Source organism: Stenotrophomonas sp. 59, assembly GCF_030291095.1.
GTDB lineage: Bacteria > Pseudomonadota > Gammaproteobacteria > Xanthomonadales > Xanthomonadaceae > Stenotrophomonas > Stenotrophomonas maltophilia_Q.
Genome location: NZ_CP127408.1, coordinates 3,144,729 through 3,260,071 on the forward strand (window position 1 = coordinate 3,144,729; position 115,343 = coordinate 3,260,071).

92 protein-coding genes and 1 tRNA gene (2 of these 93 cut by a window edge) are annotated in these 115,343 nt (G+C 66.7%); 42 read left to right on the plus strand and 51 right to left on the minus strand.

The window, feature by feature from the left end; all coding sequences use genetic code 11:
• On the minus strand, positions 1–559 hold the 5' portion of the coding sequence (tpiA, locus tag QP552_RS14695) for a triose-phosphate isomerase (protein ID WP_286073949.1). It extends 197 nt beyond the left edge of the window; 559 of the gene's 756 nt are visible here — the first part of the coding sequence; it begins with the start codon at positions 557–559; the stop codon falls past the left edge of the window.
• 1,026 nt (positions 560–1,585) lie between these two features.
• Entirely contained in the window at positions 1,586–2,521 is a 936-nt protein-coding gene (locus QP552_RS14700; protein WP_106548827.1) for a 2-oxoglutarate and iron-dependent oxygenase domain-containing protein, read from the minus strand.
• 195 nt (positions 2,522–2,716) lie between these two features.
• Here QP552_RS14700 and QP552_RS14705 point away from each other — a divergent pair, with 195 nt between their 5' ends.
• From QP552_RS14705 to galE, 4 genes are all read left to right on the plus strand, one after another.
• On the plus strand, positions 2,717–4,597 hold the full coding sequence (locus QP552_RS14705) for a sulfatase-like hydrolase/transferase (protein WP_286073950.1): 1,881 nt from the start codon (positions 2,717–2,719) through the stop codon (positions 4,595–4,597).
• Between the two features lie 18 nt (positions 4,598–4,615).
• Positions 4,616–5,761 (plus strand): glycosyltransferase family 4 protein, encoded by a 1,146-nt coding sequence (locus QP552_RS14710; RefSeq protein ID WP_111112484.1) that lies wholly within the window; start codon positions 4,616–4,618, stop codon positions 5,759–5,761.
• The gene (locus QP552_RS14715; RefSeq protein WP_005410470.1) at positions 5,754–6,611 is read left to right on the plus strand and encodes a polysaccharide deacetylase family protein; all 858 of its coding nucleotides are present in this window, start codon (positions 5,754–5,756) and stop codon (positions 6,609–6,611) included. Before QP552_RS14710 ends, QP552_RS14715 begins: the two co-directional genes overlap by 8 nt.
• Before the next feature lie 68 nt (positions 6,612–6,679).
• Positions 6,680–7,720, plus strand: coding sequence for a UDP-glucose 4-epimerase GalE (galE, locus tag QP552_RS14720; RefSeq protein WP_111112483.1), 1,041 nt, complete (start codon positions 6,680–6,682; stop codon positions 7,718–7,720).
• Between the two features lie 19 nt (positions 7,721–7,739).
• On the opposite strand, the gene QP552_RS14725 is transcribed toward galE, so the two are convergent.
• The 6 genes from QP552_RS14725 to trpB form a co-directional block, all read right to left on the minus strand.
• Entirely contained in the window at positions 7,740–8,222 is a 483-nt protein-coding gene (locus QP552_RS14725; protein WP_286073951.1) for an RcnB family protein, read from the minus strand.
• Between the two features lie 258 nt (positions 8,223–8,480).
• Positions 8,481–9,842, minus strand: coding sequence for a phosphoglucosamine mutase (glmM, locus tag QP552_RS14730; RefSeq protein ID WP_106548832.1), 1,362 nt, complete (start codon positions 9,840–9,842; stop codon positions 8,481–8,483).
• Complete coding sequence (accD, locus tag QP552_RS14735; protein WP_005410473.1) at positions 9,842–10,717, minus strand: acetyl-CoA carboxylase, carboxyltransferase subunit beta; 876 nt, start codon at positions 10,715–10,717, stop codon at positions 9,842–9,844. Before accD ends, glmM begins: the two co-directional genes overlap by 1 nt.
• A gap of 207 nt (positions 10,718–10,924) precedes the next feature.
• Complete coding sequence (gene trpA, locus QP552_RS14740; RefSeq protein WP_286073952.1) at positions 10,925–11,734, minus strand: tryptophan synthase subunit alpha; 810 nt, start codon at positions 11,732–11,734, stop codon at positions 10,925–10,927.
• A 1-nt stretch (position 11,735) separates the two neighbouring features.
• On the minus strand, positions 11,736–12,416 hold the full coding sequence (locus tag QP552_RS14745) for a hypothetical protein (protein ID WP_286073953.1): 681 nt from the start codon (positions 12,414–12,416) through the stop codon (positions 11,736–11,738).
• The gene (gene trpB / locus QP552_RS14750) at positions 12,413–13,630 is read right to left on the minus strand and encodes a tryptophan synthase subunit beta (protein WP_088435905.1); all 1,218 of its coding nucleotides are present in this window, start codon (positions 13,628–13,630) and stop codon (positions 12,413–12,415) included. Before trpB ends, QP552_RS14745 begins: the two co-directional genes overlap by 4 nt.
• Positions 13,631–13,726: 96 nt before the next feature.
• Between trpB and QP552_RS14755 the strand changes: the two genes are divergently transcribed.
• Positions 13,727–14,614: a LysR family transcriptional regulator gene (locus tag QP552_RS14755; protein ID WP_111112481.1), complete on the plus strand. Its 888-nt coding sequence runs from the start codon at positions 13,727–13,729 to the stop codon at positions 14,612–14,614.
• Positions 14,615–14,685: 71 nt separating this feature from the next.
• On the opposite strand, the gene QP552_RS14760 is transcribed toward QP552_RS14755, so the two are convergent.
• From QP552_RS14760 to prmB, 13 genes are all read right to left on the minus strand, one after another.
• On the minus strand, positions 14,686–15,795 hold the full coding sequence (locus tag QP552_RS14760) for a toxic anion resistance protein (RefSeq protein WP_111112480.1): 1,110 nt from the start codon (positions 15,793–15,795) through the stop codon (positions 14,686–14,688).
• A 40-nt stretch (positions 15,796–15,835) separates the two neighbouring features.
• Entirely contained in the window at positions 15,836–16,540 is a 705-nt protein-coding gene (locus QP552_RS14765) for a hypothetical protein (RefSeq protein WP_258394026.1), read from the minus strand.
• The gene (locus QP552_RS14770; protein WP_286073954.1) at positions 16,540–21,936 is read right to left on the minus strand and encodes a DNA repair ATPase; all 5,397 of its coding nucleotides are present in this window, start codon (positions 21,934–21,936) and stop codon (positions 16,540–16,542) included. The genes QP552_RS14765 and QP552_RS14770 overlap by 1 nt, the downstream gene beginning before the upstream one ends.
• A gap of 84 nt (positions 21,937–22,020) precedes the next feature.
• Positions 22,021–24,039 (minus strand): hypothetical protein, encoded by a 2,019-nt coding sequence (locus QP552_RS14775; RefSeq protein ID WP_286073955.1) that lies wholly within the window; start codon positions 24,037–24,039, stop codon positions 22,021–22,023.
• A complete protein-coding gene (locus tag QP552_RS14780; RefSeq protein WP_106548839.1) occupies positions 24,039–24,710 on the minus strand; it encodes an OB-fold-containig protein in 672 nt (223 codons plus the stop codon). The genes QP552_RS14775 and QP552_RS14780 overlap by 1 nt, the downstream gene beginning before the upstream one ends.
• Positions 24,711–24,878: 168 nt before the next feature.
• The gene (locus tag QP552_RS14785; protein ID WP_049429515.1) at positions 24,879–25,535 is read right to left on the minus strand and encodes a phosphoribosylanthranilate isomerase; all 657 of its coding nucleotides are present in this window, start codon (positions 25,533–25,535) and stop codon (positions 24,879–24,881) included.
• A complete protein-coding gene (truA, locus tag QP552_RS14790) occupies positions 25,532–26,302 on the minus strand; it encodes a tRNA pseudouridine(38-40) synthase TruA (protein WP_049429514.1) in 771 nt (256 codons plus the stop codon). Before truA ends, QP552_RS14785 begins: the two co-directional genes overlap by 4 nt.
• 32 nt (positions 26,303–26,334) lie before the next feature.
• A complete protein-coding gene (locus QP552_RS14795; RefSeq protein ID WP_049429540.1) occupies positions 26,335–26,697 on the minus strand; it encodes a VOC family protein in 363 nt (120 codons plus the stop codon).
• 26 nt (positions 26,698–26,723) lie between these two features.
• Positions 26,724–28,766 carry a FimV/HubP family polar landmark protein gene (locus tag QP552_RS14800; RefSeq protein WP_286073956.1) on the minus strand — a complete coding sequence of 681 codons (2,043 nt, stop codon included), beginning with the start codon at positions 28,764–28,766 and terminating at the stop codon, positions 26,724–26,726.
• 130 nt (positions 28,767–28,896) lie between these two features.
• Positions 28,897–29,925, minus strand: coding sequence for an aspartate-semialdehyde dehydrogenase (locus tag QP552_RS14805; RefSeq protein ID WP_012511725.1), 1,029 nt, complete (start codon positions 29,923–29,925; stop codon positions 28,897–28,899).
• A gap of 93 nt (positions 29,926–30,018) precedes the next feature.
• Positions 30,019–31,056 carry a D-glycerate dehydrogenase gene (locus QP552_RS14810; RefSeq protein ID WP_286073957.1) on the minus strand — a complete coding sequence of 346 codons (1,038 nt, stop codon included), beginning with the start codon at positions 31,054–31,056 and terminating at the stop codon, positions 30,019–30,021.
• Positions 31,049–32,152, minus strand: coding sequence for a chorismate synthase (gene aroC / locus QP552_RS14815; protein ID WP_286073958.1), 1,104 nt, complete (start codon positions 32,150–32,152; stop codon positions 31,049–31,051). The genes QP552_RS14810 and aroC overlap by 8 nt, the downstream gene beginning before the upstream one ends.
• Positions 32,149–33,078, minus strand: coding sequence for a 50S ribosomal protein L3 N(5)-glutamine methyltransferase (gene prmB, locus QP552_RS14820; RefSeq protein WP_005410487.1), 930 nt, complete (start codon positions 33,076–33,078; stop codon positions 32,149–32,151). Before prmB ends, aroC begins: the two co-directional genes overlap by 4 nt.
• Positions 33,079–33,200: 122 nt before the next feature.
• On the opposite strand from prmB, the gene QP552_RS14825 reads away from it, so the two are divergent.
• Together QP552_RS14825 and asd are read left to right on the plus strand one after the other, a co-directional pair.
• Positions 33,201–33,851, plus strand: coding sequence for an SCO family protein (locus tag QP552_RS14825; RefSeq protein ID WP_049432390.1), 651 nt, complete (start codon positions 33,201–33,203; stop codon positions 33,849–33,851).
• Positions 33,848–34,690, plus strand: coding sequence for an archaetidylserine decarboxylase (gene asd, locus QP552_RS14830; RefSeq protein ID WP_106548843.1), 843 nt, complete (start codon positions 33,848–33,850; stop codon positions 34,688–34,690). Before QP552_RS14825 ends, asd begins: the two co-directional genes overlap by 4 nt.
• A 141-nt stretch (positions 34,691–34,831) precedes the next feature.
• On the opposite strand, the gene QP552_RS14835 is transcribed toward asd, so the two are convergent.
• Both QP552_RS14835 and QP552_RS14840 read right to left on the minus strand, forming a co-directional pair.
• Positions 34,832–35,179 (minus strand): ribonuclease E inhibitor RraB, encoded by a 348-nt coding sequence (locus QP552_RS14835; RefSeq protein ID WP_111112472.1) that lies wholly within the window; start codon positions 35,177–35,179, stop codon positions 34,832–34,834.
• 24 nt (positions 35,180–35,203) lie between these two features.
• Complete coding sequence (locus QP552_RS14840; protein ID WP_286073959.1) at positions 35,204–36,808, minus strand: transglycosylase SLT domain-containing protein; 1,605 nt, start codon at positions 36,806–36,808, stop codon at positions 35,204–35,206.
• 122 nt (positions 36,809–36,930) lie between these two features.
• Between QP552_RS14840 and QP552_RS14845 the strand changes: the two genes are divergently transcribed.
• Positions 36,931–38,436: a helicase HerA-like domain-containing protein gene (locus tag QP552_RS14845; RefSeq protein ID WP_286073960.1), complete on the plus strand. Its 1,506-nt coding sequence runs from the start codon at positions 36,931–36,933 to the stop codon at positions 38,434–38,436.
• Positions 38,437–38,523: 87 nt separating this feature from the next.
• Complete coding sequence (gene greB / locus QP552_RS14850) at positions 38,524–39,030, plus strand: transcription elongation factor GreB (protein ID WP_111112469.1); 507 nt, start codon at positions 38,524–38,526, stop codon at positions 39,028–39,030.
• Between the two features lie 144 nt (positions 39,031–39,174).
• Here the strand turns inward: greB and QP552_RS14855 are convergent, their stop codons facing one another.
• Together QP552_RS14855 and rimO are read right to left on the minus strand one after the other, a co-directional pair.
• Positions 39,175–40,020, minus strand: a complete 846-nt coding sequence (locus tag QP552_RS14855) for a DUF3025 domain-containing protein (RefSeq protein ID WP_286073961.1) — start codon at positions 40,018–40,020, stop codon at positions 39,175–39,177.
• Positions 40,017–41,378, minus strand: coding sequence for a 30S ribosomal protein S12 methylthiotransferase RimO (gene rimO / locus QP552_RS14860; protein WP_106548848.1), 1,362 nt, complete (start codon positions 41,376–41,378; stop codon positions 40,017–40,019). The genes QP552_RS14855 and rimO overlap by 4 nt, the downstream gene beginning before the upstream one ends.
• 205 nt (positions 41,379–41,583) lie before the next feature.
• On the opposite strand from rimO, the gene QP552_RS14865 reads away from it, so the two are divergent.
• Genes QP552_RS14865 through QP552_RS14875 form a run of 3 tightly spaced genes read left to right on the plus strand, consistent with a single transcriptional unit; the run spans position 41,584 to position 42,857 of the window.
• On the plus strand, positions 41,584–42,255 hold the full coding sequence (locus tag QP552_RS14865; RefSeq protein ID WP_033834542.1) for a dienelactone hydrolase family protein: 672 nt from the start codon (positions 41,584–41,586) through the stop codon (positions 42,253–42,255).
• Positions 42,252–42,674, plus strand: coding sequence for an HIT family protein (locus tag QP552_RS14870; RefSeq protein WP_106548850.1), 423 nt, complete (start codon positions 42,252–42,254; stop codon positions 42,672–42,674). The genes QP552_RS14865 and QP552_RS14870 overlap by 4 nt, the downstream gene beginning before the upstream one ends.
• A 15-nt stretch (positions 42,675–42,689) precedes the next feature.
• Positions 42,690–42,857, plus strand: coding sequence for a DUF5668 domain-containing protein (locus QP552_RS14875; protein WP_005410498.1), 168 nt, complete (start codon positions 42,690–42,692; stop codon positions 42,855–42,857).
• A 94-nt stretch (positions 42,858–42,951) separates the two neighbouring features.
• Here the strand turns inward: QP552_RS14875 and dcd are convergent, their stop codons facing one another.
• Positions 42,952–43,524 (minus strand): dCTP deaminase, encoded by a 573-nt coding sequence (gene dcd, locus QP552_RS14880; RefSeq protein WP_005410499.1) that lies wholly within the window; start codon positions 43,522–43,524, stop codon positions 42,952–42,954.
• 421 nt (positions 43,525–43,945) lie between these two features.
• Here dcd and QP552_RS14885 point away from each other — a divergent pair, with 421 nt between their 5' ends.
• On the plus strand, positions 43,946–46,918 hold the full coding sequence (locus tag QP552_RS14885) for a TonB-dependent receptor (RefSeq protein WP_088435896.1): 2,973 nt from the start codon (positions 43,946–43,948) through the stop codon (positions 46,916–46,918).
• A gap of 72 nt (positions 46,919–46,990) precedes the next feature.
• Here the strand turns inward: QP552_RS14885 and apbC are convergent, their stop codons facing one another.
• Positions 46,991–47,845: an iron-sulfur cluster carrier protein ApbC gene (gene apbC / locus QP552_RS14890; RefSeq protein ID WP_005414099.1), complete on the minus strand. Its 855-nt coding sequence runs from the start codon at positions 47,843–47,845 to the stop codon at positions 46,991–46,993.
• A 212-nt stretch (positions 47,846–48,057) separates the two neighbouring features.
• Between apbC and QP552_RS14895 the strand changes: the two genes are divergently transcribed.
• The 7 genes from QP552_RS14895 to QP552_RS14925 all read left to right on the plus strand — a co-directional run bounded on the left by QP552_RS14895 (position 48,058) and on the right by QP552_RS14925 (position 63,180).
• The gene (locus QP552_RS14895; protein ID WP_286073962.1) at positions 48,058–50,865 is read left to right on the plus strand and encodes a TonB-dependent receptor; all 2,808 of its coding nucleotides are present in this window, start codon (positions 48,058–48,060) and stop codon (positions 50,863–50,865) included.
• Positions 50,866–51,247: 382 nt separating this feature from the next.
• Positions 51,248–54,196 carry a TonB-dependent receptor gene (locus QP552_RS14900; RefSeq protein ID WP_111112466.1) on the plus strand — a complete coding sequence of 983 codons (2,949 nt, stop codon included), beginning with the start codon at positions 51,248–51,250 and terminating at the stop codon, positions 54,194–54,196.
• Between the two features lie 96 nt (positions 54,197–54,292).
• Complete coding sequence (locus QP552_RS14905; RefSeq protein WP_111112465.1) at positions 54,293–56,326, plus strand: prolyl oligopeptidase family serine peptidase; 2,034 nt, start codon at positions 54,293–54,295, stop codon at positions 56,324–56,326.
• A 170-nt stretch (positions 56,327–56,496) separates the two neighbouring features.
• Positions 56,497–58,599 carry a M13-type metalloendopeptidase gene (locus tag QP552_RS14910; protein ID WP_106548857.1) on the plus strand — a complete coding sequence of 701 codons (2,103 nt, stop codon included), beginning with the start codon at positions 56,497–56,499 and terminating at the stop codon, positions 58,597–58,599.
• 289 nt (positions 58,600–58,888) lie between these two features.
• Positions 58,889–60,898, plus strand: coding sequence for a M13 family metallopeptidase (locus QP552_RS14915; RefSeq protein ID WP_111113546.1), 2,010 nt, complete (start codon positions 58,889–58,891; stop codon positions 60,896–60,898).
• Between the two features lie 127 nt (positions 60,899–61,025).
• Positions 61,026–61,520 carry a VOC family protein gene (locus tag QP552_RS14920; protein WP_111113547.1) on the plus strand — a complete coding sequence of 165 codons (495 nt, stop codon included), beginning with the start codon at positions 61,026–61,028 and terminating at the stop codon, positions 61,518–61,520.
• Between the two features lie 76 nt (positions 61,521–61,596).
• Positions 61,597–63,180: an NAD(P)/FAD-dependent oxidoreductase gene (locus tag QP552_RS14925; protein WP_286073963.1), complete on the plus strand. Its 1,584-nt coding sequence runs from the start codon at positions 61,597–61,599 to the stop codon at positions 63,178–63,180.
• Between the two features lie 179 nt (positions 63,181–63,359).
• Here the strand turns inward: QP552_RS14925 and QP552_RS14930 are convergent, their stop codons facing one another.
• The 7 genes from QP552_RS14930 to QP552_RS14960 all read right to left on the minus strand — a co-directional run bounded on the left by QP552_RS14930 (position 63,360) and on the right by QP552_RS14960 (position 69,978).
• A complete protein-coding gene (locus tag QP552_RS14930) occupies positions 63,360–64,034 on the minus strand; it encodes a rhomboid family intramembrane serine protease (protein ID WP_005410509.1) in 675 nt (224 codons plus the stop codon).
• A 93-nt stretch (positions 64,035–64,127) separates the two neighbouring features.
• Positions 64,128–64,466 (minus strand): MGMT family protein, encoded by a 339-nt coding sequence (locus QP552_RS14935; protein ID WP_286075942.1) that lies wholly within the window; start codon positions 64,464–64,466, stop codon positions 64,128–64,130.
• A complete protein-coding gene (locus tag QP552_RS14940; RefSeq protein WP_286073964.1) occupies positions 64,463–65,383 on the minus strand; it encodes a DMT family transporter in 921 nt (306 codons plus the stop codon). The genes QP552_RS14935 and QP552_RS14940 overlap by 4 nt, the downstream gene beginning before the upstream one ends.
• A gap of 159 nt (positions 65,384–65,542) precedes the next feature.
• Complete coding sequence (gene gorA / locus QP552_RS14945) at positions 65,543–66,901, minus strand: glutathione-disulfide reductase (RefSeq protein WP_286073965.1); 1,359 nt, start codon at positions 66,899–66,901, stop codon at positions 65,543–65,545.
• On the minus strand, positions 66,898–68,148 hold the full coding sequence (locus tag QP552_RS14950; RefSeq protein ID WP_286073966.1) for an FAD-dependent oxidoreductase: 1,251 nt from the start codon (positions 68,146–68,148) through the stop codon (positions 66,898–66,900). Before QP552_RS14950 ends, gorA begins: the two co-directional genes overlap by 4 nt.
• A gap of 3 nt (positions 68,149–68,151) precedes the next feature.
• The gene (locus QP552_RS14955) at positions 68,152–69,396 is read right to left on the minus strand and encodes a DUF418 domain-containing protein (RefSeq protein ID WP_286073967.1); all 1,245 of its coding nucleotides are present in this window, start codon (positions 69,394–69,396) and stop codon (positions 68,152–68,154) included.
• Between the two features lie 99 nt (positions 69,397–69,495).
• Positions 69,496–69,978, minus strand: coding sequence for a peptidylprolyl isomerase (locus QP552_RS14960; protein WP_099554997.1), 483 nt, complete (start codon positions 69,976–69,978; stop codon positions 69,496–69,498).
• A gap of 111 nt (positions 69,979–70,089) precedes the next feature.
• Between QP552_RS14960 and QP552_RS14965 the strand changes: the two genes are divergently transcribed.
• Positions 70,090–70,629, plus strand: coding sequence for a C40 family peptidase (locus QP552_RS14965; RefSeq protein WP_049430125.1), 540 nt, complete (start codon positions 70,090–70,092; stop codon positions 70,627–70,629).
• Between the two features lie 194 nt (positions 70,630–70,823).
• Positions 70,824–71,534, plus strand: a complete 711-nt coding sequence (locus QP552_RS14970; protein WP_239506910.1) for a C40 family peptidase — start codon at positions 70,824–70,826, stop codon at positions 71,532–71,534.
• Between the two features lie 344 nt (positions 71,535–71,878).
• On the opposite strand, the gene QP552_RS14975 is transcribed toward QP552_RS14970, so the two are convergent.
• Positions 71,879–73,213 (minus strand): dicarboxylate/amino acid:cation symporter, encoded by a 1,335-nt coding sequence (locus QP552_RS14975; RefSeq protein ID WP_142806487.1) that lies wholly within the window; start codon positions 73,211–73,213, stop codon positions 71,879–71,881.
• 153 nt (positions 73,214–73,366) lie between these two features.
• Here QP552_RS14975 and QP552_RS14980 point away from each other — a divergent pair, with 153 nt between their 5' ends.
• From QP552_RS14980 to QP552_RS15000, 5 genes are all read left to right on the plus strand, one after another.
• Positions 73,367–75,073: an alkaline phosphatase gene (locus QP552_RS14980; RefSeq protein ID WP_111113552.1), complete on the plus strand. Its 1,707-nt coding sequence runs from the start codon at positions 73,367–73,369 to the stop codon at positions 75,071–75,073.
• Positions 75,070–75,615 (plus strand): WG repeat-containing protein, encoded by a 546-nt coding sequence (locus QP552_RS14985; protein ID WP_286073968.1) that lies wholly within the window; start codon positions 75,070–75,072, stop codon positions 75,613–75,615. The genes QP552_RS14980 and QP552_RS14985 overlap by 4 nt, the downstream gene beginning before the upstream one ends.
• 550 nt (positions 75,616–76,165) lie before the next feature.
• The gene (gene tilS / locus QP552_RS14990; RefSeq protein WP_286073969.1) at positions 76,166–77,452 is read left to right on the plus strand and encodes a tRNA lysidine(34) synthetase TilS; all 1,287 of its coding nucleotides are present in this window, start codon (positions 76,166–76,168) and stop codon (positions 77,450–77,452) included.
• Positions 77,453–77,488: 36 nt separating this feature from the next.
• Complete coding sequence (locus QP552_RS14995) at positions 77,489–77,749, plus strand: exodeoxyribonuclease VII small subunit (protein WP_005410522.1); 261 nt, start codon at positions 77,489–77,491, stop codon at positions 77,747–77,749.
• Positions 77,739–78,617, plus strand: coding sequence for a farnesyl diphosphate synthase (locus QP552_RS15000; protein ID WP_286073970.1), 879 nt, complete (start codon positions 77,739–77,741; stop codon positions 78,615–78,617). Before QP552_RS14995 ends, QP552_RS15000 begins: the two co-directional genes overlap by 11 nt.
• Before the next feature lie 81 nt (positions 78,618–78,698).
• Here the strand turns inward: QP552_RS15000 and QP552_RS15005 are convergent, their stop codons facing one another.
• A complete protein-coding gene (locus QP552_RS15005) occupies positions 78,699–79,073 on the minus strand; it encodes a DUF4870 domain-containing protein (RefSeq protein ID WP_106550602.1) in 375 nt (124 codons plus the stop codon).
• 87 nt (positions 79,074–79,160) lie between these two features.
• The gene (gene pmbA / locus QP552_RS15010) at positions 79,161–80,528 is read right to left on the minus strand and encodes a metalloprotease PmbA (RefSeq protein WP_049428314.1); all 1,368 of its coding nucleotides are present in this window, start codon (positions 80,526–80,528) and stop codon (positions 79,161–79,163) included.
• Positions 80,529–80,596: 68 nt separating this feature from the next.
• Here pmbA and yjgA point away from each other — a divergent pair, with 68 nt between their 5' ends.
• Positions 80,597–81,184, plus strand: coding sequence for a ribosome biogenesis factor YjgA (gene yjgA, locus QP552_RS15015; protein WP_106550600.1), 588 nt, complete (start codon positions 80,597–80,599; stop codon positions 81,182–81,184).
• A 41-nt stretch (positions 81,185–81,225) separates the two neighbouring features.
• On the opposite strand, the gene tldD is transcribed toward yjgA, so the two are convergent.
• From tldD to QP552_RS15035, 4 genes are read right to left on the minus strand one after another with little or no spacing between them, the layout of a single operon-like run.
• Positions 81,226–82,671 carry a metalloprotease TldD gene (gene tldD, locus QP552_RS15020; protein WP_106550599.1) on the minus strand — a complete coding sequence of 482 codons (1,446 nt, stop codon included), beginning with the start codon at positions 82,669–82,671 and terminating at the stop codon, positions 81,226–81,228.
• Between the two features lie 59 nt (positions 82,672–82,730).
• Complete coding sequence (locus QP552_RS15025; protein WP_111112146.1) at positions 82,731–86,585, minus strand: YhdP family protein; 3,855 nt, start codon at positions 86,583–86,585, stop codon at positions 82,731–82,733.
• Positions 86,586–86,615: 30 nt separating this feature from the next.
• Positions 86,616–88,103, minus strand: a complete 1,488-nt coding sequence (gene rng, locus QP552_RS15030; RefSeq protein WP_099555021.1) for a ribonuclease G — start codon at positions 88,101–88,103, stop codon at positions 86,616–86,618.
• A complete protein-coding gene (locus tag QP552_RS15035) occupies positions 88,096–88,704 on the minus strand; it encodes a Maf family nucleotide pyrophosphatase (protein WP_111112145.1) in 609 nt (202 codons plus the stop codon). The genes rng and QP552_RS15035 overlap by 8 nt, the downstream gene beginning before the upstream one ends.
• A gap of 130 nt (positions 88,705–88,834) precedes the next feature.
• On the opposite strand from QP552_RS15035, the gene QP552_RS15040 reads away from it, so the two are divergent.
• The 4 genes from QP552_RS15040 (at position 88,835) to QP552_RS15055 (ending at position 95,001) form a co-directional block, all read left to right on the plus strand.
• Positions 88,835–89,572, plus strand: coding sequence for an SIMPL domain-containing protein (locus QP552_RS15040; RefSeq protein ID WP_106550596.1), 738 nt, complete (start codon positions 88,835–88,837; stop codon positions 89,570–89,572).
• A 215-nt stretch (positions 89,573–89,787) separates the two neighbouring features.
• On the plus strand, positions 89,788–90,438 hold the full coding sequence (locus QP552_RS15045) for an energy transducer TonB (RefSeq protein ID WP_106550595.1): 651 nt from the start codon (positions 89,788–89,790) through the stop codon (positions 90,436–90,438).
• A gap of 197 nt (positions 90,439–90,635) precedes the next feature.
• Positions 90,636–93,449, plus strand: a complete 2,814-nt coding sequence (locus tag QP552_RS15050) for a TonB-dependent receptor (protein ID WP_286073971.1) — start codon at positions 90,636–90,638, stop codon at positions 93,447–93,449.
• Between the two features lie 130 nt (positions 93,450–93,579).
• On the plus strand, positions 93,580–95,001 hold the full coding sequence (locus QP552_RS15055; protein ID WP_286073972.1) for a basic amino acid/polyamine antiporter: 1,422 nt from the start codon (positions 93,580–93,582) through the stop codon (positions 94,999–95,001).
• A gap of 49 nt (positions 95,002–95,050) precedes the next feature.
• On the opposite strand, the gene QP552_RS15060 is transcribed toward QP552_RS15055, so the two are convergent.
• Entirely contained in the window at positions 95,051–96,016 is a 966-nt protein-coding gene (locus QP552_RS15060; RefSeq protein WP_286073973.1) for an alpha/beta hydrolase, read from the minus strand.
• A gap of 299 nt (positions 96,017–96,315) precedes the next feature.
• Here QP552_RS15060 and QP552_RS15065 point away from each other — a divergent pair, with 299 nt between their 5' ends.
• A complete protein-coding gene (locus QP552_RS15065; protein ID WP_111113188.1) occupies positions 96,316–97,278 on the plus strand; it encodes a transposase in 963 nt (320 codons plus the stop codon).
• Between the two features lie 75 nt (positions 97,279–97,353).
• On the opposite strand, the gene QP552_RS15070 is transcribed toward QP552_RS15065, so the two are convergent.
• The 8 genes from QP552_RS15070 to QP552_RS15105 form a co-directional block, all read right to left on the minus strand.
• A tRNA-Asn gene (locus QP552_RS15070) sits at positions 97,354–97,430 on the minus strand.
• Positions 97,431–97,452: 22 nt separating this feature from the next.
• A complete protein-coding gene (gene rlmH, locus QP552_RS15075; RefSeq protein ID WP_005418108.1) occupies positions 97,453–97,923 on the minus strand; it encodes a 23S rRNA (pseudouridine(1915)-N(3))-methyltransferase RlmH in 471 nt (156 codons plus the stop codon).
• 64 nt (positions 97,924–97,987) lie between these two features.
• Positions 97,988–98,398, minus strand: a complete 411-nt coding sequence (rsfS, locus tag QP552_RS15080; RefSeq protein WP_005410536.1) for a ribosome silencing factor — start codon at positions 98,396–98,398, stop codon at positions 97,988–97,990.
• Positions 98,399–98,456: 58 nt separating this feature from the next.
• Positions 98,457–99,125, minus strand: coding sequence for a nicotinate-nucleotide adenylyltransferase (gene nadD / locus QP552_RS15085; RefSeq protein WP_005410537.1), 669 nt, complete (start codon positions 99,123–99,125; stop codon positions 98,457–98,459).
• Complete coding sequence (holA, locus tag QP552_RS15090; protein ID WP_111204449.1) at positions 99,126–100,163, minus strand: DNA polymerase III subunit delta; 1,038 nt, start codon at positions 100,161–100,163, stop codon at positions 99,126–99,128.
• A 9-nt stretch (positions 100,164–100,172) separates the two neighbouring features.
• Positions 100,173–100,757 carry an LPS assembly lipoprotein LptE gene (lptE, locus tag QP552_RS15095; protein WP_106550590.1) on the minus strand — a complete coding sequence of 195 codons (585 nt, stop codon included), beginning with the start codon at positions 100,755–100,757 and terminating at the stop codon, positions 100,173–100,175.
• A gap of 136 nt (positions 100,758–100,893) precedes the next feature.
• On the minus strand, positions 100,894–103,536 hold the full coding sequence (gene leuS, locus QP552_RS15100) for a leucine--tRNA ligase (protein WP_286073974.1): 2,643 nt from the start codon (positions 103,534–103,536) through the stop codon (positions 100,894–100,896).
• Positions 103,537–103,641: 105 nt separating this feature from the next.
• Positions 103,642–104,244, minus strand: coding sequence for a DUF998 domain-containing protein (locus tag QP552_RS15105; RefSeq protein ID WP_286073975.1), 603 nt, complete (start codon positions 104,242–104,244; stop codon positions 103,642–103,644).
• A gap of 124 nt (positions 104,245–104,368) precedes the next feature.
• On the opposite strand from QP552_RS15105, the gene trxA reads away from it, so the two are divergent.
• From trxA to QP552_RS15130, 5 genes are all read left to right on the plus strand, one after another.
• On the plus strand, positions 104,369–105,226 hold the full coding sequence (gene trxA, locus QP552_RS15110) for a thioredoxin (protein ID WP_286073976.1): 858 nt from the start codon (positions 104,369–104,371) through the stop codon (positions 105,224–105,226).
• Between the two features lie 153 nt (positions 105,227–105,379).
• On the plus strand, positions 105,380–107,035 hold the full coding sequence (locus QP552_RS15115) for a FecR domain-containing protein (protein ID WP_286073977.1): 1,656 nt from the start codon (positions 105,380–105,382) through the stop codon (positions 107,033–107,035).
• Positions 107,032–108,657: a CHASE2 domain-containing protein gene (locus QP552_RS15120; RefSeq protein ID WP_111112139.1), complete on the plus strand. Its 1,626-nt coding sequence runs from the start codon at positions 107,032–107,034 to the stop codon at positions 108,655–108,657. The genes QP552_RS15115 and QP552_RS15120 overlap by 4 nt, the downstream gene beginning before the upstream one ends.
• A gap of 74 nt (positions 108,658–108,731) precedes the next feature.
• Positions 108,732–109,184 (plus strand): DUF4442 domain-containing protein, encoded by a 453-nt coding sequence (locus QP552_RS15125; RefSeq protein ID WP_111112138.1) that lies wholly within the window; start codon positions 108,732–108,734, stop codon positions 109,182–109,184.
• A gap of 47 nt (positions 109,185–109,231) precedes the next feature.
• Positions 109,232–109,948: a hypothetical protein gene (locus tag QP552_RS15130; protein WP_111112137.1), complete on the plus strand. Its 717-nt coding sequence runs from the start codon at positions 109,232–109,234 to the stop codon at positions 109,946–109,948.
• Between the two features lie 8 nt (positions 109,949–109,956).
• Here the strand turns inward: QP552_RS15130 and QP552_RS15135 are convergent, their stop codons facing one another.
• Positions 109,957–111,273 carry a hypothetical protein gene (locus tag QP552_RS15135; RefSeq protein ID WP_286073978.1) on the minus strand — a complete coding sequence of 439 codons (1,317 nt, stop codon included), beginning with the start codon at positions 111,271–111,273 and terminating at the stop codon, positions 109,957–109,959.
• Between the two features lie 76 nt (positions 111,274–111,349).
• Here QP552_RS15135 and QP552_RS15140 point away from each other — a divergent pair, with 76 nt between their 5' ends.
• The 4 genes from QP552_RS15140 to QP552_RS15155 form a co-directional block, all read left to right on the plus strand.
• Positions 111,350–112,033 carry a DUF502 domain-containing protein gene (locus QP552_RS15140; RefSeq protein ID WP_049427719.1) on the plus strand — a complete coding sequence of 228 codons (684 nt, stop codon included), beginning with the start codon at positions 111,350–111,352 and terminating at the stop codon, positions 112,031–112,033.
• Positions 112,030–112,815 carry a queuosine precursor transporter gene (locus QP552_RS15145; RefSeq protein ID WP_106550582.1) on the plus strand — a complete coding sequence of 262 codons (786 nt, stop codon included), beginning with the start codon at positions 112,030–112,032 and terminating at the stop codon, positions 112,813–112,815. The genes QP552_RS15140 and QP552_RS15145 overlap by 4 nt, the downstream gene beginning before the upstream one ends.
• A 95-nt stretch (positions 112,816–112,910) precedes the next feature.
• On the plus strand, positions 112,911–114,851 hold the full coding sequence (locus tag QP552_RS15150; protein WP_106550581.1) for a DUF885 family protein: 1,941 nt from the start codon (positions 112,911–112,913) through the stop codon (positions 114,849–114,851).
• 16 nt (positions 114,852–114,867) lie between these two features.
• Positions 114,868–115,343, plus strand: the 5' end (the start) of a protein-coding gene (locus QP552_RS15155; RefSeq protein ID WP_111112134.1) for a serine hydrolase domain-containing protein. It continues 595 nt past the right edge of the window; 476 of the gene's 1,071 nt are visible here — the first part of the coding sequence; its start codon is at positions 114,868–114,870; the stop codon falls past the right edge of the window.

Below are 115,343 nucleotides of genomic sequence, written 5' to 3' on the forward strand. Positions count from 1 at the left end.
CGTGCACCTGCTGTGCCTGCTCCTTGGTGGCGGTACGGCCAGTACCGATGGCCCAGACCGGCTCATAGGCAACCACCGCCTGAGCGAAACCGGCGGCACCCACCAGCTCCAGCACCGGTGCCAGCTGGCTGGCGATGACCGCCTCGGTCTGCCCCGCTTCGCGCTGCTCCAGGGTCTCACCCACGCACAGCACCGGCACCAGGCCGGCATGCAGGGCCGCGGCGAACTTGCGTGCGACCAGCTCGCTGCTTTCGTGGTGGTACTGGCGGCGCTCGGAGTGGCCGACCAGGCCATAGCGCGCACCGACCTCGTGCAGCATGGCGGCGCAGACCTCGCCGGTGTAGGCGCCCTTCTCGTTGCTGCTGACGTCCTGTGCACCGAACACCAGGCCGGTGTCACCAAAGTCCTCGACCAGTTCACCCAGGTACGGCAGCGGCGGCAGGATCACCACATCCACCCCATCCAGCGGCAGCCCGGTGGCCACCTGCCCCAGCAGTTCATTGGCGAATTGACGGCTGCCATGCAGCTTCCAGTTTCCGGCGACGATCTTGCGGCGCATGAGCGGGTGGCTCCTGTGTGAAGTCAGCCGGTCATGATACCCGTTACGACAAAAATCCGTTTCCGTGTAAGCGGTTACATGGATTTTCAGCCAACGGCGCAGCCCCTCGTGGCGGGGTGGGGTTGGTCGAGGAGAGCCCCGGTTGGATTGGTGGGCCTGGCCGGGCGGGTGGGACTGCGCAGGGGGCGCTGCAAGTACGTCCATGTAAGCTCGATCGCCGCATCCATGCGGCTCACGCCCCTGCGCAGCCCCACCCGCCCGGCCTCTGACACGTTCCGGCGGTTCCGCCCGCCACGGAAAGAAAAAGAAGATCAAAAGCAAAAGCGGCATTGCGGGTGGCTGCCGGGCTGGACCAGCCCCCTACCCCGCTTCGATCTGACAGATCTCATCCACGCATGGCGTGGATCTACCGTGTCGACCAAGGTCGACACCCAATCCATGCGGCTCACGCCCCTGCGCAGCCCCACCCGCCCGGCCTCTGACACATTCCGGCGGTTCCGCCCGCCACGGAAAGAAAAAGAAGATCAAAAGCAAAAGCGGCATTCCGGGAGGTTGCCGGGCTGGACCAGCCCCCTACCCCGCTTCGATCTGACAGATCTCATCCACGCATGGCGTGGATCTACCGTGTCGACCAAGGTCGACACCCACGGGAAATCACGATTTGCCAACCGTCACCGGGAAACTGTCGAAGGCGGGGAGGTGTCGGATGGCGGGGTGTCCGCGGCATGGGCCCGAGGCATGCCTCGGGCGGGTTGGGCCGGACGCCCAACCCCGGTCTTGCCGTGTGCGCAGGAAAGCGCACACGAGCAAGCCGCGGCCAAGCCCCCAAGGATGGGTTTACGGCGTCCCCGCCATCCGACATCTCCCCGCCTCCCCACGGAACACCCCAGAGCCGCTTTGGCTTTGGCTTTGGCTTTGGCCTCTGCGGGTGCAGGGTGCAACCATGCCGAACACCCTCCGCTGCGCTCGCCGGGCATGGCCCGGCGCTACCCGTAATGAAAAGGCCGCCTTCCGGCGGCTTCTTCATTACTTCAGCTTGATCTCGCGCAGGCGTTCCTCGAGGAAGCCGTGGGCGGTGATCGGCTCCGGGTACCGGCTCGGGTTCTCCGGGGTGATGCAGGACGGCAGCACGTCGATCAGGAAATCCGGGTTCGGATGCAGGAAGAACGGCACCGAGTAGCGCGGCTGGCGGGCCAGCTCGCCCGGGGGGTTGACCACGCGATGGATGGTCGACGGGTACACATGGTTGGTCAGGCGCTGCAGCATGTCGCCGATGTTGACCACGATGGTGTCCGCGTCCGAGGTGAACGGCACCCACTCGCCCTCGTGCGACTGCACTTCCAGGCCCGCGGCGCTGGCACCGACCAGCAGGGTGATGAAGTTGATGTCGCCATGCGCACCGGCGCGCACGTTCGGGATGTCGTCGGTGGTGATCGGCGGGTAGTGGATCGGGCGCAGGATCGAGTTGCCGAAATTGGTCTTGTCGGCGAAGAAGTCTTCCGGCAGGCCGATGTGCAGGGCCAGCGCCGACAGCACGCGCGAGCCCAGGTTGTCCAGCGCCTGGTACAGGCCGTAGCCGCGCTCACGGAAGCCCTCGACCTCGGTCGGCCACAGGTTCGGCGCCATCACGTCACGGTACTTGGAGTCATCGGCGATTTCACGGCCGATGTGCCAGAACTCCTTCAGGTCGAAGTGCTTGGAGCCCTTGGCGGTTTCCACACCGAACGGGGTATAGCCGCGGGCGCCGCCGCTGCCGGCCACGTGGTACTTGCGCTTGACCTCGTCCGGCAGGGCGAAGAAGGCCTTGAAGGCATCGTAGGCCGCGTCGATGTCGGCCTGCGGAATGCCGTGGTTGCGGATGCCCGCGAATCCCCATTGGCGGTAGGCCGCGCCCAGCTCGGCCACGAAGGCCTCGCGGTCGCTGTCGAAACGGGTGATGTCGAGGGTGGGGATCTGGCTCACAGCGATTCCTGGCTTGTCATTGGGTCTTGGGGGGCCCGCGCATTCATGGCCCGCCTGAACATTGTGACAGATCGCCCGGCGGACGCTACTCGATCCTCGGAAACAAATCGATACAATGCGCGACCTGCGCACATTTAACGAATCCATCACGTTGGCAGCGCAAGCCCCGACCGCGCCTCCCCGACCCGACGCACCATGCCCGACGCCCCAGCCGCCATCGCCCTCCCCCCCGCAGGCCCTGCCCTTCGCTGGCGCCGGCTTGCGTGGTGGTCACTGTTCGTCCTGGGCAATGCGCTGCTGGCGACGGTGATCACCCTCGGCAACGTGCCGCTGCACGACAACCCGGGCGGCCACCAGGGCCTGGCCTATCTCGCGATTGCCCTGCCCGGGCACCTGCTCGCCTTCGGCGCGCTGGCCGGCGCGCTGCCACTGCTGCTGGGCCTGTGGCCGCGCAGCGCGCGCACGCTGAGCATCAGTGCGGTACTGCTGCAGGGCTTGTGGCTGTGCCTGCTGCTGGTCGACGCCAAGGTGTTCACCTTGTACCGCTTCCACCTCAATGCCATGGTCGTGAACATGGTGTTCGGCGGCGCCCTGCAGGACCAGGTTGCGTTGTCGTGGAAGACCTGGGTGCAGGCCGGCCTGCTGGTGGCGGCCATTTTCACCGCCGAGGGCATCCTGGCCTGGGCGTGCTGGAAGCTGCTGCCGGCCGCGCCCCGCCGCCGCAGGGTGCTGCAGGCCTGGGCGGTGGCCGCCCTGCTGATGGCGAGCGGCCAGGTGGCCACCGCCTACTACGACGCACGCGGCGACCGTGACGTGATTGCCCAGTGGAACTACCTGCCCTGGGCCCAGCCGATCACCGCCAAGAGCTTCATGCGCAGGCTGGGCGTGGTCAGTGAACAGCAGGTCGGCCTGCCCGATCCACGCCATGCGCAGCTGCTGTATCCGCTGCAGCCGCTGCGCTGCCAGAACCCACAGCGACCGAACGTGCTGATGGTCGTGCTGGAATCGCTGCGCCACGATGCGCTTACCCCGCAGATCATGCCGAACACCTCGGCACTGGCGGCCTCCGCTCGCGTCTACGACCGCCATTTCAGCACGGGCAACGCCACCCGTTACGGCCTGTTCGGCCTGCTCTACGGCCTGCCGGGCGGCTACTGGCAAAGCATGCTTGACGAGCAGCGCGGCTCACAGCTGTTCAAGGTGCTGGGGCAGCAGGGGTATGACCTGCATCTGTACGGCAGCGCGCCGATGTACAGCCCGGAATTCGACCGCACTGCATTTGCGGACGTCCGCGACCAGTTGCACCAGGGCCCGTCCGAGCTGGGTTCGGAAGGCCGTGACAGCAGCATCGTGGCCTCGCTTCAGAAGGACATCCGTGCCAGCCAGGCGGCGCACACGCCGTGGTTCGGCTTCGTCTTCCTCGATTCCACCCATGCGCCCTACCACATGCCCGCAGGCTACCCACCGCTGGCGACCCCGATGGCGCAGGAAATCGACTTCCTCAAGTTCGGCCCTGACCACGACCCGGCCCCGGAACTGAACCGCTACCGGACCGCCGTGCATTACGCCGACAGCCTCGTCGGCACCCTGCTGGACGATCTGCGCGCGCAGGGCCTGGACCAGAACACCATCGTGCTGGTCACCGGCGACCACGCCGAGGAGTTCAACGATCTGAAGTTGAACTACTGGGGCCACAACGGCAACTTCTCCGACTACCAGCTGCAGGTGCCGTTCGTGCTGCACTGGCCCGGCCAGGGCAGCGGCCACGAATCACGCATCAGTTCGCATGAGGACTGGGTGCCGACCCTGATGCGCCACGCGCTGGGTTGCGAGAACGCACTGGGCGACTTCAGCACCGGACAGGATCTGCTGGCCGAACCCGCAGGCGAGCGCGCACTGGTGGTCGAAAGCTGGTCACAACGCGCCGTCCGGCACGGCAACGCCATCTACGTGTTCGACAAGTTCGGCAATGCGACGGCGCTTGACCTGCACTACCGCCCGCTGCCGCAACAGGCCCCGGATGCCGGCGCCGTCCGTACCGCATGGGAAGCGCTGACCCGCTTCCGCAACCGCTGACCACAGAGGATGGATTCCATGAAACGCTCGCTGCGGATCCTGCATACCGAAGCTGCCCGGGGAATGGGTGGCCAGGAGATCTACATCTTCCGCCACATGCAGGTGATGCGTGCGCGTGGGCACCAGGTGTCGCTGCTGTGCCAGCCCGATGCCCGCCTGGCCCAACTCGCGCGCGACGATGGCTTCACCGTGCATACCCTGCGCATGGGCGGCCTGGCACGGCTGCTGCGCGGCATCTGGTCGGTGTCACGCCTGGTGCGCCGCGAGCGCTACGACGTGGTCAACACCACCAGCCGCCGCGATGCACTGATCGCCGCTGCCGGTGCACGCCTGGGCGGCACGCCACTGGTGGTGCGCTCGCGCCACCTGATGAGCCCGGTCAATTCGCTGCTGACCTATACCGGACTTCCGCACCGGATCATCACCGTCAGCGATTTCGTAAAGCGGCTGCTGGTCGACCGCGGCATTGCCGCCGGGCACATCGGCATCGTGCCCCCCATGGCGACGCCCCCGCGCTGGGGCATGACTGAGCAGGGCGATCCCTGGAAGAACCTGCAGGACACCCGTGCACAGGTCCGCGCCGAACTCGGTTTCGCCGAGCGCGACATCGTGGTCGGCTGCGTCGCCGTGCTGCGCGAGCCCAAGGGCCATGCCGAACTGCTGCGCGCCATGGCACCACTGTGCAAGGCCAATCCCGACCTGCACCTGGCCGTGGTCGGTGACGGCGAGCCGGTGATGGGCCGCCTGCAGGCCCTGCGCAGCGAACTCGGCCTGGAGCAGCAGGTCCACCTGCTCGGCTTCCGCAGCGATGCCCACCGGCTGATGGCCGGTTTCGACATCTTCGCCCTGGCCACCCACAAGGAAGCCTCGGGCACCGTGTTCCTCGAGGCTGCACAGGCGGCGCTGCCGATCGTCTCGCATCACGTTGGCGGCGTGCCTGAAATGCTGGTGGAAGGCAGCAATGCCATCCTCACCCGGCTGGGTGATGACGCCGCCCTCACTGGCGCGTTGCGGCTGCTGGTGGATGATCAGGAACGTCGGCGGCAGATGGGCCGCGCCGGTTGGGACTGGATCCGCAGCGCCAGGCAGTTCAGCGCGACCGGCCACGGAGAGGCCACCGAAAACTACTACCTCCAATGGTTGAAGGAGCTGGGTCATGGCTAACGCCAGAACCGTACCGGTGCTGATGCACCACCATGTCAGCAACTCGCCGGGCATGATCACCGTATCCCCGGAGAACTTCGAGAGCCAGATCGCCTGGCTCGCACGCACCGGCTGGACCTCGCTGACGCTGGACCAGTACGCCGGCTTCCTGGCCGGCAAGCCGGTGCCGCGCAAGTCGATCGTGATCACGTTCGACGACGGCTATCTGGACAACTGGGTCTATGCCCATCCGATCCTGCAGAAGTACGGCATGCATGCGGTGGTGTTCGTGGTCACCGGCTGGATGCACGAAGGCCCGATCCGCCCGCATGCAGGCATCGAAGGCGCCGAGCTGCCGGCCACGCCGGAACATCGCGCCTGCGAAGACCTGATCTACAAGCAGGGCCGCAGCGACGAAGTAATGATGCGCTGGAGCGAAGCGCGTGCGGCAATCGAAGCCGGCACGTTCGAGGTCCACTGCCATACCCACAGCCACACCCGTTGGCTCAAGCGCGATGACCTGGACCGTGCACAGCGCCGCGAAGGCATCAGCGGCGACCTGGCCATGGCGAAGCAGACGCTGCTGGAGAAGCTCGGCGAAGTCTCCGATACGCTGTGCTGGCCCTATGGTGACTTCGACGATGACTACATCGAAGTGGCACGCGAACAGGGCTTCCGCTACCTGCACACCACCCACCCGTTCGGCCGCAACGTGATCGGTGGCGATCCGGAGCGCATCTATCGCTTCGCGATCCGCAACCGGCCGGCCAGCTGGCTGCGCAAGCGCATCGCATGGAGCTACAACCCGCTGATCGCGCCGATCTTCAACGGCTTCAAGGCACGGCAGAAGAAGATGGTACCTGGCCCTTAAGAGGCCACGTCCATCCTCATCACGGCAGCACCCGGTTTTCGAATGGACTCCAAGGAACAGTGAAGGCAATGAACGTACTGGTGACCGGCGGTGCTGGCTACATCGGCTCGCATGCATGCGTGGAGCTGCAGCAGCGGGGGCACGGCGTGGTCATCGTGGACTCGCTGTGCAACAGCGACGCCAGCGTGGTCGAGCGCATCGGACGGATCACCGGCACGGCACCGGTGTTCGTGCAGGCTGACATCCGGGATCGACCGCGCATGGCCGCCTTGATGCAGGAGCACGCGATCGATGCCGTGCTGCACTTCGCAGCGCTCAAGTCCGTGGGCGAATCCCAGAAGATTCCACTGCAGTACTTCGACAGCAACATCAGCGGTTCGATTGCCCTGTTCGGTGCCATGCAGGATGCAGGCGTGCAGCTGCTGGTCTTCAGCTCTTCGGCAACGGTGTACGGCAACCAGGACCACTGCCCGGTGGCCGAGACCGCTTCAACCTGTGCGATGACGCCCTATGGGCGCACCAAGCTGGTGGTCGAGCAGCTGCTCGCCGACCTGGCGGCAACGGGCCAGGACCTGCATATCGCGACGCTGCGCTACTTCAACCCGGTCGGCGCCCACGCCAGCGCGCTGATCGGCGAGCTGCCGCATGGCACGCCGAGCAACCTGATGCCGTACATCGCACAGGTTGCCGCCGGGCTGCTGCCGGAAGTGCAGGTCTTCGGGGATGACTATCCGACCCATGACGGTACCGGCGTGCGCGACTACATCCATGTGCAGGACGTCGCCAGCGCCCACGTGCTGGCCCTGCAGTTCCTTCGCGACCAGCGGCGCAGCATCACCCTCAACCTTGGCACCGGCCAGGGCCACAGCGTGCTGGAACTGATCCAGGCCTTCGAGCTCACCACCGGCATACGGATTCCGTTCCGCATCGTGCCGCGACGCAATGGCGACATCGCGGTCAGCTTCGCCGATGCCTCGCTGGCGCTGCGCGAGCTGGGCTGGAAGGCGCGCCACGATCTCACCGACATGTGCCGGGACACCTGGAAGTGGCAGCGGGCGATGGCACAGGCCGCGCAGGGTGCAATGCCAGCGCACCTGCCCGCGCGCTGATGCGGGCAGGCGCCAGTGGTCAGAAGAAACGCCCGTACACGACCTGCACGATCTCACCATTGCCGGTGTTGATCAGCAGCGCATCCGGGCCATAGCGCACCCACTCGTAGCCCATCGGCGGCATATCCAGGCCGAACAGCCAGAAGTCGTTGAGGATGTAGTCCCCGACCCAGTACGGGCGCGGCAGGATCTGGCCGTAGTGCCAACGCTGGTAGGCATAGCCGATCGGCGGATGGTAAGGCCCGATGCGGAAGGCATGATCGGCGCGGAAGTTGTGCCGGTACTCATCGCGGAAGGCCGGCCGCGCATTGCCCAGTTCGCGTGGGCGCTCCATCCGGGGGTAACCCCACGGCGCCCGCATCGGCTCTTCGCGCGGTGCGGATATATGTGCCCCTCCTTCGGGGCGGCGCTCGGCACTGGCGATGGAGATACCACCCAGCAACGGCATCACCAGCAGCGCCCCTGCCAGCAGGCAGCGGCTGTAGCGCAGTGAGGTGTTCATGGTCAGGGTCCTTGCAACGAAAGAAGAAGGATGGAACGCGGTCCGCTCCGACCGGCCCCCTGCCTGCGCAAGCCCTGCGTGATTGCAAGGGAGCCTGGTACCGGGAATACGCTGCGCGTCGTTCATGACGCGTCACAAAGAGCCCAGCCGCAGCTGAACATGGTCACCGGTCGCGCATCGTTCAGCCACGGCCGCCGGAAAGCAACATGGCCGCAAACGCGGCCATGTTGATGTTCCAGCTTGTACCGCCACCGCGACTCAGGCAGCGGCTTCACGCACCGCTGCAGACAGCCGATCCAGCGTTTCCTGCATCAGCGTGGCGTCATCGGCCTCCACGGTAACCCGCACCACCGGCTCGGTACCGGACGGGCGCAGGAACGCGCGACCGCGACCGGCAACCGACTGCTGCGCGGCCGCCAGCGCGGCCTGCACGCTGCCGGCCTGCACCGTGGCCTTGGCCGAGACATTGCCCAACCGCACGTTGACCGTCTTCTGCGGTACCCGCTCCAGGCCCTTCAGCGCCTGGCGCAGGGTCTGGCCGCTGTTGCGCAGTGCCACCAGTACCTGCAGGGCGCTGACAATACCGTCGCCGGTGGTCGCCCGGTCCAGGCACAGCAGGTGGCCCGAGGCCTCACCGCCAAGAACGCCCCCGCCTTCGACCAGCGCCTGGTGCACGTAGCGATCACCGACGTTGCTGCGCACGAACGGTATCTGCAGGTCGGCGAACGCCTTTTCCACGCCGTAATTGCTCATCAGCGTACCGACCACCGGGCCGCGCAGGCGGCCTTCGGCCTTCCACGCACGAGCCAGGATGTACAGCAGGTCATCGCCGTCCACCGGGTTGCCCTGGTCGTCAGCCATCAGCACGCGATCGCCATCACCGTCGAACGCGATGCCGAGATCGGCACGCGTCTCGCGGACCTTGGCGGCCAGGTTGTCGATATGGGTGGAACCCACGCCGGCGTTGATGTTCACGCCATTGGGCTCGGCCCCGATGCCGATCACCTCGGCACCCAGTTCGCGGAACAGCAGCGGCGCGATCTGGTAGGTGGCTCCGTGCGCGCAATCCAGCACCAGGCGCAGGCCACGCAGGTCGAATGTGCGCGGCACGCTGGCCTTGCAGAACTCGATGTAGCGGCCGACCGCCTCGCGCGCGCGCGATGCCTTGCCCAGCTTTTCCGATTCGGCCGTGGTGAACGGAACGTCCAGTGCCGCTTCCAGGGCCAGTTCGGTGGCATCGTCGAGCTTCTCGCCCTGGGCGGAGAAGAACTTGATGCCGTTGTCGTAATGCGGATTGTGCGAGGCACTGATGACGATGCCGGCGTCCACGCCCAGCGTGCGGGTCAGGAACGCCACTGCCGGCGTCGGCATCGGCCCCAGCAGCTGCACATCGGCACCGGCCGCGACCAGGCCGGCCTCCAGCGCCGCCTCGAACATGTAGCCGGAAATGCGGGTGTCCTTGCCGATCACCACGATCGGTCGGCGCCCGTCCTGGCCGCGCTGGGCCACCAGGACACGGCCCAGGGCATTGCCCAGGCGCAGCACGAAGTCAGCCGAGATCACACCCTGGCCGACCCGTCCGCGGATGCCGTCAGTACCGAAGTACTTGCGGCCTCCCATCAAGCCACCTCCGGCGCCGGCTGGCGACCCAGCATGGCCAGCAGATCGGACAGGCGGTCGCGCATCTCGCGGCGGTCGCAGATCTGGTCGATGGCACCGTGCTCCAGCAGGAACTCCGAGCGCTGGAAGCCTTCCGGCAGCTTCTCGCGCACGGTCTGCTCGATCACGCGCGGGCCGGCAAAGCCGATCAGCGCCTGCGGTTCGGCGATGTTGATGTCGCCCAGCATCGCGAACGACGCTGATACACCACCGGTGGTCGGGTGGGTCAGCACCGAGATGTACGGCAGGCCAGCTTCGCGCAGCTTGCCCAGCGCGGCCGAGGTCTTGGCCATCTGCATCAGCGAGAACAGGCCTTCCTGCATGCGCGCGCCGCCGCTCTGCGAGAAGCACACGTAAGGCGCACCGATCTCCACTGCGGTTTCAGCAGCCAGCGCGAAACGCTCACCCACCACCGAGCCCATCGAACCGCCCATGAAGGCGAAATCGAACGACGAGGCGACCAGCGCACGGCCCTTGAGCAGGCCGCGCATGGCGATCAGCGCGTCGTACTCACCCGTGTTCTTCTGCGCGATCTTGATGCGCTCGCTGTACTTCTTCTGGTCCTTGAACTTGAGCAGGTCAGTCGGCCCCAGGCGCGCACCGATCTCGGTGGTGCTGTCGGCGTCGAACAGGGCGGCCAGGCGCGCGCGCGCGCGGATCGCCATGTGATGGCCGCACTTCGGGCAGACCTCCAGGTTTTCTTCCAGTTCCGGACGGTACAACGCGCTGCCGCAGTTGCTGCACTTTTCCCACAGGCCCTCGGGGACACTGCGCTTCTTGCTGGGGGTGTTGTCGGTGCGGATGCCGGACGGCATCAACTTGCTGAGCCAACTCATGCGGGAGGACACTTCCGTTCAGGGCGGCCCGGGGGCCGCAAAGGCGGACAGTCTAGCTCCGCTTTCCCTGCCCGTGCACCCCCTTGCCGGGCATGGGGGTGCTGGAAAAAACCATGCTGGGACGTACGTTTAGGTGCTGGGTAGCGCCGGGCCATGCCCGGCGGATGTCCCGCCTGCCGCACCGCCGGGCATGGCCCGGCGCTACCATTACGCGTCCAGCGCCTGCCGCAGCGGGGCCAGGAAGGTGCGAGCGCGCAGGGCTGCGTCTTCGGCCGAATCCGCTTCGGCCAGCGCCGCCACCAGCGCGCTGCCCACCACCACGCCGTCGGCCTGGCGGGCCATGGCCGCGGCACTGTCGGCATCCCTGATGCCGAAGCCGGCCACCACCGGCACCGAGGCACGCCCGCGCAGCGCCTGCAGACGGGCACTGGCGGCATCACTGTCCAGGCGCTCGGAAGCGCCGGTGACACCGGCAAAGCTGACGTAATAGAGATAGCCACGGGCCAGCGCCAGCAGCTTGTCGGCACGCGCCTCGCTGGTGGTCGGCGAGGCCAGCAGCACCAGCGCCAGGCCAGCTGCATCGAAGGCCTGCTGCGCTTCACCGGCTTCTTCCGGCGGCAGGTCGACCAGCAGCACACCATCCACGCCGGCCTCCACGGCCGCCTTGGCGAAGGCCGCGTAGCCATGGATCTCCACCGGGTTCAGGTAGCCCATCAGTACCACCGGCGTCTGCGCGTCGCGCTCGCGGAACTGCGCCACGGCCTGCAGCACGTAGCGGCTGCCGGCTCCCCGCGCCAGCGCGCGTTCGGAGCTGCGCTGGATGGTCGGGCCATCCGCCATCGGGTCGGAGAACGGCACGCCCAGTTCGATCACGTCGGCACCGGCGTCGACCAGCGCGTGCATGACCGGCACCGTGGCCTCCAACGAGGGATCGCCGGCGGTGACGAAGGGGATAAGTGCCTTGCGCTGCTGCTCGCGCAGGCGCTGGAAACAGGCATCGAGTCGGGATACAGGCATCTCAGGCACATCCTTCAATCAGTTCAATCGCATCACTGGTCCCCCAGTGCATCTGGATGACCTTCCCTTCAAACAGTTCCACTCGGATGCCAAGGGCCGAGCCCGGGTCCTGCCAGGTGAGATACTCGCCCTGCTCGCCATCGTAGGCATGCGGGCTGGACACAGGCGGCTTCGGGAACCGGGCAATCGCCTGGGCGCGGGTCATGCCGACGCGCAGGCCGAATGGACCTGGCTGCTGGGTCGGCGCCCCACTTTCCGGATCCAGGCCGAGGTCGAAACGGACCACCCGATCTTCATCGGTCATCATCGACACGCCGGGTGGCAGCCCCTTGCCGTCGTAGTACTCGCAACTACCGCCGATGGCTTCGACGGCCCCTTGTGCCGTCCACGGCCCGAAGGCCTTCAGATCGGTCATGTGCTGTCCGATCAATACCTCGCCGGCATGGTCCAGCGCCACCGAGGCCACCGCTGGCGCGTCATCGCTGTCCGTATCTTCCACCGATGGCGGATCGACGATCGGCGTACGCGCCATCGGATCCAGGTCATCATTGGCGGCCGGCTGCTGTGCGGGCTGCGTGGTGGCCTTGGCAGCCGGCGCAAGCACTGGTGGTTCCGGCGGCTGGCACGCGGCCAGGCCCAGTGCCAGCAGAAGCACGCCGCTGTTCCGCAGCAGCGCGCTCACAGTACCAGCCCTTCGCGCGCGGCAATCGTATGCACGTCCTTGTCACCACGGCCGGACAGATTGCAGAGGACGATCTGGTCACGCGGACGCTCACGCGCCAGCTTGATCGCCTGCGCCAGCGCGTGGCTGGACTCCAGCGCCGGCAGGATGCCTTCGGTGTGGGCCAGCAGATGGAATGCCTGCAGCGCTTCCTCGTCAGTGATGCCCAGATAGCGTGCGCGACCGGTATCGGCCAGGAACGCGTGCTCCGGGCCGACGCCCGGATAGTCCAGGCCTGCCGACACCGAATGGGTCTCGATGATCTGGCCGTCGTCATCGCACAGCACATAGGTGCGGTTGCCGTGCAGCACGCCCGGGCGACCGGCAGCGATCGAGGCGGCGTGACGGCCGGTGCTGATGCCATCACCTGCCGCTTCAGCGCCGACGATCTCGACCTGGCGGTCGTTGAGGAAGGCATGGAACAGGCCGATCGCATTGCTGCCGCCGCCCACGCAGGCGGTGATCGCATCCGGCAGGCGGCCGTACTCAGCCAGCATCTGCTCGCGCGCCTCACGGCCGACGATGGCATTGAAGTCACGGACCATGCGCGGATACGGATCCGGGCCGGCCACGGTGCCGATGATGTAGAAGGTGTCCTGCACGTTGGTCACCCAGTCGCGCATGGCTTCGTTGAGCGCGTCCTTCAGGGTGGCCGAGCCGGAGGTGACCGGCACCACCGTCGCGCCCAGCAGCTTCATGCGGTAGACGTTGATCTTCTGCCGCTCGATGTCGGTGGCGCCCATGTACACCACGCATTCCAGGCCCAGCCGCGCGGCGACCGTGGCGCTGGCCACGCCATGCTGGCCGGCGCCGGTCTCGGCAATGATGCGCTTCTTGCCCATCCGCGCCGCCAGCAGGGCCTGGCCGATGGTGTTGTTGATCTTGTGCGCGCCAGTGTGGTTCAGGTCCTCGCGCTTGAGCAGGATCTGCGCGCCGCCGACGTGATCGCTCAGGCGCTGGGCATGATAGATCGGGCTAGGCCGGCCCACGTAATGGGCCAGGTCGCGGTCGTAGGCCAGTTGGAATGCGGGATCCTGGCGCGCCTGGTCATAGGCCTGGGCCAGTTCCTGCAGCGGGCCGACCAGGGTTTCGGCAACGAAACTGCCGCCGTAGCGGCCGAAGTGGCCCTGGGCATCCGGGAAAGCGTGATAGTCGGCAATGGGGGAGGCAGACATGGATACGACCGGTGGTTCAGACAGGTGGATACTCTAGCGCACGGGTCGTGACCGGAAAATGGATATTATCTGGCGCATATCGTCAGGAAATCTCACATGAGTCGTTCCCTGCTGCCTCCACTCAATGCACTGCGCGCGTTCGAGGCCACGGCCCGTCTCGGCGGCGTTGGTCGCGCCGCGCAGGACCTGCACGTCACCCACGGTGCGGTCAGTCGGCAGTTGAAGCTGCTGGAGGATCACCTTGGCCTGGCGTTGTTCCAGCGGGCCGGTCGTGGCCTGCGCCTGACCGTCGCCGGTACCCGCCTGCAGGCAGCCTGCGGCGAGGCATTCAGCGGCATCGAAGACTGCGTGCGCGAACTGCGACGGCCGGCAGCCTCTCCAGCGCTGGTACTGGGCTGCAGTGGCAGCGTGCTGGCGCGCTGGATGATTCCACGTCTGCCAGCGCTGCAGGCCGCCCTGCCCGGCGTGCGCCTGCAGTGGTCGGCACTGGATGGCAGTTTCACCGAAGCGCAGGCGGCGCTGGACGCCGTGCTGCTGCTGGCGCAGGGCCCGTGGCCACGGGGCTGGCAGGTACGCGAGTTGGCACCGGAACGGGTTGGCGTGGTGGTGGCGCCATCGCATCCGGCGGCGCAGCGCCTGCGGCATGCACCGCCCTCGGCGCTGCTGCAGGAGACGCTGCTGCACACCAGCTCACGGCCGCAGGCATGGCCGGCATGGGCACAGGTGCACGACCTGGACGTGTCGAAGCTGCATCTGGGCACCGCCTTCGAGCACCTGTACTACCTGCTGGAAGCCGCGGTAGCCGGGCTGGGCCCGGCGATCGCGCCGGAGCCGCTGGTGGCCGAGGACCTGGCGGCAGGCCGCCTGGTCGCGCCCTGGGGATTTGCCGCCACCGGCGGCTTCTGGGTACTGGCATGGCCGGATGGCCCGGCCAACTCGCGCGTGGAAGCACTGGCGGACTGGGCGAGCCAGCAGCTGCGCTGACAATGAAAAAGGGGACGGAGGGATCAAGTCGTTTGTGCCACTTACGACTTGATCCCCTCCGTCCCCTTTTTTCAGCTGGCGGCCGGGGTGGCCAGTCGCTGCTGAAGGTCTTCGCGCAGGCGCGACAGTTCCACTTCCGCCTGCTGCCGCTGCTGCATCCCCTCACGATGGATGCTGCGCACTTCTTCCACCGTGGCGATCAGCTGGTCGTGAACATGGCGCAGCGTGGCCACGTCGATCACGCCGCGCTGGTTGCTGCGTGCGGTATCCACCGAGGCCTGGCGCATCAGGTCCGCGTTGCGGCGCATCAGTTCGTTGGTCGCGTCGTCGATGGCGCTGGCCAGCTCCGCGGCGGTCTTCTGCTCGCCCAGTGACAGCTGGATCGCAAACTGGCGCTTCCACGACGGGATGGTGATCTCGCGGACCGTGTTGAACTTCTCGATCAGCTGCAGTGCATTGGCCTGGATCAGGCGGATCATCGGCAGCGACTGGTCGGCGGCATGCTGCATCAGCTGGAGGTCGGACACCCGCTTGTCGATCAGGCGGATCGCATTTTCGACCTCGCCCAGGCGGATCCGCTGCTGCGGGTCCTCACTGCCCTGCCCGGCCAGCTGCTCGGTCTGCAGTTCGGCCAGCCGCTGCTTGCCCGCAGCGGCGTACAGGCCCAGAGCATGGCGTTCCTCACGGACGATATCGTGCATGCGGTCGAACTCGCCCACACGCTTGCCCATCAGCACCTGCTGCGCGCCGACGTCTCCCAGCAGCTGCTCGATCTGCGCATTGGTGTCGCTGAACTTCTGCACCAGTTCACCCTTGGATGCGCGCAACCGATCGATCAGGCCTCCAATCAACGGCACCCTGGAACGCTGCGCGAATCCGTCGAGCTTGAGGCTGCGTGCGATGCGCACGACTTCACCCAGCTTTTCACCACTGGCATCGAGATCACGATTGCGCACCTGGTCCAGCAGCTGGCTGGAGAACGCGGCCGTGCGGTTGGCGGCGTCGCGGCCGAACACCTGCAGGTTGCCTGGGCGCAGGTCATCCAGCTCACGGCGGATCTCGGCGATGCGCGGCAGATCCTCATGGACCAGGCCAAGTGCCTTCAGCGTGCCTTCGTCGAGCGTGGAAACGGCAGTGTTGGCGGGTACCAGCGTGCCGGGGCTCTGACTGTCCTGGACCATCGGGCGATCTCCTTGAAGTAGGTAAGCGGCTGTAGCCGATTCAGCGCAGTCTAGCCTGAGCGGCCGCAACCTCGTCATCGATCTGGGCGTGCAACGCAGCCGCCTTCCCCGCCAATGCAGCACCTGCGGCGCTCTGGTCGGCCAGTGCGGCCTGTCGCCAGGCGGGCAGCAGGACATCATGGATGCGTGCGAAATGCTGCAGCAGCACCGTGTCCTGGTCCTGCAGCAGCTGCCATTGACCGGCTTCGACGCGATGCAGAGTCGCCAGCCGGCGCAGGTGATCCAGCCGTTGCGACAGCGCGGCATGCCCGGACGCATCACACTGCGCCAGCCGTGATGCGCCCAGCTCGGCCCAGGCGTCCAGTGCTGTGGCCGCCTCTGAACGTTCAACGATGGCCAGGGCTCGCTGCTGCTGGCAATGCTGCAGGTGCTGGGCCTGCTCGCGCGCCTGCAGGGCCAGCACCCCCAGTTGCGACTGCAGCGCGTGCCCTTCCGCTTCGCGGTCTACATCGCGCCCAAGCAGGCGCCCCCACCAGCCTTCCTGTCGCCGGATCTGCGCAGGATTCCCCGCCTGCAGGGCCAGAGCGATACGCGCCAGCGCGGCCACCAGGCCTTCGCCCGCAACCGAGGGCAACGTGACGGCCCGCTGCGCAAGTGCCTGCAGCAGCGGCGTACCGTAATCGGCCAGCACGGCGATATCGGTCGTGTCCGGCAACACCGGTGACGGCAGTGGCGCCTGCGGCATCACGGCAGCGGCGGCGGCTGCGGTGTCGATGCCAGGCCGCCCTCGCTGTCTTCCGGCGGCAGCGATTCGCCGTAGAAGTGGCGCATCAGCGCTTCATCCAGTGCGCGTTCTTCCGGCGTCGTCGCACGCCGTACCCGTGCACGCGGCGGCACCGCGCCGCTGGAGCCGCCGCGCTCGACCTGCTGCCGCGCCCAACCGGCGAACGCCGCCAGGGTCTGCGACACCTGTGCCTGCTGCGCCTGTGATGCCACCAGCAGTTCGAGCAGAGGCGCCAACCCGGCCTGCAGATCTTCGGCCAGCAGCGTGGCCGGCGCGCTGTGGGCAACCGCGACCGGCTCCGGCGCAGCGGGCACAGGGCGTGTTTCGGAGAGGCGCTGCAGAGCCTCCAGCAATGCCGGCCACGGCGCCGGATCGGCAACGGCAACGGGCGCCACCTCCGGCGCCGCCGGCGGCAACTGCAGCGCGCTGGCGATGTCCGCCAACTGCGCGACCACGCGTCCACCGACATCGCTGTCGTCGGCTCCCATGGCCTTGTTGCGCAGGAAATCACGCTTGATCTGAGCCCAGCGCTGCGACTGCACCTCATCCAGCACGCCGCGCAGTTCGGCCAGCTTCAGCAGGTTCTCCTCGGCGCCGGTGGTCAGCAGCTGCGCCTCGCCCAGGTAGTGGTCGGAGATCAGCTGCTGCAGCTCGTCCTCGTTCATCACCGGCGAGATCTTCTCCGCCAGCTTGTTCATGTTGCGGTAGCTGCCCTGCAGCCGGAACGGCGGCTCGGTACGGTAACGGTCGTCCTGCGCGGCGCTGGCGATGTACTGCTGGTTTACCCGGTAGACCACGTCGCGAACGCGCAGCATGCGCTGCAGAGTGGCGGTGATCTCGTTGATCTCAGCGCTGCTGTACGCGTGGCTGAGGCCATTGGTGGACACGTCCTTGCCCATCGCACGATCGACCAGCACGTACAGGTCGGCCATGTCACGCGTGGCCAGCGGCGCCAGGACCGGGTTGGAGGTCAGGCTGTTCTCGATGTAGCTCAGGGTGAACGACGCTTCCATGCCACCCAGCACATCGCCGAGGTTGTAGATGTCGGCGCGGTTGGCCAGCATGTCCGGAATCTTGAACACCTCACCGGACTCGGTGTACGGGTTGCCGGCCATGACCACGCAGAACTTCTTGCCACGCATGTCGTAGGTGCGGGTGCGGCCACGCCACACGCCTTCGATGCGACGGGTGCCATCGCACAGCGAGATGAACTTCTGCAGGAACTCGGGATGGGTGTGCTGGATGTCGTCGACATACAGCATGGTGTTGTTGCCCATCTCCAGCGCCAGGTTGAGCTTTTCCAGTTCCTGCCGCGAGGTGGCATCGGGCGCCTGTGCCGGGTCCAGCGAACGCACCTCGTGACCCAGCGCCGGGCCGTTGATCTTCATGAAGACCAGGCCCAGCCGGTGCGCCACGTATTCCATCAGCGTGGTTTTGCCGTAGCCCGGTGGCGAGATCATCATCAGCAGGCCCATCAGGTCGCTGCGCTTGTTCTCGCCGACCGTGCCCATCTGCTTGGCCAGGTTGTCGCCGATCACGCCCAGGTAGACGTCGTTGATCAGCTTGTTGCGGACGAACGAAGACAGCGGCCGCGCCTTGAATTCGGACAGGCGCAGGGTCTGCCGCTCGCGGTTGATGATGCCCTGGCGCACGGCCTGGTAGGCGTGGAAATCCGGCACGAAGCGCTTGAGATGGTGCTGCAGGCGCGCCAGGAAGTCATCCAGCGACAACGACAGCGAGCCGTTGTGGATGCGCGGGTGTTCGCCAAGCAGGCCTGGCACGTCCACGCGCAGCGGCGCATCGCTGGCCCGCGTGCGCAGCTGGCGCTGCACCAGCAGCAGCGCAGCGGCCTCGTCAGCATAACCGGCATGCGCGGCCTGTGCAGGCAGGCCGGCCAGCGCGCGCAGCCATTGCCCGGCCAATGCCCAGCGCGCGGCCAGCGGGTCCTGCGTACGCTGCAGGGCGCGCTCCAGTACTTCGCGCTGCCCGGCCTGGTCCAGCTGATGGGCCAGGGCCTCCAGCAGGGCCTGGGCATGCTTGCTGGTGCTGAACACGGGTTCGCCGTTGACCAGTTCTTCGCCCAGATAGGCGGCCGCCGCCTCGGCGGCTTCTTCGTCGAAGGGCAATGACTGCGACTGCGCGAACGCACTCAGCGCAGCAGCCATTTCCACGCGCAGGGCGTCACGCCCTTCGTCGGAGCCGAACAGGCGAGCGATGGTTTCCGCTCCGGCCTGGCGGCTGGGCCATTGCAGTACCGCTTCTTCGCGCTGCTGCACCGCCCAGAACAGCAGGGCCAGCGCACGCACCCGCGGGGCGTGACGCAGCGCGCCCGCAGACTGCTGCAAGGGCAGCAGCGCGCGCAGGATCAGCGCGGCGTCGTGGTCATGGATACCGCGCTCGTAGCCTTCGCGATAGCGCGGCGCAGCGAAGGCACGAACGCGCTGGTCCAGTGCTTCGGGTGTGGCGACTTCGTGCTGCAGCTGGGCCAGGTCCAGCCCATCGTGGCCCTGCTGCGCGGCCAGCAGCAGGCTGCCGGCCAGGTATTCGCCGCGATAGATCGCATCGGATTCCGAATCCAGCGTCACCGGCCAGAACGGCTTGAGTGCCTCCAGTTCCGGGTCGTGCAGGGTTTCCAGGAAGTCGGTGCCGGTCAGGTGGATGGCCAGCGTATCGCCGCGCGGCAACAGGGTCAGGTCCAGGGCCTGGGTGTTGACGCTGAAGCGGTGGCGCGGGCCAAGCCGGACCACGTTGCCACCGGCTTCGTACAGGTCGCTGCGATCGCGCAGCTGGCGCACGGCCTGGTCGCGCACGCCCTTCAGGCGCGCCTCGATGTCATCGGCCTTGACGTTGTCGCGCAGCATGCGCAGCCGCTCGGCCAGCTCGCGCAGCTTGAGGATCAACGGGTCGCCGGCGAAGAACGCATTGAGTTCATCGGCGGTGGCGAAACGCTCGGTGCGCTTGGCCAGGCCATCGAGGATGCGGTTGGCCGCATCCAGTACTGAACGTGCCTTGCGCTGGCGGTCGTCCAGCAGCGCCTGCTTGTGCGTTTCGAAGGCCTCGACCAGTTCTTCGCGCTTGCTGAGGATGTCGCCGAGGAACTGCTCATGCTCGCCGAACTGGCTCTCCAGTTCTTCCAGCTGCACCAGCAGGCGTGACAGCTGTTCGTCGGCCCTTTCCGGATCGTTGGCCATCGCCAGCGCGCTGGTGATGGACTGCGAGAACAACGCGAACTGGGCGGCGAACTGCGCCACGGCCTCGGCCGAACCGAGGGTGCGGCGGCGCTGTTCGGCGCGGGTGCGCGCCTGGTTCAGCCGTCCGTACAGCGCGGAAATGGATTCGACCACGCGGGTGCGCGCGGTGGCATCGTCCACCTTCAGCCCGGCCATCAGTTCGGACAGCATGTCCAGGTCGGCGGCCATGGCGCGCATGCCGTCCAGCTGCTCGTCCAGCTGGCGCGCGCTGCTGGCCTGCTGGGCGGCTTCGTCCAGCGCCTGCAGGCGGCTGCCCAGCGGTGCCAGTGCGGCATCGCCAGCCAGGAATTCACCGGTTGCCGCACCGACGCGGTCCTGGGCCTGCACCAGTTCGGCAGCCATGGCCTCGATGCGCGCGGTATCGATATAGCGCAGCTCGCGGATGGTCAGCAGCCGCCCGCGCAGCGCGGTGATTTCGTTCAGCGCCTCGACGAAGGCCTGCACCTCGTTCCAGTTCTGCGGCTGCAGGCGGCCCAGCAGGGCCTTGTGCGTGGCCTCGGCGTCGACCATCGCCTGCGCCGACTGCTGGCGGATCGACTGCACCTTCTCGTATTCGTCCAGCACCGATTCGCCGGTGGCGCTGATCTGCCGCAGCAGCGCCTCGGCACCATCGCAGGCCTCGTCGCCCAGCCAGTGGTGGGTGTCGAACAGGCGGCGGGTATCGGCTACCAGGCGCTGGTAGCGCTGCACCGACACGTCCTGGCCGTCGATCTCGCGCGCCAGGTTGAACAGGTTGGAGATGCCGCGCACCAGTTCGGCATTGCCGATGCGGCCCATGAAGGTGTTGCCGGGCGGTCGGCTGGCAGCGAATTCGTCGCTGCTGAACGGCGTCTGCCACACCTGCATCGGATGGATGCGGGTCGGTTCTGCGCCTTCGGCATGGAACAACACCATGCGCCCATCCTGCAGGAAGGCATAGCCGTGGCCGAACACGGGGTTCTGCAGCACGCGCTGGATGGTGTTGTACACGAACAGCGCCGAGCGACCGCCCTCGCGTTCGTAGAAGATGTACAGCACGTCCTCGCCGTTGGGCGAGCGGATGCTGCGCTTGAACTGCATGCCGGCCATCGAGGCGTCGAACGCCTTGTGCTCGCCGCCCTGCAGGTAATAGCCACCCGGGAAGATCACGCCGTGGTCTTCGGGCAGCTGCACGCAGGCCTGCACGATCGCATCGTTGCGCACGATGTCACCGGTAAGCGTGTTGTAGATCAACCCACGCCACACGGTTTCGCGATAGGGCAGCACCTTCAACAGCAGCAGCGAACCGACGCGGGCGAACTCGAACTGGGCATCGTCCAGCGACTGCGTGCTGTCCTCCACCGGTTCGCTGTAGATGCCCTGCCCGGTCTCGGTGTTGTTCTCCACCTTGATGGTGAGGTCACCGCCGGTGGTTTCCACGAACAGGGTATCGAGGATGTTCAGGTGCGAATGACGGCCGCTGACCGCCAGGTCACGCGTGGCCCGGGTCCATTCGAAATCGAACGGCGGCGGCAGGGCGATATCGCGTTCGCCACGCGCGTCGAGGTAGGTCAGCTCGCCTTCGCGCGACAGCGCCCAACGGAACACGCGCACATCGCTGCTGCGCTCGCCGATCTGGAACGAGGCCAGCAGCTTGTCGCCGACCACGATCAGCTGCAGCAGGCGCGCGTGCTTGTAGTAGGCGTACAGCTCGTTGAAGTCGTGCACGAAGCCGGGCTGGTCGAGGAAGCTGCCCTTCAGCTCCAGCGCAGCGACGTCGTAGCCGTCACTACCCTGCACCAGCCGGTACAGGCCGAACACATCCTCGATGCGGGTCTGGGTCTTCAGACCGATGAAGACGTTGTAGCCGAACAGCAGGCGGTCCGGGCCCACCTGCACGATGTCGCGGCCGACGCAGTTGTTCTCGCTGCGGATGCGGAAACGCCCGACCACTTCCAGCCGGCTGTCGCCGAACTCGGCCAGGCGCTGGCGGTTGAGCGTTTCGGCCAGGCCCTGCAGGCGCTGGCCCTGTTCGGCCAGGCGGCGGCGCAGGACTTCGTAGGCACCGCCCTGGGCAACGGCCTGGTCGACGGTGTTGCCGCCGGCCTCCGCTGCGGTGGGTTCGGCGGTCGGATGGGTTTCAGACATCAGCAGGCTTCCGGCTCACGGGCGGACGGCCGCTGTCGCGGCCGGCGCGGGCGGGCGATGGCGGCGTGGCCATCGCCCGATGCATCAACGGGCGCTGTCGACCACGGTGGCCGGCACGGTGGGCACCGCTTCGGCGTCCTCGGCGATCTGGCGCGGTGCCGGCTCGGCCACGGCCACGCCCAGGTAGCGCTGCATCAGCTCCTGCACGATCGGGCTCTTGCCGGCAAAACCCTCGATCGACTTGCCCAGCGACACCGCCTTGACCAGGTTCTCGAACATGCCGCCGTCGCCGCCGACCAGATCGATGTCGGCGTTGCGCAGCGCGCTGGCGATGACGTTGGCGTTCTCGCGCGAGACTTCCTTGCCGGCTTCGATCGAGGCCAGCGCCTGCTTCAGGCTGTTGTCCAGCATCATGCGGAACTCTTCGTGGCCGCGTGCCTGGTCGCTCAGCGAAGCGATCGCCTCGAACTTGCGCACCAGGCCCTCGGCCTCGGCCAGCAGCTTCTTCTGCACCACGCCGGCTTCGGCGTTGCCCAGCGATTCGGTGGCGGTGGCGCGCGCCAGGCCCATCTTCTCTTCGCCCTGGGCCTGCGCCTGCAGCGTCTCGGCCAGCACACGGGCTTCGTTGCTGCCCTGCTTCAGGCTGGCTTCGGCCTTGGCCTCGATCACGCGCGCTTCGGCGATGCCGATCTTCTCGATGGCCAGTGCCGAGGCTTCACGCACCTGCGCTTCGGCCAGGCCCGGCGCAGCCTGTTCGGCACGGTAGGCGTCGGCCAGCAGGCGCTTGGCTTCGGCCTGCTTGCCGGCCGCTTCGTGCTCGGCCTGGGCCAGCGTGGTCAGTTCAACGGCACGATGCTTGGAGGCGGTTTCGCGCGCCTGCGCTTCCTTCACTTCACGCACCAGCGATTCCTGCGCCTTGGCCTCGGCTTCCAGGATCAGCACCTGCTTCTGGCGGTCCGCCTCGGAGACCTCGCGCACTTCCTTGATGCGCTCTTCTTCCTGGGCCACGGTCTTGTCGATGGAGATGCGTTCGCGGGTGATGTTGGCCACGTCCATCTTGCCCTGCTCGACCACCTTGTCGCGTTCCACGCCCTGCAGCTGCACTTCACGGTCGGTAGTGACCTGCTCCAGCTGGCGTGCGCGCTCGACGCGCTCGGCTTCGATGGCCACCGCACGCTGGCGGTTCTGCTCGGCCACTTCCACTTCGCGCAGGCGGTTCTGGTCGCGGATCTCGATCAGCTGCTGCGCTTCGATGCGGGCGTTCTCGGACAGCTGGCGCTGTTCTTCCTGCACCTTGGCGGTCTCGGCTTCCTCGCGCGCGCGGATGGTCTCGATCTCGCGCTTCTGGCGGGCTTCCGCTTCGGCCTGCTGGCGTTCCAGCGCCAGCAGCGCCTCACGCGCTTCCACGTTCTTCTTGGTGATGGCGAGCTTCTCGTTCTGCTCCAGCTCGTTGGTCACCACGTTCTGCGCAGCGGTCAGCTCGGTGATCTTGCGGATGCCCTGCGCGTCGAGGATGTTGAACTGGTCCAGCAGCGACTTCGGGGTCTGTTCCAGATAGTCGATCGCCACGTCCTCCAGCACATAGCCGTTCAGATCGTTGCCGATGACCGCGATGATCTCGTCGCGGAACTCCTGGCGCTTCTCGAACAGCTCGGTGAAGTCGAACTTCTTGCCCACCGTCTTCAGCGCTTCGGAGAACTTGGCGTTGAACAGCTCGTCGACGGCGTGCTTGTCCGAGGCACGATCGGCGCCGATGGCCTTGGCCACGCGCAGCACGTCGGCCTGGGTTTCATTGACCCGCAGGTAGAAGGCCACGGCGATATCGGCACGCATGTTGTCGCGGCAGATCAGGCCTTCCTTGCCGCGGCGGTCGATCTGCAGGGTGATCAGGCTGATGCGCATCAGCTCGGCGCGGTACAGCACCGGGATGATCAGCGCACCGGTGAAGTGCACCTTGGGCGTGGAGCTCATGTCGTTGACGATCAGGGCCACGCCCTGGTCGACCTTGCGGTAGAAGGCCTTGAACAGGCCGGCCAGGCCGAGCAGCCCGACCAGCAGGACGGCGACGCCGATCAGGAAGGGGGCCATGGTTGCCAACGTCATCAGTGATTCTCCTTGTTGCCCGGAAGCAGGTTGTCCTGGAAATCGAGGGCGACCGCATCGGCGCGGACCACCCGGTAGTAATGCTGTTCGGCCACGTGCTCGACCAGCACGATGCGCTCGCCACGCTGCAGCTCAATGTCGCTGCGCACCTGCAGCACCAGCCCGGCGCCACCGTCATCGAAGGTGGCGTGGCCGCTGCGGGCATCCACTTTCGGCGAGGCGACCACACCGATGCGCCCCAGCAACGAGGCCTGGGCCACCGGCCGCAGGCGCAGCAGGAACCGACGGACGGGGTGCAGCAGAAGCGCGGTGACCGGCACCGCAGGCAGGGGAGCCAGCACGGCCACGACCGCGCCGATCGTCCAGCGCAGCAGGTCCGGCAACGGCAGCAGCACGAAAAGATGGATGAAATAGGTCAGCGCCCAGCCGAAGAAGCCCAGCAGCGTGACCACGACCATGACCGGCACTCCGCCCAGGCCGAAGCGCTGCAGCAGGGCCGACAGGCCGCTGAGATCGTTGCCGCCGTCCAGGGCGCCATCGGCGCCAAGGTCGCCGAAGCCATCGTCGACCAGGCCAAATGCGGCAAGCCCCCAATAGATCAGCGATACCGCCAGCACGATGCTGTACGGCAGGGTCGGGAAACCGAACACAACGCTGAGGAACTCCTGCATCGCTTGCCTTCCTGGGCTGTGGGCGGCGATCGCCCGTTCGGAACGCGCAGAGCGCGCCCCGTGGATCCCCGCGCCGGCCCTCATGGCTGGCGCGCTTGGGTCCATCCTATGTGAAGAATACGTGCAGGCTCAAATCCAGGTCCAGATCACGGCAAATGGTGACGCAAATCACTCCAGGACCGTGCAGTCCGCGCGGCGCACTTCCTCGACGAAGGTACGCATCTTGTAGCCGTCCTTGATGCCCGGCTCCAGTTCGATGCCGCTGGACACGTCCACGCCCCACGGCAGGGTAGCCAGCACGGCATCGTAGACGTTTTCCGGGTTCAGGCCACCGGCCAGCAGGAACGGCCGATGCAGGCCGGTCGGGATACGGCCCCAGTCGAAGGCCACGCCGGTACCGCCACCGCCACCGGGGGCGTGGCTGTCGAACAGGAACCCCGCCGCGCTGGGGTAACGCAGCTGCAACGTGCGCGCATTGACCTCTTCCCGGCCCCCCATGGCAATCGCCTTCAGGTAGGGCATGTTGAAGCTGCGGCAGAAGCTCTCGTCTTCCTCGCCGTGGAACTGCAGCAGGGTCGGCCGCACCGTGCGCAGCACCTCGCGCACCTCTTCCTTGCTGTTGTTGCGGAACAGGGCCACCACATCGACCATCGGCGCGATCGCCTGGCGCATCGCGCGTGCTTCGGCAGGAGCAACCCGGCGGCTGCTCTCGCGGGCAAAGATGAAACCCACTGCGTCCACGCCCAGCTCACCGGCCAGGCGGACATCGCCTGCACGGGTCATGCCACAGAACTTGATGCGCGTGCGGTAGTAGGAGCGGCTCATAGCGTGACCTCGGCGGGCAGATGCCAGTTGTCGGGGTACAGGGGCCCAAGGAACACCAGGCCCTGCGGCGGTGCGGTGGGACCGGCTACGGTGCGATCGCGCCCGGCCAGCAGTTCGGCGATCCAGTCCACCGGTTTTTCGCCGCTACCCACCAGGATCAACGATCCGACGATATTGCGGACCATGTGATGAAGGAATGCATTGCCCTGCACGGCCACTTCAATCACCTCGCCCTGGCGGCTGACCTGCAGCGACTGCAGCTCACGCCGCGCATGCAGCGCCTGGCATTGCACGGAGCGGAACGCGCTGAAGTCGTTCTCGCCGATCAGGGCCTGGCCGGCGGCGTGCATCAGGGTCTCGTCCAGCGCCCGGCGCTCCCAGCTGAGGGTCTGCCGGTCCAGCGCTGGCCGCACCTCGCGGTTGAGCAGGCGGTAGCGGTAGCGGCGTGCGCGTGCCGAGAAGCGGGCGTGGAAGTCATCGGCCACCGGCACGCACCAGCGCACCGCGATCGAGCGCGGCAGGCGGGTGGTGGTGCCCAGCATCCAGGCGCGCGGATCGCGCACCACGTCGGTATCGAAATGCACGACCTGGCACTGGCCATGCACGCCGGCATCGGTGCGGCCGGCGCAGACCACCTGCAGCGGCGCATCGGCCACCGACGACAGGGCCTGCTCAAGGCTGGCCTGCACGCTGGGACCGCCCTCGCCCAGGTTCTGCCAGCCCCTGAAATCGCTGCCGTCGTACTCGACGCCAAGCGCGTAACGCATGTGCTACCTCGATATTGCGTATGGGGCGGCGCTCAGGCCGGATCGCGTTCGGACCAGACCGCCAGTTCGTTGCCACCGGGCTCGACGAACTGGAAGCGGCTGCCGCCGGGGAAGGAAAACACCGGCCGCACGATCTCACCGCCAGCGTTGCGCACCGCTGCTTCGACCGGCACCAGCTGGTCGGCATACAGCACCAGCAGCGGTGCGCCGCTGTCGCTGGCCCGCTGGGGCTGGCCGCGGAAGAAGCCCCCTTGCAGGCGGCCATCGTCGAACGCGGTGTAGTCGCTGCCATAGTCGACGAACGACCAGCCGAACACCTTCTCGAAGAAGGCACGGCTGGCGGCCGGGTCGCTGGAGGCGAATTCAACGTAGTCGATGCGGCGCTCGCGGCTCATGGCAGGGTCCTTGTCGGCGGGTTCGGTCACGGCAGGCGGGCCAGCAGTTCGCGGGCCTGGGCCTGGCTGTGCGGATCGCCGCCTTCGGCGACCTCCAGCAGCAGGGTACGCGCGGTCTGCGCGTCGCCCAGGTCCAGGTATGCGATGGCAAGCTCGAGGCGCTCCTGGCCGGCACGCGGCAGCCAGCCGGCATCGCCGTTGTCCGCAGCCGCGCTGGCCGCAGTCTCCTCGGGATGCGACGTGCCGATACCGTCGATTCCGTCATGATGCCTGGCATCAACCGGGAACTCGTTCTGATGCGCTTCGGCCGGCAGATCGAACACGCCGCGGAACTGCGGCTGCTGTTCGGCATGCAGCGCGTAGTCCGGCACCGCCACTTCAGATGGCGTCCCTGGTGCGGCCGGCTCATCCTGTACCGGCGCCTCAACAACATCTTCGCGTGCGGTCGCGGGCTCGTCCCAGCGCGGCAGATCGGTCACCGCCTCGGGCAGTACGACCACGTCTTCGTCGCGCAGCATGTCAGCCTTCCAGTCGGCCTGCACCGCGTGGTCGGCGATCGGATCGACCGCTGCTTCGGCATGGCCCTCGGGCTCGCTCGCCCAGGCTGGCATCGCCGGTTCCTGGCGGCCGCCATCGGCCACCGCCGACGACCATGAAGACTGCTCGGCCAGCGTGTCCAGTGCCGCACCCGCAGGAACCGCAGCAGCCAGCCCGGCGGCGTCACCCTCTTCGCGCAGCGGGGGCAGCGGCGAAGGCTTGCGACGGCGCAGCAACCAGGCTGCGCCTGCTGCCAGCAGCAGCACCGGCAGGCCCAGCCAGTACCACGGCGTCACTGCATCACGGGAACCCGGCGCCTGTGCCAGGCGCTGCTGCGCGGCAGCCAGGTCGTTGTCCTTCATCGCGATCAACGACTGCTGCTGCTCCTTCAGCTTCTCCAGATCAGCCACGCGCTGCTTCAGTTCACCGATCTCGGCATCGCGGGTGGCGATGTCCTCACGCGCCTGTCGCAGTTGTTCGTTGCCCAGCATGTCACCCTCGCTGCCGGCAGCGGTGCCGGTGGTTGTGCCCGCGTGCGCGGCGTCGGACGCCAGCGCCGGAGCGATCTCAAGTCGTGCCCCGTTGGCGGCAGCCGGGGAAGAAGCGTTCGCGGTTGCCGCCTTGGCGGCCGGCGCGACCGCACCCGCCGGTTGCGGCACGGTACGCGCCTGCCGCCATTGCGCAGCGTGCTCGCGCACCAGCGCGGCGGCCTCGGCGGCATCGACAGCGGCAAGCGCATCGCTGCCCGGCACGCGCAGCACCGCGCCCTGCTTGAGCAGATTGACGTTGCCACGGATGAAGGCTTCGGGATTGGCGCGCAGCAGGGCGATCATCGCGCGGTCGCGGCTGACCTGGTTGCCACGCGCCACCGCGCTGGCGATCTGCGACAGGGTCTGACCGCGCTGCACGGTGATGCTGCCGTCGGCCGGCGCTGCCGCAACCGGTGCAGGTTCCGCACGCGGCCGAGCCGGCGTGGCTGCAGGTGCCGCGGCAGGCGCCCGGGGTGGCACATCGGGCACCGTTGCAGCAGGCGCGGGTGCCGGCTCGCGCGCGATGGTGTTGGACAGGGTGCCGGCCGGCGCCACGATCTCGGGCTCGGTGACGGCCAGCGCGCTGGACGGTGCATCGACCAGTGCCGAGTACTCGCGGACCAGACGGCCCTGGCCCCATTCGGCTTCGATCAGGAAACTCAGCGACGGAGTCTCGACCGGCGCCTGCGAGGTCACCCGCACCACCGCCCTGCCCTGCGCATTGCGGGTCAGCTCGAACTGCAGCTCGCTGACCAGCCCGGTCGGCCGCTGCAGGCCGACGCGTTCGAAGGTAACCGGCGAGGCCAGTGCGACGCGCAGGTTCTCCAGCTCGGACGGGTCAGCCGACACCACCGGGATTTCGGCCAGCAACGGCTGCCCCGGCTTGGACAGGACACGGATGTCCCCCAGGCCCAATGCGAGTGCCGAACTGCTGGCCAGGGCCAGCAGCGCGGTGGAAAGATAGAGGAGCGGGCGCTTTGCGCCCCTGGCCCGTTTATTCATGGGCGACACTATAAAGCGTGCGGACCGGGGTCCGCACCCATGTAGAGCCGAGCACGTGCCCGGCTGCATGGCCTGAGCCAAGCGTGGGCCCGGCCCTGCAGAAAAGGCCGGGCATTGCCCGGCCTCTCCATCAGCGCTGCTCGGCGGCGACCAGCTCGGCCAGCTGCACGGCATTCAACGCCGCGCCCTTGCGCACGTTGTCCGACACGATCCACAGGTTCAGGCCGCGCGGATGCGACAGGTCCTCACGGATACGGCCGACATACACCGCATCGGTGCCCGAGGCATGGGTGACCGGGGTCGGATAACCACCGGCTTCATGGCGGTCCACCACTTCAATGCCCGGCGACTGCTCCAGCAGCGCGCGCGCTTCGGCCACGGTGACCTTGTCGCGGGTCTCGATCGCCACCGACTCGGAGTGGCCGTAGAAAACCGGCACACGCACCGCGGTCGGGTTCACCAGGATGCTGTCGTCGCCGAGGATCTTGCGGGTCTCCCAGATCAGCTTCATCTCTTCCTTGGTGAAACCGTTGTCCTGGAAGTCATCGATGTGCGGGATCAGGTTGAAGGCGATCTGCACCGGGAAGCGCTGCGGATCGATTTCCTGGAAGCTGAGCAGCTGGCCAGTCTGCTTGCCCAGCTCTTCGGTGGCCGAACGACCACCGCCGGACACCGACTGGTAGGTGGAGACGTTGATGCGCTCGATGCCGTACTTGCGGTGCAGCGGCGCCAGCGCCACCAGCATCTGCATGGTCGAGCAGTTCGGGTTGGCGATGATGCCGCGCGGACGGTTGGCCACCTGTTCCGGATTGACCTCGGACACCACCAGCGGCACGTCATCGTCGTAACGGAAGGCCGAGGAGTTGTCGATCACCACCGCACCGGCAGCGGCGAACTTCGGTGCGTATTCCTTGGACACGCTGCCACCGGCCGAGAACAGCGCGATCTCGACACCGCTCGGATCGAAGGTGGCCAGGTCCTGCACCTTGACCTTCTGGCCGTTGAACTCGATCTCGCCACCGGCCGAACGTTCCGAAGCGAGGACGCTCAGGGTGCCGACCGGGAAATCACGCTCGGCCAGGATCGACAACATGGTCTCGCCGACCGCACCGGTGGCACCGACGACGGCAACGTGGAAACTGCGCTGTGCATTGCTCATGGGGGAAAACTCTCACGAAAACGGAAATGGGGAAGAAACACGCACGACAGCTGGGTTCGGGGAACCTCCTCAGGCGGGGCGCGCGGAGGTTCCCTATCGTTTCCCGGTTTTTTTGCTCAGGGTCACGCGCGCAGCCATGGCCGCGTCAGCGTTGATCGCGCTCGGCATGCACGAGGGTGCGCCATCCAGGCCGAGCCCGGCAACCAGATTGTCGACGGCCAGCTGTACCATCGCCGTGCGCGTGGCCAGCGAGGCACTGCCGATATGCGGCGTCAGCACCACATTGCGCAGCGCCAGCAGCTCCGGACGCACCGTCGGCTCGCCCTCGTAGACATCCAGGCCGGCAGCGGCCAGCCGGCCGTGGGCCAGTGCGTCAGCCAGCGCCAGTTCGTCGACGATGCCGCCGCGGGCGATGTTCACCAGGGTGGCTGACGGCTTCATCTTCGCCAGTGCCGCCGCATCGATGATGTGATGCGAGGCCGGGGTGTAGGGCAGTACCGTGACCAGGTGGTCGGACTGCGCCAGCAGCGTGTCCAGGTCCACGTAGGTCGCGCCAAGCGCCGCCTCGGTATCGGCCGGCAACCGCGAACGGTTGTGGTACAGCACCTTCATGCCGAACCCGTGTGCACCGCGGCGTGCGATGCCCTGGCCGATGCGGCCCATGCCGAGGATGCCCAGCGTGCTGCCATGGACATCCGCGCCCAGCATGGTCTGGAACGACCACTGCTGCCACTGGCCTTCGCGCAGCCAGCGCTCGGACTCGGTGATCCGGCGCGCAGTGGCCATCAGCAACGCGAAGCCGAGATCGGCAGTGGTCTCGGTCAGGACGTCCGGCGTGTTGCTGGCGAGGATGCCGGCCGCAGTGAGCGCGTCGACATCCAGATTGTTGTAGCCGACGCCGACATTGGCGATCACCTGCAGCTGCGCGGCGCCGGCCACCTGGGCCGCACCGATGCGCTCGTTGAGGGTGATGATCGCGCCGTCGGCGCGGGCCAGCTGTTCGGCGATCTGCGCGGGCGTCCAGGCGGTGACGGTGTCGGTGCTGCGCAGCTGTACGCGATCGCGCAACGGCGCGATGGCCGCGTCGATCAGCGGCTGGCTCACCCACACGGTCGGCCGCGTGTCAGCCATCGATCTGCCCGGGAATGCGCGGGGTGATCGTGCCGACATCGCCGCACTGCGCACGATGGCGCAGCGCCTGGTCCATCAGCACCAGCGCCACCATCGCCTCGGCGATCGGGGTGGCGCGGATGCCGACACAGGGATCGTGGCGACCAGTGGTGACCACATCGACCACGTTGCCGGCCGTGTCCAGCGACGGACCCGGCAGGCGCAGGCTGGAAGTCGGCTTCAGGGCAATCGACGCAACTACCGGCTGGCCGGTGGAGATGCCACCGAGGATGCCGCCGGCATGGTTGCTGGCGAAGCCCTGCGGCGTCAGCAGGTCGCGGTGCTCGGTGCCCTTCTGCGCGGCACTGAGAAAACCATCGCCGATCTCCACGCCCTTCACCGCGTTGATGCTCATCAGGGCAGCGGCCAGTTCACCATCGAGCTTGCCGTAGATCGGCTCGCCCCAGCCCGGCGGCACGTTGTCGGCCACCACGTCCACGCGCGCACCAACCGAATCACCGGACTTGCGCAGCGCATCCATGTACGCCTCCAGCTCGGGCACCTGTGCGGCATGCGGCCAGAAGAACGGATTGTCTTCCACCGCCGACCAGTCGAAACCGGCCGGGGTGACGTCGCCCAGTTGCGACAGGTAACCACGCACGGTCACGCCGAAGCGCTCGGCCAGCCACTTCTTGGCGACCACGCCGGCGGCAACGCGCATGGTGGTCTCGCGTGCCGAGGAACGGCCGCCACCGCGCGGGTCACGGATGCCGTACTTGTGCCAGTAGCTGTAGTCGGCATGACCCGGCCGGAACTGCTGGCCGATGTTGGCGTAGTCCTTGCTGCGCTGGTCGGTGTTGCGGATCAGCAGCGCAATCGGGGTGCCGGTGGTCAGGCCCTCGTATACGCCGGAGAGGATCTCGACTTCATCGGCCTCGCGACGCGCCGAGGTGTGCCGGCTCTTGCCGGTGGCGCGACGCTGCAGGTCGTGGGCGAATTCGGCCGCGTCCAGCGCCAGCCCCGGAGGGCAGCCATCGATCACGCAGCCGATGGCCGGCCCGTGCGACTCGCCGAACGTGGTGACGGTGAACAGCTTGCCGAACGAATTGGAGCTCACGGGCGCTGCGCCGCCAGTTCGGTGATACGCGCGCTGTGGGCGATCAGCTCGCGGCACTCGACCGCGAAGATGCCCATCTGGCCGACCTTGAACTCGATCCAGGCGAAGTCGACTTCCGGCAGCAGCTTGATCAGGTGCTGCTCGGATTCGCCCACTTCGCAGATCAGCAGGCCGTCCTCGCTCAGGTGCAGCGGGGCGTCGCGCAGGATCTTCAGCACCAGGTCCAGGCCGTCGTCGCCGGCACGCAGGCCCATTTCCGGCTCGTAGGAGTATTCCTGCGGCAGGGCATCGGTCTCGTCGTTGGTGACGTACGGCGGATTGGTGACGATCAGGTCGTAATGGCGGCCGGTCAGGCCGTTGAACAGATCCGACTTGAGCAGGGTGACATTGTGCGCCTGCAGGCGTTCCTTGTTCTCTTCAGCCAGCGACAGTGCGTCGTCACTGAGGTCGACGCCATCCACTTCCCAGTTCGGGTAGTAGTGGCCCATGGCGATGGCGATGCAGCCCGAACCGGTGCACAGGTCCAGCGCACGGCTGACATCGCGGCCGGCCAGCCACGGCTCGAAGCCGCATTCAATCAGTTCGGCGATCGGCGAGCGCGGCACCAGGGCGCGCTTGTCGCTCTTGAAACTCAGGCCGGCGAACCAGGCCTCGCCGGTCAGGTAGGCGGCCGGGATGCGTTCGTCGATGCGGCGCTGGAATAGTTCCAGCACGCGCAGCTTCTCGGCCTGCAGCAGGCGCGCCTGGCCGTACGCCGGGCCGAGGTCGTGCGGCAGGTGCAGGCTGTGCAGCACCAGCTGGGTGGCCTCGTCCAGCGCATTGTCGTAGCTGTGACCGAAGGTCAGCCCGGCTTCGTTGAAACGGCTGGTGCCGTAGCGGATCAGATCGATGATCGTGTGGAGTTCGGCGGCCGTTTCAGCGGTCATGGCGGTACTGCGGGCAAAGTGGCCCCCGATTATAGGGGCTGGCGCCCGCGGCGGCATCCGTTGCGGCGGAAACGATCGGGCCGCAGCCGGTATGATGGAGCCCACTTCGCGCGGGGGCACCCATGTTCAATCGCAACGCCGGCATCATCCTGCTGATCGCCCTGGCGGCGGGCCTGGGCCTGCTGGCCGCCCAGCAGGTGTTTGCGCCGAAGCCGCCGGCCAACGCCCCGGCCACCGAAGCGGTCACGCTGTACCCGCAGCCGCGTGAACTGCCCGACTTCAACCTGGCCCAGTCCGACGGCACCCGCCTGATCCCGGGCGAACTGAAGGGCCACTGGACCCTGGTGTTCCTGGGCTTCACCTTCTGCCCGGACGTGTGCCCGACCACCCTGGCCGAACTGGCCGGCGCGCAGAACCAGTGGGAAGCGCTGCCTGACACGCTGCGCCCGCGGGTGCTGTTCATCTCGGTCGACCCCGACCGCGACAGCGCCACGCGGCTGGGCGAGTACGTGCACGGCTTCCACAAGGACACCCTGGCCGCCACCGCCGATGTGCCCTCGCTGGAACGCTTCGCCACCTCGCTGGGCTTCGTGTTCCAGAAGGTGCCGGGCAAGCACTTCGACGAAAACCCCGAGGACTACACCGTCGAGCATTCGGCCAGCCTGGCCGTGCTCGATCCGCAGGGCCGCCTTGCCGGCCTGGTGCGCCCCCCGTTCAATGCGCCGGCCATTGCCCGCGACCTGCAGAAGCTGACCGAGAAAACCGCCCCATGAGCCTCACCACCGCCCTGACGTACGCCCTGCCCCACCGCCTGCTGTCTTCGATGGCGCGTTCGCTGGCGTACTCGGACGATCCGCGCGTATCGCGCTGGCTGATCGACACGGTCACCCGCAAGTTCAACGTCAACCTGGACGAAGCGGCCAACCCGGACCCGCGCAGCTACGCCACCTTCAACCAGTTCTTCACCCGTGCGCTGAAGCCGGGCGCGCGCGTGGCCGACGCCGATCCGCGCAGCCTGGTGATGCCGGCCGACGGCCGCATCAGCCAGCTGGGGAAGATCGAGGCCGGCCGCATCTTCCAGGCCAAGGGGCAGTCGTTCACCGCCGCCGAGCTGCTGGGCAGCGACGAGGACGCCAAGCCGTACAACGATGGCCTGTACGCCACCGTGTACCTGTCGCCGCGCGACTACCACCGCGTGCACATGCCGTGGACCGGCACCCTGCGCGAGACCGTGCACGTGCCGGGCCGCCTGTTCAGCGTCGGCCCGGCCGCGGTGAACGGCGTGCCGCGCCTGTTTGCCCGCAACGAGCGCCTGGTCTGCCACTTCGACACCAGCTTCGGCCCGATGGTCAGCGTGATGGTCGGCGCACTGCTGGTGTCCGGCGTGGAGACCGTATGGAGCGGTGAGGAGATCCCGGCCTACGGTGACCGCATCACCCGCAAGGATTACCGCGGCCAGGGCATCAAGCTTGAGCGTTTCGCCGAGATGGCGCGCTTCAACTACGGTTCCACCGTGATCGTGCTGCTGCCGCCGGGCGTGGCCGAGTTCGCCCCCCAGCTGGGCGCTGAGAGCCCGGTGCAGCTGGGCCAGGCGCTGGCGAAGCTGCGCTGACCGTCGATCCACGCCATGCGTGGATGGATTCAACGGAATGACGGCCAGCGGCCGGCACTGCCGGGTCTGTAGAGCCGAGCCCATGCTCGGCTGCCGGCAAAAACAGCCGAGCATGGGCTCGGCTCTACAGCCAGAAACGTGTTACTGCAGGGCCGGGGCCGGGCCGACGTCCATGCCGTCGTAGTCTTCCACGCCCTTCTCCGCGGCCAGCGCCGCGAACTCCTGGTTGCGACGGTCCAGCGAGGCTTCGTCGTGAATCTCCACACGCTCCACATGCAGCACGTGGAACGGCGCGTCGCCTTCTTCCGGCTCCTGCTCGAACAGTTCCACGAAGGTGTAGCCCTGCGCCTGCAGGTGGTCAGCCAGCGCCTGCAGTGGCTCTGCGGTGGAATGGACGAAGAAATACCCCCACAGCAACGGGCCGGTGATGTCCCAGTCGGTGTTTTCGCGGAGGTTGGCGAACAGGTTGCGGGTGTCTTCGAGGTCCATGCGGATTCCAGGGGTCGTGGGGGATTACTTGTCGCAGCCCTGCAGCTTCAGCGTCTGGCCGTGGCGCAGGCTGTAGGCCGGGGCTTTCAGGCCGTTGGCGCGGGCCAGGGTCGGCACGTCGCACTGAAACTTCGCCGCAATGGCACCCAGGGTCTCGCCCTTGCCCACCTTGTGGCTGCGCACCGGCTTCGGCCGCGCCGCCGGGCGCGGCGTAGCCACCGGAGCGACCGGCGTGGTCGGCACGCTGGTGGATGCAGCAGCGTCCGCCACCGGCACCACACCACCCACGGCCACGCTGCCGGTGTAACTGGCGGCGGTCGGGCGGACGATGGCTGCGTTCAGATCGGCGGTGATCAGGGTGCGGGCCAGGTCCGCACGCGGGCCGCTGACGCAGTTGCGCTGGTACAGGCCGGCGATGCGGGTGGTGGCGTTGATCAACGTGCCGGCCGGAATCCAGCCGTCGGCTTCATAGCGCGGGTTGAGGTTGCGCAGCGCGCGCATGTAGCCATCGCGGGTGCCGTGGCTGCCCAGGCAGATGGTCAGTTCATAGATGGTGGTGGACTTGGCCAGGCGCAGCGTGGCCGGCTGCGCACTGATCTTCGGGAACTCCACGCCGTACTGCTGCGGGTGCAGGAAGATCCACGCCGCGGCGATCACCATCGGCACGTAGTCCTTGGTCTCGCCGGGGAACTGGTTGTAGACGCTGTCGGTCCAGAAGCTCTGCCCGCCGCTCTGCTTGAACACGCGCGCGGCGCGGCCTTCGCCACCGTTGTAGGCGGCCACCGACATTTCCACGTTGTTGTTCAGTTCGCGCAGGCGTTCGTTGAGATAGCTGGCGCTGGCCTCGGCGGCGCTCCGTGCATCGAAGCGCGTATCGAAGCCGGTGCCGTCCGGGCCGAGGCCGAAGCGGCGGCCGGTGGCCGGCATGAACTGCATCAGGCCGGCGGCGCCCGCGCGCGAGGAGGCATGCACGCGGCCGTTGGATTCCTTGGCCATGATGCCGAACAGCAGCGCCTCGGGCAGGCCGCGCTTTTCCCACTCCGGCCACATCACCGCGCGCAGGTTCTGGTAGTTCTCGTAGCTGGTCAGCAACGCCGGGCGCATGTCGGTCAGCCAGCGGCGGATGCCGGCCTGCACGGCCGGGTTGTACTCGACCATGGTGTCGAAGGCATGCCGCTTGTCGTTGAGCAGCGCGGCGGCGCGGGCGGCCTCGGGCACATCGGCGGTGAGCGGGCCGATATGGTCGGGGTCGGCTTCCAGGCGGTCACCACTCTCGTCGGCCACCTCATCGCTGCCCGCCGCATCGGCGTCGTGCTTGAGCAGGCGCTTGTAGCTGGCCAGCAGGGTGCCCATCTGGCAGCCCTTCTGCTTCACGCAGTCATTGAGTACGTCTTCCATGTCCTCCAGCGCGGCATCGGCCTCGTTGCTGCCCTTCGGGTCGGAATTGGCGACCAGCAACAGGGCGTCGCTGTAGCGCTTCTCGGCGGCGGTCATGCGCTGCTGCAGCGCATCCACCTTCACCTTGTCCCGGGCCGAAACCCGCTGCGCATGGGCGTCGGGCGCCAGGGAAACCAGGCCGGCCAGGGCCAGCAGCGGCCAACCACGGGAAATCAGGACAGGAACGGGCATTGATGGCACTGTGTGCGAAACAGGCAGGCAGAGTAGCGGCGCCGCCAAGGTCCGGGCAAGCCGACCTTCGGCCCGTCACCGCCGGCGGTTAACATTGGGCTATTCACCACAAGGGCTGGACCATGGATCCGATTCTGCTCGGCAAAGGCATTACCGACGATATTGCCGTCACCCTGCTGCCGAAACTCGGCAACCGCCACGGACTGGTAGCCGGCGCCACCGGTACCGGCAAGACGGTGACCCTGATGACCCTGGCCGAGGGCTTCTCGCGGCTGGGCGTTCCGGTGTTCCTGGCCGATGTGAAGGGCGATGTGTCCGGCCTGGCCGTGCCTGGCACCGGCGCCGAGAACCTGCTGCAGCGCGCCGCCGAGATCGGCGTGGCGGACTATGCGCCGGCCGCCAGCCCGACCATTTTCTGGGATCTGTACGGCAAGCTCGGCCACCCGGTGCGCACCACGGTCAGCGAGATGGGCCCGACCCTGCTGTCGCGCATCCTCGAATTGAACGATACCCAGGCCGGCGTGCTCGACATCGTCTTCAAGCTGGCCGACGACCGTGGCCTGCTGCTGCTGGACATGGACGATCTGCGTGCCCTGCTCGGCCTGGTGGCCGAGGAGCGCAAGGACATCTCCACCGAGTACGGCCTGGTCAGCGCGCAGTCGATCGCCGCGATCCAGCGCTCGGTGCTGCGCCTGGCACAGGACGGCGGCGAGAATTTCTTCGGCGAACCGGCACTGGAACTGGCCGACATCATGCGGGTCAATCACGACGGCCGCGGCATGATCGGCATCCTTGCCGCCGACCAGCTGGTGCTCAAGCCCAAGCTGTATTCGACCTTCCTGCTGTGGCTGCTGTCGGAACTGTTCGAGCAGCTGCCGGAAGTGGGCGACCTGGACAAGCCGAAGCTGGTCTTCATCTTCGACGAAGCGCACCTGCTGTTCGACGACGCGCCCGCGTCGCTGTTGCAGCGCATCGAGCAGGTGGTTCGACTGATCCGCTCCAAGGGCGTGGGCGTGTACTTCTGCTCGCAGTTCCCCGATGACGTGCCGGGCAACATCCTCGGCCAGCTGGGCAACCGCGTGCAGCACGCGCTGCGCGCCTTCACCCCGCGCGACCAGAAGGCGGTAAAGACCGCTGCCGAGACCTTCGTGCCGAACCCGAAGCTGGACGTGGCCAAGGTGCTGAGCCAGCTCGGCACCGGCGAGGCGCTGGTGTCCACGCTGCAGGACAAGGGCGTGCCGATGCCGGTGCAGCAGACGATGATCGCGCCGCCGCGCTGCCGGATGGGGCCGATCACCGACGCCGAGCGTGCGCAGGTACGTGCCGGAAGCCCGGTCGGCAGCCGCTACGACACCGCGATCAACCGCGAATCGGCCGCCGAACTGCTGGCCCAGCGCGCGCAGAAGGCGGTCGAGAAGGCCGAGGCACCTGCCGCGCGCAGTCGCGAGCAGGACGAGGCGCAGGAGGGAGGCTTCGGCCAGTCCATCAAGGATGCGATCTTCGGTACCAAGCGCCGCCAGGGCATGATCGAGACCATGGCCAAGCAGACCACGCGTACCGTCGGCACCAAGCTGGGCAACCAGATCGTGCGCGGCATCCTGGGTGGCATTTTCGGCGGCAAGCGCTGATTCACCGCCATTGGGGTCGGAGCCCTTCCTGCGGAAGGGCTCCGACCCCATTCCCCCTATCGTCATCCTGAAAAGAAGTCGTACTGCATGTCCCGTTGGCGTCCACCCGCAGAAAAAAGCACCGCCCTGATCACCGCCTCCGGCCATGCCCGATTGAAAGCCGAACTGGATGAGCTGTGGCGCGTGCGCCGCCCGGAGGTGGTGAAGGCACTGGCCGCCGCTGCCGCGGAAGGCGATCGTTCCGAGAACGCCGAATACACCTATCGCAAAAAGCAGCTGGGCGAGATCGACCGCCGCGTGCGCTACCTGACCAAGCGGCTGGAATCGCTGCGCGTGGTCGACACCACGCCGACCGATCCGCAGGCGGTGTTCTTCGGTGCTTGGGTGGAGCTGGAGAACGTAGACAGCGGCGACACCAGCCGCTACCGCATCGTCGGACCGGATGAGACCGATGCGGGACTGGGCTGGATCAGCATCGATTCGCCACTGGCGCGTGCGCTGCTGAAGAAGCGGCTGGATGACGAGTTTTCAGTGGAGCTGCCCGGCGGCCAGTTCACCTTCGCGGTGATCAGCGTGGAATACGAGCGGATGTAGAGTCGACTGTCAGTCGACTACCGCGCGAAGCGCGGCACAAACCTCCGCCGCCGGACGGCAAACGCGCCGCGATCCCCATCGCGGTTGATGACTCACCGAAGCCATCTGTCAAGCGTTCATGACATCGGAACGAAGAGCAGTCGACTAACAGTCGACTCTACCGTCGGGCAACGGCGGCGGGTACTGACGCCCGGCACGCAATGGGCGGAAGTAATCGGCGTTGGCGTAGAAGGCGGCATCCTGCCGTTCATGCCAGCCCGGAATGCCCGCCAGGGGCAGCGGTCGCAGCTGCAACGGATCGGTCAGCGCCCGGCCCTCGCGGATGGCCGCAGCAACCTCGGCGCTACAGGCGTCGTCATCGTCGCCCTGCACCACCACACACTTGCCGACCAGCAGGCGGCCCGGCAGCAGCGCCTGTTCCATCAGCGCATGACCGAACACCGTCGCGATGGCCACAGCGCCGCTTCGCCAGCGCGTCGGTTCAAACAGCGTCGGCCACGCGTGCTCATCCCAGGCCGCCAGCACCGCCTCATCGCGCACGCGCACGATGACGCCGGTTTCATCAAACTGGGTCAGCGCCGCCTGTGCGCGATTGCGCTGGCCGGGCGGCATGGCATCGATATGCAGGCACTGCTGTGCGTTGAGTGCCTGCTTCAGCTGCGGGTGGCATGCCCACACCAGCGCATTGAACAGGTCATGCCAGTTGCCGGCACGGGTGGCGATATGCCCCTGCGCGATGCGCGCTTCGTAATGCAGGCCGTCGGCCAGCAGCGCGGCATCCTGTTCCACCAGGCGCTTGCCGGGAAACGCCAGCCGCGCATCAAGCGCAGCAATGGACGGCCATGCTGCATCGTCCAGCAGATCACGGAAGTCCTGCAAGCCAGCGAACAGCGGATGTTCAAACACCTGCAGATCGACGGCCGCACGCGGCGGCGGCACGAAGCGCCGGGAACCGCCGCCGTCGCCAGCGGCGGTCGTCGTTGCGGTCACAGCACCTTGAGGTCGAACGCCGGGCGGCCCGCAGCCGCCAGCGCATCGCCGTACAGGTCGTGCTCGTCGCTCTCGGTGATCTCCACGTCGACGAATTCGCCCACGCGCAGCGGCACCTGATCGGCGTTCTGGATGTGCACCAGACCGTCGATCTCAGGCGCATCGGCCTTGGAACGGGCCACCGCGATGTCACCTTCGATGGCATCGACCAGGCACTGCTGCACGGTACCGATCTTGGCTTCCAGGCGCGCGGCGGAAATCTGCGCCTGCTTCTCCATGAAACGGGCCAGGCGTTCCTGCTTCACTTCTTCCGGCACAGCGTCGGGCAGGTCGTTGGCGGTTGCGCCCTCGACCGGCGAGTAGGCGAACGCGCCGACGCGATCCAGCTGTGCCTCATCCAGGAACGACAGCAGTTCTTCGAACTCGGCCTCGGTCTCGCCCGGGAAGCCGACGATGAAGGTCGAACGCACGGTGATGTCCGGCGCGATGCGGCGCCAGTTCTGCACGCGCTCCAGGGTCTTCTCGACCGCGCCGGGGCGCTTCATCAGGCGCAGGATGCGCGGGCTCGCGTGCTGGAAGGGAATGTCCAGGTACGGCAGGATGCGGTTCTCGGCCATCAGCGGCACTACCTCGTCCACGTGCGGATACGGGTAGACGTAGTGCATGCGCACCCACGCATCCAGCTCGGACAGTCCTTCACAGAGCGCCTTCAGGCGGGTCTGGTAGGCCTTGTTGCGCCACATCTTCTCGGCGTACTTCACGTCCACGCCATAGGCCGAGGTGTCCTGCGACACCACCAGCAGCTCGCGCACACCGCCACGCACCAGGCGCTCGGCCTCACGCAGCACCTCATCGACCGGGCGCGAGACCAGCTTGCCGCGCATGGACGGAATGATGCAGAAGCTGCACTTGTGGTTGCAGCCTTCGGAAATCTTCAAGTAGGCGTAGTGGCGCGGGGTCAGCTTGATGCCGTAGTCGGGCACCAGGTCCACGAACGGATCGTGCTTGGGTGGCAGCGCTTCGTGCACCGCCTCCATCACGCTCTGGTAGTCCTGCGGGCCGGACACCGCCAGCACGTTCGGGTACGCCTCGCGGATCTGCTCCGGGCGCTTGCCCAGGCAGCCGGTGACGATGACCTTGCCGTTCTGGTTCATCGCCTCGCCGATCGCGTCCAGCGACTCGGTCACCGCCGAATCGATGAAGCCACAGGTGTTGACCACCACCACGTCGGCCGAGTCGTAGGACGGAACGATGTCGTATCCCTCGGACCGCAACTGGGTGAGGATGCGCTCGGAATCGACGAGGGCCTTCGGGCAGCCAAGGCTGACGAAGCCGACTTTGGGGTTCAGCTGGGACATGGAATCGCGGGACTCTGGGGGCCTGGGCCCCTGCCGGCATGGCAGGGGGTCCTGGGGGCCGGGGCCTGAAAGGGCGCCAGTATACCGGGGTTGGCGGCCTCGCTCTGAATGGCCAGCCGCCCGATCACGCACAGCCGCTGACACCGTGCTAACCCACGCAACACCGACAATACAGTCCTGTCCCCTGCAACTGAGGTAGATGACGATGGCCGAGTGGATCACCCTGGATACGCACCACGGCGCGGTACGGGCCTGGCAGGCACTCCCCGAGGGCACCGCGCGCGGCGGGCTGGTGGTGGTGCAGGAAATCTTCGGCGCCAACCCGCATATCCGCAGCGTGGCCGAGCGCTTCGCCGCCGAAGGCTATGCGGTGCTGGCACCTTCGTTCTTCGACTTGGTCGATGGACCCGAGGCCGATCCGGATGCCCTGCCCTACGACGCCGACGGCGTGAAGCAGGGGCTTGAACGGGTAGCCGCGCTGGGCATGGAACGGGCGCTGGAAGTGGTCCGCGCGGCGGCCACCCGCCTGGCCCCCTACGGCAAGGTCGGCACCGTCGGCTACTGCTGGGGCGGTACGGTGGCGATGCTGTCCGCAGTGCGCCTGGGCCTGCCTTCTGTCAGCTACTACGGTGCGCGCAACGTCCAGTTCCTCGATGAGACGCCGAAGGCGCCGGTGATCTTCCACTTCGGCGCCCAGGACAGGAGCATCCCGCCGGAGGCCGTCCAGGCCCACCGCGAAAAGCTGCCGCAGATGGCAACCTTCGTCTATCCGGCCGACCACGCCTTCAACCGGGAGGTCGGACATGCGTATGATCCAGACAGCGCCGCCCTGGCGCTGCAACGCACCCTGGACTTCTTCTCGGAGCATCTTGGATGAGCGAATTCGAACTCGATTCACGCCTGGCCACCGATAGCGTGCTGGTGGCCGAAGGACCGTTGTCGCAAGTGCGGCTGATGAACGACGAACGATTCCCGTGGCTGGTACTGGTACCGCGCCTGGCCGGGGTCACCGAGTGGATCGAGCTGGACGGCGAGCAGCAGGACAAGCTGCGCACCGAGCTCAACCGCGCCTGCAAGGCCCTGAAGGGCTCCGACGGGGTGGAGAAGATCAACATCGGTGCACTGGGCAACATCGTGCGCCAGCTGCACTTCCACGTGATCGGCCGCCATGACGGTGATCCGGCCTGGCCGGGCCCGGTCTGGGGCAGCGGTCCCGCGCACCGCTACGAAGCGGCCGCACTGGACCAGCATGTCGCCTACTGGAAGGAACGGCTAGGATATCCGGCCCACTCCTGAGCCTTCGCCGACCCGATGCGATTCAACCTCGTTGCCGCCATCCTGCTGATCCTGATCGGCCTGTTCATGCTCGCCAGCAACCTCGGCTGGACGCACCTGAACCTGTCCAAGCTGCTGTTGACCTGGTGGCCGGTGGCACTGGTGGGTGTGGGCATCGCGATGCTGTTCGGTCGCGGCAAATAAGGTAGCGCCGGGCCATGCCCGGCGAACGCACCGCGTGACCCATGCGAAAACGCCGGGCGTGCCCGGCGTTTTCGTCATGCGATGACGCGGGCGATCAGGTCCGCGGCAGGGTCACACCGGTCTGGCCCTGGTACTTGCCGCCACGATCGCGGTACGACGTCTCGCAGATGTCATCGGCCGCGGCCTGGAAGAACAGCATCTGCGCGACGCCCTCATTGGCATAGATGCGCGCCGGCAGCGGCGTGGTGTTGCTGAACTCCAGGGTGACGTGGCCTTCCCATTCCGGTTCCAGCGGGGTCACGTTGACGATGATGCCGCAGCGCGCATAGGTGCTCTTGCCCAGGCACACCACCAGGGTGTCGCGGGGGATGCGGAAGTACTCCACGGTGCGCGCCAGCGCGAAGCTGTTCGGCGGGATGATGCACTCGTCGGCAGTGATGTCGACGAAGCTTCCCGAGTCGAAATGCTTGGGATCGACGATGGTCGAGTTGATGTTGGTGAACACCTTGAACTCACGCGAGCAGCGCACGTCGTAACCGTAGCTGGACGTGCCATAGCTGACGATGCGCTCGCCGTTGGCCTGCTTGACCTGCCCTGCCTCGAACGGCTCGATCATGCCGTGCTGCTCGGACATGCGGCGGATCCAACGGTCACTCTTGATGCTCATGCTCTGTCCTGTTGAACGAGGGGGAAACGGGCTGCGCCCGAGGCGGCGATTCTACAGGTGGCCTCCCTGTGGCGGCCATGCTTGCTCCTCGGCCCAGCGAGCCACTTCATGGCACCGCGCGCAAGATCGATGCCCCACAATCGTGAATAACAAATGAGACTTATCGTCGCAATTAAGATCATTTATCACACATTTGTGTCACTTTCAATCATCTCGTCAGACACGAAACAAACCGAAACAAAAAATAAAATATCTTTTAATTCAACAACCTGAGACCACTATTCGGCGCCCCTCATTTGATGAGCGCCAGATGAACGTTGCGCGAGAAAAACTTCATCGTTACGGTTTCATTCATCCTGAACAATTCGTTCAGGTCAGCTTGAATTGAACCGCTTCCCCTCTGCAACCGCAAAGGAACACGATGAATCTGAACTTCAATGGACGCGTCCTGAAGCGCACCGCTCTCGCGGTCGTGCTGGGCGCCTTGGCCGGCACCAGCTATGCCCAGAGCACTGCCGGTGACATCGTCGGTACGGCCTCCTCCGCCGACAAGGTCCAGGTCAAGAGTCTGGCCTCGGGTGCGACCCGCGAAACCAACGTCAGCAGCGACGGGCGCTTCCGCCTCTCCCAGCTGCCGACCGGCACCTATGAGGTGATCAGCTACAGCGGCGGCACCCAGGTAGGCAGCACCCGCGTCAATGTCGTCGCCGGTCAGACGGCCACGGCCACCTTTGCCGCTGGCAGCGCCACCTCGCTGGATACCGTCAATGTACGCGCGGCCGCCGTTGCTCCGATCGATCTGAGCAGCGTGGAAACCCGCACCACTTTCACTGCCGAGCAGCTCAACTCGCTGCCGGTTGGCCGCGATGTGACCAGCGTTTCGCTGCTGACGCCGGGCACCGTCTCCTCCAGTGGCTACTTCGGCCCGGCATCGTTCGGCGGTGCCTCGGCAGCAGAGAACAGCTACTACGTCAACGGTTTCAATGTCACCAACCTGTATGACAGCCTGTCCTTCTCGGAAATCCCCTACCAGGCGATCGACCAGCTGGACGTGCAGACCGGCGGCTATGGCGCGAAGTACGGCTTCTCCACCGGCGGTGTGACCAGCGTCAACGTCAAGCGCGGCACCAACGAATGGAAGGGCGGTTTTTCCTGGACCGGTGCGCCATCGTGGGGACGTGACCACCTCCCGAACTCGCACCGCAATGACGGCGAGATCTTCCGCGATTACAGCCAGGCCGACAGCTCCTCCAACGTCTACTCGGCCTGGGCCGGTGGTCCACTGATCGAAGACAAGCTGTTCGTGTTCGCCATGGGCCAGTTCAGCAACTCCAAGAGCTCCGTCTATGGCGGGCGCTCTGAGTACACCGACGCCGCCACCGGCGGCACCTCGTACGACTACCAGGTCAAGACGCCCTACTGGCTGCTGAAGGTCGACTGGTACCTCAACGAGAACAACCACCTGGAATACACCGGGTTCGACAATGGCAACCGCTATACCTATGACTACTACAACAATGTCTATGACGTGGAAGCCGAACGTTCCAACCGGACCAGCTACAAGGGTCAGCTGATCGGCAAGCGCGGCGGCCAGACCGACATCTTCAAGTGGACCAGCTACCTCACCGACAACCTGACCGCCTCGCTGCAGTACGGCCAGATGCGCAATACGGCCTCTGAGTTCACCGTCGACCGCAATGGCGTGATGAGCTACTACAACGGCGACGTGCACTCCCCGGACGGCGCCTGCCCGTACGTCGTCTACAACGGCAACCCGATCGGCTGCTCGGTCGCCTCGTCGGTCGACATGATGGGCGGCAAGAACGAGCGCAAGGGCGGCAAGCTGGACTTCGAATGGCAGCTCGGCAACCACCGTCTGGCATTCGGCTACAGCGACGAGAAGTGGGAATCCACCCAAGGCACGGCTTACTCCTCCGGCGCCTACTGGGTCGTTCGCCCGACGCGCGCGCGCCCGGACGCATACCGGATCAACTACCGCACCGGCGGCAGCGTCAGCATCGACCAGAAGTCGTGGTATGTGCAGGACAACTGGCAGATCACGGACAACTTCATGCTCTACCTGGGCATGCGCAATGATTCGTTCAACAACAAGAACACCGACGGCGTGAGCTTCGTCAAGCAGGACGACATCTGGCAGCCGCGCCTGGGCTTCTCGTGGGATGTCACCGGCGACGGCCGCAGCAAGCTGTTCGGTTCGCTTGGCCGCTACTCGCTGCCGGTCGCGGCGAACGTTTCGCTGCGCGCCGCCAGCCCGTCGTACTACACCGTCGATTACTACGACTACCTGGGTTCCTACGACCCGGTATCGGGCAAGCCCAATGTCGCCGCCACGCCTTACAACAGCCTGGTCTACAACGGCGAAAACGGCTCCACTCCGGACCCCAAGGCCGTCGCCAGCCGTGGCCTGAAGCCGTACACGCAGGATGAAGCCATCCTGGGCTACCAGTACCAGCTGTCCAGTGCCAATGATTTCTTCAATGACTGGACGGTCGGCATCAAGGCCACCTACCGCAAGATCCACAACGTCATCGACGATACCTGCGACTCCCGCGCCATCTACAACGCCGCCGTGGCCGCCGGCTACGACGTATCGAGCTGGGACAGCGAATGGAGCGTGCCGGGCAGTCTGCCGGGCTGCTACCTGTTCAATCCGGGCCAGGATCTGAACATCTCCCTGGATGTCAACGGCGATGGCACTCCGGAGGACATCCACGTGCCGGGCAACGTGCTGGGGCCGAAGGCCAAGCGCACGTACAAGGCACTGACACTGAGCGCGGACAAGCGCACCGATCGCTGGTACGCCAGCCTGTCGTATACCTGGTCCAAGCTCGATGGCAACTATGAAGGCCTGGTCAAGAGCGCCAATGGCCAGGACGATACCGGCACCACGTCGGACTTCGACTTCGCCGAGATCATGTACGGGGCGGACGGCTACCTGTTCAATGACCACCGTCATTCGATCAAGCTGTTCGGTTCGTATGATTTCACGCCCGAGTGGCAGCTGGGCCTGAACATCCAGGCACAGTCCGGCTCCCCGATCAGCTGCTTCGGCGGCGGTACCGGCACATTTGACACCGAATACGGCTACGGCGCTGCCTTCCACTACTGCAATGGCCAGTTGTCGCCGCAGGGCACCACCGGTCGCACGCCGTGGACGCTGAATGTCAGCCCGAGCCTGACCTATCGTCCAAACTGGCTGTCGGGCCTGAGCATCCAGGCATCGGTGCTCAATGCCTTCAACAGCATCAAGCCGTTGCAGGTCTATGAGGTGACCCGCGACGAAGACTACGACCGCACCTACAACAACGTGGGCGTGGGCAAGTACTACACCACTCCGCGCTACGTCCGCTTCCAGGTCCAGTACGACTGGTAAGCGGCTTCCTCTCCAGGAACGTCCCAGATTGCCGCCGGCCTCGCGCCGGCGGCTTTTTCTTTGCGGCCGCGGTCAGAGCAGCGACGAAAGGATCGGGATCGATGCCCGCGGGCGCTTGCCCACTTCCTCGATCAGGCGCTGCGCGGCATGGCGGTACGCCTGGGCCGGTACCGAATCGGGCTGCGCCACGGTGATCGGGGTACCGCTATCGCCCTGCTCGCGGATGCCGATCTGCAGCGGCAACGAACCCAGCAGCGGTACGCCGTACTGGGCCGCCATGCGCTCGCCGCCGCCTTCACCGAACAGGTGCTCGACATGCCCGCAGTTGCTGCAGGTATGCACCGCCATGTTCTCGACGATGCCCAGCACCGGCACCTCGACCTTCTCGAACATCTTCAGCGCCTTCTTCGCATCCAGCGTGGCGATGTCCTGCGGCGTGGTGACGATCACCGCACCGGCCAGCGGGATCTTCTGGGTCAGGGTCAGCTGGATGTCACCGGTGCCTGGCGGCAGATCGATCAGCAGGAAATCCAGATCGTCCCACAGGGTGTCGTTGAACAGCTGGGTCATTGCCGAGGTGGCCATCGGACCGCGCCAGATCATCGGCGTGTCCTCCTCGATCAGGTAGCCGATCGACATGGTGTCCACGCCGAACGCGCGAAGCGGTTCGATGCTCTTGTTGTCGGGACTTTCCGGCCGGCCGGACAAGCCCAGCATGGCGGGCACGCTGGGGCCGTAGATGTCCGCGTCCAGCACGCCAACACGTGCGCCCAGCTGCTGCAGCGCGACGGCCAGATTGACCGCGGTGGTCGACTTGCCCACGCCGCCCTTGCCGGAGCCGACCGCGATGACATTGCGGATGCGGGCATGTGGCGTCAGTCCCTTCTGGACCTGGCTGGCATGGGGGCGGCGGGGGGAACTGTTCACAACGGGCACCAGCTGTATCAGGGGGAATAACCCAACATCATACAAGCTGGACGTAGCCTGACTGAAATTCAGGATTGCTACAGATTCGTGCACAGATTGTTAAGTTCATGTTACGTTCCTGAAGCACTGTTTTGGGCTGCGAAGCTGGTTCCCAGCGCGCACGATGGCGCATGCGCAGTGCCGTTTTTGTTTTTGCTCTCTATTGGAACTACATGAAATACGTAAGCAACACCGCACGTCGCAACACGCTCGCTGTCGCCCTGATTTCCGCCCTGATGGCCGCCGCCCCGGCAATGGCCCAGGACAAGGCGACCAACCTGGACAAGATCACCGTCACCGGTTCGCTGATCCCGCAGACCCAGGTTGAAACCCAGACCCCGGTGATGTCCATCACCGCCGAAGACATCCAGACCCGCGGCTTCAGCAGCGTTGCTGAAGTGCTGCAGCAGTCGTCGCTGACCACCGGCGGCCTGCAGGGCGGCCAGACCTCGGGTTCGTTCACCCAGGGCGCTGAAGCAGCCGGCATGTTCGGCCTGAACCCGGGTTACACCAAGTACCTGATCAACGGCCGCCCGATGCTCTCGTATCCGGCGCTGTACAACGGTAGCGACACCTTCAACAACATCAGCGGCATTCCGATCGACATCGTCGAGCGCATCGAAGTGCTGCCGGGTGGCCAGTCCTCGCTGTACGGCTCGGACGCGATCGCCGGTGTGGTCAACATCATCCTGAAGGAGCGCATGGACGGCGGTACGATGACCGTCCGTGGCGGCAGCTACACCGAAGGCGGCGGCAGCAACATCCGCTTCAGCGCAGCCAAGGGCTTCAACGCGTTCGACGACCGCTTCCACGCGCTGGTCAACGTGCAGATCGAGAACGGCAGCCCGATCTGGGGCTACCAGCGTGACATCACCAAGCAGAACAACCCGGTCGGCTACACCGCGCAGGTGCCGTCGAACGACTTCGCCGTCATCACCAATGCAGACAACAAGCTGCTGATGATGGACCCGAGCCGCTGCGCCAACGTGGCAGGCCTGTACGACGGCACCACCGTCGTCGGCAAGCGCGCGTCGGGCGAGTCCTGCGGTTCGGTGTACAGCGCCGGCTACAAGACCCTGAAGAACGGCAAGAACAGCGGCCAGTTCTACTCGTCGATGACCTTCGACGTGAACGACAACTTCCAGCTGTTCGCCGACGTGCTGTACAGCAAGGAAAAGACCGAGTTCACCTCCGGCTCCAGCGCCCTGTGGTGGGGCACGAAGTCGGTCATGGGCGGCTTCTACGACCAGGGCGCCGGCAAGGTCGTGAACCTGCAGCGCGCCTTCGCGCCGGAGGAGATCGGCGCGGGCGACTACAACAACATCCTGAACTCCGATGAGAGCCGCGCCTACCAGGTCACCCTGGGCGGCAAGGGCATGGTCGGCGACTGGGATTACAGCGCCAGCTTCACCCGTGGCGAGTACCGCCTGGACCAGAACCGCTTCGTGCGCTGGAAGGACAAGATCGAGGACTTCTTCGGCCAGACCGTGCTGGGCCCGCGCCTGGGCACCTACACCGACCCGAAGGACCCGACCGCCACGTTCGGCATCTACAACCCGAACTACGCTGCCTTCTACTCGCCGATCACCCCGGACCAGTTCGCCAGCTTCACCGGCTACGGTACCCACCGCAGCAAGACCTGGCAGAACCTGGGTCGCGTGCAGGTGACCAACGGCTCGCTGTTCAGCCTGCCGGGCGGTGACGCCGGCCTGGCCGTCGTGCTGGAAGGTGGCAGCGAAGGTTGGGACTACTCGCCGGACCAGGCCTTCGTCGACGGCAACGTGTGGGGCACCACCGCCGTCGCCGGTGCCGGCCACCGCAGCAACTACGCGGTCACCAGCGAACTGCGCATGCCGCTGCTGGAGAAGCTGACCGTCAGCGCCTCGGGCCGTTATGACGCGTTCAAGATCGCCGACAAGACCGTCGACAAGGCTACTTACAGCATCGGTCTGGAATTCCGTCCGATCGAGAGCCTGCTGCTGCGCGGCAAGTACGGCACCGCCTTCCGTGCACCGACCCTGTCCGATGCCTTCCAGGGCATGAGCGGCTCGTACTCGTCCGGCCAGAACGACTACTACCGCTGCAGCCAGCTGGGCTACGGCCTGCGTGACGAGGCCTGCTCGTTCTACAAGAACACCTCGGTGTACAGCGAAAAGTCCGGCAATCCGGACCTGAAGCCGATCACCGCCGACGTGTGGAGCGCAGGCGTGGTGTGGGCCCCTGTGAGCAACTTCTCGCTGTCGGCCGACTACTACAACTGGAAGATCAAGAACGAGGTCAAGACCCTGAGCACCGACCAGCTGCTGCTGGCCGAGTACCAGTGCCACAACGGCCTGCCGAACAACACCTCGGCCAGCTGCCAGAACGTCACCGACTGGGTGTCGCGCGATGCCGGCGGCAACCTGACCCGCGTGTACACGCCGAAGCTCAACGTCGCCAGCCAGAACCTGGAAGCGGTGACGGTGGCGGCCAAGTACCAGCAGGATATCGGCCGCTTCGGTTCGCTGATGTTCTCCGGCAACTACACCAACATGCTGAAGCGTGAAGTGCAGCCGATGCCGGGTGCGGCCAAGCTCGACCTGCTGAGCGATCCGTACAACATGTGGTACTACGACAACTTCGCCAAGGTCCGTGGCGATCTGTCGGTGGCCTGGAACATCGCCAAGTTCACCACCACCGTGTACGCCAACTACGTCGGCAGCACCCCGAACTACCTGGCCTACACCGGCCGCAGCTACGGCTACGTCCACTCGTCCGGCGCCAAGGCCGGCAAGTGGGGTTCGTACACCACGTACAACCTGAGCATGAACTACCAGGCACAGGACGATCTGGTCCTGTCGCTGATGGTCAACAACGTGTTCAACAAGCTGCCGGAAGGCCAGCGCTACAACTACCCGGGCAACGAATCGACCCCGTTCAATGACGGCTTCTACAGCGTCTACGGCCGCCAGATCTCGGCCCAGGTCAAGTACAACTTCTGATCCCGTCGTTTTCCGGACTTCGTGTCTGGACCAGGCCCCGCTTCGGCGGGGCCTTTTTTTTGCCTATCGCGGCACCTCGCCCTCCATTCAGCATTCAGACACGATGGAGCGCCTCGCCACAATTCGTTTAAAATCAAAGAGATAAAATAAAAACAACTCATTTTTCGAGGATCGGAGCGCATTTCCACAACAATTTGATGACTGCGCAATGAACGTTTGACAGTCTCGGTTAATGCCGTGTTAATCTCGGGTTACCGGCCCGTGAAGCCGGTGCAGACCGGGGGCAGAACCACTGCCAGCACCGGGTAAGGGGCACACGGAGACGCCCGCGAGGCAATGTCCCCGGTGTACGACGCAATCATTGGATTCAAGGGGATTTCAGATGATCAATCGCAAGTCGCTCGGCAGGCATCCGCTGAGCTTTGCCCTCGCTTCTGCCGTGCTGCTCATCGCAGCCGCTCCGGCATTCGCCCAGGACGCGGGTTCGACGCAGACGGCACAAGACACGCCGAAGGAAGCACCCAAGTCCAAGGCGACCAACCTGGACACGGTGACCGTCACCGGTTCGCGCATCAGCCGCGACGTGTTCAACTCGGTTTCGCCGGTGCAGGTCGTAACCCGTGAGGAAACCACCCTGGCGGGCTTCAACTCGACCGCCGCTGCGCTGCAGAGCAACAGCGTCACGGCGGGCAGCGCACAGATCAACAACTCCTTCGGTGGCTATGTCACCAATGGCGGCCCGGGTGCCAATACCCTGTCGCTGCGTGGCCTGGGCGCCACCCGTACTCTGATCCTGCTCAACGGCCGCCGCGTTGCACCGGCAGGCTCGCGCGGCTCGGTCGGTTCGGCCGACCTGAACGTGCTGCCCAGCGCGATGGTTGACCGCGTGGAAATTCTGAAGGACGGCGCTTCGTCCATCTACGGTTCGGACGCTGTGGCCGGTGTTGTCAACATCATCACCCGCAAGAACGTGGACGGTGTTGAGGCCGAGTTCCAGCACAACGCCACCGAGAGCGGTGGCGGCGACGAAACCCGATACTCGATCGTGTTCGGCAGCACCGGCGAGCGCTCGCACTTCTCCGGCTCATACGAGCACTACCGCCGCAATGAAATGACGGTGGGTGATCGCAGCTGGGCCAGCTGTCCGACCGACAACCTGCGCGACATGAGCGTGGGCAACTACTTCGGTAGCGGCGATTACATCGATCCCACCACCGGCAAGTCGAAGTGTTTCACGCTCGATTCCGGCGGCGTCACCATCAATACGCTGGGCACTGCCACCTTTGGTGGCTTCAATCGCTGGCGTCCGAATCCCGCCGTCACCACCGGCCGCCTGCCGGGTTATGAGTCTGTCGGCTACTACGACCGCGACACCTTCGATCCGGGTCTGCTGAAGGAGTCGCTGGTGTCCCCGGCCACCACCCACACCCTGTTCTTCCAGGGTGGCGTGGATCTGGGCGTGATGGGGGATGCCGAGTTCTACTACGAGTTCCTCGGCAACAAGCGCGACTCCACCCAGACCGGCTACCGCCAGCTGTCCTATGACTACTCGGTCGGCAATCCGCTGCTCGGTGGCCTGGCAAACCTGCCGGCCTTCGCCCTGCCAACGGAAACGTCCAATGGCAAGAACGTTTCGGCCCGCACCTTCATCGGCTTCGGCAACGACCGCAGCAAGCAGTCGGTCGACTTCTTCCGTGCCACCGCCGGCGTGCGCGGCCGGCTCGGTTCGGAGTGGAACTATGACTTCATGGTCAGCCACGCCGACTCCGATGCGGACTACACCTTCAACACGTTCCTGACTGATCGCCTGGCACAGAGCCTGAACGTGGTGTCCGACGGCGCCGGTGGCTTCAAGTGCGTGAACCCGGCCAACGGCTGCGTTGCCGCACCGATGCTCAACGCACAAACGCTGGCCGGTAAGCTGCCGTACGAGTGGAAGAACTTCGTCTACACCCCGGTCACCGGCAACACCAGCTACAAGGAATCGACCGCGAACCTGAACGTCAATGGTCCGCTGTTCGACCTGCCGGGCGGTACCGCCGCCGGCGCCTTCGGTGTTGAATACCGCAGGGCCAAGATCGACGATACCCCGAGCATCCACTCGATCAACCGCAACCTGTACAACCTGACCAGCTCCGACCCGACCCGCGGCAGCGATTCGGTGTGGGAAGCCTACGGCGAAATCGAGCTGCCGCTGCTGTCCGGCGTCACCGCTGCCGAGGAACTGACCTTCAACGCCTCGGCCCGCTACACCGACTACCAGTCGTACGGGTCGGACACCACCTGGAAGCTGGGTGGCCTGTGGACGCCGGTCAAGTGGCTTTCGCTGCGCGCGTCCTACGGCACCTCGTACCGTGCCCCGGCACTGTTCGAACAGTTCCTGGGGGCCACCAGCGGCTTCTTGAACGCCTCCAACGATCCCTGCAACAACTACGGATCGCGCAATCCGACCAGCCCGCGCTACATCAACTGCGCCTCCCAGGGCCTGCCCACCAACTTCACCGCCACCAACTCGGTGCGCGTGGACTCCATCGGTGGTGGCCTGGTCGGCGCCAACCTGAAGGCTGAGACCTCCGACGCGTTCACCGTCGGCCTGGTGTTGCAGCCGGAGTTCGGCAGCGGCTTCGGTGATCTGTCCTTCGCCGTCGATTACTACGACATCGAAGTGGAGAACGGCGTTGCCCAGATGGGTGCCACCTACATCCTGAGCACCTGCTACAACGGCACCACCGGCGACTTCGCCGCCAACAATGGTCTGTGCCGCCTGATCAGCCGCTCGCCCAACAATACCCTGACCGTCCAGAACGGCTATGCCAACCTGGCCACCGACAAGGTGCGCGGCCTGGACTTCACCACCCGCTACGTTCGCGACATCGGTCCGGGCGAGTTCCGCGCCAACGTGCAGGTCTCGCGGTTCCTGGAGCAGTCCGGCAAGGTGTTCGAGGACGATCCGCTGGTTGATGCCAACGGCCGAATCAACAATCCGAAGTTCACCGGCCAGCTGGACCTGACGTACAAGTTCAAGGAATGGCGTGTGCGCTATGGCCTGAACTGGGTGGACAACATGTCCAGCTATGCGTACTACGAGGAAGATCCCGCAACCTCGGCGTACAAGCTGGCCGTGCCAAACTACATCACCCAGGACTTCTCGGTTCAGTACACCGCCGACAAGTGGCAGGCCACCGCCGGCGTGCGCAACTTCGCAGACAAGGAACCGCCGACCATCAGCCCGGGTGCCGGCATCTACAACACCATCGGCAATGCCCCGCTGTACAGTGGCTACGACTACTTCGGCCGTACGTTCTTCGTGAACCTCAGCAAGAAGTTCTAAGCCTGCACCACCAGCCGCCGCCCTTCCGGGCGGCGGCTGCATTTGGGGTGGGTGCAACGCCCACTCTCCCATTGCTCGGATACAGTGAGACGTAGCATGAAGCACTATCTGCTGCTGGCCGCGCTGGCCGTTGCCGCGCCGCTGCACCTCCATGCCAAGCCGACGGTCCCCACGATCGAACAGCTGGCCGCCTTCCCCGACATATCAAGTCTCTCCGTGTCTCCGGACGGCACTCAGATCGCCGGGCTTCAAGCCCGCGGCGAAGATCGCGTGATCCTGGTTTGGAAGACCGACAACCTCAGCGCAGCGCCCACCACGATCGGCGCAGGCCGCATGAAGTTCCAGAGTGTGAGTTTCATCAAGGACGGACTGCTGGCGGTCACCCTGTGGCAGCCATTCGACCTGCGCACCGACCGGGTCAACAAGACATTCATCAGCAAGTTCTTCATCACCGATACCGAAGGCAAGCAGTGGAAGGAGCCAATCAGCGTTCCGCGTGCCACCAGCCGCAATGAAGAACTGGAGCAGGCACTGTCCAATGCCACGGTGCTGGACACGCTGCCCAACGATCCGGACCACATCCTGGTGGTCAACGGTTCGGGCAGCAACTCGGGAGACGTCTACAAGGTCAACCTGCGCAGCTTCACATCCCAGCGCATCCAGAAGACCGAAGAACGCGTCGCCGGTTACCTCACCGATCTGAACAGCGAACTGCGCGCACGCCTGCGCCAGGACGTGGACGGTACCGGGGCCTACGTCGCCACCGAATTCCGCAATCCGGCCACCAACGCGTGGGAAGAACATTTCCGCTCGCATGTGAAGGACCGCGACATCACCCAGGTCGTCGGTTTCGCCGATGACCCGAACATCGCCTTCATCCAGAGCAACGTCGGCCGCGACAAGACCATCATCTACGAGTACGACATCACTGCACGCAAACAGAGGGAAGTGCTGTTCGAGCACAAATTCTTCAATGCGGGTTCAGTTCATGTGAACCGCTACAAGGATGTGGAGGGCGTGCCGTTCGGCGCATTGCTCGGCGTGACCTACAGTGGCCCTCGCGAGAACGAAGTTGAATGGACCCATCCGGTGTTCAAGGGCCTCAACCAAGGCGTGCGCCAGGCCCTGGGCATCCAGTCCAGCGAAGTCACCTTGGTCGATCCCGCGACCGGTCAGCGCGCGACCACCCAGGCCGACACCGGTCGTGCGGTGCGCGTCGTCGACTACAGCAAGGACCTGAAGACCTTCGTGCTGGCCGTCTCTGGACCAGCCAATCCACCTGAATATCACCTGCTGCGAAACGGCAAGCTGACCCTGCTGGCCAAGTCCTATCCGAAGATCGATCCGGCTGCGCTGGGCGATACCAGGCTGGTCTATTACAAGGCCCGCGACGGGCTGGATATTCCGGCATTCCTGACCACGCCCAACACCGAACTGTGTGGCGCCGGTCCCTGGAAGGCGGTCGTGCACCCGCATGGCGGTCCGTGGGCCCGCGATGGCATGGACTTCGATGGCTCGATGTGGGTACCGCTGATGGCATCGCGCTGCATGGCCGTACTGCGGCCGCAGTTCCGCGGCTCGGCCGACTGGAGCCGCAAGCTGTGGATGGCCGGTGACGCCGAATGGGGCCAGAAGATGCAGGACGACAAGGATGACGGCGCCAAGTGGATGATCGACCAGAAGATCGCCCAGCCCGGCCACATCGCCATGTTCGGCTTTTCCTACGGTGGCTACTCCGCGTTTGCCGCCTCGGTTCGCCCGAACGGCCTGTACAAGTGCGCGATTGCCGGTGCCGGCGTCTCGGACATCAAGAAGATCTGGGCACGCTTCTATACCAACCCGTTCTTCCGCCAGGCGCAGTCGAAGACCGTGGACGGCCTGAACCCGCTGGACAAGGCGGGCGAGATGAAGATCCCACTGATGGTCTACCACGGTGACCGCGACCGTACGGTGCCCATCGAGCAGTCGGAGTGGTTCGTGAACAAGGCCAAGGGCTCGGGGCAGCCGGTCGAGTTCCACGCCATCGCCGACTATGCGCATGGGCCGGCCTGGACCCGCGCGATCATGGGCGACCAGCTCAGGTTGATCGACGACTACCTGGGCAAGGGCTGCGGCGGCGGCGGCCTGTAAACGATGCGTTACCCACGCAAGGGCGCCCCAGCGGGCGCCCTTGCTCGTTCTGGCCCTTGCGCCCGGCCATGACCTTCGACACCCTTGCAGGGCAGGCCGGCGGCGTATCGTTCGGCCCACGGCCGTCCCTGCGGCCCTTCCCTGACTCACTCGGCCTGGAGGCCATCAAAGTGACCCGTACTCCCAAGATCGTGCTGCTGACCCTGGCCGTTTCGGCCGCGCTGGTTGGCTGCGGCAAGAACGAAACCCCGGCCAAGGACGCCACCGCCTCCACGCCGGCTGCCGCCGAAGCCACCCATTACACCCTGGACGAGAGCAAGCTGCCGGCCTACAACGCCTTCCAGCCCAGCGACCTCGATACCAGCAAGGACGCCTGTGGCGCCTTCGGCGACTACGTCAACAGCAAGTGGCTGGCCGCCAATGAAATCCCGGGCGACCGCACCAGCTGGGGCGCCTTCACCATCCTCGACGAGCGTTCGGTGGCCGTGCAGCACCAGCTGGCCGAGCAGGTGGCGCAGGTGAAGACCCCGAACCACATCGAAAAGATCGTCGGCGACCTGTGGGCCACCGGCATGGACGAGGCCAAGATCAACGCCCAGGGCATCGAGCCGCTGAAGGCCGACCTGACCGCGATCGATGGGCTGCAGGACAAGGCGGCCATTGCCAACTACCTGCGCACCAGCGCGGCCAAGGGTGACAACGTCCTGTTCGGCTTCGGCGCTGAAGCCGACTTCAAGAACTCGGCCGTGAACCTGGCCTACGCCAGCCAGGGCGGCCTGGGCCTGCCGGACAGCACCTACTACACCGACGCCAAGAATGCCGACAAGCTGAAGGCCTACCAGGCACACGTCGCCAAGGTGCTGGAGCTGTCCGGTGTTGCCGCTGCCGACGCTGCCAAGCAGGCCGAGGAAGTGGTCAAGTTCGAGACCCGCCTGGCCAAGGCCTCCAAGTCGCGCGTCGAACTGTCGCGCAACGTCGAGCTGTACTACAACCCGGTCACCCTGGCCGACGCCGACAAGCTGACCCCGAACTTCAGCTGGACCGAGTTCTTCAAGTCGCAGGGCGTAGCCGCACCGGAGAAGTTCTCGCTGGCCATGCCTGCCTTCCATGAGGAAGTGAGCAAGGCGCTGGGCGACACCGATCCGTCGGTGTGGCGTGCCTACCTGCGCTTCCACACCGTGGACAGCGCCTCGCCGTACCTGGCCGACGCCTTCGTGCAGGAGAACTACGAGTTCTACGGCAAGACCCTCAACGGCCAGAAGGAACAGAAGCCGCGCTGGAAGCGCGTGCTGGGTACCATTGAAAACGACGCCGGTGAAGCCTTCGGCCAGCTGTACGTGAAGGTAGCCTTCTCGCCGGAAGCCAAGGCGAAGATGGAAGAGCTGGTGAAGAACCTGGCCGCCTCGCTGAAGGAACGCATCCAGGGCCTGAGCTGGATGAGCGATGAGACCAAGGCCAAGGCCATCGCCAAGTGGGAAACCTTCACCCCGAAGATCGGCTACCCGGACAAGTGGCGTGACTGGTCGGGCCTGCAGACCCAGCGCGACAGCTTCCTGGGCAACGTGCGCGCGGCCAACGAGTTCAACTACAAGTTCAACCTGTCCAAGATCGGCAAGCCGGTGGACAAGACCGAGTGGGGCATGACCCCGCAGACGGTCAACGCCTACTACAACCCGCTGCAGAACGAGATCGTGTTCCCGGCCGCCATCCTGCAGCCGCCGTTCTTCGATCCGAAGGCCGACGACGCGCTGAACTACGGCGGCATCGGCGCGGTGATCGGCCACGAAATGACCCACGGTTACGACGACCAGGGCGCACGATTCGGGCCGACCGGCAACATGGAAGACTGGTGGACCGCCGCTGACAAGAAGAACTTCGAAGGCCTGACCGGCAAGCTGGTCAAGCAGTTCGACCAGTACAAGGTCGACGGCCAGGCGGTGAACGGCCACCTGACCCTGGGCGAGAACATCGCGGACCTGGGCGGCCTGGCCACTGCTTACGACGCACTGCAGAAGGCCAGCGCAGGCAAGGAAGACGCGAAGGTGGACGGCTTCACCCGCGACCAGCGCTTCTTCTTCAACTGGGCCACCGTGTGGCGTACCAAGTACACCCCGGAGAACGCCAAGGTCCGCCTGGCGACCGACCCGCACGCCCCGGCGCAGTTCCGCGCCATGGGTGCGCCGTCGAACCTGCCGACCTTCGCGGCCGCCTTCCAGTGCAAGGCCGGTTCGCCGATGGCCCGCAGCGGCGACCAGCAGGTGGTGATCTGGTAAGCCACGGCTGACGCTGTTGCAGACCTGCAGAGGCCCGGGAATTCCCGGGCCTTTGTTTTTGCCGGTGAATGTCATCCACGCATGGCGTGGATCTACTGATCCCGGTGCTCCCCGGCAGCTGCTGACCTTGGTCGGCGAAAGCGCCGCAACGCGTGCATCCCGCGTCCATGCCGCCCGCCCTGGTAGCGCCGGGCCATGCCCGGCGAAAGCACCGCGACGCGTGCATCCCGCGTCCATGCCCGGCTTGCTATAGTGCGCGCGCCCTTAATCCATCACGGATTCGTTCCACATGCCCAATTTCCGTCCGCTTGCCATCGCCCTGGGCATCAGCCTGGCGACCCTGGTCCCGACCCACGATGCGTTCGCCGCCGCCAAGAAGAAGGCCGCCCGCGCCCCGGCTGTCAGTGCCCAGTGCAGCGACTTCTATGACGCCACCAACGCAGGCTGGCTGAAGGCCAACCCGGTGCCGCAGACCGGTGCCACCACCGCGCTGGGCCAGCTGGTCGACCGCAGCCGCCAGCAGCAGCGTGAACTGCTCGACGCAGCGATGAAGTCACCGCAGGGCAACGTGCAGAAACTGCTGGGCGATTTCTGGGCCAGCGGCCTGGACGAAGCTGCCGTGGAAGCAGACGGCTCCAATCCGATCGCCCCGCTGCTGACCCGCATCAACGCCATCAAGAAGGCCAAGGATGTGCCGGCCTCGATCGCCGCGCTGCACCAGGTGGGCATCCCGGTCGCCTTCAACTTCGGCCCCGACGTCGATCTGAAGGCGCTGGACCGCCACATCGGCTACTTCATGCAGGGCGGCATGGGCCTGCCGGACCCGGCGTTCTACACCCGCACCGATGCCGATACCGTGGCCCTGATGGGCCGCTACCGCAACTACGTCAAGCAGATCCTGGCACTGACCGGCACCCCGGCCGCCAAGCTGGATGCCGAGTCGCAATCGGTGATCGCGCTGGAAACCGAACTGGCACGCAACGCACAGTCGCTGGCCGGCATCAACAACCCGTTCAACAACTACGCGCCGATCTCCACCAAGGAGCTCAACAGCCGCTACCGCAACCTGCAGCTGGATGCCTTCCTGAAGGCACAGGGCGTGGACGACGACCTGGTCTCGCTGGCCGACCCGGGCCTGTTCAAGCAGCTCGACGGGATGGTCACCAAGCTCAAGCCGGACCAGTGGAAGGCCTACCTGCGCTGGCGCGTGGGCGACTCGATGGCGCCGTACCTGTCCAAGGCCTACCGCGACGCCGAGTTCGAATTCCGCGGCCGTGTGCTGCGTGGCGAAACCCTGCCGCCGCAGCGCTGGGAAGACGTACTGGACGCGATCAACGTGGCCGCCGGCCCGATGGTCGGCCGCGAGTACGCCGCGCGCTACCTGTCCGCCGAAGATCGTCGCCAGGCGGCGTGGATCGTCGACAAGGTCCGCGAAGTGCAGATCGAGGCGGTCAAGAACAGCAGCTGGATGAGCGCCGAAGCCAAGGCCGAAGCACAGGCCAAGCTGGCCGCGCTGAAGATCGAGATCGGCACCCCGCTGCGCGACCTCGACTACAGCGTGCAGCCGATGGGCCGTGGTTCCTTCGGCGGCAACATGCTGATTGCTTCGACCTGGCGCCATCGCGAGGAAATGAAGCGCATCGGCAAGGGCAATGCTGACCGTCGCTGGGACGTGCTGCCGCAGCAGCCGTCGCTGGCCTACGACCTGGCGCAGAACCGCCTGATCGTCACCGCTGCGATCCTGCAGGGCCCGGTGTTCAACGCCAAGGCCGACGCCGCCGACAAGTTCGGCAGCTTCGGTGGCCTGGTCGGCCATGAGCTGACCCGCGCGATCGATGCCAAGGGCGCGCTGGTCGACGCCAAGGGCGAACTGCGCAGCTGGTGGACCCCGGCAGACAAGACCGCCTGGACCCTGCTCGGCAATCGCGTGGCCGCGCAGTACAGCGCCTACGACTTCCCGGGTGTGAAGGGCGCCAAGGTCAACGGCACGCTCACCCAGGAAGAGAACCTGGCCGACATCGCCGGCCTGGAACTGGCCTGGGCCGCGTACACCGCGCAGGAGCCGAAGGCCAAGCAGGCACAGCAGCAGGGCTTCTTCCGCGCGTGGTCGGCGTTGTGGGCGCAGCAGCTGTCGCCGAACGAGGCCGTGCGTCGCCTGACCGCCGACATCCGTGCACCGGGCCTGTGGCGCAGCAACGGCACGCTGGCCAATCTGCCGGCGTTCGGTGCCACCTTCAGCTGCAAGGCCGGCCAGCCGATGCAGCGCAGCGAAGCCGAGCAGATCAAGGTCTGGCGCTGAGCTGTCTGCTGCACTGGCAATGAAGAGGGCGCCTTCGGGCGCCCTTCTTTTTTTGCAGGTGCAGCACGATCCCGGGTTAACACCGGGCATGCTATCGCTGCGGCTTCGTCCAACTTGGAGCCCCGACATGGCACACAAGAACACGATCTGCATCTGGTACGACAATGGCGCGCTCGAGGCCGCCACCTTCTATGCCAGCTTCTTGCCCGACAGCGCGGTGACCGCCGTGCATCACGCGCCGGGCGACTACCCGGACGGCAAGGAAGGCAACGTGCTGACGGTCGAATTCACTGTCTGCGGCATACCCTGCGTCGGCCTCAACGGCGGCAGCGCGTTCAAGCACAGCGAAGCGTTCTCCTTCCAGATCCAGACCGAAGACCAGGCCGAGACCGACCGCCTGTGGAATGCCATCGTCGGCAACGGCGGACAGGAGAGCCAATGTGGCTGGTGCAAGGACCGCTGGGGCATCTCCTGGCAGATCAGCCCGCGCATGTTGATCGACGCGGTGACCAGCAAGGACAAGGCACTGGCCAAGCGCGCATTCAACGCGATGATGCCGATGAAGAAGATCGACATCGCGACCATCGAAGCGGCAATCAAAAAAGGGGACGGAGGGAATTAAGTCGTTTCTCTCCATTGCCGGTGACCCCATGCGAATTGCGACTTAATCCCCTCCGTCCCCTTTTTCCGAGGTGCTGATGTCCCGGGATGCGATCATCGTCGGTGGCGGCCACAACGGCCTGGTCTGCGCGGCCTATCTGGCGAAGGCCGGAAAGAAGGTGCTGGTCCTTGAACGCCGCGGCGTCCTTGGCGGTGCTGCGGTCACCGAGGAGTTCCATCCCGGCTTCCGCAACTCAGTCGCGTCGTACACGGTCTCGCTGCTGCAACCGAAGGTGATCGACGACCTGCAACTGCATGCGCATGGGCTGCGCATCGTCGCGCGCCCGGCCAACAACTTCCTGCCATTGCCCGACGGCCGCTACCTGTTGTCGGCACCTGGCCGCACCCAGGCCGAAGTCGCGAAATTCTCCGAACGCGATGCGCAGGCGCTGCCAGCGTATGAAGCACGCCTGGAGATCTTCGCCGACGTGCTGCGTGCGTGGGCCCTGCGTGCGCCGCCGGACATCGGCGTTGCCGGTGGCTGGCGTGCGCTTCCCGCACTGTGGCAGATGGGGAAACTCGGCCGCGAACTGGCAACGCTGGATGCTTCGCTACGGCAGGAACTGCTGGACCTGTTCACGCTTTCAGCGGCCGAGTACCTGGACCGCTGGTTCGAGAGCGCGCCGATCAAGGCGCTGTTCGGTTTCGATGGCATCGTCGGCAACTACGCCAGTCCGTACACTCCGGGCAGCGCATACGTACTGCTGCACCACGTGTTCGGCCAGTGCAATGGCGTGAAGGGTGCCTGGGGCCATGCGATTGGTGGCATGGGCGCGATCAGCCAGGCCATCGCCAGCGCGGCGCGCGAGGCCGGGGCCGAACTGCGCGTGGATGCCGGCGTGCAACGGGTACTGACCGAACAGGGCCGCGTCGTGGGGGTGGAACTGGCCAACGGCGAAACCCTGCGCGCACGCGCCGTAGTCGCCAACGTCAATCCTAAGCTGCTGTACGAACAGTTGCTGGAGCCGGGGCAGGTACCGGTTGCAACATGCGAGCGCATGACGAACTGGCGCTGCGGTTCCGGCACCTTCCGGATGAACGTGGCGCTGTCGCGGCTGCCGGAGTTCCGTGCCCTGCCCGGCCCCGGCGATCACCTCAGCGCCGGCATCATCATGGCGCCCAGCCTGGACTACATGGACCGCGCCTGGCTGGATGCGCGCCGCGATGGCTGGTCACGCGAGCCGATCGTGGAAATGCTGATTCCCAGCACGCTGGATGATTCGCTGGTACCACCCGGACAGCATGTCGCCAGCCTGTTCTGCCAGCACGTGGCACCGGTTCTGCCTGAGGGCCGCCATTGGGATGATCATCGGGATACGGTGGCTGACCTGATGATCGCCACCGTCGAACGTTATGCGCCTGGCTTCGCTGACAGCATCCTCGGTCGGCAGGCGTTGTCGCCGCTCGACCTGGAGCGCACGTTCGGCCTGGTCGGTGGCGACATCTTCCACGGCGCACTGAGTGCCAACCAGTTGTTCTCGGCACGGCCGATGGTTGGCCAGGCCGGCTATCGCGGTGCCCTGCCCGGGTTGTACCTGTGTGGTTCGGGTACCCACCCCGGTGGTGGCGTCACTGGTGCGCCCGGGCACAATGCCGCGCAGGTGGTGTTACAGGATCTGTAGATCCACGCCGTGCGTGGATGCGCGCGTACCCGCCGCATGCATGACCTGCCGTTGGTGGGTACCGACCGGGGTTGGCAATCATCCCTCTCGTTTCGTGCCAACCAAGGTTGGCACCTACCCGCGTGGGACAAGGCGTGCCAACCAAGGTTGGCACCTACCGCGTCAAATGATCCTTCGGATCATTTGACGCTGCGCAGATGGTTCGGGCGCTTCGGCGGACCCGGCGGTCGGCGCTTGTTGAACGGCGGTTGCCCGCGCCAGTAACGGATCAGCAACCAGCCGAACAGCATGCCACCCAGATGCGCGAAGTGGGCCACGCCCGGCTGCCAGCCGGTCATGCCCAGCACCAGCTCACCCACGCCGAACAGGATCACGAAGGTCCGCGCCTTCATCGGGATCGGCGGGAACAGCAGCATCACCCGCTGGTTCGGGAACAGCATGCCGTAGGCCAGCAACAGGCCGAACACGCCGCCGGAAGCGCCCAGCACCGTTGCCGGATTCTCCAGCAACGTACCCACCAGCAGCTGGCAGACACCGGCACCGGCCACGCACACCAGGTAGTACAGCAGGAAGCGTTTCTCGCCCCAGGTCTGCTCCAGCGGCGCGCCGAACATGAAGACCGCCAGCATGTTGAAGAACAGATGCCCGAAGCTGCCATGCAGGAAGCCATAGGTCAGCAGCTGCCACGGCTGGAAGTTGCCGCCCGGCGAGAACGCATCGAAACCCTGCTGCAGCGGTTGCAGCATGAACGGCTCGAAGGTCTGCATGCCAAGCAGGAACGGCTGCTGCAGCAGGAACAGGATCGCGTTGGCGATCAGCAGGGCCTTGGTGACGGTTGGCAGTCGCGGGAACATGGGAGCACCGGCATGGAACGGCCTCCATCATAGCCGCAGCACCGTGTCTTGTTGGCGACCCGCAGGCGTGGCCTGTTCAGTCGCCAGCGGTGCTCAGCCCGGGCCCCACACGGCCGCATCCAGCGCCGCGGCTGGATCGGTGGCCGGCATCCGCACCCGGCCGTTCTCCACCACCACGCCCTCGGCGCGCAGCCGCTGTGACTGCTCGCACCAGCCGGCCGACCCTTCTTCCATGGCAATTCGCCCATCCGAACGCAGCACGCGATGCCAGGGCAGGTCGGGATCGTCGTTCTGGCCGAGAATGCGTGCGGTCAAGCGTGCACGCCCCGGCAGGCCGGCACGCATCGCCACCTGGCCATAGCCCATCACCTGCCCCGCAGGGATCGCGCGGATCACCGCCAGGATGCGCGCACGCGCCTGCTCCGGCGTCAGCGCCGCAGGCGGGTCACCAGCAGTACGCCGATCAGCACCAGCACGGTGCCGGCGATCTGCGCCGGCTCCATCGGTTCGTCGAGCAGCCATAGGCTCATCACGATCGTGGAAACAGGGCCCAGCATACCGACCTGCGCGGCCAGCGACGAACCCACGCGCTGCACCGCCAGCATGATCGCCAGTACCGGCAGCACCGTGCACACGGTGGCATTGACCAGCGACAGCCACTGCACCGGTGCCGGCGCCTGCCACAGCAGCGGCAGCGGATGGGTCACCGCGAAGTGCAGCAGCACCAGCACGCTGGCCACGCAGCTGGCGTAGGCGGTCAGCCGCACCGCACCGATGCGCGCCACCACCTGCCCACTGCCGAACAGGTACAGCGCGTAGCTGAGCGCGCTGCCCAGCACCAGCAGGCTGCCGACGATGATCTGCCCGCCCTCGCGCTGCAGGTCATGGCCGAAGGCCAGCAGCACGCCCAGATAGCTCAGCACCAGCGCGCCGATCTGCCAGCGGCCGGGGCGCTGGCGCGCCAGCAGCACGTTGATCAGCAGCACCAGGGTCGGGTTCAAGTAGAGGATCAACCGCTCCAGCGTCACGCTGATGTACTGCAGGCCCTGGAAGTCGAGCAGGCTCGACAGGTAGTAGCCGGTGAAGCCCAGCCACAGCACGCGGGCGCGGTCGGCCCAGGACAGCGGCTCGGCCCGGCGTGCGGCCCATAGCGCCATCAACACGAACAACGGCAGCGCCATCAGCATGCGCAGCGCCAGCAGCGTGGTGGCATCGACGCCATGACGCAGGCCCAGCTTGACGATGATGGCTTTGCCGGAGGCGGCGATCGCACCCATCGCGGCCAGGCCGATGCCACCCAGTGCGATGCGTGGGGAAGCGGTAGCGATGCGGGAAACGGGGCTGGACATCAGGACGACGGCGGGCCGCGCGGGGCGGCCCGGAAAGGCGTGGGGGGCGTCATTGTCGCATGGAGGCGCCCGCTGACCTGTAGAGCCGAGCCTGCGCTCGGCTTCGCCAACCCTGGGCGAAAAGCAGCCGAGCATGGCTCGGCTCTACAATGGCCCGGCTCAGCGCATCAGCACCACTTCCTCGGCCGAGGTCGGGTGGATCGCCACGGTATCGTCGAACTGGGCCTTGGTCGCGCCCATCTTCACCGCCACCGCGAAGCCCTGCAGGATCTCGTCGGCCGCTTCACCCAGCAGATGGATGCCTACCACCCGCTCTTCCGGGCCCACGCAGACCATCTTGAACAGGCTGCGCTGGGTACCGTTGGCCAGCGCCTGCAGCATCGGGCGGAAGCGGCTGTGGTACACGCTCACCTGGTCGAAACGGGCGCGTGCTTCTTCCTCGCTCATGCCCACCGCGCCCAGCGGAGGATGCGAGAACACCACGCTGGCCACGTTCTCATAATCCATCTTCGACTGCGGGCGGCCGCCGAACAGGCGGTCCATCAGGCGCCGCGATGCGGCCACCGCCACCGGGGTCAGGCCGACCTTGCCGGCGATGTCGCCGACCGCATGCACGCTCGGCACGCTCGTGGTCTGCCATTCGTCCACCTCCACCTGCTGGTGCTCGCCGATGCCGATGCCCAGCGCTTCCAGGCCCAGGTCACGGCTGTTGCCGCGGCGACCGGTGGCGAAGAACACTGCATCGAACACGGTGTCGAGCGGGCCGTCATGGCCGAACGCACGCACGCGTTCGCCCTCGCGCTGCAGTTCCCGCAGGCGGTAGTCGAAATGGGTGCGAACGCCCTGCTGCTTCAGGTTCTCGGCCAACTGATCGGTCAGCTCGTAGTCGAAGCGTTCCAGCAAGCGCTTTCCGCGCACCAGCAGGCTCACCCTGCTGCCCAGCGCCTGCAGCAGGCCGGCCAGTTCCACTGCAATGTAGCCACCGCCGATGATCGCGACCTCGGCCGGTGCCGCGCGCAGATCGAAGAAGTCATCGGAAACCAGGCCCAGTTCGGCACCGGGAACATCCGGGCGCAGCGGGTGCGCGCCGGTGGCGATCAGGATGTGTTCGGCGCTGTAACGCACGCCATCGCTGCAGGCGACGGTATGCGCATCGAGCAGATGGCCGCGCGCCGGAATGCGCACCACGCCGGTTTCATCCAGGCGCTTGTGGTAGCTGGTGTGGATGTTGCTGATATAGGCCTGGCGATGGATCACCAGTTCCTTCCACGACAGCGACGGGCGTGCCTCGACATCGAAGCCCATCGCATTGGCCAGGCCGATGCGCTCGTGCAGGTCGGCCGCCAGCCACATCGCCTTCTTCGGCACGCAGCCAACATTGACACAGGTACCGCCCAGCTCGCCGGGCTCCAGCATCGCCACGCGCTTGCCATGCTGCGCCGCGCGGATCGCACCGGCCAGGCCGGCGGAGCCGCCGCCAAGGACGATCAGGTCGTAATCATAGGGTGCAGTGCTCATCGGAATCGCTCGGGTCGGTAAGGGGCAGGATCGATCGCTGGTGTGCGGCCGCAGACGAGATCGGCAATCAGCTGGCCGGTGCCGGCGCTCATGCTGATGCCGAGCATGCCATGCCCCGCTGCAAGCCAGACGTGAGGATGCGCGGGTGCGCGGCCGATCAACGGCACGTCGTCCACGCTCATGGGGCGCCACCCGCACCACTGCTCCTGCAGCTGCGCACCGCGTGGCGCGCGCAGGTAGTGGTCGGCGGCCTGCTGCAAAGCCTGCAGGCGGGCCGTGCGGAGCTGCGGATCGGCACCGGCGAATTCCATGGTGCCGCCCAGCCGCAGCGCTTCGCGCCAGGCGATCACGAACACGGAATGGTCTTTCAGCACCACCGGACGCTGTGGCACCTGCGCCGGTCGCGACCAGGTCAGCGAGTAGCCTTTGCCGGGCTGGATCGGCACGCGCAGATCCAGTTGCCGTGCCCAGTCGCGCGACCACGGGCCGGTGGCCAGCACCAGCTCACGTGCCCGCAGGGCCTGCCCACCGACCTGCACGCGTACCCCCTGTGCATCGTCGCTGAAGCCCTGCACGTCCTTCTGCTCGTCGATCACCACGCCCTGCGCGCGCAGTACACGTGCCAGCTCCGCGGTGTAGCGGTCCGGCCGCAGCTGCGCATCACCGGGAAAGTGGATCGCGCCGGCCAGACGGTCGTGGAAAGCCGGATTGGCACGTGCGTAGCCGGCCCCGTCGATACAGGCCGTGGCGATACCCTGCCTGTTCAGTGCTTCGCACTCGGCCGCGTAGTGGTCGAAGTTGCGCGCATCGCCGAACACATAGTCCAGCCCGCGCGTATCGAACTCGCACTCCAGTGCATGCGCCTGCACCCAATCGGCCAGGCGCAGCCGCGAGTCGTTCAGCAGTGCACCCCGTGCCCGCGTGGATTGCAGCCAGTCACGCGCGTTGCAGCGCGCACCGAACTGCAGCAACCAGCGCCACAGCACCGGATCCAGGCGGGTGCGCACATACAGCGGCGCACGCGGATCGAGCATCCAGCGCAATGCGCGCAGTGGCACGCCAGGCGCGGCCAGTGGAGGCGCATGGCTGGGAGTGACGGTGCCGCAGTTGCCGTGCGAGGTTGCCGCACCAATGCGGCCACGATCGATCACACGCACCTGCCGCCCCTGCGCACGCAGTGCGAGCGCGGCGGCCAGACCGATGGCACCGGCGCCCACCACGATCACATCCTCGCGCGCGCCCAGCATCGATCAGCCCTGCCCGGCTCCGCGCCGCATCGGCGGCCACTGCCGGTAGGTCATCGCGCGCCACAGCCATTCCATCGGCCCAAAGCGGAAGTGGCGCAGCCAGGCGTGCGAGATGCCCACCTGCACGGTGAACAGCAGCAGCGCGAACAGCAGCTGCACGCTGCGTGGCATCATTTCGAACGCGCCCAGGCCGTAGTGGTAGAACAACCAGGTGCACAGCAGGGACTGGCCGAGGTAATGGGTCAACGCCATGCGCCCGACCGGCGCCAGCCAGCCCAGCCACGCGCGCCAGTGCACGATCCAGGCCAGATAGCCCAGGCACATCGGCAGGCCGCCGATCGTCACCAGCGCCATCGCCGCCGTCACCGGCAGATCGTAGGCGCCCGGCGCCAGATACGGTTTCCAGGCAACACCCAGCAGCGTGACCAGCAGGCCGAGGGGCAGCGCCACCCAACGCAACACCGCGTACAACCGCGGGAAGCGCTCCGGTGTGGCCAACGCGCCGCTGCCGGCAAACCAGCTCCCGATCAGGAACATGCCAAGCACCTCCGGACCGGTGATCAGCAGCGCCCCCATCGACGCGCCGAACTCATTCACCCGCTGCACGGTGGCCTGCATCCAGCTGCCGTGCCCGTACACCTGGCGCTGAAGATCGATGCTCTGCTGCGCCTCGGTGAGCATTTCCCGCACCTCGTCCGCCGAGGCCATCGACACCATCGCGCCGACCAGCAGCATCATCGCCACGCCGCCGAGGTAGACCGTCGCGCCCATCCACGGCAGCCAGCTGCGCGGCGCCTCCCGGCAGGCCAGCAGCGGCAGCGAGATCAGCGCGTAAAGCACCAGGATGTCGCCCGACCAGACCAGCACTGCATGGCACAGGCCGATCAGCAGCAGACCGGCGCTGCGACGCAGGTAGAACGGGGTGAAATCACGCCCAGCCAGCTCGGCGCGTTGCGCCATCACCGCAAAGCCGGCGCCGAACAACAGCGAGAACAGGGTGAAGAACTTGCCCTGCACGAACACATAGACAAAGGCATCGGCCCAGTAGTCAATGCCATGCCAATGCACGTCGATGGCAGTGAACGCCAGATCCAGCGGCCCGCTGAAGGCCTCGATGTTCATCAGCAGGATGCCCAGCAGCGCGGCACCGCGCAGCACGTCCAGCACGGCGATGCGTTCGCCGGAGGCCATCGGCTGCAGGGAAGGAGAAGCGGCGTTCACGGGGCATCCGTCGGGCAGGTCCGTCATTATGCCGCCGGCCCGCAAGCCGTGGATGGGCGCGCCGTGTTCCAGAAACGCAACGGCCCGCCGAAGCGGGCCGTTGCTGGCATCACGATCGCGCTGCGATCAGTGGTGGTGACCACCGTCGCCGTGGACGTGGCCGTGGTCGATCTCTTCCTGGCCGGCTTCGCGCACATCGACGATTTCCACGTCGAAGTGCAGGTCCTTGCCAGCCATCGGGTGGTTCAGGTCGACGTCGACGACGCTCATGCCGACCTTCTGCACGGTCACCGCACGCGGGCCGAAGTTGGTCTGCAGCACGACCTGCTGGCCCGGGGCCAGCTTGGTGTTGCCGAAGTGCTTCTTCGGCACGCGCTGGGACAGGCCCTCACGGCGCTCGCCGTAGGCGTCGGCAGCATTGACATCGACGCTGAAGGTCGCACCGGCTTCCTTGTCCATCATGGCGTTTTCCAGGCCCGGGATGATGTTGCCGTGGCCGATCAGGATCGCCAGCGGCTCGCCGCGGTCCTTGGACGATTCGATCGGCTCCTGGCCGACTTCGGAAACGGTGTAGTGGAAGCGGACAACGCGGTCTTTTTCGATCTTCATGCGCAACTCTGTCTGGATCTGCCGGAGGCAGGCGGGTTGGGGCGGGTTGTCGCCCGGCGGGGACGCCGCCATCATGACGGCCAATCCAAGGTGGCGCATTATCCGGAGATCATGCACATCACGCCAGTTTCGTCCGGCCTGCGCCGGCTTCTCGCCCCGGCCCTGCTGCTGGCCCTGCCCCTGCTGATGACCGCCTGCGGCGGTGGCAAGGCCACCCGCCCTGCACCTCCCCCGCCAACGGCGAACTGGCCGAAGACCGTGCCGGACAACCCGGAGGCGGCCAACTCGGTGCTGATGCGCGCCATCAGCCTGGTCGGCACCCCCTACCGCTATGGCGGCAACACCCCCGATTCGGGCTTCGACTGCAGCGGCCTGGTCGCCTATGTCTACCGCGAGATGCTGGACCTGAAGCTGCCACGTACTTCGCGCGATCTGGCGGCGGTACAGGGCCCGAAGATCGATCCGCAGCGCCTGGCCACCGGCGATCTGGTGTTCTTCGGCAGCCGCGGCAGCGTCACCCACGTCGGCATTTATGTAGGTGAAGGGCGTTTCGTGCATGCGCCGAGCACCGGTGGCACCGTGCGGCTGGACTCGCTCAGCGGTCCCTACTGGAAGGACCACTACACAGGCGCGAAACGTGTCCTTCGCTAAGATGAACAGGCGATATGTTCAAAACTGTGACGCGCATCACCTTGAAACTAACGGATTACTAACGGAATTTTTAACTTATCCGCGCTTTTACAGGGCATGATGCCCCATCGTTTTTTTCCTGTGACCGACGCGTGACGACTGACGACCTGAAAAGCGAAGGCCAGACTTCCGTATCTTCACGCAGTGCCCGCCCGTTGTTGCTTGGCCTGGCACTGTGTCTGACCAGCCTCCCGGCCTGGTCGCAGACTGCTCCGAACCGTTCCGATGCAACCCCGGCCCCGGTGGCCGAGAGTACCGCCCGACCGGCCGCCAAGGCCGAGGCTGCCGCTCCGCAGCGCAGCCGCGTCGACGCCGCCGCCAGCGCTACCCTGGCCGCCCTGCTGCCGCACCTGGCCGCCAACGACACCATTCCGCTAATGGACCGCTCGGCCGTGGTGGCCGGTGACCTCAGCCGCCTCCTCGCCAACTACGACACCAGCAGCGCTGCCAATGGCAGCGTTGTCGGCACCGCGGCCGACAACGGCAAGGTGCAGTCGCTGCTGCGCCGTGCGATGACACTGCTGGGCACCCCGTACCGTTGGGGCGGCAGCAACCCGGACAGCGGCTTCGACTGCAGTGGCCTGGTCGGTTACGTGTTCCGCTCGGCCCTGGGTATCGAGCTGCCGCGCGTCTCGCGCGAAATGGCGCACGATGACAACGCCGAACTGATCAACGATCGCACCGCGCTGGCGGCGGGTGACCTGGTCTTCTTCGGCCGCAAGGGCCGCGTCGACCATGTCGGTATCTATGTCGGCGATGGCCGCTTCCTGCACGCACCGAGCTCGGGCAAGGACGTCCGCGTGGACACTCTGCTCAGTGGCTACTGGGGCAACAAGTTCATGCAGGCCCGCCGGGTCGATCTCTGACCGGTCGGCGCCAGCGCGCCGCCTGATTCGAAAAGCCGCTGCCCTGCAGCGGCTTTTTTTTGTTTGCGCGCCCCCGGTGGGTGCCGACCTTGGTCGGCACTGCCTCCATCTATGCATGGCGTGGATCTATCGGAGCCTGGCCTGGTGGGTTTGGCCGGCCCGGCCCGGTGCATGCCCTGGTGGGTGCCGACCTTGGTCGGCACCGCCGCCATCCACGCGTGGCGTGGATCTACCGGGGCTCGGCCTGGTGGGTTTGGCTTGCCCGGACGAGGGCCCGCCGTGGTGGGTGCCGACCTTGGTCGGCACTGCCGCCATCCACGCATGGCGTGGATCTACACACAACCTCAGGCGCGTGGCGGCGTCGGGTCGGGATCATCCACGCCCACGTTGCTGGACGGGTTGTCATACACCGCCTGGTCGAGCAGCCCGGTCTCCTTGGCCACGATCACCGGCACCAGCATCTGGCCCGTCACGTTCGTCATCGTGCGCATCATGTCCAGGATGCGGTCGATGGCATACAGGTAGCCGATCGTCTCCAGCGGCAGGTTGGCCGCGCTCAGCACCACCGTAGCCATGATCACCGCGGTACCCGGAACACCGGCCGTACCAAAACTGCCCAGCACCGAGGCGATCAGCACCACCACGTACTGTTCCGGGGTCAGCGGCACACCGCTGTACTGCGCGATGAACACCGCGCACAGCGCCGGATAGATCGCACCACAGCCGTCCATCTTGATGCTGGCGCCCAGCGGCACCGCGAACGAACCGTAGTCCTTGTTAACGCCCAGGTTGTGGGTGATCGAACGCAGCGCCACCGGCATCGCGGCGAAGCTGGACGAGCTGACGAAGGCCACCTGCATGCCAGGCGCCGCGCCGCGGAAGAACTTCAGCGGGTTCAGGCCATGCGCCAGCAGCAGCGCACTGTAGACCACCACGATGTGCAGGGCGCAGGCCACGTACAGGGCCAGCACGAAATGACCCAGCGGCAGCAGCTTCTCGAACCCGTAGCTGCCGACCAGACCGGCGATCAGCCCGAAGGTACCGATCGGGGTGACTTCCAGCACGAAGCGGGTCACCTGGATCATGATGTCGCTCATCTGGCCGACCAGCTTGCGCGCCTCCGTCACCTTCTCGCCCAGCTTGACGATGGCGAAGCCGACCAGGCCAGCGAAGAAGATCACCGGCAGGATCGAACCACGCCCGGCGGCCAGCACGGTTTCACCCGCGGCATTGACCTTGGTGCCGATGCCGGACAGCGCATAGAAGACATTGGCCGGCACCACGTCCAGCAGTACCTGCACCACGCTGGGCACTTCGCGCGGCACATAGTTGCTGGCCATCGACAACTGCAGGCCACCCGCGCCGGGCTGCAGCACCGTGCCTACGGCCAGGCCAACGCATACCGCCAGCGCGGCGGTGATCACGAACCACAGGAAGGTGCGGCCACTGAGCGCGGCGACCGACTTCTGGCCGTGCAGCGACGAGATCGCATTGATGACCGCGAAGAACACCAGCGGCACCGCGATCATCTTGATCAGGGTGACGTACAGCTCGCCGAGCGGGCCGAACCACGTTTCCGCGGCCGGGCCGAGCGCCCAGCCGGCCAGCGCGCCGAGCACGAAGCCACCGACCACGCGCTGCCAGAATGGAATCCGCAGCCAGGCAGAGACCAGCTTCATAGGCAATCCAGAGGGAAGGAAGGGATGCTGGCACGATAGCCCAACAACGGCTGGGGAACGACCGCCCGGCCGGCAAATCAGTGTGTCATCGGCGTGCCTTGCGAGGGCGGGCATAATGAACGTCCCGTTACAGTTTGTGAGATCCCAGCGTCCATGCGCCGTTCCGTCTCCCTGTTGGCCGCCTGCGCCACCACCCTGCTGCTGGGCGCCTGCGCCAGCACCGCCCCCGCGTCCGCTCCGGCCGGCCTGAAGGTCGCCGTCGATCCCGTCGCCCACCCGGCCGGCGAGACACCGCAGTGGTGGTACCGCAGCGGCGCCGCCCAGGCCGCCGCCAACGGCGCGATGTCCGGCAAGGCCAAGAACGTCATCCTGTTCCTCGGCGACGGCATGAGCCTGACCACCGTGGCCGCCTCGCGCATCTACGAAGGCCAGCAGAAGGGCGGCTCCGGCGAAGAGAACCTGCTGTCCTGGGAGCGCTTCCCGGCCACGGCGTTCAGCAAGACCTACAACACCGATTCGCAGACGCCCGATTCGGCCGGCACCATGACCGCCATCACCACCGGCGTGAAGACCCACATGGGTGCGATCGGCGTCAGTGCCGGCAGCCGCACCGACTGTGCCGACAGCCTGTCCAAGGGCCTGCTGACCTGGCTGCAGCTGGCCGACAGCGCCGGCCTGGCTACCGGCGTGGTATCCACCGCGCGCCTGACCCATGCCACCCCGGCCGCCACCTATGCGCACTCGCCCGAGCGCAACTGGGAAAACGACACCGACCTGACCGACGCGGCCAAGGCCGCAGGCTGCAAGGACATCGCCCAGCAGCTGCTGTCGACCTCGCGCTATGGGCGTGGCCCGCTGGTTGCCCTTGGCGGCGGCCGTGGTGAATTCACCACGGTGGAAGAGCGCGACCCGGAGTACGACGACAAGGTCGGCCAGCGCCTGGATGGCCGCAGCCTGGTGCAGGAATGGCAGCAGGCGCACCCGCAGGGTGCCTACGTGTGGAACAGCAAGCAGCTGGCCGCCGCCGCGGATGCGCCGGCCATCCTTGGCCTGTTCGAACCGGACCACATGCGCTACGAGTACGAGCGCCCGCAGGATCCGGGCGGTGAGCCGAGCCTGGCCGAACTGACCGCAGCAGCGATCAAGAATCTGTCGAAGCACCAGGAAGGCTACGTGCTGATGATCGAAGGCGCGCGCATCGACCACGCCAACCACAGCGGCAATGCCTACCGTGCACTGACCGAGACCGTGGCGCTGTCCGACGCGGTCCGCGTGGCCAACGAACTGACCTCGGCCGATGACACGCTGATCATCGTTACCGCCGACCACTCGCACACGCTGAACTTCGTCGGCTACCCGGCACGCGGCAACCCGATCCTGGGCAAGGTGAAGGACAAGGGCGGCGAAGACGGTGCCGGCAAGCTCGACTATGCGCTGGACGGCAGCGGCCAGCCCTACACCACCCTGACCTACGCCAACGGCCCGGGCCATACCGGCGCCAGCAACCAGCAGCCGGCCGGCCCCAAGCGCTACCCGCACAACCCGAGCAGCTTCGAACCGGCCAACGGCCGCCCAAACCTGCGCGAGGTCGACACCGAGCACCCCGACTACATGCAGGAGGCGCTGGTGCCGATGAAGTCCGAATCGCACGGCGGTGAGGATGTCGGCATCTGGGCACGCGGCCCGGGCAGCAAGGCGATCCGCGGCACGCTGGAACAGAACGCGATCTACCACATGATCGTGCAGGCCACCCCGGCCCTGCGCGAGCGCCTGTGCCAGGCCGGCACCTGCGACGACAAGGGCGTGCCGGTGCAGCTGCCGGCACCGACGGCCTTCGAGCGCAAGGCCGAGGCCAAGTGATCGTGAGGCAGGCCCGCCCTGCCCCTGCCAGCGGCCGCTTCGCGCGGCCGCTGGCCCTGCTCGGCGTGCTGGCCAGTTCCAGCGCGCTGGCGCAGGCACCGGCGTGCAAGCTGCTGACCGACGAACACGGGTTATGGCCGCTGCCCAACTGCGAAGTGGTCGACCACCGGCCGAAGATCCAGCCGGACACGCTGAAAGACCTGAACTTTGATGACCACGGCCTGGCCGTGGTGTATGCCGACCAGGGTTTCCACTACGTCGACCGCAAGGGCCGCAGCCTGCCGGTGCTGACCTGGGACAACGGCCCGGAGACACCGGAGGAAGGCCTGCTGCGCGGGCGCGTCGGCAATCGCGTGGGCTACTTCGATCTGACATTCCGCCAGGTGGTGCCGGGCACCTTCGATTTCGCCTGGCCGTTCCGAGATGGCGTGGCCGAGGTCTGCAACGGCTGTCGTCGCGGCACGCCGGATGGCGATGGCCACACGCCGATGGAAGGCGGAGAGCGGTTCCGCATTGACCGTTCGGGTCGTCGGGTGAAGTAGGTTTTCGGCAGGGCTGCGCCCTGCACCTGCAGACGCAACGGCAACGGCCGAAGCAACAGCAACAGCGTGCATTCCGTGGGATGGCGGGGCACTGTGGGTTTGCGGGGACGCCGTAAACCCATCCATGGGGGCTTGGTCGCCGCATCCATGCGGCTCACACCCCGCAAACCCACAGTGCCCCGCCTTCGACAGGTTCCCGGTGACGGTTGGACCATCCACGCTTTGCGTGGATCACATCTGTCAGATATCGAATTGAATCCGGGGTCAGATCCGTTTTCCTGCGGAAAACGGATCTGACCCCAAGAGCAATTCCGACAGTTCGCAGGAAACTGTCGAAGGCGGGGTGGGTCCGGTTGCGGGAGTGTCCGCGGCATGGATGCCGCGGCCAAGCCCCCAAGGATGGGTTTACGGCGTCTCCCGCAACCGGACCCACCCCGCCATCCCTCAGCTGACCAGCTGTTGCTGTTGCTGTTGCTGTTGCTGTTGCTCTGGCTCGTAGCGGGTGCAGGGCGCAGCCCTGCCAAGTAAACCCCACCCTATACTTGCCGCCGTGACTGCCTTCCCCGCCCTCGTTCCGCTGGATGCGCCGCTGCTGGTGGGTTACAGCGGCGGTGTCGACTCCACCGTGCTGCTGCACTGGCTGTGGCGCTGCGCCCAGGCCTCCGGCACTCCGCTGCGTGCGATGCACGTACACCACGGTCTGCAGCCAGCCGCCGACGACTGGGTACGGCATTGCCAGCAGCAGTGCGCGGCCCTCGGTATCGAGCTGGCCGTGCACCACGTACAGGTCGACGACACCACAGGCCTGGGCCTCGAAGGCGCGGCGCGCCAGGCACGACGTGCCGCCTTCGCGGCCGAGCTGCGCGAAGGTGAAACGCTGGCACTGGCGCAGCACCAGGACGACCAGGCCGAGACCTTCCTGCTGCGCGCGCTGCGCGGTTCGGGCGTCGATGGCCTTGCAGCGATGTCCGCACGCAGCCGTCTTGGCGAACATCACCTGTGGCGACCACTGCTGTCGACGCCGCGCACCGCGCTGCTCGACTACGCCCAGCAGCACGCGCTGCAATGGATCGAAGACCCCAGCAACGCCGAAGACCACGCCGATCGCAACTTCCTGCGCCTGCAGGTGTTGCCGTTGCTGCGCCAGCGCTGGCCGCACGCGGCGGCGGCATTGGCCGGCAGCGCGACGCATTGCCGGCAGACCCGCGAACTGCTGGACGAGGAAGACGCCGAGCTGATCGCGCACCTGGAAGTGGCACCGCGCGTGCTGTCGCTGCAGTTGCTGCGTCAGGTATCACCGGGGCGCGCGGCACGCGTGCTGCGCGCCTGGGTGATCGGCAACGGCGCAGCACCGTTGCCGGCCACGGTGTTGCAGCAGGCGCTGGAGGAGCTGTTGCCGGCCGACACCGACCGCCAGGCGCGTGTGCGCTGGCAGGATCACGTGATCCAGCAATGGCGTGACCATGCCTACCTGCTGCCAGCCCGGCTGCCCTCGCTGCCTCTAGACTGGCAGGCGGCCTGGGATGGCCGTGCACCGCTGCCATTGCCCGACGGTGGCCAGCTGAGCCTGCTTGGCGCCAGCGCTTTCGAACAGCCACTGCAGGTCCGTGCACGCGTGGGCGGTGAGCGCATCCTGCTGCCCGGCCGCCAGCATTCGCACGCGCTGAAGGACTGCCTGCAACGTGAGCGCCTTGCTCCATGGCGGCGCGCGCAGCTGCCGTTGATCTTCGATGGCCCGCAGTTGCTGGCCGCCGCCGACGTGGTCATCGCCGCGCCCTTGCAGGCCTGGTTGCAGGCGAACGAGGCACAGCTGCGGTGGCGTCCCGGCGGCTGGTGAATTGACCCCCGCGCGCGGCCCGTCCACACTTGCCGCATGGCCAAGAAGTCCCCCGAAAACGCCTCCCCGGTCGCCCAGTTCGAGCAGTCGCTCGAATCGCTGGAGCAGCTGGTGGAGCAGATGGAAACCGGCGAGCTGAGCCTGGAAGCTTCGCTCAGTGCTTACGAGCGTGGTGTCGGTTTGTACCGCCAGTGCCAGCAGGCGCTGGAGCAGGCCGAACTGCGCGTGCGCCTGCTCAGCGATCCGGCGCAGCCGGAAGCCTCCGAGCCTTTCGATCCGCCCAGCCATGACGGCTGAGGTTCTGTTCGCGCGTTGGCGCGACCGTATCGAAAGCCAGCTCGATGCCGCACTGCCCTCGCCCGCCGAGGCGCCGCAGCGCCTGCATCAGGCCATGCGCTATTCGGTGCTCGGTGGTGGCAAGCGCATGCGGCCGCTGCTGGTGTACGCCAGTGGTCATCTGTTCGGCGCGCAACTGGAACACCTGGACGCCGCCGCGATGGCCGTCGAGCTGATCCACGCCTATTCGCTGGTGCATGACGACCTGCCGGCGATGGACGACGATGCCTTGCGTCGCGGCAAGCCGACCACCCACATCGCCTTCGACGAAGCCACTGCGATCCTGGCCGGTGATGCGCTGCAGACCCGTGCCTTCGGCCTGCTGGCCGATGCACCGCTGCCGGCCACCCTGCGCGTGGCCTGCCTGCAGACCCTGGCCCATGCCTCGGGTGCTTCGGGCATGTGCGGCGGCCAGGCGCTGGACATCGATGCCACCGGCCAGCAGCAGACGCTGGCGGCATTGACCCGCATGCATGCCCTGAAGACCGGTGCGTTGATCCGGGCGGCGGTACGCATGGGCGCGCTGTGCGGCCAGGCCCACGGACCGCAGCTGGCCCAGCTGGACAGCTTCGCCGATGCGCTTGGCCTGGCCTTCCAGGTGCGCGATGACATCCTCGATGTCGAAGCCAGTTCCGAACAGCTGGGCAAGACCGCCGGCAAGGACCAGGCACAGGACAAGAGCACCTTCCCCGCCCTGCTCGGCATGGACGGTGCGAAGGCGCAGCTGCAGGAACTGGCGGCACGCATGCAGGCCCTGCTGGCCGGGTATGGCGACGAGGCCGATGCACTGCGCGCACTGGCGACGCTGGCGGTGGAACGCGATCACTGATCGCTGCACGCGGCCCGGCATTTCCCGCACACGAAAACGCCCGGCAGTACCGGGCGTTTTCAGTTCCGCATGCAGCCGGTATTACTTGATCAGGCGCAGCGCAAACGGGTAGCGGTAGGCTTCGCCGTTGTTGGCCTTGACCGCAGCGATGATGCTGAACACCAGGCTGATGATGCCGACGATCGGCGCCAGGATGCCGCCGATGATCACGATCATCAGGATCATGCTGATGACCATGGCGATGGTCACGGTGATCTGGAAGTTCAGGGCTTCCTTGGCCTGGTCGGTCACGAAGGCCTTGCCCGCGTCATCCTTGTTGATCAGCCAGATGATCAGCGCGCCGATGAAGCCGGTGAAGATGCCCAGCAGGTGCGCGGCCAGGGCCATGGTGCGCTGGTCGGCCGGGACGTCGGTGGTGGCCGGCGGCGGCGGCGGGACGTTATCGAATTCACTCACGACAAAACTCCTTTTCATTGGGTGGTCTTGACCAACCAGCACCCAGCTGATTGCGTCAGGCGGGCATAGCTTACGCCATCGACGGCATCAATCATTACCTGCGATGGTCATCCGCCCCAACAGGATCGAACCGGTCCGGATGTGCGAGCGGGGATCGACGTCGCTGCCGACCGCCTCGATGCTGCTGAACATCTCGCGCAGGTTGCCGGCGATGGTGATGCCGTCCACCGGGTACTGGATCTCGCCGTTCTCGACCCGGAAGCCACCCGCGCCACGCGAATAGTCGCCGGTCACGCCGTTCACGCCCTGCCCCATCAGCTCGGTCACCAGCAGGCCGTCGCCCATCTGCCGCGCGATGTCCTGCAGGGAGCCGGCATTGGCCGCCAACTGCAGGTTGTGCACGCCGCCGGCGTTGGCGGTGGTCTGCAGGCCCAGCTTGCGTGCCGAGTAGCTGCCCAGCACATAGCGCTGCAGCACGCCATCGCGGACCAGCGCCGAGGCCCGGGTGGCGACGCCGTCGCCGTCGAAGGCTGCCGAGCGCAGGCCACGTCGCAGGTGCGGCAGCTCCTCGATCTGCATCCATTCCGGGAACAGGCGCTGGCCAACGCTGTCCAGCAGGAAGCTGGCCTGGCGGTACAGGGCACCGCCGGACACCGCCGACAGCAGGTGCCCGACCAGGCTGCGCGCCACTTCCGGGGCGAACAGCACCGGCATGCTGCCGGTGGCCAGCGATCGCGGCTGCAGGCGGGCAACAGTGCGCTCGGCGGCACGACGACCGACCAGGCCGACGTCCTCCAGGTCCTCGCGAGCCAGCGCACTGGTGTACCAGCCGTCACGCTGCATGCCATCGCCCTGCCCGGCGATCAGCGCACAACCGACCGAATGGTGGGTGCCGCGCTCACGGCCGATGAAGCCATGCGAATTGGCATAGACCGACAGGCTCTGCATGCTCGACACCGAGGCGCCGTCGGAATTGCGGATCTGCGCATCGGCCTCACGGCCTGCGGCTTCGCAGGCCAGGGCCAGGTCCACCGCCTCGTCGGCCTGCAGCGCCCACGGGTGCCAGCCGTCCAGATCCGGGAAGTGGGTGGCCATCAGGTCCGCCTCGGCCAGGCCGGCGGCCGGGTCGTCCTCGGTATGCCGGGCGATGGCGCAGGCCTGCTCGACCGTGGCCGCCAGGCTGGCCTCGTTCAGGTCGCCGGTGCTGGCGCTGCCCTTGCGTTGGCCGAAGTACACGGTGACGGCGATGCCGCGGTCGCGGGTGGACTGCACGGTTTCGACCTCGCCGAGGCGGACATTGACCTCCAGCCCACGGTCTTCGCTGCAGCTGACTTCGGCCTGGCTGGCGCCCAGCGCGCGGGCGCGGTCGAGCAGCTGCTGGGAGAGGTCGGCCAGCCGTTCCAGCCGGGCCGGGCTGTCGTCGCCGACGGCGGCTTCAGGGGCGATCACGTTCAATGCTTTATCCTGTACGGGTTGGGCCCGGCATCACGCCGGGCGACTTTTTTTGAAATCAGGTATGGACGATGCGCGGACGCGACGAAGAAACCGGTGAATTCCACGACAAGAGCCGCAGCCAGAACCGGCGCGACGCGCTCGACGTCCTGGCCCTGGGCGAAAAACTGGTGTCGCTGACACCGGCCCAGCTGGCGCGCCTGCCGATCCCGGAAGACCTGCTGCCGCACATCGCCGAGTGCAAGCGCATCACCGCCCACATCGCCCACAAGCGCCAGCTGGCGTTCCTGGCCAAGCACATGCGCCGCGAAGAAGACGCCACGCTGGATGCGATCCGCGATGCGCTGGATGCCAACAGCGAAACCGGCCGCCGCGAGGTGGCGATGATGCACCGCGTGGAAGACTGGCGCGAGCGCCTGCTGGCCGAAGGTGACAAGGCGCTGGCCGCCCTGCTGGACGACTACCCGCAGGCCGACCGCCAGCAGCTGCGCACGCTGGTGCGCAATGCGCAGGCCGAGAAGGCGAAGAACAAGCCGCCGCGTGCCTACCGCGAGATCTACCAGGTGCTGCGCGCACTGATGCTGCCGGCGGCGCTCGGCCTGAAGGCCAGCGCCGAAGACGCCGGCCACGTCGAGACCGACGAAGCCGACGAGGACTGAGTCCGCGCCGGCGCGGGCGGTGGCGCTGGCCATCGCCCGGCTCAGGCCTGGGTACCGCCGACGGTGATGCCCTCGATCAACAGCGACGGCTGGCCGACACCCACCGGCACACTCTGCCCGTCCTTGCCACAGATACCCACGCCCTCATCCAGGGCCAGGTCGTTGCCGACCATGCGCACCTTCTGCATGGTCTCCGGACCGTTGCCGATCAGGGTCGCGCCCTTCACCGGCGCGGTGATGCGGCCATCCTCGATCAGGTAGGCCTCGGTGGCCGAGAACACGTACTTGCCGCTGGTGATGTCGACCTGGCCGCCGCCGAAGTTGACCGCATACAGGCCCTTCTTCACCGAACGGATCATTTCCTGCGGATCGTGCTGGCCGGCACGCATGTAGGTATTGGTCATGCGCGGCATGGTCAGGTGCGCGAACGATTCGCGGCGCCCGTTGCCGGTCGGTGCCATGCCCATCAGGCGTGCATTGAGGCTGTCCTGCATGTAGCCGACCAGGATGCCGTCCTCGATCAGCGTGGTGCACTGGCTCGGGTGGCCTTCGTCGTCGATGTTGAGCGAACCGCGACGGCCGTCGAGCGTACCGTCGTCAACGATGGTCACCCCCGGGGCGGCAACGCGTTCGCCGATGCGGCCAGCGTAGACACTGGTGCCCTTGCGGTTGAAATCGCCTTCCAGGCCATGGCCGACCGCCTCGTGCAGCAGCACGCCGGGCCAGCCCGGGCCCAGCACCACCGGCATCACCCCGGCCGGCGCCGGCACGGCGTCCAGGTTCACCAGCGCCTGGCGCAGGGCCTCGCGGGCAAATGCCTCGGGGCGGCCATCCGCGAACAGTTCCTCATAGCCATAGCGGCCACCACCACCGGCATAACCGGACTCGCGGCGGCCGTTGTGTTCGACGATCACCTGCACGTTCAGGCGCACCAGCGGGCGCACGTCAGCGCCCAGCACGCCGTCGCTGCGGGCGATCAGCACCGTGTCCACACCACCGGACAGGCTGACCATCACCTGCTTCACGCGCGGGTCGGCGGCACGCAGGTAGCCGTCCAGGCGCTTGAGCACCTCGACCTTGGCCTCGTTGCCGACGCCATCGATGGGATCCAGCGCCGGATACAGCGCGCGTGCATTGCCGCGCAGCAGCGAGCGCCCGGCCTGCGCGCCACCTTCGCGCGAGATCGCACGCGCCGACTGCGCCGCGGCCAGCAGCGCGTCGGCATGGATGTCATCGGAATAGGCGAAACCGGTCTTCTCGCCGGAAATCGCCCGCACGCCCACGCCTTGCTCGATGGAGTGGGCACCGTCCTTGACGATGCCATCCTCCACGCTCCAGCTCTCGCGGCGGGCATGCTGGAAATAAAGGTCTCCGAAGTCGACTCCGGGGCCGAGCAACTGCCCGAAGGTGCGCTCCAGGCCAGCAGTATCCAGGCCACCGGGGCGCAGCAGGCGGTCTTGGGCAAGCGTCAGGGCGATATCAGTCATGGTCTCGATCTGGGGGTGCGGGGGCGCTCAGGCAAGCCCCGTGAACAGGAGGTCCACGCTCAGCGTGAGCGTGGCAGGTCGGTAACGGTCGGCGGAACGGCCGGGGCCGGGCGCGGCACGGGCGCTGGCGGGGTCTTGTCGCGGCTGCGTTCGATCACTTCCACCTTCGGCTCCTTCCAGGGGCCGGTCACCTTGTAGGTGCGGGCGCCGATCTCGCCGAGCGGCTTGGACAATACCGCATTGGTGGCCGCGCCGAGCGCCGCGCCCACCGGGCCACCTGCCACCGCGCCGACCACGGTCAGCAGGTTGCCGGCGCGCGGGTTGACATCGATGGTCTGGTCGAACTGCTGGTTGCGCAGGTCGGCCTGGCCGCGGATGGTGATGTTCGCCGCCGGGCCTTCGATCAGTACTTTGTCGGTGCGGGCCATGCCCTGTCCGAACTGCACGCTGCCGTCGACCTGGTTGAACGCGAAGCCCTTGGAGAAGAAATCGCGGAAATCGAACATCAGGCGCCGCGGCAGCTGGGTCACGCTGAGCAGGCCCAGCACACGTCCGGCGCCCGGCTCCAGCTCCAGCAACTGGCCATTGCGCGCGTGCAGGTCCAGGCGGCCCTGCAGGTTGGCCAGCTGGAAGTCCGACGGCCCCCCGCTCCACGACGCCTGCAGCTGCGCCTGGCCGGAGCCGCCGCGCAGCTGGCCGCCGTAGTCGAGGTTCTGCATCAGGCCGCCAAGGTCTTCGCTGCGCACCTGTGCGGTCAGTTCGGTGCGGGCGCCGCCGGTACGGCCCAGCCAGCGGCCGGTGATGTCGATCTCCTGGTCCGGCGCGCGGAAGCGCAGCTCGTCCACGTTCAATCCGTTGGCCAGTGGCCGCGTCCGCAGCACCGCCTGGCCGAGCACGACCTTGCCGAACTGCAGGTCGGCGATGTCCAGTGCAAACGGCGGCAGCTTGGCCGGGTCCATGTCATTGGCACCGGCCTGCACCCGCGCTGGCGCGGCCGCACCCGGTGCCGGTGGCAGCGACTGCCAGTGCACGCGATCGAGTTGGCCACTGATGGTGCCTCCTTCGGCATTGGGTACGGTCAGGCGACCGGCCAGCGAAGGTCCATCCAGGCGCACATCCAGCGCCTGCGGTCCCGGCTGCAGCTGCAGGCGGGTCTGCTCGAAGACGCCGCCGATCAACATCAGCTTGCCGACCTGCACGTCCACTGCACGCAGCGGCATGCCGTCATCGTCGTTGCCACCGCGGGCCAGGCCGATCCACTCCAGCGCATCCAGGGTCGGGCTGCGGCCATTGACGGACAGTCCGCTCGGCGGCGGCTCGCGATCGGCATGGTCGCTGCCCAGGGTGACCTGCACACCGGTGCGGTTGTTGTGGCTGCGCGCGGCCAGGGCCAGACGCTGGCCAAAGGCTACATCGATGCGGCCAGCGCCCATCGGCAGCTGCGCGGCCACCGTGGTCGCCAGCGGCTCGGTGGCCGGCTTGTCCAGGGGCGCCGGCAGGTCCAGGCGGGTTCCCACCAGATCCGAGCTCAGGCGCAGCTCGCTGGGCGGTGCGGGCGCTCCCGGTGCCACTTTGGGCAGGTTGACCGCAATGGTCCATGGCGAGGTACCGGCGATATAGGGCTTGAGCCACGCCATTTCCGGGGCGCGGTCAATCAGCACGCCGGCGTCGAGGTTGGCCGTCAGCTGCGACTCGAACGCCAGCCTGCTGTCGTGCACGTAGCCGCCGGCGCGCAGGCTCAGGCGGCCGTCCTGACCAAGGTGGCGCACCGCCAGTTCCTCGGCACCGAAGCCGCCATTGCTGTAGCGCGCCTGCCCATGCATGTTGTCGAAGGCCAGCTGGAAGCGCTTGTCCACCAGCTTCACACCATTGAGGTCGACCGTGCCCTGCAGGTGACCGCCGCCTTCATCGTGGTGCAGCGGCTGCAGCAGGTCGAAGGTCACGTGCGCCGGGCCGCTGGCGACCAGGTTGTCCAGGGTATCGCCATAGTCCTTGTGCAGCGGGCTCTGCCGCAGCATCGCCAGCAGCTTGCCCGCATCGCTGGGCGCATCCGCGCGCACATACAGCGGCTGCTGGCCGAAGTCCGGAATGCCCGCTTCGAATGCCTGTACCGCCACGCCGGCCAGATCGCCGCGCCCACGCATGTCGAAGCCGGGGCCGATGAAGGCGATATCGGCATCGACCTGGCGCATCAGCGGCCAATCGTGCTGGAAGCGGATCTCGCCGTTGGTGATGTGTCCGGTGGCCTCGAAGCGGCCATCATGGTTGTCGAACGGCCAGTCATCCAGGTCACCACTGACCAGGCCGACACCGTTGCGCACCTGCCCACCGGCCAGTGCCATGTCCAGCCAGTCGGTAGCACCCTTGCTCATCTTGGAATGGATCCAGAACCGCTTGGCCGCGGTCATCGGCACATCGTCCAGCTTGGCCGCCAGCTGCAGCCACGGCCGCGTGCCGTCACCCTGGAACCAGACGCCGCCACGCACATCGGCCGCGTAATCGGTACCTTCCACCCGCATCGCCGCGGTGCCGATGCGCCAGCCACCGGCCTCGTCGCGCCAGCCCACCACCTGCCCGGCCAGATGCAGGTCGTGGCGCACGCCGAAGCCCGTCGGCCAATCGAACTGCAGCTGACGTTGCGGCTGCAGCTGCAGGCTGAAGCCATCGGCATCGCCCTCGAAGCGTCCCCCCAGGCCACGCAGGCCCGGCGAGTGACCCACGCTGGCGAAGCCCAGCGACTGCAGCTCACCCTGGACCCACAACGGGCCATCACGTTCGCCGGCCAGCTGCAGCTCACGCACATCCAGCTGTGGTTTGGACAGGAACAACCAATGGCGCAGGCCGGGGTCGAGGCGATCACTCAGCGCCAGGGCGCGCAGCGCGGTACCGGCCTGTACCTCGCCGGAACCAACCCGCAACTGCTTGCCGACCTGCAGGTGCAGGCCATCGAGCTGTTGTTCACCGTCCGCCGACTTCAGGCGCAGGCGCGGCACCTGCAACGCCCAGCCATCGGCCTGGCGCTGCCAGCGCAGGCGGGCCTGCACGCGCTGCAGCTGCAGCTGCGGAGCAGCCACGTCGGGCATCGGTGCGCCGTCGATGCGGACGTCACGCAGGTCCGAATCAGTGGTCAGGGCCACCGGCGCGAAATCGCGCAGGGTCAGCCACAGGTTCAGTTCGCCCTTGCCCTCGCGCAGGCGGATGCCCCCGGCCGCCAGCAGCGGCGACCAGGCGTGGAAATCAACGGGGTCTGCGCCAAGCCAGGCCTGGCCGTTGCCGCCTGCGCGGTCCACGTCCAGTACCGCGGTCAAAGGCAGCGCATCGGCCTGTGCCCATGCCCGTACGCCCACCCGCAGGCGCTGGCCGTTGACGCGCAGGCGGAGGTCGATGCGCGGCAGCGTGGTGTCGATGCCCAGGCCCGGCGCATGCACGCCCAGGCGGCCACCGATCACCTGCAGTTCGCCCAGCCGGCGCAACGCGTCCAGCGGGTCGCCGCCGGTATTGGACTGCGGCAGGCCACGCACCGACCAGCGGCCGTCCTCGCCCTGCTGCAGGTCCAGTGCCAGGCCACGCAGGCGCAGTTCGGTCAACGAGCGGCCGGGCAGCAGCCCGCTGTACATCGACACCAGCACCTCGGCCTCGCCGATGGCCAGGCCCTGGCCGGCGCCGATGCGCAGGCCCTTCAGCTGCAGCAGCGGGCCACGCCGGGTCCAGGCCGTCTGCAGCTGGTCGAAATGCACCGGCTGGCCGGCGCGTTCACTCAACCAGGCGGCAATCCTGTCGGGATGGCGCTCGGCCAGCGGCAGCAGCTGGCTGAGGGTGCCCACCAGCAGTGCCAGCCCGACCAGGCCCACCGCGCAGGCGGCAATGAAATGACGGCGGATCCTTCGCAGTCGCAGGCGCGGCGGCGCGCTCATCGGCCACCGCCGGCCTGCGGCCGGCGAGGATCAGAGCAGAACGACATCGAATTGCTCCTGCAGGTACTGCTCGTCCGCCTGGAAGCGGATGCTCTTGCCGAGGAATTCCTCCAGCTCGGCCACCGCCGAGGATTCCTCGTCGGTGATGCGCGCGACCACCTTGGTCGAGGCGATCACCAGCAGGCGCGCGGCATCGAACTGGCGCACGGCACGGGTGATCTCGCGGAAGATCTCGTAGGTCACCGTTTCGGTGGTCTTGATGCTGCCACGGCCGCTGCACTGCGGGCAGGTTTCCGACAGCTGGCGCTCCAGGCTTTCGACCGTGCGCTTGCGGGTCATTTCCACCAGGCCCAGCGGCGAGAAGTCGTACACCGTGGTCTTGGCATGGTCGCGGGCCAGCGCCTTTTCCAGCGTGCGCAGCACCTGGCGGCGATGCTCGGCATCATCCATGTCGATGAAGTCGATGATGATGATGCCGCCCAGGTTGCGCAGCCGCAGCTGCCGTGCCACTGCCTGTGCCGCTTCCAGGTTGGTGCGGAACACCGTCTCTTCCAGGTTGCGCTGGCCGAGGAACGAACCGGTGTTGACGTCGATGGTGGTCATCGCCTCGGTCTGGTCGATCACCAGGTAGCCACCGGATTTCAGCGGCACCTGCTTGTCCAGCGCACGGCCGATCTCGTCCTCCACCCCGAACATGTCGAAAATCGGGCGATCACCGGCGTACAGCTCCAGTTTCTCGGCCAGCACCGGCATGTACTTGGCAACGAAGGCCTGCAGCTGGCCGAAGGTCTCCTTCGAATCCACCTTCACCTTGTCCACGTCCTTGCGGATCAGGTCGCGCACCGAACGCAGCGGCAGGCTCAGGTCCTCATAGATGTTGCTGCACGAGGCTGCCTCGCGGCCCCGTCGCTCGACCACGTTCCAGACCCGCGACAGGTAGGCGATGTCCTCGGCGATGGCTTCGGCCGGCTGGCCTTCGGCGTTGGTACGCACGATGTAGCCGTAGCCACCATGCTGGGCCGACAGCTCGGTCACCAATGCCTTCAGCCGCGCGCGCTCGGTTTCATCCTCGATGCGCGCGGACACGCCCACGACCTTGGATTGCGGCAGCAGCACCATGTAGCGCGACGGAATGCTGATCTGCGTGGTCAGGCGTGCACCCTTGGTGCCGATCGGGTCCTTCACCACCTGCACCACGATGTCCTGGCCGTCACGCAGCAGCTCGACGATGGGCACGCTGGCCGGCGGCGGCAGGGTCGTGTTCTCGGTGTCGGCACTGGCCACCGGCGCCGGGCGCACCACGTCGTTGGCGTGCAGGAACGCGGCGCGCTCCAGACCCACTTCGACGAACGCGGCCTGCATGCCGGGCATGACCCGCTGCACCTTGCCCTTGTAGATGTTGCCGACCACGCCACGGCGCCAGCCGCGCTCGATGTGCAGTTCCTGCAGCATGCCGTTTTCGATCACCGCGACCCGGGTTTCGCGCGGGGTCACATTGACCAGGATTTCCTCAGACATCGGCAGCCTCCCTGGCGGCATCAGCAGTTGGGGCCGGCACGCCGCAGCGCGCCAGCAGACGATCGGTGTGCAGCAGCGGCAATCCCATCACGCCGGAGTAGCTGCCGGAAAGATGTTCGATCCAGCGTTCGGCCCCGCCCTGGATGGCGTACGCGCCGGCCTTGTCCAGCGGCTCACCGGTGGCCACGTAGGCGGCGATGTCAGCGTCGTCGATCGGCGCGAAGGTCACTTCGGAAATGACCAGTTCGCTGTCCAGACCATCCGCACCGACCACCACCACGGCGGTCATTACCTGATGGGTGCGCCCGGCCAGTCGCGCCAGCATCGCGCGCGCGTCGGCGGCGTCGGCCGGCTTGCCGAACACTTCACCGTCCAGCACCACCTCGGTGTCCGAACCGAGCACCTGCGCCTGCGGGTCTTCGGCCAGCACCCGGGCCAGCCCGGCGCGTGCCTTGTCGGCGGCGACCCGGCACACATACTGTTCGGCACTCTCGGTCGCGGCGCGCTGCTCGACGACCTCCAGGTCCAGGGCCTGGAAGGGGCGTCCGAGTCGGGCCAGCAACTGGTTGCGTCGGGGGGAGCGGGAAGCAAGATAGAGCATCGGCACAGCATAACCTGAGCCCGTCACCTGAATCGTCGGCAACCTGTCGAGGAACGCACACAACCCCGAACGGGCTCACAGCGCGTTCATCGCTACGACACCACCCTCATCCGCACAACAAGGAGATCCCATGCGCCTGACCGCCACCCCGCTGCTGCTCGCCCTGTCCCTCGCCCTTGGAACCTCGATGACCGCCCATGCCGCCCCGTCGTCGCCGTCGATCGCCGCCGCGGCCGAAGGCACCCTGCTGAACATCTCGTCCAATGCCGAAGCCACCCGCGTGCCGGACGTGGCCACCCTGTCGGCAGGCGTGGTCACCCAGGCCGCCGATGGCAACAGCGCGATGCGCCAGAACGCCCAGCAGATGGACAAGGTGCTGGCCGCGATCAAGGCCGCCGGCATCGCCGAGCGTGACGTGCAGACCAGCGGCGTCAGCCTCAACCCGCAATACCGCTATGCGGACAACGAAGCGCCGAAAATCACCGGCTACCAGGCCAGCAACACGGTCAGCCTGAAGGTCCGCGACATCGCCAAGCTCGGCAAGGTGCTGGACGCGCTGGCCGCGCAGGGTGCCAACCAGATCAACGGCCCCAGCTTCGAGATCGACCAGCCGGAACCGGTCTATGACGAAGCCCGCCTCGCCGCGCTGAAGAAGGCCCAGGCCCGTGCCCAGACCTATGCCAAGTCGCTGGGCCTGCAGGTGCGCCGCATCGTCAGCATCTCCGAGAACGCCGGCGGCGGCTACCGCCCGATGCCGATGATGCGGACCATGTCGGCCGGCGCGGCGATGGACAAGGCCACCCCGGTCGCACCGGGTGAATCGACCGTCTCGGTCAACCTGGACGTGGTGTTCGAACTGGGTCGCTGATCCCATCCTTTCCGTTAGACAGAGGCGGGTCCCGCGGGGGCCCGCCTTTTTCATGTGGGCCGGGGCGGCTGGCTGAAGGCCAGCCCAACGATCCTGCCCCTGCCTCTAGGCAGTGGCAGGGCCCTGGCGTTAATGATTGACTGCCAGCCGCGTGCGGCAACCCCGCCACGGGCCCTGGTGCGTTGAGGACTTCGTCACTGGCATGGAGGTGGACCATGGTTCGTACGTATCCCGTTGCATCCCCGCACTTCGACCCCGCCCGCGTTGCCGCCTGGAGCGCGGCCATCGCTCTGCATCTGCTCGCGTTCCTGCTGCTGCTGATTCCGGCGACCTACCAGGCCGTGCAGGTCCCGCGTGACAAGACCACGGTCAGGCTGATCGAGAAGATCCCGCCAACGCCGCCCCCTCCGGTGCTGCAGGAACCGAAGGAAGTCGCCCGGGTCGTGCCGAAACCGCACGCACAGCCGGCGACACCGCCACTGCCGGCCCCTACCGCGACCGTGGAGGAAACCCAGGGCATCACGCTGCCGGCCGCTGAACAGGCCCCACCGCAACTTGCGCCGAGCATCGACACCCATACACCGCTGGCCGGCGCCCAGCTGCAGTACCGCAGTGCACCGCCGCCGGCCTATCCGGTCGCCGCGCTGCGCAACCATGAGCAGGGCACGGTGCTGCTGCGGGTGGAGGTCGACAACAGCGGTCAGCCGGTCGCGGTCAGCATCGAGCGCAGCAGTGGCTCGCGCCACCTGGACCAGGCCGCACGCCAGCAGGTGCTCAAGCGCTGGCGCTTTGAACCGGCCCAGCGTGATGGCGTAGCGGTACCGGCCATCGGCCTGGTGCCGGTGCAGTTCTCGTTGCCGGACTGACGATCCGGGGCCGGTCCGACCGCCTGTCGGACCGGCCTTCGAGATCGAAATGCCAAACTCGGCAAAGTTCGACCTCAAACGTTACGGATTAAGCAAAATTTCACGTCTTCGTCACCCGTCGGAAACCTAGATTGGCCCGTCCCGGACACTCCGGAGACAGCCCTCAACGCTACGGTTTTCCAGTTAGGAGAGAAGCTGTGAAACACCTGATCCAACGGCCCGCCAGCCGCCGCCGCTGCACCCTGGCATCGTCCATCACCCACATCCTTACCGGCGGCACCCTGCTGCTGGTTGGCGCCGTGGCTTCCACCTCCGCCTTCGCGCAGGAAAAGGCCACCAACCTGGACCGCATCACGGTCACCGGTTCGAACATTCCGCGCACCAACACCGAAACACCGTCCCCGGTGCAGGTGGTGACCCGCCAGGAAATCGACCGCACCGGCAAGACCACGGTTGCCGAATACCTGCAGACCCTGACTGCTGATGGTTCCGGCTCCATTCCGAAGACCTTCGGCAACGGCTTCGCCGGCGGTGGTGCCGGTATTTCGCTGCGTGGCCTGGGCGCGGGCTCGACCCTGGTCCTGTTGAACGGCCGCCGCATGGCCACCTACGGCCTGGCCGATGACGGCCAGAAGGTCTTCACCGACCTGAGCACCATTCCGCTCGACGCGGTTGAACGCGTGGAAGTGCTGAAGGATGGCGCCTCGGCGATCTATGGCTCCGATGCCATCGCCGGCGTGGTCAACATCATCCTGCGCAGTGACTTCCAGGGCGCGATCCTGCGCGCTTCGTACGGCACCTCCGGCGACGGCGACGGCAACGCAAAGAAGGCCACCCTGACCGCCGGTACCGGCGATCTGGCCACTGACGGCTGGAATGCCTTCTTCAGCCTGGACGTCGGCAAGACCGACGCGATCAAGATCAGCGATCGCAAGAACCGCAAGTGGATCGGCACCGGCGATACCCGCCCGTGGGGCTACGGCAACAACGCTCAGTTCCTGGGCGGCGCCTTCCTCAGCGGCGGTACCCGCGGCGGCGTAGGTCCGAATGGTTCGGTGTACGACAGCACCGGCCATCTGGTCGCCCTGCCGGGCTGTGCCGGCCTGACCACCATTCCCGGCCAGAACGACGCGACCGCCCAGGCACAGGGCTGCCTGTGGGATCCGAACCAGCTGTACCGTGACCTGACCCCGGAAGAGAAGTACGTCAACGTGTTCGGTCGTGCCAGCTTCGCCTTCGGCGAAGGCGGCGAGATCTACACCGAGATCGGCTACTCGAAGAAGGACACCACCTTCAGCAACACGCCGTCCGGTGTTTCCGGTGGCTGGGGCTACCCCGGTGGCCCGATCAACGCCAACAGTGGCGATGGCGCCACCGTGCTGGGCCCGAACCATCCGGACAACCCGATCCCGGGCCAGGCCTCGCGCCTGCGTTACTCGGCCTGGGATGTCGGCCCGCGCGTGACCGACAACTCCAACGAGTTCACCCGCTTCCTGGTCGGCGTCAAGGGCAACTGGGGTGACTGGAGCTACGATACCGCCTACCTGCACTCCGGCACCGACCTGGTCAACAAGCGCACCGGCTTCCTCAACTACGACAACGTGCGTTGCGCCCTGGCCAATCCGAACTGTGCCGGTGGTGTGTGGCGCATCGGCGACAACGCCAACCTCAATTCGCAGGCGCTGTACGACTTCATCTCGCCGCGGATCAGTGCACGTGCCAAGTCGACCCTGGACATGTTCGACTTCACCGTGTCGCGCAGCCTGATGGACCTGAAGGGTGGCCCGCTGGGCCTGGCGATCGGTACCGAGTGGCGCAAGACCAGCAACAGCCTGACCCCGCAGACCTTCACCGACCAGGGCCAGATCATCGGCCTGGGCTATTCGGCCTACGACGGCACCCAGAACGTCTACGCCGGCTATGTGGAACTGTCGGCACCGGTGCTGGAACAGCTGGAACTGTCCGGCGCGCTGCGTTACGACAAGTACGAAAGCGGCGAAGGCAAGGCAACGCCGAAGCTGGGCATCAAGTGGACCCCGGCTGACTGGATCGCCCTGCGTGCCAGCTACGCCGAAGGCTTCCGCGCGCCCAACCCGGCCGAGAACGGCGATGGTGGCCTGGCTGCCTTCTCCAATGCTGCCGACCCGGTGCGCTGCCCGGGCGGCAACCCCGCACCAGGTGCGACCTCCGACGATTGCGGCGCCCTGCCGGTCGCGATCATCACCCGTCCGAACAAGGACCTGAAGCCGGAAGAGTCGAAGAGCTACTCGGTGGGCATCGTGCTGCAGCCGACTTCCACCACCTCGCTGACCGTGGATGCATGGCAGATCAAGCGCACCAACGAAATCGCCCAGGGCGATACGGGTGCGGCGATCGCGGCAGGCAATGTGCTGCGTGACAACAACCTGCTCAACGGCGTCCCGGGCACCGGCAGCATCCTGGCCGTCAACACGGCGTACATCAATGCCGCATCGACCCGCGTCCGCGGTATCGATACCGATATCCGCCAGACCTTCGATATCGGCCCGGGCCAGCTGGAAATGGACCTGCAGTGGAGCCATGTGCTCAAGTTCGAGCGCACCGATGCCGACGTCACCCGCGACTACGCCGGCACCCACGGCAACTGCGACGTGACCAACTGCATCGGTACGCCGAAGGATCGCATCAACTTCGGCACCACCTGGCGCCAGGGTCCGTGGAGTGTGAGCGGCGTCGCCAACTACATCTCCAAGATGGAGAACAAGGATTTCCGTGGTCCGGAGGGCTCGTACCAGTTCTCGTACTTCGACGGTACCGACGTCACCAAGATCTCCTCGTTCACCACTTTCGACCTGTCCGGCCGCTGGAACATCACCGAAGCCTTCGAGCTGAATGCCTCGGTGCAGAACGTGTTCGATCGCATCGCTCCGCTCGACCCGACCACCTACGGTGGCGTGAACTACAACCCGCTGCACTTCAGCGGCGCCATCGGCCGTTACTTCACCGTCGGCGCCAAGTACACCTTCAAGTAATACCGTTCATCGCACCACCTTCGAAGGCCCGGGCATCTGCCCGGGCCTTCGTCGTTGCGGCCCCCTTGCGTGCATGTTCACGGGCACGCCGCTACCGTGGGGTAGCGGCATCACCGCCGCAGGGGACATCATGGCCACGACCTCACAACGCCTCGGGCTGCCCGCGTTGACCGCACTGGTGGTCGGCTCGATGGTCGGCGCCGGCATCTTTTCATTGCCGCAGAACGTGGCGCGCAGCGCCGGGCCGGCAGCGGCGCTGCTCGGCTGGGCGGTCAGTGGCGCGGGCATGCTGATGCTGGCCTTCGTGTTCCAGGCCCTGGCCAACCGCCGGCCGGACCTCGATACCGGCATCTACGCCTACGCACGCGAGGGCTTCGGCAACTACATCGGCTTCTCCGCCGCATGGGGCTACTGGGTTGCCTCGGTGCTCGGCAACGCCAGCTTCTTCGTGCTGATCTTCAGTGGCCTCGGCCACTTCATGCCCATCTTCGGTGAAGGCAATACCCCGGCCGCCGTGGCCGCTTCGTCGCTGCTCCTCTGGACCGTGCACCTGCTGGTGTTGCGCGGCCTGCGCACTGCCGCCATCGTCAACGGCCTGGTGACGGTGGCCAAGCTGCTGCCCATCACGCTGTTCCTGATCCTGGCCGCCGGTGCCTTCCGCATGGATGTGTTCCGCGCCGATTTCCTGGGCACGCCCGCACTCGGCGACCTCGGCCAGCAGCTGCGCGGCATGATGCTGGTCACCGTGTGGGTATTCATCGGCATCGAAGGCGCCAGCATCTACTCGCGCCGCGCGGCCCGCCGTGCCGATGTCGGCCGCGCCACGGTGATCGGCTTCCTCGGTGTCTGGCTGCTGCTGGTGCTGGTCAGCCTGCTGTCGATGGGCGTGCTGTCGCAGGCCGAACTGGCCGGATTGCCCAATCCGTCGATGGCTTACGTGCTGCGCGCCATCGTTGGCGAGTGGGGCGCGACGGTAATCATCATCGGCTCGATCATTTCGGTACTCGGCGCGCTGCTGGCCTGGGTGCTGCTGTGTGCCGAAGTGCTGTACGCCGCTGCGGGCGACGGCACCATGCCGGCCTTCCTGGGCCGCGAGAACGCGCGCGGCGTGCCGGCCAACGCGCTCTGGCTCAGCAACGGGCTGATCCAGCTGTTCCTGCTGCTGGTGCTGGTCAACTCCGGCAGCTACACCGGCCTGGTGCTGCTGGCCGCGTCGATGAGCCTGGTGCCCTACTTCCTGTCGACCGCGTTCGGCGTGCAGCTGGCCTGGCGTGGCCAGGCCTATGCGGGTGAACCGGGTGTGCGCTGGCGCGATTTCGTCGTTGCCCTGCTGGCCAGCGCCTATGCATTGTGGCTGGTGTATGCCGGCGGCCTCGACAACCTGCTGCTGTCGGTCCTGCTGTATGTGCCCGGTGTGGTGGTGTTCGCAATGACCCGGCTCCAACGCGGTGAGCAGGTATTTACGCGCTGGGAATGGGTGCTGTTCGGTGCCATTCTGGTGGTGGCCATCGCTACGCTGGTCGCGTTCTCCAGAGGTGAGCTGGCACTGTAGAGCCGAGCCCACGCTCGGCTTGGCACGGGCAGCCAAGCATGGCTCGGCTCTATAGCTGGCGTTCCGGCAGCATGCCGATATCCTGCATCCAGCGCTCGGCCAGCCGCGGCCACGCAGTGACCGGTGCATCCTTCATGCGCAGCCCGAACGCGTGACCGCCGCGGGCGAACAGATGCATCTCGACGGGTACGCCTGCGTCGATCAGTGCCTGGTAGTAGGCGAGTGATTCGCGCACATCATCGGTGCGATCATCGGTGGCCTGCGCAATGAACGTCGGCGGCACCGCGTTGTCCACGACAATGTCCCTGACCAGCGAGAGCCCCTTGCCATGCCCGGCCCACAGATGGCCGGAGTACATCACCATCGCGAAATCCGGGCGGCTGGACTGTGAGTCGGCCGCGTCGACCGCCGTGTAGCTGCGACGTGCGTGCGTGCTCAATCCCGCCACCACGTGACCACCCGCCGAAAAACCGATCACCCCCACCCGCTTCGGGTCGATGTTCCAGCGCTGTGCGTGCGCGCGCAGCAGGCCCATTGCGCGTTGCGCGTCCTGCAAGGCCATCGGCACCGTCGGGTTGTCGCGACAGTTGCAGTCGGGATCCCAGCTCGGGCCGGACGCCGGCACGCGGTACTTCAGCAGCGCGCAGGTGATGCCCTGCGCGTTCAGCCACTCGCAGATTTCGCTGCCTTCCAGGTCCATCGCCAGCACCCGGTAACCACCACCGGGCACCACCATCACCGCGGTGCCATTGGCCGGTCCCTTCGGCGGAAACACGGTGAGTGTCGGCACGGCCACGTTCTTCAGCATCGTCCAGCGTTCTCCGCTGGCCTTGGAAACTGCTTCGCCAACCTGCTCGGGACCTTTCAGTTTTGGCGGCGCCTTCACCGTGCCCTGCGGCCACAACGGCAGCTCGGTGGTGCCCTGCGGCGGATGCCAGGTTGGTGGTGCTGCGTTCGCTTCAGCGAACGGCAACATCGCAAGCAGCAGAGAACCGAGGGACAGGAGTGCGCGCACGATCAACTTCCGTGGTTGAAGCAGCAGATTGTAGAGCCGAGCCCATGCTCGGCTGCATCCTCGAAGCCGAGCATGGGCTTGTATGTTCCTCCCGGCTCCTACGAGGTATGTAGGAACCAGGGTGGAGGGACCGTCAACATGATATCTGCGGGTACCAGCCGACAGACGAGCCGAGCGATCCCCATCCCGCACCTTAACGTCGATAAAGGATCTAGCGGCCTTTGAGGACCGCCGATGTAGGCAAGCCAACGTGGTGCGGTACCACCCCAGCCCCTCAACAATAGCTGGGAGTTGCGCAGATGTCAGATCGTTTGGCTGTCGGTATCGATGCCGACTCAAAGAGCCTTGTGGTGGCACGCCATGGCACCAAGGGCAGCACTCGAATCGCCAATTCAGCATCGGCCATCGATAAGTGGCTGTCTGGCCTGCCGACCAGGTCTCGCATTGGGGTGGAGGCGACCAATCGCTACCATGAGCTTGTGGCTCAATCTGCCCAGAAGGCCGGCCACGCCGTCTTTGTGCTTAATCCGCGCGACATCAAGCATTACGCCAAAGGGGTGGCTTGCCGCGGCAAGACCGACTCTGGCGACGCACAGGTTATCGCGCGCTACATCGCGAAGGAGGCCGACAATCTGCACGAGCATGTCGCCCGTTCGCCTGCGCAGGAGCGGCTGCATGTACTGCTCCAGCAACGTGACAGCCTGGTCCGGAGCAAGGCGAAGCTCACTCTATCGCTGGGTCCGGATGCACCACGGTCTGCCAGCTTCGCGCATATTTTCAGCGCTCTGAAAGAGGCCATCGCCTCGCTGGACCAGCAGATCCAGCAGCTGTGCCGCACGGGTGAACAGTGCGACCTGTATCGGCGGATCATGACCATCCCGGGGATCGGACCGACGGTGGCCGCCTTCATCACCCATCACATCACACGCTGGCCCTTGGCCAGCGCAGATGCCTGGATTGCCTGCACCGGCCTGGATCCGCGACCCAACGAGTCCGGCGCCCGCATCGGCAGACGGCGTCTGTCCAAGCGTGGCAGCGCCAGCCTGCGCCAGATTCTTTACATGGCAGCCATGGGCCTGACCCGCTCGAAAGGGGGCAAACCTCTTTACACCGCCATCCGCGAGCGCGGCCATAGCAGCACCGCCAGCTTCAACATCCTGGCCAGAAAGCTGGCCAAGATTGCGTGGGGCGTCTTCAAAAGTGGTCGGGATTTCGATCCAGCCATGCTGAAAGTGGGTCAAGCCTGCTTCCAGCGGGCTTGACCGCGAACATAGGATCTCGGCTCTACAACACGGCAAAAAAAAGACCTGCATCTTGCGATGCAGGTCTCTTCAATGTGGCGCCCGAAGTTGGACTCGAACCAACGACCCCCTGATTAACAGTCAAGTGCTCTAACCGGCTGAGCTATTCGGGCAGACGACTAGTATAACCACTCTTCACGCGCGATGGTAGGGGTGATTCGCAATCATTGCGGCGGCCCGGTACAACTGCTCGGCCACCACCAGGCGCACCAGCATGTGGGGCAGCGTCAACGGTCCGATCGACCACTTCTCATCGGCCAGCGCGGAGACTTCCGGCGAATGCCCTTCCGGGCCGCCGATCAGGAAGGCAAGGTCCCTGCCCTGCCCGCGCCAATGCTCCAGGCGCTGTGCCAGCTGCTCGGAACTGAGCTGGCGGCCCGGCACATCCAGCGCGACCACATAGGCATTCTTCGGCAGTGCGGCGATCACGCGCTTGCCTTCGTCTTCAGTGGCGCGGCGCGGATCACGACCCTTGCCACGCAGGCCAGGCTCGATTTCCACCAGCTCGAACGGCAGCCAGTGCGACAGCCGCTTCTGGTACTCGGCGAAACCCTGCGCCACCCAGCTGGGTGCGCGTTCACCGGTAGCAATCAGGCGGGCTTTCATCAACGGTCCTCCAAAACGTCGACGGCGCCATCGGCGCCGTCGAAGGGATGCATCAACGTGCGGCTCAGGCCACTTCGTCGTCGCTGGACGGCGGCTGGTCGCCAACGGTCCACAGGCGCTCAAGTGCGTAGAACTCACGCACGCGCGGCAGCATCACATGCACGATCACGTCGCCCAGGTCGACCAGCACCCACTCGGCTTCGCGCTCGCCTTCAACACCCAGCGGCATCACGTCGAGATTCTTGGCGAAGCGCACGACTTCATCGGCGATCGACTTGACGTGGCGGGTCGAGGTGCCCGAAACGACGATCATGTAGTCGGCAACGCTGGACCGGCCGCGCACATCGATCTCGACCAGGTCCTTGGCCTTCAGGTCTTCGGTGGCTTGGCGGACGCTGGCCAGCAGTTCCGGCACGGACGGCGGCGGGCTGGGCAGATCGACCTTGATGGTCTGGGGCTGGGTCTGGTTGCTCAAAGTGAATCGACTCGATAAACGTGGGGGCGATTATACGGGCAAGCCGGGGCGGCGGCATTCACGGCGTAGGGGAGCGGTACAGGCCATGCGCGGCCACATAGTCGGCCACGGCCGGCGGCAGCAACGCCCGCCAGGGGCCGCCGGCGGCGATCTGCGCACGCACGGCACTGGCCGATTCCTCGCGCAGTGGGTGATGCAGGCGCAGGATGCGCCCGGCCGGACTGGCGAACAGGGCCTGCTCGTTGTCGGCCCAGCGCCCTTCCAGCGCGCGGCCCAGTTCGCCATCCACCGAGGCCTGCAGGGGACTGCCCGGGCGCTCGGCCACCACGAAATGGGCCAGCCCGAACAGCGCCTCCCATTCATGCCAGCGGGTCAGGCCCAGCAGGCTGTCGGCCCCGACCAGCCAGGCCAATGGCCGGCTGGGGCCCAGCTCGCCGCGCAGTTCGCGCAGGGTGTCGACGGTGTAGGACGGGCGGCCGGGAAAGCGTATGGCACGGTCCAGTTCACGATGGTCCAGCAGCAGGCCAGGCTCATCGCCGATGGCCAGCGAGAGCATGGTGAAGCGCTGGTCAGCGGTTGCACCCGGCACCGCGCGATGCGGCGGATCAGCCGCTGGCAGCATGCGTACAGCGACCTGCAGTTCATCACGGGCAGCACGTGCGATGGCGAGGTGCCCGAGGTGCACCGGATCGAAGGTGCCCCCGTAATAGATCCGCAGGCTCATCACTCAGGCCCGCGCCAGCAGGCGCACGGCACGCGGTTCGGCCACGGCTACCAGCAGGCGTTCCAGCGCCAGCCAGGCGTCGCCGTCGGCGCGCCCCTTGGCGATACGGTCGACCAGTCCGGCCTCGGCCACGAAACGTTCCCAGCGCTTGCCCTCGGGGTGCCGCTGCAGCGCACGCTTGTAGGGCGCTTGCCGCGATTCCCAGATGCCGCGCGATTTCATTTCGGCGGCCAGATTGCCGCCGCGCGCCTGTACCCGGGCCAGGCCGGCACCGGCCAACAGCTCGCGGATCACCATCGGCATCAGTGCGGCCACCGCCTCGCCTTCGCCACGCAGGCCCGCCAGCATGCGCAGCACCGCCGGCGGCTGGCCGGAGAAGGTGGCTTCCAGCAGCCGGAAGACGTCATAACGCGCGGCGTCGGCCACCAGCGATTCCATCCGCTCCACATCCAGCGGCTGGCCATCGGCCAGCAACGCCAGCTTGTCGATTTCCTGCGCGGCCGCCAGCAGATTGCCTTCCACCCGCTCTGCCAACCGCTGCACGGCGGCCGGGTCGGCGCGCAGGCCCTTGCCACGCAGGCGGCGCTCGATCCAGTCCGGCAGTTCGTGGGGCTTGATCGCCCAGGCCACCGACAGCACACCGATGCGGCTTACCGCCTCGGCCCACTTGCCCTGGTGGGCCTTGCTCCATTCGTTGGCGGTAATCATCAGCACCACGTCGGGTGCCGGGTTGGCGCAGAACTGGCTGATCACCTCGGCGCCATCCTTGCCCGGCTTGCCACTGGGCAGGCGTACCTCGACCAGGCGGCGGGCACTGAACAGACTGGGCGCATTGAAACTGGCGTCGAGCTGGTTCCAGTCGAAGTCGCGACCATCGGCGTCGAACACCTCGCGCTCGCCGATACCGGCGGCGCGCGCGCGCGCACGGATGGCGTCGGCCGCCTCCAGCACGCGCAGGGTTTCCGGGCCGGCAATCAGGTAGACCGGCGCCAGCGGGGTGTCAGCGCCCTGGCTGGCCAGCTGCTCCGGACGCAGTTCCATCGTCGCGACTCAGTGCTTGGCTGCGGGAACCGGCTCGGCCGGCTCCGCGCCTTCGACCGGCTTGGCCTTCGGCGCCGTCAGGCTGCCGCCCTTCTCGATCTCGGCACGCACCACGCTGTCGATGCGGCGGATGATCGACGCGGACATTTCCCGTCGCAGCTCATCGGCCAGGATTTCGCGTTCGGTGGTGGTACCGGTGGCGTCGGTCGGCGGCGACACGTAGTCGCGCGACAGTTCGATCACCTGCTGCGGCACCAGCTCGCTGCCATCCTCGCGACGGAAGATGAAGATCACCGCATAGCGCAGGCTGTACTCCTGCGCACGGCCCTGCGAATCGATGGCGATCGGCAGGTCTCCCCAGCGTTCGGACAGCACCTGAAGCTGGGTGCTGGGCCCCTTGCTGTCCTCGTCTGCCAGCTTGGCACCGGATGCCAGCAGGCTGCGATTGAGCAGCTTGACCAGTTCACTGTAAGGCGCGGTGGAGACCACCTTCACCGGCGCCGTGTCGGTCGGCAGCATCAGCTTGTTGCGCAGATGGAAACCGCAGCCGGCAAGGCCGAGGACAAGAACGAGGGCAAGCAGGATTCGGGTCATGGAGACAGTCTGGCGGAGCCGGGCGATCACGGCAACACACAGCCTGCCCGAAGCCGCGTGAATGCAGGGCCATCAAGTGCATGGCCCCGCACCGGGAAGGTACCGGCCACCACGGAGGTGGCCGGCCCAGGATGCATCAGGCAGCGACGATGTTCACGATCTTGCCCGGCACGATGATGATCTTGCGCACCGTCAGGCCTTCCATGAACTTGGCCGCATTCGGTTCGGCCAGGGCCAGTGCTTCGACCTGCTCGCGTGCAGCATCGGCGGCCACCTCGATGGTGCCACGCAGCTTGCCGTTGACCTGCACGGCCAGGGTCAGCGCGTCGCGCACCAGCGCACCGGCGTCGGCCTGCGGGAACGGCTGGTCTTCCAGCAGCGTTTCGCCATGGCCCAGCACCTGCCACAGGGCGTGGCTGGCATGCGGGGTGATCGGGTTCAGCAGCAGCACGATGGCCTGCAGCGCTTCCTGGCGCACCGCGCGCCCCTGCTCGCTGCTGTCCTCGAACTTGGCCAGCGCGTTCATCAGTTCCATCACCGCCGCGATGGCGGTGTTGAAACTGTGGCGGCGGCCATAGTCGTCACCGACCTTGCCGATGGTCTCGTGGGTCTTGCGGCGCAGCGCCTTCTGGTTGGCATCCAGCGCGGCCACGTCCAGCGCCGGTGCGGCACCGTCAGCGGCGTGCTTCTGCACCTGGGCCCACAGGCGGCGCAGGAAGCGCGCCATGCCGTCCACACCGGCCTCGTTCCACTCCAGCGACTGCTCCGGCGGGGCAGCGAACATCGAGAACAGGCGCACGGTGTCGGCACCGTACTTGTCGACCATCGCCTGCGGGTCCACGCCGTTGTTCTTCGACTTGGACATCTTCTCGGTGCCACCGACCACCACCGGCTGGCCATCGGCGATCAGCGTGGCGCCGGTGATGCGGCCGCGCTCGTCGCGCTGCACTTCCACATCGGCCGGGTTGATCCAGTCCTTCGAGCCGTCCGGGTTCGGGCGGTAGTAGGTCTCGGCGATCACCATGCCCTGGCACAGCAGGTTGCGTGCCGGTTCGTTGCTGTCCACCATCCGCGCGTCGCGCAGCAGCTTGTGGTAGAAGCGGAAATACATCAGGTGCAGGATCGCGTGCTCGATGCCACCGATGTACTGGTCGACCGGCAGCCAGTAGTTGCCACGCTTGTCGACCGCATCACGGGCGCCCGGCGAGGTGTAACGGGCGTAGTACCAGCTCGACTCCATGAAGGTGTCGAAGGTGTCGGTCTCGCGCTCGGCCGCGCCGCCGCATTCCGGGCAGGTGGTCTTGCGCCATTCCGGATCGGTCTTGATCGGCGAACCGGTCCCCGAGAACGCCACGTCCTCCGGCAGCACCACCGGCAGCTGCTCTTCCGGCACCGGCACCGCACCGCACTTGTCGCAGTAGATCACCGGAATCGGGCAGCCCCAGTAGCGCTGGCGGCTCACGCCCCAGTCGCGCAGGCGATAGTTGACGCGGCGCTGGCCCTGGGCCTTGCGCTCGAAGCGTTCGGCCAGGGCTTCGAAGGCGCCCTGGAAATCCAGCCCATCGAATTCGGCCGAGTTGACCAGTTCGGTCTGGCGGCTCTTGTCGCTGTACCAGTCCTGCCAGCGGGCACCGTCCCAGGTGCGCTCGTCGTCGTTGCGCGGGTCCTTCAGGGCGATGACCTGCACGATCGGCAGGCCGTACTTGTTGGCCACTTCGTTGTCGCGCTGGTCATGGCCCGGAACAGCCATCACCGCACCGGTGCCGTAGCCCATCAGCACGAAGTTGGCGACCCACACCGGCACCTTCTCGCCGGTGACCGGATGGATGGCACGCAGGCCGGTGTCCATGCCGCGCTTTTCCTGGGTCTCCAGCTCGGCCTCGGACACGCCGCCCTGCTTCATTTCCGACAGCAGCGCAGCCAGTTCCGGGTTGTTCTTCGCCGCGTGCAGCGCCAGCGGATGTTCGGCGGCGATCGACACGAAGGTCACGCCCATCACGGTATCCGGACGGGTGGTGAACACGCGCAGCGGATCCAGCACGCCGCCGTCGGTGTCACGCACGTCGAACTGGATTTCCAGGCCCTCGGAGCGGCCGATCCAGTTGCGCTGCATGGTCTTGACCGAGTCCGGCCAGCCGTCCAGTTCATCCAGGCCGTCCAGCAGTTCCTGGGCGTAATCGGTGATGCGCAGGAACCACTGCGGGATCTCGCGCTTCTCGACCAGCGCGCCGGAACGCCAGCCACGGCCGTCGATGACCTGCTCGTTGGCCAGCACGGTCTGGTCGACCGGATCCCAGTTCACCACCGCATTGCGGCGGTAGGCCAGGCCCTTGCGCATCAGGCGGGTGAACATGCGCTGCTCGTGGACGTAGTAGTCCGGGCGGCAGGTGGCGAATTCGCGCGACCAGTCCACCGCATAGCCCATGGCCTTGAACTGGCCACGCATGTGCTCGATGTTCTTGTAGGTCCAGGCCGCCGGTGCGGTCTTGTTCTTGATTGCCGCGTTCTCCGCCGGCAGGCCGAACGCGTCCCAGCCCATCGGCTGCAGCACGTTGTGCCCAGTCATGCGCTTGTAGCGGCTGATCACGTCGCCGATCGTGTAGTTGCGCACGTGGCCCATGTGCAGCGCACCGGACGGGTACGGAAGCATCGACAGGCAGTAGTACTTCGGCTTGTCCGAAGTCTCGTCCACTTCGAAGGCACGGGTGGCGTCCCAGTACTGCTGGGCGGCGGATTCAACCTGCTGCGGGTCGTAGGCGTTGGTTTCAGCGCTGGTCATGGAACACGCGGATGCGGCGGCAAAGCGGTACAGCGTACCGCAGTGCGGCATGGGGCTCCAATCCCGGCCGCCGGCCAGTGCCGCCGCCGGCACCCACGATCCGTCTCAGCGCGGTCGCGACAGCGGCAGCGCAACCACCAGCCACAGCGCCCAGCAGGCGAAGGCCACGCGCTGTGCCAGGGGTGCCGGCACCAGGCCCTGCAGGGCGAAGGCGGCCAGTGCCGCAAGCACCCCGCAGGCCAGCAACAGTCCCCCCTGGACACGCCCGTGCACCTGGCGCACGTTGAAAATGCCCAGCAGCAGGGTGCCGGCGACGAAGCCCAGCACCCAGATCATCCAGGCGCTGGCATGCAGCTGGCTGGCCGGCCCGTGCAGGTCGTCCACATCCAGCGGCAGCAGGCCCATCGCAGCGAATGCGAGCCCGGCCAGCAGCAGCATCTGGCTGCCGACCCGCGGCGCCCAGCCGGCCGTGGCAGGCAGCCGCCGGCGCAGGCACTCGGCCACCACCCCCGCCAGCAGGCCGGGCAACACGAAGCCCAGCAGATTGAAGGCCAGCGCGTGCGGCACGCCGTGTGCACCCAGCAGGGCCACCGGGTGGCGGGCCTGTGCATAGCCGTCCAGGCCGGCGCCGAAGCCCAGCACCGCCAGCACGAACAGCAGTGCGGCGGCGAGGCCGGACAGGCGCAACAAGGAAGACGGGGAGGTCATGCAGGCTCCGGGAGCAACGGCGGCGGGAACGACGCATTGTCGGGCATTTGCCGCAGTCCGGGTTGAGACGGGCATCGATCGTCACCATAGAATCGGTCTCCAGATGCCAATCGATGCCTCCCCCATGACCGAGACGACCTACGTATTCGACGCCACCACTGCGACCTTCGAGGCCGAAGTCCTGCAGAAGTCGCTGCAGACGCCGGTGCTGGTCGACTTCTGGGCCACGTGGTGCGGCCCCTGCAAGACCCTGGGCCCGATGCTGGAAAAGCTGGCCGCCGAATACAACGGCGCCTTCGAGCTGGCCAAGGTCGATGTCGACAAGGAACAGCAGATCGCGGCCGCCTTCCAGATCCGCTCGGTGCCGACCGTGTTCCTGGTCAAGGGCGGCCAGCTGGTGGACGGCTTCCCCGGCGCCATTCCTGAAGGCCAGCTGCGTGAATTCCTGGCCCAGCACGGCATCGTGCCGACCGACGTCGGTGACACTGCCACCGAGGACGAAGCACCGCTGGACCCGCAGGCGCAAGTTGACGTGCTGCGCGCGCAGATCGCCGCCGAGCCGGACAAGGACGAGCTGAAGCTCGACCTGGCCCTGGCCCTGCTGCAGATCGGCGGCGTGGACGAAGCCGGCACGCTGATCGACGGCCTGCCCGCCAACCTGGCTACCGACGACCGCGCCGTGCGCGCCCGCGCCCGCCTGTCCTTTGCCGCCGCACTGAAGGACGCCCCGGCCGCCGAGGTGCTGGACGCGCGTATCGCCGCCGACGGCAAGGACCTCAAGGCCCGCCACCTGCGCGGCGTGCAGCTGCTGCTCGGCGGCCATGACGAAGCTGCGCTGGCGCAGTTCCTGGAAATGCTGCGGATCGACCGGAGTTTCGAGGAAGGCCTGCCGCGCAAGGCGCTGATCGACGCCTTCAATGTGATCTCCGACGAGGACCTGGTCGGCCAGTACCGCCGCAGGATGGCATCCCTGCTGTTCTGAACGGGAGCCGGGTTCGTTCAGAATCCCTGCACTGGACGCGGGCAATAATGCGCGCGATGGCGGCCGTACGGCCGCCACGATCCGTTCGGGGGGATGAGGTCGGGGCCATGGGGTCTTGCAGCTGCACCCCCGCATTGCCGGGATTGCAAAACTGTGACCTTCGTCCGCTCGCTGTTGTCTGCCATGCGCTTCCAGGGCGCCCTGTTCTGTGCCCTCCTCCTGCTGCCGGCCATCGCCGCCGCGCAGGACTGGAACTACCGGGTCCGTCCCGGCGACACCCTGTGGGATCTGGGTGGCGTGTATCTGAAACCCTCGGTGCGCTGGCAACAGCTCCAGCAGCACAACCGCATCGACAACCCTTACCGGCTGCCGCCCGGCCAGCTGCTGCGCTTTCCCATCAGCTGGCTGCGCACCGAACCGGCGCCGGCGCGGGTGCTCTCGGTCCGCGGCAAGGTCGAGCTGTCCGGCGGAGACGGCAGCGCCAGCCGCGCCATCCAGGCCGGCGAGCAGCTGCATATCGGTGACACCGTGCAGACCGAGGGCGAATCCAGCGTCACGCTGGAATTTGCCGATGCGTCGCGCCTGCAGCTGCGTGAGTACTCGCGCCTGCGCCTGGACCAGCTCAGCCGCTATGGCCACACCGGCATGGTCGACACCCGCCTGCGCCTGCAGCAGGGCCGCGCCAGCAATCGGGTAACGCCCGCGCGCGGCCCGGCATCGCGCTACATCATCGATGCGCCCACCGCCACCAGCAGCGTGCGTGGCACCGTCTTCCGGGTCAGTGCCGGCGACGGTCGTGATGTCGCGGCCACCGAGGTCCTGCAGGGCAAGGTGCAGGTCGGCAACACCCATGGCCAGCGCATGGTCCAGCCGGGACAGGCCACCCGCAGCGCGAGCGTCGACGCCGCACCGGATGCAGTCTCCGCACTGCTGCCGGCACCGCAGCTGCGCAGCGATGAACTGCGCCTGGCCCCGTTGCCGACGCTGCTGGCATGGACTCCGGTCACCGGCGCGGCCCATTACCGCGTTGAAGTGGTACAGGCCGCCACGCCGGAGATCCTGCTGTTCGCTGCCACCACCACCGATACCCGCCTGGCCATCGGCGATCTGCCGCCGGGCCAGCTGCGCATCCTGCTGCGCGCGGTCGATGCGCAGGGTGTGGAAGGCATCGACGCCAGCGCCGACTTCGAACTCAGCGACCAGCCCCCACCGCCGCTGACCCTGGCCCCGCTGCATGGACAGACAATCAACAGCGACCGCCCGCGTTTCCGCTGGAGCCAGGCCCCCGCTGCGCGCAGCAGCGTGCTGCAGATCGCGGCCGATTCCTCCTTCGTACAGCCACTGCAGGAACAGACCAGCACCGGCACCGATCTGCGCCTGGCACAGCCATTGCCGCCGGGTAACTACTTCTGGCGGGTCGCCTCCCGCGATGCCAACGGCCACCAGGGACGCTATGGCCAGGCGCTGCCACTGCAGCTCAGCAACGAACCGGTCGATCCTGCGCTGCAACCGCCCGAGGCCGCGCATGGTGAACTGACCCTGCGCTGGCAGGCCGGCAGCGAAGGCCAGCGCTATCGCGTGCAGGTCGACCGCCGCGGCGACTTCAAGGCACCGCTGGTCGACGAAACCGTGGCCGAACCGCAGGTCAGCTTCAAGCGTCCGTGGCGCGGCACCCTGCACGTGCGCGTGCAGTACATCGACGATGACGGCCATGCCGGCGAGTTCTCGCCTGCCCAGCAGATCGCCCTGCCGTGTCGCCTCTGCTATGGCACCGGCGGTGGTGCCCTGCTGCTGTGGCTGCTGTTGTGAGGCGCTCGCCGCTGCCGTGGTCGAAGCGGATCCTGCTGGCCATGCTGGCCGGGATACTGACCATCGTCGCCAGCCAGGGCCAATGGCTGTGGCGGCAGGACGAGGCCACCTACGACGCGATGGTCGGCAACTGGGACTATCGACCCGACCCGAGCGTGCTGATCGTGGCCATCGACGAAGGCAGCCTGCAACGCATCGGCCAATGGCCGTGGCCGCGCTCGGTCCACGCCCGGTTGCTGGATCGCCTGACCGATGCCGGTGCCGAACGGGTCGCGCTGGATCTGATGCTGTCCGAGCCGGACCGCCGCGACAGCCGCCAGGACGAGGCGCTGGCCGCAGCCATCCGTCGCAATGGCCGGGTGGTGCTGCCGGTGCTGGCCGCACCGGCAGCCGGTGATCGCATGGCCGAGGAAATGCTGCCGGTTCCGCAGATCGCGGCCAGTGCCGCCGCCATCGGCCACACCGATGTTGAGGTGGACAGTGACGGCGTCGCCCGCGGCATCTACCTGCATGCAGGCATCGGCAAGGCGCATTGGCCGGCGCTCGGGCTGGCCCTGACCGGCCTGCCCGCCGGCGCGGTGCGCGGCCTGCCCGACCCTGATCCCGAGGTGGGCTCGCCCTATCAATGGCGCCGCAACGACTACGTGCGGGTGCGCTACGCCGGCCCCCCCGAGCAGTTGCCGCAGGTTTCCTACGCAGACGTGCTCGATGGCCACGTGGACATGGCGATGCTGCATGGCCGCCGCATCATCGTCGGCATGACCGCCAGCGGCATCGCGCCGCGCCTGCTGACCCCGACCACCCGCGAGTTCTGGATGAGCGGCAGCGAGTACCAGGCCAACATCGCCTCGATGCTGCTGCAGCACAAGCAGATCGAGATGCTGCCCCGCTTCTGGCAGCACACCATCAGTGCTGTGCTGGTGGCGCTGTGCGTGATCCTGCTCGGCCTGCGCCTGCCGTGGCTGGCGGCGTTGTGTTCGCTGCCGCTTGCCCCTCTGCTGAGCTGGCTGCTGTTGCGCACCAGCAACCTCTGGTGGGCGCCGGCCACCGCCCTGCTGGGCGTCCTGCTGGTACTGCTGGCCTGGGCGATCTGGCGGATTTCGGCCTGGCACCGGCAGGCCAACCGCGACGCACTGACCGGCCTTGGCAATCGCCTGCGCTTCGAACAGGCGTTGCAGCAGGAATGCGACGCCGCACGACGCAACGGCAAGCCACTGAGCCTGGCGCTGATCGACGTCGACCACTTCAAGCGCCATAACGACCGCCATGGTCACCAGGTCGGCGACCGCGTGCTGCGGGACGTCGCCCGCTTGATCGGCGCGCATGCGCGGCGCCCGCGCGACATGGCCGCGCGTTACGGTGGCGATGAATTCGCGCTGGTACTGCCCGATACCCCGGCCGAGGGCGCGCGGCTTGTGATCCAGGACCTGATCGACTGCGTACGTGCGTTGCCGGCACATGGTGATGGCAGCGACGACCGGGTGACGCTCACCATCGGCGTGTTCACCCGGGTACCGGACGGCGAGCTGCAACCGCATCATTTCGTCGAAGGGGCCGACACCGCGCTGTACCAGGCCAAAGCGAATGGGCGCGACGGGTATGTGATCGACGGCGGCGCGTGACCGGCGCCACCGGGGTGCAACATACGCATGCGAATGGTTAGACTGGGCGCCTAGCCCAGCGCCCCCGGATCCGCATGAACGCCCGCCTGTTCCGCTTCGGCATCAACCTCTGGCCGCCCTTCCTGTTCACCGGCATCCACGTCACCCGCATCACTCCCGACTACCGGCAGATCGATGTCGAGCTGCGCCTGCGGCCATGGAACCGCAACTACGTTGGTACCCATTTCGGTGGCAGCCTGTTCGCGATGACCGATCCGTTCTGGATGCTCGGCCTGCTGCACATCCTCGGCCGCGATTACTACGTGTGGGACCGCGCAGGCGCCATCGACTTCCTCAAGCCCGGCCGTGGCACCGTACGCACATCATTCCGCATCGACGACACGCTGCTGGACGAACTCCGCGCCGAGGCCGCCAGCGGCGACAAGGTGCTGCGCTGGTTCAGCAACGACGTGGTGGATGAAAGCGGCGAGGTGGTCGCACAGGTCCGCAAGCAGGTGTACCTGCGCCTGAAGCCGCACGCGCGCTGATCCACCGCACAGGCGCTATCCTCTGGCCCCCTGCCATGGAGGCTCCGATGCGTCCCTACACCCTTGCAGCACTGCTGAGCACCCTGCCGTGCGCGGCCCATGCACTCGACCTGCCGCCGGTGCAGTACCCGACGCTGCCGGCCCAGGCTGCCACTGCCGCCGGCTTCGTGCCCGAGGGCTGGACGCTGGAGTCCAGCATCGAAGGCGATCTCGACCGGGATGGCCGCGCGGACCTGGTGCTGGTGCTGCGCCAGCAGGATCCGCGCAATGTCATCGAGCACGATGGCTTCGGCCCATCGCCTTACGACAGCAACCCGCGCATTCTCGCCGTGGCGTGGTCACGCCCGGCCGGCTATGTGCTGGCGGTGCAGGACCACCAGCTGATTCCGCGCCCGGACAACCCGGTGATGAGCGATCCGCTTGAAGATGGCGGTGTCAGCATCCAGCGCGGCACGTTGAGGGTGGCGCTGTTTTCCTTCTCCAGCGCGGGAAGCTGGTCGATGGGTACCACCGCCTTCACCTTCCGCTGGCAGGACGATGCCTTCGCGCTGATCGGCTACGACCAGAACTCGGTGATGCGCAATTCAGGACAGGCCACCTCGGTGAGCGTGAATTTTTCCACGCGCAAGGTGAAGCATACCGAGGGCAGCATCGAGGACGACAAGGAAAGCGTGCGCTGGCAGCCACTGCGCGGCAGCCGCCGCTGGACGCTGCAGACCGTTGGTGATGGCTGGGCGTTCGATCCGCAGGCCGGCGACGACTGACCCGCGGATCAGTCGCGGGCAGCGGACGTTGAGCCGGCGCCGGCCACCAACGGCACCGACAGCCACGGGCTTTCGTCGTTGCTGCGGGACGGCGAGCGGCGTGGCACCTGCAGATGGCGGCCATCCGCCGACACCTGCGGCACCCGCACCGGCGAGGCGAACTGCGCCGGCAACCGCTGCAGGGCATCCACCGGATCCCCCGGCTGCTGCCGCAGCCAGCGCTGTGCGCCCAGCAGGCGCAGCATCGCCGCCGCGTCCTGGGTGCGCGACGAATAGGCCGGATAGACCGGACCCGCAATGTCGGTCAACAGGCAGCCCATGACGTTCGACAGGCAACCAAAATCACGCTGCGGCGGCACCGGTACCGGCAACGGACGGTCCGCCTCCAGCGCAGCGGTCGCCGTCGCGCCACAGGCCCAGCCGAGATTGCCGGCCGCACGGGCCAGGGTGCTGCTGCGGTCCAGCACCAGCACCCCGCCGAATTCCCGCGCCGAGGTCTCGATCGCCACCTGGTTCATCGCATACTCGCCCTGCATCGCACGGCACAGGCTCTGCTCGTCGGCCCGCATCGGCTGCATGGCCTGTTCGCATTCGGCCGGCAGCGGGTAATCGGCAGGCAGTTCAACCAGCATGTCGGCCAGCAGCTGCGCATTGGCCTGCACCAGGCTGGCGCCGATGATGCTGTCGACCAGATAGCTGCCACCGGGCACCAGCCGCCGGCCCAGCTGCACTCCCCGGCAGCTGCCGCGCAGCGCACCGTCGATGTCGCCCTGTACGAACGCCAGCGCGCGTGCGCTGGTGGCATCGACCACCAGCCCGTAGGTCGGCATCGGCACCAGGATGCCCTCCCGCTTCGGCTGGAACGGCGACACGAAGTGGTCCGCGTCGGCCAGCGCATCCAACCGCGCATGCAACTGGTGATGGCCCGCATGGGCGTCGACGAAGCGCTGCGGGTCGGCGCGTACCTGGGCCAGGCAATCGCGGGCCGCCGGCCCGCAACCGGCGGCCGCCCGTGAGCGCAATCCTTCGTGGCCGGCGGCCTGATGAGGGTGGGCGACACTGTTACCGTGCGGGTCGGCGTCCCAGCGCCGCACATCCTCGGCCAACGCCTGCTCGCGCTGGCCGGCATCCAGGTCGTCAAAAGCCAGTGTCCACAACAGCGGATAGCCATTGCGCCGGCCCGCCGGCAGCCGCGCTTCCAGCCGTTGCTGCGCCTGCAACCGCGATTCCGGCACCGGCCACATGCGTGAGGCACACCACACCACGATGGCCAGCACCAGCAGGCCCGCCAGGGTCCATCCCAGTCCGCGCAGAATCTTCAACACAGCTTCCCTTCCATGGCTCGTTGCCGCAGTCGATCCACCAGCGTAATCGACCGGCAGTGACCGCTACAATGCGCACATGTCGCTCGAAGCCCCCGCCCTGGTCCCCCGCCCCTCCCTGCAGCGCCTGTTCCTGACCGGCCTGCTGACCCTGCTGCCGATCTGGCTGACCTGGGTCGTGGTCAAGTTCGTGTTCGTACTGCTGTCGGGCATTTCCAGCCCGCTGGTGGTGCCGCTGTCCGAACAGATCGCAACCAGCTTCCCGCACTATCTGGGCTGGGTCCGCGCCGAGTGGATCCAGGACACCATCGCCCTGCTGGCCACCCTGCTGGTGATCCTGGCGGTGGGCGTGGCCAGCCGCCGCGTGCTGGGCCAGCGCCTGCTGCGCTGGGTCGGCGCGGTGATCAAGCGCATCCCGCTGGCCAGCATCATCTACGACAGCGCCAAGAAACTGCTGGACATGCTGCAGACCGAGCCGGGCAGCACCCAGCGCGTGGTGCTGATCGACTTCCCGCACCGCGACATGAAGTCGGTCGGTCTGGTCACCCGCGTGATCAAGGAACACGGCACCGACCGTGAGCTGGCCGCGGTGTATGTGCCGACCACGCCGAACCCGACCTCGGGCTACCTGGAAATCGTGCCGGTGGAGCTGCTGACGCCCACCGACTGGACCGTTGACCAGGCGATGAGCTTCATCATTTCCGGCGGCGCCGTCGCCCCGTCCAGCGTGCCGTTCACCCGCGCCGGCGAACGCGCCGAATGACCGCAGCGCCGATCGAGCGCCCGCTGCAGGACCGAGCGGTGCTGCTGTTCATCGTGCTGGCTGCGTTCTTCTGCGGCAATGCAGTGCTGGCCGAGCTGATCGGCGTGAAGATCTTCGCGCTGGAAGATACCCTCGGCATCGATCCGCTGAACTGGAACCTGTTCGGCCAGACCGGCTCGCTCAGTTTCACTGCCGGTACGCTGCTGTGGCCGGTGGTGTTCATCATGACCGACACCATCAACGAGTTCTTCGGCAAGCGCGGCGTGCGCTTCATCTCGTGGCTGGCGGTGGTGCTGATCGGCTACGGTTTCCTGTTCGCTTTCGCCGCCATTTCGCTGGCGCCGGCCAGCTGGTGGGTCACCTCGATGGACGGCCACGGCGTGCCCGATTACCAGGCCGCATTCGCGGCCGTGTTCGGCCAGGGCATGTGGACCATTGCCGGTTCGCTGGTGGCATTCCTGCTGGGCCAGCTGATCGACGTGGCGGTGTTCCATCGCATCCGCCAGGCCACCGGCGAACGCCATGTGTGGCTGCGCGCGACCGGTTCCACCGCGGTCTCGCAGGTGGTGGACAGCTTCGTGGTGATCTGGATCGCCTTCGTGCTGGGCCCGCAGCACTGGCCAACCTCGCTGTTCCTTGCGGTCGCCAGCGTCAACTACGTGTACAAGATGGGCTTTGCGATCGCCCTGATTCCGTTGCTGTACCTGATGCGGCGTGCGATCACCCGCTACCTGGGCGCCGATCGCGCGGCGGCATTGCGTGCCGCCGCCGCGGCTGACTGAAGCCCCAGCGCCACCAAGCTGACTGCGCCTTCACGCTGGCCGTACGCGCGCGGATCGTGCAAGCTCCACGGTCTGTGTTCCACGGAAGCTTCTTGATGCCGTATTCCCCCCGCGTCCTGGCCGCTGCCATTGCCGCGTTGTTCCTGTTCAGTGCCGTGCCGCCGGCCGAAGCAGCGAAGAAGAAGGCCAGCCGCCCTGCCGCTGCGCAGACCCGCCAGGCCGCCAAGCCCAAGGCCAGGCCCGCCCGTGCCACCGCACCGGCCCGTGGCAGTTCGGCGCGCCGCGCTGCGCCGCGTCCGGTCGCACCGGCCCGTGCAGTGCCCAAGCAGGTACAGCTGGAGCGCCTGTACGACGAATACTGGGATGCCTCGATGCGGTTGAACCCGCTGCAGGCCACGTTCCAGGGCGAACCGCGCTACAACGACCAGCTGCCCAACATCCTGTCCGCCGCCTGGCGCCAGCAGTCACACGACTTCACCACGCAGTGGCTGGGCAAAGTCGAAAAACTTGGCAGCGACGGCCTGCAGGGCCAGGACCTGCTCAGCTACGAGATCTTCGTACGTGACGCGCGCGCCTCGCTGGCTGCCGAGCGTTACCCAAGCTGGATGATGCCGATCAGCCAGTACTACAACATCGGCAGCATCATGGCGATCCTCGGCTCCGGCGCCGGCGCGCAGCCGTTCAACACCGTGCAGGACTACGACACCTGGTCGCGCCGCTCGCTCGGCATTCCCGAATTGTTCGACCAGGCCATCGACAACATGCGCCAGGGCATGAAGGCCGGCGTGGTGCAGCCGCGCGACCTGATGGAAAAGGTGCTGCCGCAGCTGGATGCGGTGATCAAGCCGACCGCTGAAGAGAGCATCTTCTGGTCGCCGATCCGCACCATGCCGAACACGATTGCAGCCGAAGACAAGGCGCGCATCAGCGCCGAATACAAGCGCATGATCGAGCTGCGCATCATGCCGGCCTACCGCGCGCTGCGCGGCTTCATCGCCACCGAGTACCTGCCGGCCACGCGCGCCAGCAGCGGCATGGGCGCGCTGCCCGACGGCCAGGCCTGGTACGCCAACCTGATCGTGCAGACCACCGCCAGCGACCAGACCGCCGCGCAGCTGCACGCGCTGGGCGAGCAACGCGTGCAGGAACTGCAGGCACAGATCGCCACGGTGATGAAGGACGCCAAGCTGCGCGGCACGCCGACCAAGCTGCTGCGCAGCATGCGCAACGATCGCCAGTTCCAGTACAGCGATGCCAATGCACTGATCAGCCGCTACCGCCAGGTGCAGCAGCAGGTCAGCGTGCGCCTGCCGCAGGTGCTCGATACGCTGCCCAAGTCCGCACTGGAAGTGCGTGCGGTGGAACCGGAACGTGCGCTGACCGCCGCCGCTGCCGCCTACCAGCCGTCGCCGGCCGGGCAGCCGGGCGTGCTGTACATCAACACCCGCGACCTGCCTAGCCGCAAGCGCTGGAGCGTGCCGGTGCAGTACCTGCATGAAGCGATTCCCGGCCATCACGTGCAACTGGGCCTGCAGCAGGAACTGGCCAAGCTGCCACGCTTCCGTCGCCTCGGTGGCGATCTTGCGTTCGTCGAAGGCTGGGGCCTGTACGCCGAAACGCTGGGCGAAGACCTCGGCGTCTACACCGATCCCTACGACCGTATCGGCTACCTGTACTCACGCCTGCTGCGCGCCGCGCGCGTCGTCGCCGACACCGGCGTCAATGCACAGGGCTGGAGCAAGCAGCAGGCCGTGGCCTACCTGCAGAAGACGGTGGACATGAGCAGCGATGACGCCAATGCCGAAGTCGAGCGGATCATGGCCCAGCCCGGCCAGGCACTGTCGAACGTCGCCGGCCTGACCACCATCGTTGCCCTGCGCGACAAGGCCAAGGCACGCCAGGGTGCAGCCTTCGATCTGCGCCGGTTCCATGCAGAACTGCTGAAGGACGGCTCAATGCCGCTGGACGTGCTGGACCGCAAGATGGAGCGCTGGATGGCGCAGCCGGCCAGCGCTGCACCCACGCCTTCACCCTGACGCACCCGGAGCCACCATGCGCCCTGCCGTCGCCCTGTTCGCCGCCGTGCTGGGCCTGCTGCCGCTGGCGACCACCGCCGCACCGGTGCTGACCCCACCGGATGCCGGCATCGACGGCCTGATGCAGGCCTACGATGGGCAGGTTCCTGGCGCTGCGGTGCTGGTACTGCACGACGGGCAACCGGTGTTCCGTCGCGGCTATGGCCTGGCGGTGGTGGAAGACGGTACTGCCGTGACCGCCGCCAGCAATTTCCGGCTGGCCTCGGTCAGCAAGCAGTTCACCGCTGCGGCGGTGCTGCTGCTGGTGGAAGACGGCCGGCTCGGGCTGGACCAGCCGGCGCGGCGCTGGCTTCCGGAACTGCCGCAGGCCGCAGCGGCCATTACCCTGCGCCAGCTGCTGTCGCACACCAGCGGCCTGCTCGACTACGAAGACCTGATGGACCCGGCGGACACACGGCAGGTACACGATGCCGATGTGCTGGCCCTGCTGTC

Excerpts from the sequence above, each read along its gene's own strand:
- QP552_RS14915 (WP_111113546.1), top strand. The coding sequence starts at position 58,889 with ATGCCCAATTTCCGTCCGCTTGCCATCGCCCTGGGCATCAGCCTGGCG.
- QP552_RS14900 (WP_111112466.1), top strand. The coding sequence starts at position 51,248 with ATGATCAATCGCAAGTCGCTCGGCAGGCATCCGCTGAGCTTTGCCCTC.
- dcd (WP_005410499.1), bottom strand. The coding sequence starts at position 43,524 with ATGAGCATCAAGAGTGACCGTTGGATCCGCCGCATGTCCGAGCAGCAC.
- QP552_RS15000 (WP_286073970.1), top strand. The coding sequence starts at position 77,739 with ATGACGGCTGAGGTTCTGTTCGCGCGTTGGCGCGACCGTATCGAAAGC.
- QP552_RS14865 (WP_033834542.1), top strand. The coding sequence starts at position 41,584 with ATGGCCGAGTGGATCACCCTGGATACGCACCACGGCGCGGTACGGGCC.
- QP552_RS14800 (WP_286073956.1), bottom strand. The coding sequence starts at position 28,766 with ATGAATAAACGGGCCAGGGGCGCAAAGCGCCCGCTCCTCTATCTTTCC.
- QP552_RS14775 (WP_286073955.1), bottom strand. The coding sequence starts at position 24,039 with ATGACGTTGGCAACCATGGCCCCCTTCCTGATCGGCGTCGCCGTCCTG.
- QP552_RS14805 (WP_012511725.1), bottom strand. The coding sequence starts at position 29,925 with ATGAGCAATGCACAGCGCAGTTTCCACGTTGCCGTCGTCGGTGCCACC.
- QP552_RS15140 (WP_049427719.1), top strand. The coding sequence starts at position 111,350 with ATGTCGCTCGAAGCCCCCGCCCTGGTCCCCCGCCCCTCCCTGCAGCGC.
- QP552_RS14810 (WP_286073957.1), bottom strand. The coding sequence starts at position 31,056 with ATGGCTGACACGCGGCCGACCGTGTGGGTGAGCCAGCCGCTGATCGAC.
- QP552_RS14840 (WP_286073959.1), bottom strand. The coding sequence starts at position 36,808 with ATGCCCGTTCCTGTCCTGATTTCCCGTGGTTGGCCGCTGCTGGCCCTG.
- QP552_RS15125 (WP_111112138.1), top strand. The coding sequence starts at position 108,732 with ATGAACGCCCGCCTGTTCCGCTTCGGCATCAACCTCTGGCCGCCCTTC.
- QP552_RS14785 (WP_049429515.1), bottom strand. The coding sequence starts at position 25,535 with ATGAGCCGCTCCTACTACCGCACGCGCATCAAGTTCTGTGGCATGACC.
- QP552_RS14875 (WP_005410498.1), top strand. The coding sequence starts at position 42,690 with ATGCGATTCAACCTCGTTGCCGCCATCCTGCTGATCCTGATCGGCCTG.
- QP552_RS14780 (WP_106548839.1), bottom strand. The coding sequence starts at position 24,710 with ATGCAGGAGTTCCTCAGCGTTGTGTTCGGTTTCCCGACCCTGCCGTAC.
- trxA (WP_286073976.1), top strand. The coding sequence starts at position 104,369 with ATGACCGAGACGACCTACGTATTCGACGCCACCACTGCGACCTTCGAG.
- QP552_RS14955 (WP_286073967.1), bottom strand. The coding sequence starts at position 69,396 with ATGACGGACCTGCCCGACGGATGCCCCGTGAACGCCGCTTCTCCTTCC.
- QP552_RS14975 (WP_142806487.1), bottom strand. The coding sequence starts at position 73,213 with ATGAAGCTGGTCTCTGCCTGGCTGCGGATTCCATTCTGGCAGCGCGTG.
- QP552_RS14755 (WP_111112481.1), top strand. The coding sequence starts at position 13,727 with ATGAGTCGTTCCCTGCTGCCTCCACTCAATGCACTGCGCGCGTTCGAG.
- QP552_RS14760 (WP_111112480.1), bottom strand. The coding sequence starts at position 15,795 with ATGGTCCAGGACAGTCAGAGCCCCGGCACGCTGGTACCCGCCAACACT.
- QP552_RS15130 (WP_111112137.1), top strand. The coding sequence starts at position 109,232 with ATGCGTCCCTACACCCTTGCAGCACTGCTGAGCACCCTGCCGTGCGCG.
- trpA (WP_286073952.1), bottom strand. The coding sequence starts at position 11,734 with ATGCCTGTATCCCGACTCGATGCCTGTTTCCAGCGCCTGCGCGAGCAG.
- QP552_RS14710 (WP_111112484.1), top strand. The coding sequence starts at position 4,616 with ATGAAACGCTCGCTGCGGATCCTGCATACCGAAGCTGCCCGGGGAATG.
- leuS (WP_286073974.1), bottom strand. The coding sequence starts at position 103,536 with ATGACCAGCGCTGAAACCAACGCCTACGACCCGCAGCAGGTTGAATCC.
- QP552_RS14895 (WP_286073962.1), top strand. The coding sequence starts at position 48,058 with ATGAAATACGTAAGCAACACCGCACGTCGCAACACGCTCGCTGTCGCC.
- QP552_RS14825 (WP_049432390.1), top strand. The coding sequence starts at position 33,201 with ATGTTCAATCGCAACGCCGGCATCATCCTGCTGATCGCCCTGGCGGCG.
- QP552_RS14705 (WP_286073950.1), top strand. The coding sequence starts at position 2,717 with ATGCCCGACGCCCCAGCCGCCATCGCCCTCCCCCCCGCAGGCCCTGCC.
- QP552_RS14870 (WP_106548850.1), top strand. The coding sequence starts at position 42,252 with ATGAGCGAATTCGAACTCGATTCACGCCTGGCCACCGATAGCGTGCTG.
- QP552_RS14795 (WP_049429540.1), bottom strand. The coding sequence starts at position 26,697 with ATGAGCCGCGAGCGCCGCATCGACTACGTTGAATTCGCCTCCAGCGAC.
- QP552_RS14965 (WP_049430125.1), top strand. The coding sequence starts at position 70,090 with ATGCACATCACGCCAGTTTCGTCCGGCCTGCGCCGGCTTCTCGCCCCG.
- glmM (WP_106548832.1), bottom strand. The coding sequence starts at position 9,842 with ATGGGAGGCCGCAAGTACTTCGGTACTGACGGCATCCGCGGACGGGTC.
- QP552_RS15035 (WP_111112145.1), bottom strand. The coding sequence starts at position 88,704 with ATGCTCTATCTTGCTTCCCGCTCCCCCCGACGCAACCAGTTGCTGGCC.
- QP552_RS14765 (WP_258394026.1), bottom strand. The coding sequence starts at position 16,540 with ATGCCGCAGGCGCCACTGCCGTCACCGGTGTTGCCGGACACGACCGAT.
- QP552_RS14920 (WP_111113547.1), top strand. The coding sequence starts at position 61,026 with ATGGCACACAAGAACACGATCTGCATCTGGTACGACAATGGCGCGCTC.
- yjgA (WP_106550600.1), top strand. The coding sequence starts at position 80,597 with ATGCGCGGACGCGACGAAGAAACCGGTGAATTCCACGACAAGAGCCGC.
- QP552_RS15055 (WP_286073972.1), top strand. The coding sequence starts at position 93,580 with ATGGCCACGACCTCACAACGCCTCGGGCTGCCCGCGTTGACCGCACTG.
- QP552_RS14930 (WP_005410509.1), bottom strand. The coding sequence starts at position 64,034 with ATGTTCCCGCGACTGCCAACCGTCACCAAGGCCCTGCTGATCGCCAAC.
- QP552_RS14980 (WP_111113552.1), top strand. The coding sequence starts at position 73,367 with ATGCGCCGTTCCGTCTCCCTGTTGGCCGCCTGCGCCACCACCCTGCTG.
- QP552_RS14925 (WP_286073963.1), top strand. The coding sequence starts at position 61,597 with ATGTCCCGGGATGCGATCATCGTCGGTGGCGGCCACAACGGCCTGGTC.
- QP552_RS14835 (WP_111112472.1), bottom strand. The coding sequence starts at position 35,179 with ATGGACCTCGAAGACACCCGCAACCTGTTCGCCAACCTCCGCGAAAAC.
- lptE (WP_106550590.1), bottom strand. The coding sequence starts at position 100,757 with ATGACCCGAATCCTGCTTGCCCTCGTTCTTGTCCTCGGCCTTGCCGGC.
- gorA (WP_286073965.1), bottom strand. The coding sequence starts at position 66,901 with ATGAGCACTGCACCCTATGATTACGACCTGATCGTCCTTGGCGGCGGC.
- QP552_RS14845 (WP_286073960.1), top strand. The coding sequence starts at position 36,931 with ATGGATCCGATTCTGCTCGGCAAAGGCATTACCGACGATATTGCCGTC.
- QP552_RS15065 (WP_111113188.1), top strand. The coding sequence starts at position 96,316 with ATGTCAGATCGTTTGGCTGTCGGTATCGATGCCGACTCAAAGAGCCTT.
- QP552_RS14905 (WP_111112465.1), top strand. The coding sequence starts at position 54,293 with ATGAAGCACTATCTGCTGCTGGCCGCGCTGGCCGTTGCCGCGCCGCTG.
- QP552_RS14715 (WP_005410470.1), top strand. The coding sequence starts at position 5,754 with ATGGCTAACGCCAGAACCGTACCGGTGCTGATGCACCACCATGTCAGC.
- QP552_RS14885 (WP_088435896.1), top strand. The coding sequence starts at position 43,946 with ATGAATCTGAACTTCAATGGACGCGTCCTGAAGCGCACCGCTCTCGCG.
- QP552_RS14725 (WP_286073951.1), bottom strand. The coding sequence starts at position 8,222 with ATGAACACCTCACTGCGCTACAGCCGCTGCCTGCTGGCAGGGGCGCTG.
- truA (WP_049429514.1), bottom strand. The coding sequence starts at position 26,302 with ATGCGTTACGCGCTTGGCGTCGAGTACGACGGCAGCGATTTCAGGGGC.
- QP552_RS14950 (WP_286073966.1), bottom strand. The coding sequence starts at position 68,148 with ATGCTGGGCGCGCGCGAGGATGTGATCGTGGTGGGCGCCGGTGCCATC.
- greB (WP_111112469.1), top strand. The coding sequence starts at position 38,524 with ATGTCCCGTTGGCGTCCACCCGCAGAAAAAAGCACCGCCCTGATCACC.
- galE (WP_111112483.1), top strand. The coding sequence starts at position 6,680 with ATGAACGTACTGGTGACCGGCGGTGCTGGCTACATCGGCTCGCATGCA.
- QP552_RS14995 (WP_005410522.1), top strand. The coding sequence starts at position 77,489 with ATGGCCAAGAAGTCCCCCGAAAACGCCTCCCCGGTCGCCCAGTTCGAG.
- rlmH (WP_005418108.1), bottom strand. The coding sequence starts at position 97,923 with ATGAAAGCCCGCCTGATTGCTACCGGTGAACGCGCACCCAGCTGGGTG.
- QP552_RS15045 (WP_106550595.1), top strand. The coding sequence starts at position 89,788 with ATGGTTCGTACGTATCCCGTTGCATCCCCGCACTTCGACCCCGCCCGC.
- rng (WP_099555021.1), bottom strand. The coding sequence starts at position 88,103 with ATGTCTGAGGAAATCCTGGTCAATGTGACCCCGCGCGAAACCCGGGTC.
- QP552_RS15150 (WP_106550581.1), top strand. The coding sequence starts at position 112,911 with ATGCCGTATTCCCCCCGCGTCCTGGCCGCTGCCATTGCCGCGTTGTTC.
- trpB (WP_088435905.1), bottom strand. The coding sequence starts at position 13,630 with ATGTCTGCCTCCCCCATTGCCGACTATCACGCTTTCCCGGATGCCCAG.
- QP552_RS15145 (WP_106550582.1), top strand. The coding sequence starts at position 112,030 with ATGACCGCAGCGCCGATCGAGCGCCCGCTGCAGGACCGAGCGGTGCTG.
- accD (WP_005410473.1), bottom strand. The coding sequence starts at position 10,717 with ATGAGTTGGCTCAGCAAGTTGATGCCGTCCGGCATCCGCACCGACAAC.
- QP552_RS14770 (WP_286073954.1), bottom strand. The coding sequence starts at position 21,936 with ATGTCTGAAACCCATCCGACCGCCGAACCCACCGCAGCGGAGGCCGGC.
- QP552_RS15105 (WP_286073975.1), bottom strand. The coding sequence starts at position 104,244 with ATGACCTCCCCGTCTTCCTTGTTGCGCCTGTCCGGCCTCGCCGCCGCA.
- QP552_RS14940 (WP_286073964.1), bottom strand. The coding sequence starts at position 65,383 with ATGTCCAGCCCCGTTTCCCGCATCGCTACCGCTTCCCCACGCATCGCA.
- holA (WP_111204449.1), bottom strand. The coding sequence starts at position 100,163 with ATGGAACTGCGTCCGGAGCAGCTGGCCAGCCAGGGCGCTGACACCCCG.
- QP552_RS15025 (WP_111112146.1), bottom strand. The coding sequence starts at position 86,585 with ATGAGCGCGCCGCCGCGCCTGCGACTGCGAAGGATCCGCCGTCATTTC.
- asd (WP_106548843.1), top strand. The coding sequence starts at position 33,848 with ATGAGCCTCACCACCGCCCTGACGTACGCCCTGCCCCACCGCCTGCTG.
- prmB (WP_005410487.1), bottom strand. The coding sequence starts at position 33,078 with ATGACCGCTGAAACGGCCGCCGAACTCCACACGATCATCGATCTGATC.
- QP552_RS14960 (WP_099554997.1), bottom strand. The coding sequence starts at position 69,978 with ATGAAGATCGAAAAAGACCGCGTTGTCCGCTTCCACTACACCGTTTCC.
- QP552_RS15040 (WP_106550596.1), top strand. The coding sequence starts at position 88,835 with ATGCGCCTGACCGCCACCCCGCTGCTGCTCGCCCTGTCCCTCGCCCTT.
- tldD (WP_106550599.1), bottom strand. The coding sequence starts at position 82,671 with ATGACTGATATCGCCCTGACGCTTGCCCAAGACCGCCTGCTGCGCCCC.
- rimO (WP_106548848.1), bottom strand. The coding sequence starts at position 41,378 with ATGTCCCAGCTGAACCCCAAAGTCGGCTTCGTCAGCCTTGGCTGCCCG.